The organism is Litoreibacter sp. JB4-2 (genome assembly GCF_055693445.1).
The window spans coordinates 739136-851515 of sequence record NZ_CM146334.1 but is presented as its reverse complement, the minus strand read 5'-3'; the positions used below and the strand labels follow the sequence as shown (position 1 = coordinate 851515).

The following is a 112380-nucleotide window of genomic DNA, read 5'->3' as shown; positions in this document are numbered from 1 at the left end:
CGAACCGCATCTACGCGTCGTTCAAGTTCTTCCTTTACACACTGCTGGGCTCGGTCCTGATGCTGGTCGCCATGATCGGCATGTATGTCGATGCGGGCACCACCGACATCCCGACGCTGCTGACCCATAATTTCGCCTCAGAAAGCTTTAGCCTGCTGGGCATTCAGATCGTGGGCGGCATGCAGACCCTGATGTGGGTCGCCTTCTTTGCTAGCTTTGCGGTGAAGATGCCGATGTGGCCGGTCCATACCTGGCTGCCAGACGCGCACGTGCAGGCGCCGACCGCAGGCTCAGTCGTGCTGGCGGCGATCCTGTTGAAAATGGGCGGCTACGGCTTCTTGCGGTTCTCGCTACCGATGTTCCCTGTTGGGTCCGAGGTGATGGGCACATTCGTGCTGTGGGTTTCGGCGATTGCGATTGTCTACACCTCGCTGGTGGCGCTTGCGCAGTCGGATATGAAAAAGTTGATTGCCTATTCATCCGTCGCGCATATGGGCTACGTCACGATGGGCATCTTTGCGGTGAACCAGCAGGGCATTGATGGCGCGATCTTTCAGATGATCAGCCACGGCTTTATCTCTGGGGCGCTCTTCCTATGCGTCGGGGTGATCTACGACCGGATGCATACGCGCGAGATTGACGCCTATGGTGGACTTGTGAACCGCATGCCGGCCTACGCGCTGATCTTCATGCTGTTCACCATGGCCAATGTTGGCCTACCGGGCACGTCGGGCTTCATCGGCGAGTTTCTCGTGCTGATGGGTATCTTCCAGGTCAACACATGGATCGCGATGTTTGCCACAACCGGCGTGATCTTGTCGGCGGCTTATGCGCTGTGGCTCTACCGCCGCGTGGTGATGGGCGACCTGATCAAGGAAAGCCTGAAGTCGATTAGCGACATGACCACCCGGGAGCGTGCGATCTTCGCGCCGCTGGTCTTCATGACCATCCTGTTGGGCGTCTACCCAAGCCTTGTGACCGACATGATCGGGCCCAGCGTCGGCGCACTGATCACCAATTATGACACGGCGGTGCTGGATAGCGGCATCGCAACGGCTGTGGCCGAGAATTGAGAGACCTGAGCCATGATCCAAGCTGATCTGAATGTCGTCATGCCGGAGCTTGTGCTCGCGGTTTATGCCATGATCGCGCTGCTTGCGGCGGTTTATACCGGCAAAGACAAGGCCGCGCCCTTGGTGCTATGGGTCACGTCCGGGCTGTTTGTGGTGCTTGCCGCGATGATCGGTTTCGGCGGCGTGGGGGAGGCCACGGCCTTTGGCGGCGCTTTCGTTGACGACGCGTTCTCGCGGTTTGCCAAAGTCGTTATCCTGCTGTCGGCTGCCGCGATCTTGTTGCTGAGCCAGGACTACATGACCCGCAACGGGTTGTTCCGGTTCGAGTACCCGATCCTTGTGGCCCTGTCGGTCGTCGGCATGATGATGATGGTCTCCGCTGGCGATTTGATGGCGCTTTACATGGGGCTGGAGTTGCAGTCGTTGTCGCTTTACGTGGTGGCGGCCTTGCGCCGTGACAGCGTGAAATCGACCGAGGCCGGGTTGAAGTATTTCGTCCTTGGCGCGTTGTCATCGGGTATGCTGCTTTACGGGGCGTCTTTGGTCTACGGCTATGCGGGCACGACGCTGTTCTCTGGCATCACGGCTGCGGCGGAAGGTGGGATCGGCCTTGGGCTGCTGTTTGGCTTGGTCTTCGTTGTCGCAGGCATGGCATTCAAAGTGTCCGCGGCGCCGTTTCACATGTGGACGCCGGACGTCTATGAAGGCTCCCCCACACCGATCACGGCGTTCTTTGCCACGGCGCCCAAGGTTGCGGCCATGGGGCTCTTTGCGCGTGTTGTGCATGATGCGTTTGGCGGCGCCGTCAGCGACTGGTCCCAGATCGTGGCCTTCTTGTCGGTGGCTTCTATGTTCTTAGGTTCGATCGCGGCCATCGGGCAACGAGATATCAAACGCTTGATGGCCTATTCATCCATCGCGCATATGGGTTTCGCCCTGATGGGGCTGGCCGCCGGAACAGCGGGCGGTGTGCAGGCGATGCTGGTCTACATCACGATCTACGTGGTCATGAATGTGGGCACGTTCGCGTTCATCCTGTCGATGGAGAAAGACGGCCAGCCGGTCACAGATATTGACGCGCTGCAGAACTATTCCAAACACCACCCGGGCCGCGCGCTTGCGATGCTGGTCTTGATGTTCTCGCTGGCTGGTATTCCGCCGATGGTCGGTTTCTTCGGCAAATACTACGTGCTGCAGGCGGCGGTAGATGGCGATTTGGCGTGGCTGGCGGTTGCCGGTGTGATCGCTTCGGTCATCGGCGCGTTCTACTACCTGCGCATCATCTATTACATGTATTTCGGCGAAGAGCGCGACGCGCTGGACGGCGCCATGCCGCCTGTCGGTTGGGCGCTTCTTATGGGCTCCGCTGCGATCATGATATTGGGCGTCGTGAACCTGTTTGGCATCGAGGCCCCGGCGCTTGCCGCAGCGCAAGCTCTTGTCAACTGATTGGCCGCGAGGCTACGGGCTGATCATTCTGGAGGAGACCGACAGCACCATGTCGGAGGCCTCTAGGCGATCAGCACAAATCGCGGGCCCGACCTGGATCATGGCGAAACGGCAAACCGCAGCTCATGGACGTCGAGGGCGCGCCTGGAGCAATCCGGACGGCAATTTCGCGGGCACCCTTGTATTGCGCCCCACCGAGAGGCCCGATGTTGTCGCGCTGCGCTCCTTCGTGGCGGCCTTGGCGTTATTTGACACATGCGTCGCACTGACCGGGCGGGCCGACGCTTTCGCGCTGAAATGGCCCAATGATGTGTTGATGCACGGTGGCAAACTGGCGGGCATCTTGCTGGAAAGCAGCGGGGCGCAAGGCAGGGTCGACATGCTATCTATCGGAATTGGCGTCAATCTGGTCGCGGCACCCGCCACGCATGAGGTTGAGCCGCGCGCGACCGCTCCGACAGCTTTGGGCCATGACATTGGCGCTGAAGATTTCCTGACGGTGCTCGCGCATCACTATGCGAATTGGGAAACCAAGTTCACCACATATGGCTTTGCCCCGATCCGCGAAGCGTGGCTCGCCCGCGCTGCAAAACTGGGCGAGGTGATTACCGCACGTATGACCAAGCGCGAGGAAACCGGCACATTTGAAGATGTCGACGCACAAGGCAATTTGATCCTGAGAACCGCAAGGGGTCGCGAAGCGATCCCGGCGGCAGAAGTGTATTTTTGACCTTTCCCGCCAGCCCGTGTAGAGCGGCCATCATGACACAAAGAAAGTGCCCAAATGCTGCTGGCGATTGATTGCGGGAACACCAACACCGTGTTCTCGATCTGGGATGGGGAGCGGTTCATCTTCTCCGGACGTACCGCAACGGAATGGCAGCGCACGGCAGATCAGTACTACGTTTGGCTGTCCAGCCTGATGGCGTTTCAGAAGGTTGACGTAGAAATCACGGAAGTCATCGTTTCCTCCACTGTGCCGCGCGTCGTGTTCAACCTGCGCGTGTTTGCGGATCGCTACTATGATTGCCGCCCGCTGGTCGTTGGCAAGGAAGGCTGTGATCTGCCGGTTGATGTCCGCGTCGATGCCGAAACCCAAGTAGGGCCCGACCGGTTGGTCAATACCGTGGCGGGGTTCGATCTGTTTGGCGGCGATTTGATCATCGTTGATTTCGGCACCGCGACGACATTCGATGTTGTGGCCACAGACGGCGCCTATATAGGCGGCGTCATTGCGCCCGGGGTGAACTTGTCGCTGGAGGCGTTGCACAACGCCGCAGCCGCCTTGCCGCATGTCGACATCACCAAGCCGCAAGCTGTGATCGGCACCAATACGGTGGCGTGTATGCAGTCGGGCATTTTTTGGGGCTATGTTGGCCTGATCAAAGAAATTACCGCCCGCATCAAAGCCGAACGTGGCCGCGAGATGCGGGTGATCTCTACTGGCGGGTTGGCGCCTTTGTTCCAGCAGGCCGAAACCCTCTTCGACGACTTTAATGATGAGCTGACCATGCATGGGTTGGTGGTCATCAACAGCTACAACAGAAAGCAAAAATAATGGCAGCAGAGCGGCTGATCTACCTTCCCCTCGGCGGGGCGGGCGAAGTGGGCATGAATATGTATGTCTACGGCTACGGGCGTCCGGGCAAGGAACGCTACATCCTTGTCGATATGGGCGTGACCTTTCCAGATATGGACGGCACGCCGGGGGTGGACCTGATCTTCCCCGATGTGGATTGGATCGCGGAACGGGTTGACCGTTTGGACGCGATTTTCATTACCCACGCGCATGAGGACCATGTTGGCGCATTGGGCCATCTTTACCCACGTCTGAGCGTGCCCGTCTATGCGCGCAAATTCACCGCCCATATTGGCCGGTTGAAGATGGAAGAGCATGGGTATGACGGCACCGAGATCACGACAGTCGCGCCAATGCCGGATATGATCGAGGCGGGGCCGTTCAAAGTGGGTTTCATGCCGATTTCCCATTCGATCCCGGAAAGCTCCGCGCTGATCATCGACACGCCAGAGGGGCGGGTAGTGCATACGGGCGATTTCAAAATTGATGAAACGCCGGGCATGGGTGAGCCGTTTGATATGGATGCATGGGGCAATCTGGGGCCAGTGAAAGCGCTGGTCTGCGATTCCACCAATGTGTTCTCGCATCACGCGGGCAAGTCTGAAGCGACGGTTGGCCCTGAGATTGAACGCGTCGTGCGTGAAGCGTCGGGAATGGTCGTGGCGACGACGTTTGCGTCCAATATTGCGCGGGTCAAAACCTTGGCCGAAGCAGGGGCGGCTGCGGGCCGTTCGGTTGTGCTGCTGGGCCGCGCGATGAAGAAGATGATCGGCGCTGCGGTTGAGACCGGGCTGATAAAGGAATTCCCGGCGACAATATCGCCGGAGGAGGCGCGCGACGTGCCGCGTGACCATTTGATGTTGCTGGCCACCGGATCGCAAGGTGAACGGCGTGCGGCCTCGGCGCAGCTGTCGCGGGGGAAATATCTGGGATTGCAGATGAAGGCGGGCGATACGTTCATCTTCTCGTCCAAGACCATTCCTGGCAATGAGGTCTCGGTCGGGCGGATCACCAATGCATTGTCCGAGATGGATGTGGATGTGATCGACGACAAGATGGCAGATATCCATGTTTCGGGCCACGCGAACCGGCCGGATCTGAAGAAGATGCATGAGCTGACGCAGCCGCAGATACTGGTGCCGATGCATGGCGAGCACCGGATGCTGCGCGAGCATGCCAAACTGGGCGAGGCGGGGGGCGTGGCATCTGTTGTGGCGCCGAACGGGACGATGGTGTCTTTGTCGGGGAACCGGCCGGAGGTGGTTGAGTTCGTTGAGACGGGGCGGCTGTATCTGGATGGCTCGGTTCAGATCGGGGCGCTGGACGGCGTTGTGCGGGACCGGATCAGGATGGCTTTGAACGGGCAGGTCGTGATCGGGATCTTGATTGATGAAGAAGATGAGCCGCTGACGGATGCTTGGGCGGAGCTGCGGGGACTGCCTGAGACGGGCAAAAGCCGGGCGGTGTTGCAGGAGATCTTGGAGGAGGAAGTGGGCCAGTTTCTGGGGCGCGCCGATAGCAAGACAGTGGCCGATGACGGGAAGCTGGAAGAGCAGATCAAACGGATCGTGCGCAACGTGGCCCAAGGTGAGATCGGGAAGAAGCCTGAGGTGGTGGTTTTGATCTCTCGTCTGGCGGCATAATCGAACGCCCCGCATGCGGGGAATTTGGTAAGGTTTTGATACCAATAGGCTTTCCAAAAATTTTAAGGGCCTGTTAACCACCGAAAGTGGTCGAAAAAGCGTGTAATCGGCGTGGGAATGCCTATCTGCAAATTGGCCCATATGGCCAAAAACTTGCAGAAATGGAGGGCGTTCCCATGCCTGAACCGCGACCGCATATTGTCATCATCGGGGCCGGATTCGGCGGGCTGTCAGCGGCCAAAGGGCTGGCCGGGGCCGATGTTGATATCACCTTGATTGACCAACAAAACCACCACCTGTTTCAACCACTGCTCTATCAGGTGGCGACGGCGGCCTTGACCCCGGCGGAGATCGCAGTGCCCATTCGCGCGGTCTTGCGGGGGCAAAAGAATGTCTCCGTCGTGATGGACCGCGTCAGCGACGTGAACACCGAGACCAAAGAGGTGATTTGCGACAGCGGTCATGCGCATCGCTATGACCGGCTGATCATCGCAACCGGGGCGCGGCACAGCTATTTCGGGCAAGAAGGTTGGGAGGCGCATGCGCCGGGATTGAAAACCCTTGGGGATGCCGCACGGTTGCGTGAAAAGCTTTTGGGCGCGTTTGAGCAGGCAGAGCTGATCGCCGCTGACGACCGGGCCGCGGCCCGGTCTTACCTGACCTTTGTTGTGGTTGGCGCGGGGCCGACCGGTGTTGAGATGGCGGGCGCGATCCGCGAATTGGCAAGCTCTGTTCTGCGCGATTTCAAAACCATCGCCGAGGACGATATCCGCGTTGTGTTGCTGGAAGCGGGGCCGCGCATTCTGGCAGGGTTCAATGAAAAACTGTCCGCGCGTGCGTTGCGCGACCTTAAGAGCCTTGGCGTTGAGGTACAGTGCAACAGACGTGTCACAGATATCAGTGCCACACGGGTTGAAACTGATGATGGGGACATAGAGGCGCGGTGCTGCGTGTGGGCGGCGGGGGTTCAAGCCTCCCCCGCGGCGGAGTGGCTTGGGATCAGCCCAACACGGTCAGGACATATCGAGATAGATGAGACGCTGCGCCCGTCCGGGTTTGACGATATCTATGTGGTCGGAGACACAGCGCGGCTGGAATTGGACGGCGCGGCCCTGCCGGGCATCGCGCCTGTGGCCAAGCAAATGGGTCAATATGTGGCGCGCAGGCTGGCGGCTGAACTGGCAGGGCAGGGATTTGAAAGCTATTTTCGCTATAAAGACGCGGGCATGCTGGCCACGATTGGCCGCAACCGGGCTGTGGCAGATATTTTTGGGGTGAAAGTCACCGGGTTTATCGGCTGGGCGCTGTGGGGCGTCGCGCATGTGTATTTTCTGATCGGGTTCAAGAACCGGCTCTTTGTCGTGTTGAACTGGTTGTGGTCTTATGTGACCTGGCAACGCGGCGTTCGGTTGATCATGGATCGCGGGCGCAAATAGACCCGACCCTATTGTGCGGGCTGACGCCCGCGCGTGATGTTTTTAGGTGGTTCTGGATCTTGGACCAGTGTCCCGGGCACATCTGAGCGCGAGACCAGCGACAGCGGTTTTGGGCGCGTCGCGGCACCTGTGCGCCTCCGGCGCTGAGCCTTGCGGGCGGGTGCGCTTGCGCAGGCGCGGGATGCGCGGAATTCTTGCTAAGAATGCAGTCTGGGTGACTGGCGGCGCGCGGCCCTGGCAGGTGGCGCGCCGCTTTGCCAAGGCGAGTGAGTGGGGTCTTGCGCGGATTAATCCGCGCGGCGCTCGTCGAAGCTTTTTTCGATAAACCCCGGAAGGTGATCACCGAGGCCCACCACATCCGGGCCGCGATCATCGCGCCGGTTGTTGTTGCGGCCGCGCCCACCACGTGTGCGTTTGCTATCCGCTTTTGGTCCCGCGTCTTCTTGCGCCGGTTCCGGCTGTGCCGTCTTTTGTAGCTCCGTATCAGGAGCGGCCTGTGTCGCGGCGTCCGCGTTGGATGGGGTCGCCTCCTGCGTATCAGAGGGGGCAGGCGTTTTGGAACTGGCACGTTTGCGTGTACGGCTGCGCGCTGGTTTGGCGGCCTCTTCTTCTTTCGGCTCCACCGGCTTGCGGGTGGCAGGACCTGACGGCGCGAAATCGCTGGTATCGCCGCGCGGGATCGTGCTTTCGATCAGGCTTTCAATGCCCGCCAACAGCTTATCATCTTTGGGGGTCGAGATCATCATCGCGGTGCCGGTGCGGCCAGCACGGCCTGTGCGCCCGATGCGGTGCACATAATCTTCCGCGTGGCTGGGCACATCGAAATTGAACACATGGCTGACATTTGGAATGTCGAGCCCGCGCGCGGCCACATCGGAGGCCACAAGGAAGCGCAGCTTGCCGTCGCGGAAGCCTTCCAGCGTGCGGGTGCGGTAGGATTGATCCAGATCGCCATGGATCGGCTCGGCGTCATGGCCGTATTTCTTCAGGCTTTTGGCGACGATATCGACATCGACCTTGCGGTTGCAAAAGATAATACCGTTGGTGACGTTTTCGCCTTCGAGATCGATCAAATGGCGCAGGAAATCGCGCTTTTTCTTCGGTGTGTCACGGCCTGCACCGGCAATCTCAAAAACGGATTGGGTGATCGTTTCCGAGGTTGTGGCTTGGCGCGCGACCTCGATCCGTTCGGGGTTGGACAGGAAAGTGTTGGTGATCCGCTCGATCTCCGGCGCCATGGTGGCGGAGAAGAACAGGGTTTGGCGCGTGAAGGGCGTCAGGCCGAAAATCCGTTCAATATCAGGGATGAAGCCCATGTCGAGCATGCGGTCGGCCTCATCGACCACCATGACTTTGACATCTGTGAGGATCAGCTTGCCGCGCTCGAAATGATCAAGCAGGCGGCCCGGCGTGGCGATCAGCACGTCGACGCCCTTGTCGATCAGCTGGTCCTGTTCTTTGAAGGAGACCCCGCCGATGAGCAACGCCTTGGTGAGCTTGGTGTATTTGGCATAGAGGTCGAAGTTTTCGGCGACCTGCGCCGCGAGTTCGCGCGTTGGGGCAAGCACCAGCGAGCGCGGCATGCGCGCCCGTGCGCGGCCCCGGTTCAGCATGGTGATCATCGGCAGCGTGAAGCTGGCGGTTTTGCCGGTGCCGGTCTGCGCAATGCCCAGGACATCGCGGCCTTCCAGCGCGGGGGGGATAGCGCCCGCCTGGATCGGAGTGGGGTCGGTATAGCCGACCTCGTCGATGGCTTTGAGCACCTTCGTGTGAAGTTTCAGATCTGAGAATTTTGTCATGTATATCCAAATGGTGCAGTGAGTGCTGCAGTGATTTGGGACGCCAGTTAACCAACGCGCCCCGGCGTCGCGCCTGTGGACGGTTTCCGCAAGCTAGGGTGGATGTAGAGCAAGACCCGGCCTGCGTCAATAAAAGGCGCGCAAAAGCAAAACGCACCGCCGGGGCGATGCGTTTTGTGTGTTTTTCGGGTGACTTAGCGGGTTTGGCGGCGGCGCAGCGCGCCCAGCCCACCCAGACCTGCCAGAAGCAGCCAGCCCGCGGCGGGCAGGGGGACGGCCGATGGCGTGGTCGGGTTGGTCGGTGTGCTGGTCAGCGTGCCGATGCTGGAAAGTGCAATCGGGTCGGTCGAGAAGCTGTTGATGGAGACCGGGACCGTGTCGAAGCCGCCGCCCGTCGTGTAGGCGCGCGCGATCAGCTTGGAGGTGATGTTAATCGTTTCATTGGCTTTGAATGTGCCCAGGTCGAACAGGCCGGAGATTGGCGCCACGGAGAACGTGTAGCCGCGCGTGCCAGTGTTGGCGACCGACATGGGGGTGAAGCCGCTTACGGCGTCGAAGCTGAGGCCGGCGTCGAGGTCGGTGCCGTCGAGGATGGCGTCGGCGCGGGCGTTCAGGATTGTGTTGCCGTTGACCTCGATCACATACTCAAACGAGGCGGCTGTGACGGGTGGCGGGAAGCCCACAAGGATAGGCAGCGCGTTTGGATCGTCGATAGTGCCGAACGGGTTCAGCGCGTTGCTTGGGGCGACACCGGGGGTGATTGGCGTTGCGGGCACTGGGGTGGGTGCTGCGGCTGCTGCGAGAGAACGCGCGACAGGCGCAGGTGCGGGTGCCGGGGACGGGTTGCCGGGCTGGGCGCGCGTTGCGACAAAACCACCGATGTTGAAGTCAGCAGTTTGATCTGCGAGCGTGAAGCTGAGCGTGTAATCACGGTCGGCGCCTGAGAGGTTGGTCTCGGACTGCGCAAAAGTGGCGGTTGATGTGACCTTTTGCTGCGGGCCGAACCCGAAGCCTTCGGTCGATGCGCGCACGGCGGAGGTGCCGTCTGCATTTTGCGTGGCCACAGACGAGCCAAGGGGCGCATTGTTAACCGAGGCTGTGCCGTCGATGGCAGTGTCGGTCAGTGCGGGTGGCGACGCACCGGCTTGCGTATCGACAATAGAAACGCTGCTCACGGTTGCCGCTTGGGCGCCCAGTGTCATCGCCGCCGAAGCGAAGGCGATGGTCAAAAAATTGGTCGTATGTGTCATTAAAGGAAGTGCCTATTCTGGTTAATTCTAACAGGCCCATGAGTGCGCAGCACCCCAATTGAAGTCAATCAGTTAATGGTTAATTTTCAGATATTTGTGGTGGTTTCTTGAGAACCTATCAGGTCCTGAGGAAAAGGATGACGCTACTGCGCCATCATTTCCTTTGTGGCGCTGAGCATCACGTCAGGATAGTCGCGAATAGCGCGGTCAATGTCCCATTGCATGCGGGTCAGGAAGACCACGTCGCCGTCATTGTCGTGGCTGATATGCTGCTGGTTGGCGGCAATGAATTTGTCCACAGCGGCTTTTTCGCCTGTGACCCAGCGGGCCGAGGTGAATTGCGACGCTTCAAACCGGACCGGCAGGCCGTATTCCAGCTCGATCCGTGACGCCAGAACCTCGAATTGCAAGGCGCCCACGACGCCAACAATGAAGCCGGACCCAAAGGCAGGCTTGAAGACTTTGGCAGCACCTTCCTCGGCAAATTGCATCAGCGCTTTTTCTAGATGTTTCGCCTTCATAGGGTCGCCGGCACGGCAGGTCTGAAGAAGCTCTGGCGCGAAAGAAGGGATGCCTGCGACGCGCAGCGCCTCGCCCTCGGTCAAGGTGTCGCCGATACGCAGCTGTCCATGGTTCGGGATGCCCATGATGTCACCGGCCCAGGCCTCTTCCGCCAATTCGCGGTCGGAGGCGAGAAACAGCACGGGGTTGGAGATCGCCATGGGTTTCTTTTCGCGCACATGGGTCAGTTTCATGCCGCGTTTGAAATGGCCCGAGGCGAGACGCACGAAAGCGACCCGGTCGCGGTGCTTGGGGTCCATGTTGGCTTGCACCTTGAAGACGAACCCTGCGACTTTTTTCTCGTCGGGGCTGATCTGGCGCGGCTCAGCCTTTTGGGGCTGTGGCTGGGGGCCGTATTCGGCGATGCCCTGCATCAGTTCCTGCACCCCGAAGGAGTTGATCGCGGAGCCGAACCAGATCGGCGTCATGGTGCCATCGAGCAGGGCTTGATGGTCAAGCTCTGGCAGCAGCTCTTTCGCCATTTCGATGTCTTCGAGGAACTTTTCCAGCAATGCGGCGGGCACATGTTCGGCGAGTTTGGGATCGTCGAGGCCGTTAATCTCGATGCTTTCGGCGACCTTGTTGCGGTCAGCACGGTCCATCAGTTCTAGACGGTCGCGCAGCAAATCATAGCAGCCCATAAAGTCGCGACCGACGCCGATAGGCCAGGATGCGGGGGTGACGTCAATCGCCAGATTTTCCTGGATTTCGTCAATGATTTCGAAGGTATCGCGGCTTTCGCGGTCCATTTTGTTGCAAAAGGTCAAGATCGGCAGATCACGTAAACGACAAACTTCGAACAGTTTCTGCGTCTGGCTTTCCACGCCCTTCGCGCCGTCAATCACCATGACGGCGGCGTCCACAGCCGTCAGCGTGCGATACGTGTCTTCGGAGAAATCGGAGTGGCCGGGCGTGTCCACGAGGTTGAACCGGTACTGGCCAAAATCGAACGACATCGCGGAGGCAGACACGGAGATACCACGGTCTTTTTCCATCTGCATGAAGTCGGAACGCGTGCGCCGGGCTTCACCCTTGGCGCGCACCTGACCGGCCATTTGAATGGCGCCACCATAGAGCAGAAATTTTTCCGTCAACGTTGTCTTGCCCGCATCGGGGTGAGAGATGATGGCAAAGGTCCGACGCCGCGCAATTTCAGGCGGCAGGACGGGCTGGTTTGAGGCGCGATCTAACATGGGGTGCAGATAACCAAATCCGCCCTGTTCTGAAAGAGGGAATGCTCTTTCCTAGTCAGAACTTATTCGGATGCTCAGTAACGTCGAATTGGACGACCGGGGATGTGCAGACCTTCGTTTTGTTGACGATTTTCAGGTTCGCACCCCATGCGCCTGCGAGGCCACCAACGCGGATCGACGTCCCAGAGGGGCAGCGTGTGATTGACGTTTGCCAGACCCGGCCGCGATTTAGGCGTTCAAATTCTATCGATCCGGATCGCTGCTTGGGCACTAACTTTGGCTGCTTGATAGGGATCCTTTTTTTCGTACCCTTATCATCGATATAGATGGCGACAACTTCAATTTGCGCGCTTGAGGAGCCGGCGAAGCATACGACGAGAAAGGATGCGAGAATGGCGCGTGTCAGCGGTAACATTTTTTTTGCTGCCTTCTTTTGAGCCGGAAGCGGCCATTGCAAGCGCAAGCACAATTGCGGCGAGGGTGGAAATTATGAAAATAAAGGCCATAGCCAAGTGATAAGTTTTCAAAAAGAACGCAGTTCCTGCCTTGTTCTGAATGAGCGCGACCGGCTGTTGCGCGCCAACTTGTGAGAACAAGAAGTAGAGGCTGCTGTCTTCGGCGTTCTTTAAGTTTGCTGTGATTTTGAAGTTGGCGCCGGGTGGCAGGTCGAATTCATAGATCAGGTTTTCGTTGACCAGTGATTCAGGATCCTCCCTAAATTCCTTGATCCAGACCGGCGGGATAAGGGTTAACACATGGTCCGTGTAGCAATCCTTCTTAGGTGCCCCGTCCGCATTTTGACAGATGATCCCATAGGAACCCTGGGTAATCGTGTGTATGGCTGAGACGTTTTGAACATTCAGCACAGCTTTGTCTTTGTACTTTGAAAGCGAATAGACAACAGAAGGCGATGCACGAATTTCGGCGATCACGGTCGTGAAATAAAACCCCAACACCGAAGCAAGTAGAACAAGAATGGAACTTAGCGCCGCACGCGTGTTCATATCAATCCGCCACTCAAACAAAACAAAACAAAAAACTCTTGAGAAATTATGTTAGGTCAGACGCTATCGCTTTTCAAAGAAATTTCGGCACTGGCCTCGCAAAGCAGCTTAGCCTAAAACCGGCCCGTTTGCTTCAGCAGGTTGGCGGCCTGTTCGCTGTCGAGGGGCATGCGGCTGAATTTGGGGGGCTCTTGGCCCAGATCGGGGAGGGCGGCTCGGACCTGTTGGGCGATCTCATCGGGGAGGCCTGCCAGAATTTGGTGCGACATGTGCAGACTTTCAGCAGGGATCCCTTCTGCGTAGAGCACCTGATGGTGGTCGAACACCAGCTGCGTGTATTCGATGAAGCCGCCGGAGCGGATGAAGACCGTGTCGCCATTGACCAGCTCTTTGGCCTGAATGAGCACGTCGCGGGCGCCGACCATGACCTCCGCCCGCCAATCGGAAATCAGGACGCGGTGGTGCTGGCTGACGGTGACGTTCTCGGCATTGCCCAAGACACCGGGCGCGATGATGACGGGGGCGAAGCTGCCGACGGCCTGCACGGTGCGGCTGCCGATCCAGCGGATCGGTTGCATCCCGTTATCACGGGTCAGGACGCGTTCGCCGATGCGCAAGGTTTCGACCGGGCGCTGGGTGCCGTCGGACATGGTGATGCGGGTGCCGCGCCCGAAGCTCATGGCGGTCAGATCGGCCAGCGGGATGTCTTTCGGGTCGGGTTCCTGCGAGATCAGGGTGTAGTCGCGACCCGGCTCGAACGGGCCGAGCGGGTGGATGTAGTAGCGGGTGAGCGGCGCGTCGCAGGCGATGACCAGCGCATCAACGCAAGCGCCAATCGCCGTCATGAAGGTCAGCCGGGAGCAGACGCGGGCGGCGACGCCTTCGGTTTCGATCTCGGAGGATTTGGTGACGGCAAAAACGGGGCCCGCGCCGGGCTGCTGCTTGCGCCGCTCGTGCAGCGACAGCGACATCAAGGGGGCCTCGCGCGTCAGGCGGTAGGTGTCATCAAGGCAGAGCAGCGACGCCTCCGCGACCGGATCGCCCTGGTTGACGCCCTCGCAGACCCGCAACTGCGCGCCGTCATAGACCGACAGCACCAGCGTCGCGCGGGCGTCTTTTTGTCCAGAATGTACAGGCAGGTCCATTGGCGGCGGCATCCCAGGGTTCAACTTTTGGCTACGCCCCGGCGCTGATTGGGCTTCCTTTTCATGCCCTTGCGCCGTTGCTTACCCCACCACCAGCTTTGCCAAGCTAGCCGAGGTTGCGGGGTTTTTGCAAATCCGGCGGGCGGGATCGCGGGGAAATTACGTGTGTTTTGCGCAAAACTGGCACCTCAATGCCTCACATTGGGTTAAGGCGCCGCGCATTTCTGCGGCGGCGGGGCTTTCGCCCGCGCCATTGGCAATGCTACGCAAGGCACAACACAGCAGGAGGAGAACGGCGATGGAATTGGGCATCAGTGGCAAGCGCGCCTTGGTTTGCGCATCAAGCAAAGGGTTGGGACTGGGCTGCGCGGAGGCTTTAGCGGAAGCGGGCTGCGACCTGGTCATGAACGCGCGTAGTGCGGATGCGTTGGAGGCCGCCGCCGCCGACATCCGCGCGCGGTTTGGCGTCGAGGTCACCGCCGTGGCGGCTGACATTACCAGCGAAGCAGGGCGCGCCGAGGTGCTGGATGCGGCAGGCCAGATCGACATTCTGGTCACCAACGCAGGTGGCCCGCCGCCGGGCCTATGGTCGGATTGGGACCGCGACGATTTTATTGCGGCGCTGGACGCCAATATGCTGGCCCCGATTGCGCTGATGAAAGCATGCCTGCCCGCGATGATGGAGCGCGGCTGGGGGCGGGTGGTCAATATCACATCCCAATCGGTCAAAGCGCCGATCCCGGCCCTGGGGCTAAGCAACGCGGCGCGCACCGGGTTGACGGGCTATGTCGCCGGAACCGCGCGGCAGGTGGCGCCGTCTGGCGTGACCATCAACAACTTGCTGCCGGGAATACATGCGACGGACCGGGCGGTTTCGCTCGACACAGGTGTGAGCGAGGCGCAGGGGATTTCGATGGACGAGGCGCAAGCGCAGCGGGCCGCAACCATCCCGGCACGGCGCTATGGCACGCGGCAAGAATTTGGCGCGACCTGTGCCTTCCTGTGTTCGCAGCATGCGGGCTACATGGTCGGACAGAATGTGCTGCTGGACGGCGGTGCGACCAACGCCACGATCTAGGGTCCTGACCCTAGGCTCACATCTGCGTCAGAGGCGGGAATGATGCTCGCCTTTGACGCGCGCCGCAGGTAGGTGTCTGGCAACTTAGCTAACACCCGGACCCTTCCCCAACATGACCAGCCTTGCAATCACCGGCCTTCTTGCCGCGATTATTGTTGTCTCCTTCCTTGTGGCGCCGCGTCGCGCGGGCGTGGAAGGGTTTTTCAACGGGCAGATCGACGGGCGGGCGCCGGGGTTGTTGGTGCTGGTGCTGAGCCAGGTCACCACGTGGATTTTTGCGCGCTCCCTGATGAATGCGGCGATCCTTGGCTACTATTACGGCTTTCCCGGCACGCTGGCCTATGCGGCCTATTACCTGTCGTTTTTGACGGGCGGCTATATCGTCGGCCAGCTGCGGCTGCGCGATGCGGGATCCGTGCAAGGATGGCTGCGGGCGCTGTTTGGCAGCACGGGCGCGCAGAGCTACAATCTGGTGATCGCGCTGCGCCTTCTGTCGGAAGTCTTCGCGAATTTGCTGGTCGTGGGGCTGATCTTTGCCGCCGTCATGCCCGGCGTTATGGGCGCAGGCACGGCGGCGATCATCGTCGTGGCGGTGCTGGGTCTGGCCTATTCGGCATGGGGCGGGTTGTCGGCGGCGCTGCGGACGGATGTGGTGCAGATGGTGGCGTTTCTGGCGGTGTTTGGCATTGCTTTCGTGACGCTGGTGGCCTCGCCCGAGTTTTCCTTTGCGGCGATCCTGACTTCTGAGGGGGCCAGCGGCACGCGCCCCGGCTGGGTCTTGCTGGCGGTTGCCTTGTTGCAGGTGTTTTCCTACCCGGCGCATGACCCGGTGATGATGGATCGTGGCTTTGTGGCCGACCAAGCCACCACGCGGCAATCGTTCATTCATGCGTTTTGGGTGTCGACCCTGTGCATCATCGGTTTTGGGTTTTTCGGGATTCATGCAGCCAATCTGGGCGCATCTTATGAGGGCCAATTGCTGGGCACTTGGGCGGAGATGTTCCCGGCCTGGGTGTTTGTGCTGTTGATGGTCTCGCTGCTGGTGTCGGCCTTGTCGACGCTGGATTCGGCGCTGAGTTCCGCTGCGCGGCTGGTGGTTGAGGAGCTGGGCTGGGCCAAGAGAACACTGAACGGCGGACGCATCACGATGGTCGTATTCATGGTGCTGGGCGGTGCGCTGACGCTGTGGGGTAACGCGACCTTGTTTGACGCCGTGGCGGTCAGCGGCACGGCGTCGATGTTTCTGACACCGGTGATGATTGCGGTTTTCGTGTTCAACTGGCGGGTCGCGCTTTGGGCCTATCTGGTGGCCTTTGCGGCGGCGATTGCGGGCGCCTTTGTCTATTTCGCGCGCGGCTGGGACGCGGTGTCCTGGCTTTTGCCCGAGGCCCATAAATACGAGCAGCTTTTGGCGATCTGCATTGCGGTGTTGCTTGTCGGGTTCGCGGCTGTGACCTTGGGGCGCCGCAGGGTTGCCGCCTAAGCGCGCGGCTGCTATCTGGTCGCGATGATTATCTGATTGTTTTCATCAGGTAACAAGAAGAGGCAGCGCGTGACCCCCAGGCTGGAACTGAAAAACATCACCAAAACCTATGGTGGCGCGCGCGTGGTCGATGACGTGTCTCTGGCCATTGCGCCGGGTCAGGTCACCTGCCTGCTGGGGCCGTCGGGATGCGGCAAATCCACGACCTTACGGATGATCGCAGGCGTGGAGCGGCAGACGAGCGGCGAGATTTACTTTGACGGCGAGCTGATTTGCGGCCCCGGCCGCAGCCTGCTGCCCGAAGAGCGCCCGATTGGGCTGATGTTTCAGGATTTCGCGCTGTTTCCGCATCTGAGCGTGGCGCAGAATGTGGGCTTTGGCGTTGAGGCCTCCAAGGCGGATACGCGCAAGCGGGTGGCGCAGCTGCTGGAGCGCGTCGGCATGGAGGCGCATGCGGACGCCTACCCACACCAACTGTCGGGCGGCGAGCAGCAGCGCGTGGCGCTTGCCCGCGCCATTGCCCCGCGCCCCAAGATCATGCTGATGGATGAGCCGTTTTCGGGGCTGGACAACCGGCTGCGCGACGGCATTCGTGACGAGACGCTGACCGTGCTGAAAGAAGAAGGCGCGGCCGTGCTGCTGGTCACGCATGAGCCCGATGAAGCGATGCGGATGAGCGACGAGATTGCCCTGATGCGCGGCGGCGCGATTGTGCAACGCGGCAACCCCTACAACCTGTATAACGCGCCGATCGACAAGCAGGCGGCAGCGTTTTTCAGCGATATCAACGTGATCCACGGGGTGAGCACCGGCGCGCTGACCGAGACGCCGTTTGGGCAGTTTCTGACGCCGGGGTTGAAAGACGGCCAACCGGTGGAGATCATCATCCGCCCGCAGCATTTGCGCATTGATTTCGACCGCAAGGGGCGCGGGCCGAACGCCACACCACAAGAAGGCGTGCCTGCGCGCGGCATCGTGAAGCGGGCCCGGTTTATGGGGCGCGAAAGCCTGGTTGAGTTCGAGATGGAGTTTGACGGCTCCGTCCTGACGGCGACCGTGCCAGCGGTCTTTTTGCCCAAGCCCGGAACGCCGCTTTGGCTGACGATGCGGCGGGACCGGTGCTTTGTGTTTGCGGAGCGGGCCTAACGGGCTGTGTTTCGGCTGTTGCGCCTGATGGGCGGGCAGGCGAGACCAGCCCCGAGGGTCTGGCGCATCGCGGCGGGGTAGCGCCTCCGGCGCTGAGTCTGGCTGGCGGTGGCACTTGCGCAGGATCGGCTGCGCGTCTTTCTTGCTGAGAATGTGTTGGTTTGTTTGGCGCGCGGCGCGCGTCAGGTCGTGACTTGGAGCGTTTCCAGGCCGTGGAAGTGGTAGACATTTGCAAAGCGCGCGGGGGCGTCAAGCTTGAGCGCGGGGCAGCGGGCGAAGAGGATCGGGATTGCGGCGGCGATTTCCATCCGCGCGAGCGGCGCGCCGACGCAGAAATGGATGCCGCCGCCGAAGCTGGTATGGGTTTTGGCGTTGCGGTTCGGGTTGAAATTTGCCGGGTCTGTGAATGCAGCGGGGTCGCGGTTGGCGGCAGCGAGGAGGAGCCCGATCTGGTCGCCTTTTGCGAAGCGGTGCCCATGCAGCGTGACATCATCCATGGCGAAGCGGGTGAACAGGTGCAGCGGCGGGTCGTGGCGCAGGGCCTCTTCCGTGAAATGCGAGCCGTCCTGAGGGCGGATACCGGTTTTGAGGCAGGTCAGGATCGCGTTGCCCAGCGTGTGCACCGTGGCCTCATGGCCCGCGTTAAGGAGCAGGATGCAGGTGGTGATCAGCTCATCGGTTGAGAGTTTCTGGCCGTCTTCCTCAGCGGCGATCAGGCTGGTGATCAGGTCGTCTTTCGGGGTGGCGCGGCGCGCGGTGACGTAGGTTTTCAGGAAGTCGGAAAATTCGGTGGCGGCGCGGCAGGCGGCGTCCTCATCCGCGCGGGTGCGACCGGCCTGATACATGCCGACCATGGCGTTGGACCAGGCCAGCAGTTGCGGGCACATCGCCTCCGGCACGCCGAGAAGGCGGGCGATGATGATCACCGGCAGCTTTTGGGCGTAATGCGTGAGCAGGTCGAACGGGCCTGTTGGGAACGCATCGATCAGGGCGTGGCAGAGCGCGTCAATCTCAGGCTCAAGGGAGCGCAACCGGCGCGTTGTGAAGGCGCGCAGCACCAGCCCGCGCAGGCGGGTGTGGCGGGGTGGTTCCAGCTCCAGCATCGAATGCGCCTCGACCGCATAAAACGGCGCGAGCCGGTCGGGGAAGCTTAGGCCCATCGGGTTTTCACGGCCAAATCGGCGGTCGCGCAGCATGGCGCTGACCACGGCGTGGGACGCTGCGACGGGCATGTCATACTCCGTCCACCAGACAAGCGGGCCATACGGGCGCAGCCGGTCGTAAAACGGGTAGGGGTCCTGGACGAAAGCGTCGTCGGTTGGGGATTGGGTCACGCGGTGCATGGGCATGGTATGTGAAATGGGGATAGCCAAGGCAAGCCCGCTGATTGTAAGCTGAGCATTCATTTTTGAAGGACCATCGATGCGCCCCCGTGTTCTTGCCATCTGCGCCTATTTGGCGGCCCTCGCGGCGGTGTCGCTGGGGGTGTGGTGGATCGCGCTTGGGGCAGCGTTGGGGCAGCTGGGTGAGCAGGGACGCGCGGACTTGTCATTGGCTTCCGACAGGTTGGTGAGCCAGTTGCAAAGCTACCGAGGGTTGGCGGTTCTGTTGTCGGAGCACCCGACGCTAGTGCCACTCGTCACCGGCGGCGCGGTCGATATGGAGGCGGCACAAAGCATCCTGATACGCACAGCGGGTTTGACGCGGTCGCTGGAAATACTGGTCGTGGATGCCGCGGGACAAGTCGTGGCGCAATCGCATACCCGCGCCCGCGCGCCAAGCCTGGCGCAGACGCCCTTTTTTGAACGCACGCGACAGGGCGGGCTGGGCGCGATGCACGCGGAGATTGGCGCGAAAGGGCAGCGGTCTTTCACCTTTGCTGCGCCCGTTTTTGGGGCCGGGCGCAAAGCGGCGGGGGCCGTTGTCGTGTCAGTCAGTTTGGCAAGTCTAGAGACGGATTGGCGGGCCTCGCCGCAAGTGGTGTTTTTCACGGATGCGGCGGGCATTGTCTTTGTCAGTAACCGCAGGCAGCTTTTGTATCAGACGCGTTCCCCGCTGGACGGTTTGCAGGCGGCAAAAAAACAGACCGGCGCCTACCGCATCGACACGCTGCGCAGCTTCGTCCCCATCCGGTCAGAAATTTGGGGCGGGGAGGAGCTTTGGGCGCAAAATGAGGTGTCCTACATGCCCGAGCGCGCGCTGCATATCACGCGGTCACTGCCCTTGTTGAATATGCATGGCGAGATCCTGATCGACAGCGCCGATGCCGAGCAATTGGCGCTTTTGCAGGCCTTTGCCGCAGCCGCGATTGGGCTGATTGTCGGCGCGGTGATATTGTTCTTTGTGCAGCGCAGGCAGGCCGTGCTGGATCTGCTTGGGGTTGAGGCAGAGGCCAATGCGCGGCTGGAGGCGCGTGTCACGGAACGCACCGCCGCCTTGCAGCAGGCGCAACAGGACTTGGTACAGGCCGGCAAACTGTCTGCCTTGGGGCAAATGTCGGCCGGGATCAGCCATGAGCTGAACCAACCGCTGATGGCAATCCGGTCTTTTGCCGAAAACGGGGCGGAACTGCTGAAGCGCGGCAAGGCTGAGCGTGCGGGCGACAACCTGAACCGCATTGGCGATCTGGCGCACCGGATGGGGCGGATCATCAAGAACCTGCGCGCCTTTGCCCGGCAAGAGACGGAGCCTTTCGGCAAGGTTGAAATCGGTGCGGTGCTGGACGCGGTGCTGGAGCTTTTCGCGACGCGCCTGCAAGACGAGGATGTGCGTGTGCATCTTGATAAGCCGGATGGGCCGGTTTTCGTTCATGGCGGCGATGTGCGTTTGCAGCAAGTGGTGATCAACCTTGTCGGCAACGCGTTGGACGCGATGGAAGGCCGCGACGCGCGAGCGCTGTTTGTCACGGTCAGCCCGGGCGATCCGACCTGGCTGACGATCCGCGATAACGGGCCGGGGCTGGCGGACCCGGAGAAGGTTTTTGATCCGTTCTACACCACCAAAGAGGTTGGCAAAGGCGACGGTTTGGGGCTGGGCCTGTCGATTTCCTACGGCATCGTGCAAAGCTTTGGTGGTGCTATCCGGGGGCGCAACCATCCCGAGGGCGGCGCCGAATTCGCCATTGAGTTGCAGCCCGCAACAGAAGAGGAGGAGGCCGCATGAGCGACAAGGTTTTGCTGATTGACGACGAAGCGCCTGTGCGCGCGGCGCTGGGCCAAACACTGGAATTGGCGGATTTGCAGCCAATCCTTGCGGGCTCTTTCATCGTGGCAAAGGATCATATCGACCGCAACTTTGACGGGGTGATCGTGTCTGACATCAGGATGTCCGGGCGCGACGGGTTTCACGTCTTGGGGTATGCGCGCGCCGTCGACCCGGACCTGCCGGTGATTTTGCTCACCGGGGAGGGCGACATACCGATGGCCGTGAAAGGCATGTCGGAAGGGGCATTTGACTTTCTGGAAAAGCCGTGCGCCACAAAACAGCTTCTGGAGGTGGTGACCCGCGCATTGAAAGCCCGGCGCGATGTTCTGGCCGTGCGCAACCATGCGGTGGCCGCTGAGGCGGGCGACGCCGCATCGCGGATGCTGCTGGGCATCTCGGAGCGGTCCGAACAGCTGCGGTTGCGGGTGCGCCGCGTCGCCAAATCGGACGCCTCCGTTCTGATCATGGGGGAGCCGGGGTCGGGCAGCGCGAAAGTGGCCGAGGTCGTCCACCTGCTGTCTGCGCGCGCCCGCGCCGGGTTTGTGAAACGCGCAGGACTGGGGCTGACGCCCGAGCAGCTGCATGAGGCCCTTGTCGGTGCCGGGGCGGGTAGCCTTTACATTGACGAAGTCACCAACCTGCCTCAGGACACGCAATCGGCCCTGCTGAGCCATCTTGATACGGAGGAGGGCGCGCGCATCCTGGCCGCGTCCAACCAGAAATCGCGACTGGCCTCGGAGCGGCTGCTGCCAGAGCTGCGCTTGAAGCTGGCGGCGGCCAGCGTACGCATCCCGGCTTTGCGCGAGCGGGCCGAAGACATTCCGATCCTGTTTCGACACTACCTGTCGATTGCCTGCGAACAGGCCGATCTGGCCATGCCGCAGATTGGATCTGAGCAGATGGCGCGGCTGGTGGCCCATCCCTGGGACGGCAACACCCGCGCGCTGATGAACGCAGCAATGCGCTGCGCCATGGGCCTGCCCGAATTTGATGAGGTGGAGGAGCTGAGCCTGTCGGAACGGATGGCGCAGGTCGAACGCGTGATGATCGTTGAGGCACTGCAGGCCCATGATGGCCACGCCACCGAGACCGCCAAAGCGCTGCAGCTGCCGCGCAAGACCTTTTACGACAAACTGACGCGCCACGGAATCCGCGCCGAAGACTACCGCCGCCGCGCGCCGGAGGCCTAGCATCGCAATCCGTGCAAAGAAATTTGTTCAGTTTCGTGGCAGAGGCTTCATCATGACCAAATTGGGACCAATGACCCTCTGGCGCTTTGTGGCGACGTGGCTAAAATGACAGGTCTGGAGGCGCAGTGGACCCGATAAGTCTGACATTCGAAATGGGCGTGGTGTTGGGGCTATTGGCGCTGACGGTTGGGCTGTTCGTCTCCGAAATAATCCGCATCGATCTGGCCGCGATCTTCGTGATGGTGCTGCTGGGCGCGCTGAGCTACCTGCCGGGCCTGGGCAATTTGGCGGATGTGAACCATCTGTTTGACGGGTTCGCGTCCAACGCCGTGATCTCCATCATTGCGGTGATGATCATTGGGCTTGGGCTGGACAAGACGGGCCTGATGTCGAAGGTGGCGGGGCTGATCTTGAAAAAGGGCGGCACCACCGAAGCGCGGATCATCCCGATCGTGTCGGGTACGGTCGCGGTGATTTCATCCTTCATGCAGAATGTGGGCGCGGCGGCGCTGTTTTTGCCTGTGGTCAGCCGCATTTCGGCCCGCACGGGCCTGCCTTTGTCGCGGCTGCTGATGCCGATGGGGTTCTGCGCGATTTTGGGCGGCACGATGACGATGGTGGGCTCGTCCCCCTTGATTTTGCTAAATGATCTGATTGTGAGCGCCAATGACAGCCTGCCCGACGACCAGAAAATCGAGGAATTTGGGCTGTTCTCCGTCACGCCCGTTGGGATTTGCCTGATCCTGACCGGCATCGCCTATTTTGTCTTGCTGGGGCGTTGGGTGCTGCCCACTACGAACGAGAAGGAGGACGCCACGACTGGCCAATCTATGCAGGCCTATATGCGGCAAACCTATGGGCTGAACGCCGATATGTTCGAGGTCGTGGTGCCGGAAGGCAATATTCTGGTGGGCCAGACGCTGAACGACATTATGGATGCCCATCACCTGTATATTGTGGGCACGGATTACCGGGGCAAGAAAGTCGTGGCGCCGATGGTCGACACGCGGATCGAGACGCCGTGCCGGTTGGCGGTGCTTGGGCTGCGGCGGGTCGTGCAGGAGTTTTCTGACACATATGGGTTGGAGGTCTTGCCGCAGATCGACCGCTTCTCGGAGGATTTTGCGTCGACGAGCGCGGGTGTGGCGGAGATCGTGATCCCGCCCAATTCCAGCCTGATCGGGAAGACGCCGGGGGATGTGCGGATCCGGCAAACCTACGGGTTTTCGCTGCTGGCGATCCATCGCGGCGAAGAGGTTTTGAGCCTTGTTGAAACCGAAGAGCATGAGGCGTGCCGTCTGGGGCGCCAGGTGCTGCATACCGGCGACACGCTGGCGGTGCACACGACATGGGATTCACTTGCGCGGCGCAAATCTGACCGTGATTTTGTCATCGTGACCACGGATTTCCCGCAAGAAGAGCTGCGCCCGCACAAGGTCGCCTGGGCGTTGGGCTTCTTTGCGGTGGCGCTGGTGCTGGTGCTGTTTACCGATATGCGCTTGTCGCTATGCCTGTTGGTGGGCGCGGTGGGCATGATCATCAGCAAGGTTTTGACAGTGGACGAAGCCTACGGCGCCGTCAGTTGGCAGACCGTGTTTTTGTTGGCGAGCCTGATCCCCTTGGGGCAGGCCGTGCAGAACACGGGCACGGCGGGATGGATCGCGGCGCAGATTCTGACGCTGCTCGATGGTTGGCCGATCTGGGCGTTGCAGGCGGGTTTGGCGGTCTTGGCGACCGTGTTCACGCTGGTCATGTCCAACGTCGGCGCCACGGTGTTGCTGGTGCCCTTGGCTGTGTCAATTGCGGTGGCGGCAGGGGCCAGCCCCGCCATGTTTGCCCTGACGGTGGCGATTGCGACCTCGAACAGTTTCCTGATCCCGACCCATCAGGTGAACGCGCTGATCATGGGGCCCGCAGGTTACCGGGTGGCCGATTTTGTCAAAGCGGGCGGGGTCATGACAATTCTGTTTTTGATCGTCTCGCTAGGGGCTTTGAACCTGTTTTATTGAACGTCCTGCGTTCATCATGTTGGGGGTCTTGCGCTGCGCGCGCGAGGTTTTGCGCGGCCTGTCGGCCACGCGATAGTTGGGGGCGCTGCCCCCGTCCTGCGGACTCCCCGGAATATTTTTGAAACAATGAAGCGGATCAGGCGTTTTCAAGCGCCGTGATGATCGGTGAAAAATCTGATGCTTTGAGGGAGGCGCCGCCGACCAATGCGCCGTCCACGTTCGAGACGGCGAAGATGTCTTCGGCGTTGGAGGCTTTGACGGAGCCGCCATAGAGGATGCGGATCGATTTGCCGACGCCCGCGCCAAAGCGCTGTTCCAGCTTGGTCCGGATGAAATCATGCACTTCGCCGATTTGGTTTGTGGTGGGCACTTTGCCGGTGCCGATGGCCCAGACCGGTTCATAGGCGATGACGGTGTTTTCGGCCGTCAGCACATCGGGTAGGGAGGCTGCAAGCTGGCCTGCGATGATTTGCAATGTGTTGGCCGCCTCGCGTTCCTGAAGCGTCTCGCCGATACACACGACCGCCGTCAGGCATGCGGCATGGGCGGCTTTGGTCTTGGCGCGGATATCGGCGTCGGCTTCATTGTGATCAGTGCGCCGCTCAGAATGGCCGGTGAGCACATGGGAGGCGCCTGCATCCTTGATCATCTGGGCAGACAGATCTCCGGTATGAGCGCCGCTTTCCTGCGCGTGGCAGTCTTGCCCGCCGATCTGTAGCGGATGATCTGCAGCACTGACCACGGCGGTGCTGATCAGGGTTGCGGGCGGGCAAATCAGGATTTCGACGCTGGGATCAGGGTGGGTTTTGCGCAACGCGTCCAGCTCAACCAGGCTGCTGGCCAGGCCATTCATTTTCCAATTTCCGGCGGCGAGTTTTTTGCGCATGACGTTCTCCTGTTGGTTGGCGTGCAACCTTGCAAAGGGCCGGGCAGAGGGCAAGCGGGTTTTGGTCTGGCTTTAGGCGGTTTTGGTTCGCGTAAGCTGCGGGCGGCTTCGGGCGGGTCAGAGGAAGCTGAGCGCGCGGCGGGCGAGGGCTTGTGCCTCCGCCGGGTCGTCGAGATAGGCGTCGGGCAGGGTCCAATAGGGCATTGAGACGGGCTTTTTGCCTTCGCGCTGATAGGTCCAGCGTTGGCCGCCAAGCTCTTCTATTTCCTGCACAAAATCGCCTTGTGCCTTGATAAAGAGTTGCCCGTCCGAGTAGAGCAACGCGAAGATCGTGCCGTCATGGTAAAGGCAGAGCCCACCCATCATTTTGCGCGTGGAGATGGCGCCGAGGCCTTCAAACAGCTCTGTGGCGAAGTCGATATCGGCCTCAGACACCGCCATCTGCGGTCAGGGTTTGGCGAAGAGCGTGTCGTCGAACTTGATGCTCTCGCCGCAGCCGCAGGCCTCGGACACGTTGGGGTTATTGAATTTAAAACCGCTCTCTAACAGGCTGGTTTCATAGTCAATTTCTGTGCCGAAGAGAAACATCTGCGCCATAGGGGCGATCACCACGCGGGCGCCGTCTTGTTCGACCGCCTCGTCATGGGGGCCCAGCTCATCGACATAGTCCATGGTGTATTCCATGCCGGCGCAGCCGCCCTTTTTGACGCCTATTTTCAAGGCCTTGTGGCTGCCTTTTGCCAAGAGCTTTGCAATCTGCGCGGCGGCGGCAGGCGTGATATTGACAGCTTGTTGACCTGGGATGAACATCACATGAACCCCAATTCCAGCTTTGCTTCATCAGACATCATTTCCATGCCCCAGGGCGGCTCCCACACCAGTTCGACGTTGACGGATTTGACGCCTGGAAGAGGTTCGATCGCCTCTGCGACCCAGCCGGGCATTTCGCCTGCAACAGGGCATCCGGGGCGGTGAGCGACATCAGCACATTGACGTCGCTATCGGCATTGATGTCGATTGTGTAGATCAGGCCCAGATCAAAGATGTTCACAGGGATTTCAGGGTCATAGACCGAGCGACACGCCTCCACGATGTTTTCGTGCAGCGGGTGGTCCGTCGAAGACGGCTTGATCAAAGGGGTCCCTTCGAGCGGCGTTTGGTCGTTCATGTCAGATATCCAGTGCGGGCCATGGCGGCATTGTTGAGCGTTAATGTAGGGATTGAGGGGCGCGGCGTCCAGAGGCGGGTCGGTCAACTTTTGCGAAAGTGACGCAAATGCCGGACTATGGAGCGGCAGAACTGGCCCTATACAACGGGTCAGCGCGCGCCTAGCGTCGCGCTTATGTCGCAACCCACATCTCTTGATAGCCGCTATTCCTGGGCGCGGCTGGCGATCACGCTGGCGATTGCGCTGGTGGGCAATGCCGGGATGTGGGCGATCATTGTGATCATGCCAGCGATGCAGGCCGAGTTTGGCGTCGACCGGGCGGATGCGTCGCTGCCGTATACGCTGACGATGATCGGGTTTGCGCTGGGAAATCTGGTCTTGGGGCGCGCCGTTGACAGGTTTGGGGTCTGCGCCTGTGTGATTACCGCGACCGTCCTGTTTTCGAGCGCCTTTGGATTGGCGGCACTTGCGCCGTCGATCTGGCTGATCACGGCGCTGCAATTTGCCATCGGGTTTGGGTCATCGGTGTGCTTTGGGCCGCTGATCGCGGATGTGTCGCATTGGTTCTTTCGACGGCGCGGCATTGCGGTCGCGATTGCGGCCTCGGGCAACTACCTGAGCGGGGCGATTTGGCCCATCATTCTGGCGCCTATTCTTGCGGGCGACGGGTGGCGGGCGGCCTATGTGGTTCTGGCGCTTGTGAGCCTTGTGACGATGATCCCGCTGGCCCTGCTGCTGCGCCGGGCGCTGCCAGAGGAGGCGCGTGCGCGGGCGGAGGCGTCAGCCGCGCAGAACCGGCGATCTGTGCCGTTTTCGTCGCGGACACTGGTCTGGCTGCTGGGGATTGCGGGCATTGGCTGCTGCGTCGCGATGTCGATGCCGCAGGTCCATATCGTGGCCTATTGCGTTGATCTGGGCTACGGGCCTGCGGTGGGGGCGGAGATGTTGTCGCTGATGCTGCTGGGCGGGGTGGTGTCGCGGATCATCTCGGGGCTGCTGTCGGACAGGCTGGGCGGGGTTGTGACCTTGCTGATCGGCTCTACGCTGCAGATGATCGCGTTGTTTTTGTATCTGCCGTTTGACGGGATGGCGTCGCTTTACCTGATCTCATTGATTTTCGGCCTCAGCCAGGGCGGGATTGTCCCCGCCTATGCGGTGATCGTGCGCGAATACCTGCCCGCGCGGGAGGCGGGCGCCAAGGTGGGTTTTGTGATCATGACGACGATCTTTGGCATGGCGATTGGCGGCTGGATGTCGGGGTGGATCTACGACCAGACCGGGTCCTACGTTTTGGCGTTTTTGAACGGGATTGGGTGGAACGGGCTGAACGTGGCGCTGATGGTGCTGCTGCTGATGCGGTCGCGCAGGGCGGCGCGGCCAGCCTAGTGCGTGGCTTGCATGTCCCCAGCAATTCGCCCTAATGGGCGGCCATGACCAAAGCATTCTCCTTCGCCGTTCACGCAACTGATGGCCGCGCCCGGACCGGGCAGATTGACACCCCGCGTGGCGAGATCAGAACGCCTGCTTTCATGCCCGTGGGCACTGCTGCCACCGTAAAGGCAATGATGCCTGAGAGCGTGCGCGCGACGGGCGCTGATATCTTGCTGGGCAATACTTATCACCTGATGCTGCGCCCCACGGCGGAGCGCATCGCCAAGCTGGGCGGGTTGCATAAGTTTATGAATTGGGACCTTCCTATTCTGACCGATAGCGGCGGGTTTCAGGTGATGAGCCTGAGCGATCTGCGCAAACTGACCGAGGACGGCGTAACGTTCAAATCCCATATCGACGGGTCGAAACACATGCTGAGCCCGGAGCGGTCTATGGAGATCCAGAAGCTTTTGGGCTCTGACATTGTGATGTGTTTTGACGAATGCCCTGCGCTTCCAGCGACGCGCGACCGGATTGCTGAGTCCATGGAACTGTCGATGCGTTGGGCCGCGCGGTCACGTGACGCGTTTGGCGACCGGCCCGGATATGCGCTGTTTGGTATTCAGCAAGGCGGGCTTGAAGAAGACCTGCGCGCGCAAAGCGCTGAGGCGCTGCGCGAGATTGGATTTGAAGGCTACGCTGTGGGCGGCTTGGCCGTGGGCGAAGGGCAGGAGGCGATGTTTGCCTGTCTGGACTACGCGCCGAACCAACTGCCCGAGGACAAACCGCGCTATCTGATGGGGGTGGGCAAGCCGGATGATCTTGTGGGCGCGGTGCAGCGCGGGATCGACATGTTTGACTGCGTGCTGCCGTCACGGTCTGGCCGGAACGGGCAGGTGTTCACGCGGCGCGGGGTGGTAAACATCAAAAACGCGCGCCATGCGGATGATCCGCGCCCGTTGGACGAGCAGTGTAGCTGCCCGTGTTGCAGCCAATATTCGCGCGCCTACCTGCACCATGTGTACCGCGCGAATGAGATCATCGCCTCGATGCTGCTGACATGGCACAACCTGCATTATTATCAGGAGCTGATGGCGGGGATGCGCGCTGCGATTGCCGCCGGTGATTTGGATGGGTTTGTGAAGAGTTTCCATGACACCCGCGCGATGGGCGATATCGACCCGCTGTAAATCACGCGCCTAGGGTCAGGACCCATTAATCCTGCACCGCTGGCGTCAAAACCGCGATGTTTCAGTGGTTTGAGACATGCCGCAACTAACGGGTTAATTGCAAATGGCTCACGCTGCTGAAACGAAGCGGTTTTGTCGTCCTTTGGATTTGACAGATTTTCCCTGTGAGTTTCGTTACATCAGCTTGAAATTCAACAAGAGTTCCTGCGCAGATGTGCCTCATCACAGGAAAAATCTGTCAAACCAGCGGCGTAGGATTAATGGGTCCTGACCCTAGGTCCAGTGCATTTTCCGGCGCGGCATCGCGGCCGTGATCCAGATGCGCGCGTTTTCCACCGCCTCATCCGTGGGGAAGGCGGATTTGGGCAGGATTTGTAACCCATGCTTGCGGTGAAAGAGAAATATGTAGTCCGGCGTTTCGGCGTAGTTGGCAAAGGCATTGAGGGGGATGTTCAATGTTCCGGTCTGCGATGTCGTGATCAGATTGGATTCGGTGAGCCGGATGTCGACCGGGCCGGCATAGTCTGTGCGGCGCCGGTAACGGCGGCGCCAGAGCCAGCTGCGCACTGCCCCAAATCCCGCCAAAAATGCAGCTGTTGCGACGCAGACCAAACCTAACGGATGGCCGACCCAAAGCAGGCCCAATCCGCATACCAACAGAGCGATTGAAAGTACCCAGAGCCCGCGTGGCCCAAAGCCGCGATAGGACCAAATGACCCGGGCTGCGCGCATGAATGCGGCTTCTGTCATCGTGTGGCTTAGGGAGATGTCTTCCATTGGCGCGACCCTAAGAACCGCTGGTCGCGGAGGCAAGCGGCAGCGCGATATCTGTCTAGATCACGCGCCTATTCAGCCGCATGCGACAGCGGTTTGGTTACGCCAGAGCCGTCGCCGTAGCGTGTGTCCAGAAGCTCGACCAGTTTGTCGCTTTGGTGTCCCAGCGGGTCATCAAACCAGCGTTCAATCAGGTGGTTCAGGGCGAGGCCATTGCGTTCTTCATAGGCGATGAGGGTGCAATTGGCGCGGTCGGTCACTTCGACTTTGAAGGTGAAGATGCCGTCAACCAACGTGCCGTCGGCCTCTTGCCCTTCAAAATAGAACCGGCACGACCGCGGCGGGTCTTTTTCCAGGAATGTCACATCGTACCAAGCCTTGCCGGCGCGGCGCGCCTTGAAGTTGATGCGGATCGTGTCCTCATCATCATCGCTGGCCTCATAGCTTTCGATGGACCGGGTGCAGTTGTCTTTGGGGGCTGCCTCACCGGGAATGCAGTGTTTCCAGACCAGTTTGGCGGGATAGGGGAAATCGCTGGAATGGCGCGACCTGTGCGTGATCCTGCGGCCCAGGGTTTTTGACAAACGGCTGCGTAACAGCATGTATAACAGGGTAAAGACCGCCAGAAACGCTGTAAGCGAGAATGCGACTGCAAAATTTTCGTCTGAGGCATAAACGATTGCGGCGGTGGTCAGAAGCCCGGAGACCCCCGCGATTTCCAACACGCCACGTTTGCCCGGCTTGATGGCATAGAGCGCAAAGGCCAGCCCGAGGAACAACACAATGGCAAGGGCGAAGAAGGCCAGGTTCGCGACCTGTCCGAAGCCAAGCCCGGCACGTGCGAAGACGGACAAGCTGAAACAGGCCATCCCAAATGAGAACAACCCGAAACGTTTGTGGTGACGTGTTAAGACTTTGAGCATCAATTGGCCCTAAAAACTCGTTCAGATGCATTAATGGCCTACATTTGAGGCGCGGTTTGGGCAGTGGTCAGGCAAATAGTGACAATTTTCTACAAATTGTGGCGTCTGCGGCCCTTGTGATTAACGAACCCTTAGGGGCAAAGTAGATGAAAGAAAATTGGTCGGTTGAAAGCCGGTTTGCGCCACCCCATTTGGTGTTAAACGGGCCTAAATCACTGAGTTGAGGCCAAAACCCAAGAGGGGATCGCCCGAGCGTTGCCGCCAAGCGGGACCAGACGCCTTTCGAGGCCGTGGCGATCTTGCCAAGAAGGAAAAGAAATGAGCATGACTGAAGAAAACGGGACCTTTGACAATTCATTCCCGGTATTGCCACTGCGCGATATCGTGGTGTTCCCGCATATGATCGTGCCGCTTTTTGTTGGGCGTGACAAATCCGTGCGCGCCCTTGAGGAAGTGATGAAAGACGACAAGCAGATCCTGCTGTCGGCGCAAATCGATCCGTCCGTTGATGACCCTGACACGAACGGGATTTACGAAGTCGGTGTGCTTGCGAATGTGTTGCAGCTTTTGAAGCTGCCCGACGGCACTGTCAAAGTGCTGGTCGAAGGGCGTTCGCGCGTGCAAATCCTTGATTTCGTTGAAAACCCTGACTTCTTTGAAGCCAATGCGGTTGAGCTGGGCGAGACACAGGGCGACGACACAACGCTCGCCGCTTTGGTCAAATCGGTTGGCGAAGAATTTGAGCGTTACGCCAAGGTCAAAAAGAACATCCCTGAAGACGCTTTGTCTTCTGTCGCGGAAACCGATGAACCGGCGCGTCTGGCCGATTTGGTTGGTGGACATTTGGGTGTTGAGCTGGATCAAAAACAGAACCTGCTGGAAACGCTGAGCGTCACTGAACGGCTTGAGAAAGTCTACGGGCTGATGCAGGGCGAAATGTCGGTGCTGACCGTCGAGAAAAAGATCAAATCGCGCGTCAAAACCCAGATGGAACGCACGCAGCGCGAATATTATTTGAATGAGCAAATGAAGGCCATTCAGAAGGAGCTGGGCGACGGCGAGGATGGCCAGAACGAAGTGGCTGAGCTGGAAGAGCGCGTTTCCAAAACCAAGCTGTCGAAAGAGGCTTTGGAAAAGGTTCAGGGCGAGATCAAAAAGCTCAAAAATATGAGCCCGATGTCGGCTGAAGCCACGGTTGTGCGCAACTATCTTGACTGGATGCTGGGCATTCCGTGGGGCGTGCGAAGCCGTGTCAAAAAGGATTTGGCCAAGGCGCAAGCCGTGCTGGATGATGACCACTATGGCCTTGAAAAGGTTAAGGAACGCATCGTTGAGTACCTTGCGGTGCAGCAACGTTCCAAGAAGCTGAAGGGCCCGATCATGTGCCTTGTCGGCCCTCCGGGCGTGGGCAAGACATCGCTGGGCAAGTCTGTTGCCAAGGCCACGGGGCGCGAGTTTATTCGCATCTCGCTGGGCGGTGTGCGTGATGAAAGCGAAATTCGTGGTCACCGGAGGACCTATATCGGGTCGATGCCCGGTAAGATCATTCAGGCGCTGAAAAAGGCGAAAACGACCAACCCACTGATCTTGCTTGATGAAATCGACAAGATGGGCCAGGATTTCCGGGGTGACCCGGCCTCTGCCATGTTGGAAGTGCTCGATCCTGAGCAGAACGCAACCTTTGCGGATCACTATCTGGAGGTCGAATATGACCTGTCTGATGTGATGTTCCTGACGACGGCGAATAGCTACAACATGCCGGGCCCATTGTTGGACCGGATGGAGATCATTCCGCTGGCCGGCTACACCGAGCAGGAGAAATCCGAGATTGCGCGCCAACATTTGATTGGCAAGCAGGTGAAGAACCATGGCTTGAAAAAGGGTGAGTTTGACCTGACCGATGAGGCGCTGATGGAGATGATCCGCGTCTACACCCGCGAAGCGGGCGTTCGGAACCTTGAGCGCGAGATTGGCAAATTGGCCCGTAAGGCCGTGACCAAGATCGTGCGCAAGGAGGTCGAAACCGTCACCGTGACCCCGGACAATTTGGATGATTTCCTGGGTGTGAAAAAATACCGCTACGGCCTTGCTGAGAAGGAAGATCAGATTGGTGTTGTGACAGGTCTGGCTTATACATCTGTCGGTGGTGAGTTGCTGTCGATTGAAGCTTTGCGCCTGCCGGGCAAAGGGCGGATGAAAACGACAGGTAAGCTTGGCGACGTGATGAAGGAGTCGATTGATGCGGCGTCTTCTTATGTGCGGTCGATCTCGCCCAAAATCGGGGTGAAACCGCCTGCATTCGACAAGCTCGATATCCACGTGCACGTGCCTGATGGTGCGACGCCAAAGGATGGGCCTTCTGCGGGTTTGGCGATGGTGACGTCTATTGTTTCGGTGCTGACGCAAATCCCGGTGCGCAAAGATATTGCGATGACGGGTGAGGTGTCGCTGCGCGGCAACGCGATGCCAATCGGCGGGTTGAAAGAGAAGCTTCTTGCGGCTTTGCGCGGCGGTATCAAAACCGTGCTGATCCCTGAGGAGAATGAAAAAGACCTGGCTGATATTCCCGACAACGTCAAAGACGGGCTGACGATCATTCCTGTGAGCCATGTCTCCGAAGTGTTGGAGCATGCTTTGATTTCGGCGCCTGTGGCTATCGAATGGGATGAGGCTGCGGAAGAAGCCGCCGCCGCGGCAGCTTTGGCGAAAGACGCTGCTGCCGGGGGCGCTGCTGCTACGCACTGACCTTAGACTAAGCAAAATGAAAAAAGGGCGCTCTGGTTGGAGCGCCCTTTTTTAGTTCGGGGAGGTGGCGCTATGCCGCGTCGGCTGTGTCATCATCAGATTTGGGGGCAGGATTGTGATTTCCCCTGCATCGGCAAGCGCGCGGATCGCGGATGTGATTTTACCCATCGCGGCCTCCCCCGCTTTTTTGTCGACGCTTTCAAGTTCAGCCATTTCTTCGCGCAGGGCGTCGGCCATCCGTTGCGAGATATTGTTAAGGATGAATTCTGATGAGGCGGCTTCGGTGTCCTTTGTGAAGGCGAGCGCGACGATCAGGTCTTCCTGCGCGACATCACGGGTCAGCTTGGCGATATCGACCTCACTGATGCGTGTCGCGATATCGGCGAAGGTGAAGATCTTGCTGCGTACTTGCGCACCGAAATCGGCGTCTTTTTCGGCGAGGGATTCCAAAACCTCGTCACGGCGGTCTGGGGAGGCTGCGTTCAGCAGGTTGGCGACGCGCAAAGCAGGCGCATCGCTAAAGGCTGTTGGCTTTTCCTGCGGGATCGCTTTGACCAGCATCTGACCGATCTGCCCCAGCAATTCGGGACTGACGGTCTTGGTGTTTTGCATGGCGAGCGCGAGCTCTGTCGCTTGGTCGGGCGGAACCCGGTCGAGAATCTCGGACGCTTTTTCGGGGTCGAGCTTTGACAGCACGACCGCGGCCACTTTCGCGTCTTCATGCGGGATCAGTTCGATCAGTTGATCGACGCTGAGCGTTGTGATGCGGTTCCAGGGCGAGGGGGCTGCGATCAGCCCCAACTGGCCGCGCAGATCGCTGACAACGTCGGGGTTGAGATGGTTTTCAAGCGTCTCAAGCGCATCGGTGACGGAGCGCGGAAAGCTGAGCCCAACCATCGACATATCCCGTTCGAGATCGGCAACCACGCTTGCGAGTGTCGCGCGGTCGACGCGGCCGAGTTCGACGAAATCCTGCATCAGGCGGGCCTGACCGCGTGGGCTGAGGCTGGACAGTGGAATGCTGCCGCCTTCCGACAAGATCATCTGGATAATGATGGCGGCTTTTTGAGGACCAGCAAGCGCGGGCAGATTGGCCGCGCCCGCGTCCGGTTTGTTTATAACTTTAGATTGCATCGCCGTGTTTCACCCCTTTGCGCAGGGGTATCAATGCCTTGAACGGGTTAAGAGACGGTTATGCAAAGGCGGCATCCGGGAGACCAGATGCCGCCAATTTTAGTCGAATAGGGCTTTAGTAATTCGTGCTGACGCCGGTATCCAAAGCAGATTTCAGCGCAAATTCAGCCCAGCTGTTGCGCCCGCCACGGGTGCGGATTTCGGCCAGCTGCAGTTTGGCGCCGGCGTGATCGCCGGCCTCGACCAGACCTTGACCCATATAGGAGCGCGCCAGAATGTTGTCGGCATTGGCTTCAAGCGCTGCGGTGTAGTAGCGCATCGCACTGTCCATATCGCCGGTCTTGCGGGCGATGAAGCCGCGATAGGTCAGCACACGTGTGTCGTCTTGCGCCATGGCACCCAGCACGTCGAGCGCGCGGTCGTATTGAGCGGCATATGCCAGCTCGCGCACGGCCTCGTAGCGTTGATCATCGCCTAGCAGCGACGAGGATTTATCGAGGCAGGCTTTGGTCTTTTCGTCATAGATCTGACCGGCCGCGCATTCGGTGGAGGTCTTGGTGGTTTTGGGCGGAGTGGAGCTGTCGGAGCCTGCGGCGAAAGCAATGCTTGGTGCCAGCAGTGCGGCGATGGCGAGGGATGTGAGGCGCATTTTAAAATTCCTTTGTGATGTGACTTGTTCGTTTTGACTGCCCCAAACTTAGGGCAAAAATCACAAAGGGCGATGCACATTAAAGTGCACCGCCCTTCGGGAATAATTCTGCTGTCTGGCGCGTATTACCCGGTTGGGTTGGCGATACAGAGGCCTTTGTCAGCGTCCCAGCTGCTGCCTGCCTGGCAGGACGCAGCTTGCTTGTGGTCGCCTCCGCTACAGCCCATGGCAAGCGCCACCGAAGGGGCGAGGGTCAGGGCCAGGGTCGCGGCAAGGATCTTGGTCTTCATTCTAACTCTCCTGATTTGCGTACCCAAAAGCTAGCACGCGAAGCGTGTTTGGCAAAATCACGAAATGCCGCAGGCAGATTGACCTAGCCAAAGACGCGTTTGAAGATCGTATCAACGTGTTTGGTGTGGTAGCCCATGTCGAATTTTTCGTTGATTTCCTCGACCGACAGCGCCTTGAGAACGTCCTCATCAGCGAGCAGCTCCTCGCGGAAATCTGTGCGGTGTTCCCAGACTTTGAGCGCGTTGCGCTGCACCATGGCGTAGGCATCTTCGCGGCTGACGCCAGCTTGGGTGAGGGCCAGCAGCACGCGCTGCGACATCACGAGGCCCGGGAATTTGTTCATGTTGTCGAGCATGTTGTCGGGGAAGATCAGCATTTTGTCGATCACGCTGGTGAGGCGCGCGAGGGCGAAATCGAGCGTGATCGTGGTGTCGGGGCCGATATTGCGTTCGACCGAGCTGTGGGAGATGTCGCGTTCATGCCAGAGGGCCACGTTTTCCATCGCGGGCACCACTGCCATGCGCACGACGCGGGCGAGGCCGGTCAGGTTTTCGGTCAGGATCGGGTTCTTTTTATGCGGCATGGCCGAGGAGCCTTTTTGGCCCATGGAGAAGAATTCAGCCCCTTCCAGCACTTCGGTGCGCTGCATGTGGCGGATCTCGGTCGAGATGTTTTCGATGCTGGACGCGACGACGCCGAGGGCAGCAAAGAAGGCGGCGTGGCGGTCGCGGGGGATGACTTGGGTCGAGATCGGCTCGGGCGACAGGCCGAGTTTTTCGCAGACATGTTCTTCGACGCGCGGGTCTACATTGGCGAAGGTGCCGATGGCGCCGGAAATAGCACCAGTGGAAATTTCATCGCGCGCGGTGCGCAGGCGGGTCAGGTTGCGGTCCATTTCGGCGTAGAAGCGCGCGAAGGTCAGGCCCATCGTGGTGGGTTCGGCATGGATGCCGTGGGAGCGGCCGACGCGCAGCGTGTCTTTATGTTCGATCGCGCGTTTTTTCAGGGCGGTCAGCAGACCTTCGACATCTGCGATCAGGATATCTGCGGCGCGCACGAGCTGGACGTTGAAACAGGTGTCGAGCACGTCTGAACTGGTCATGCCCTGATGGACGAAGCGTGCCTCATCGCTGCCGACATGTTCGGCCAGATGGGTCAGAAAGGCGATGACGTCATGTTTGGTGACGGCCTCGATCTCGTCGATGCGGGCGACGTCAAATTCGACATCTTTGGCCTTCCAGACGGCCTCAGCGTTTTCGCGCGGGATGACGCCCAGATCGGCCATGGCGTCGCAGGCATGCGCCTCGATCTCGTACCAGATGCGGAATTTGGTCTCTGGAGACCAGATTTTAACCATGTCAGGGCGGGAGTATCTGGGGATCATGAACAGCGCTTTCGTGATTTGTATCTGCGATGCGCGCGTCTTAAACCGCGCGGGCAGGGGTCACAAGGGAGAGACCGGCGATGTTCAAAGAGATGGCCTTGGTTTTGGCGCTGACCGGCCCCGTGGCCGCGCAAGACTGGGTAGCGCTGAGCGGGGCTGATCTGGAGGCGGCGCTGGACGACACGACCTTGCAATATGAGGATGCGCGCCAAGTTTTTTACAAATCGGGCCGAACGCTCTATGATCATGGTAGATCGTCCTGGGGATATTGGGCGGTGCGTGGCGATGCGTATTGCAGCCAGTGGCCACCCTCTGATGGGTGGGAGTGCTACCGGGTTGAACGCCACATTAGTGATGTAAGCTTAAGGTTTATTTCTCAAAGTGGCTTCGTCACGGAAGGGTTGATTGTGGAGTAAGTGCCGATGGCACAGGTACCCAAACTGGAAGAGTTCGAAGGCGCGTGGAGCCTGTCACGCGTGATCGAAGACCGCTTGTCGAACGCAAAGGGCGCGTTGACGGGCGAGGCTCAATTCGCCCGGCGCAGCGAAACTAGCCTAGATTATATCGAAAGCGGGTCGCTGAGTTTTGGCGAGCAGCCCCCGATGGTGGCCACGCGCCGCTACATTTGGGAAGCGGCAGATGGCAGAATTGTCGTTAAATTCGAAGACGGGCGCGATTTTCACGAGATTCGCACCGACCGGCTGATGCCCGACGCGGAACATTTCTGCGACCCGGACCTGTATCATGTGAGTTATGATTTTACGCGCTGGTCCGCGCGACGCCAAAGCTGGCGGGCGATGTGGCGCGTGAAAGGCCCGCGCAAGGATTACCGGATGCTGTCTGATTATACCCGGGTCGAGAGCGGATAAGGTGATCCAAAGGCGCGCGTGCCCGCGCATTCTAAATTCTGCCAGCGGCGCGTGATCGCTACGATCAGGGCGCTATTTATCTTCACGGGCCTTGAGATCGGCGAGCGATTTGCCTTGTTCTTCGACAAACAATTCGGCCAGCACTTTGAGCGACCGGATCCGGTCGACGCGAAACATGCGAAAATCGTTGCGCAGCTCGCACCAGCAGGACGCGGTCCAGACGCGGCCCCAATATTCCATCTGCAAGGGCCGGATCACCCGCGTTGACCGCGCACCTTTGTCATTGGCGTAGGTGATCTCCAGCTTCTGACGGGAGCGGATTGCCTTGCGGATTTGCGGCATGAAGCGGAACCCGGCGGCGGCGTCTTGAAACGGGTAGACCGCGAAGCCCCATCCTGAGGGCGGGGTCGAGCGGTCTTCGGGCAGCACGGCGTCGATTTTGGCGGAAAGGGTTTTGGCGGCCTGGCGCAGCTCATCATCGGCGGCTTCACCTACGACGGCCATGCCGAGATGCAGGGCCTCAAGTTCGGTCAGGGTTAGGTTCAACGGGGGCAGGGTGATGGGCGCGGTCATCATGTAGCCCATCCCCCGCTCCCCCGCGACAGGCACACCAGACAAGAGCAGCGTGTCCATATCGCGGTAGATCGTGCGCACCGATACCTCCAATTGCCGTGCCAGATCCTCGGCGCGGTGCAAACGCCCGTCGCGCAGGATCAAGATCAGGTCAAACAGGCGGTCGGTGCGGCGCATGTCAGCTGGGCTGCCAAAGAATGTGTTGGTGGGTCATGCTTAGGGTGGTCTCGTCAATTGCGCCGATCATGGCGGGTGCAAATTCCTGCGCCATGAACCCGTTTGCGGCGGCCTGTGCTTGCGCCATGCTGTCCCAGACGACGTAGTCGGTCCATTTCCCGTCTTCGCCTTTTGACAGGCTGCGCGACACGAAGCCGGGCAGGGCGCTGGAATAGGTGTGGCTTGGGGCGTTCAACGCCAGATAGTCGTTATCGGAGATGCCCGGCTTGAGTTTGAACTGCACGATTTCGGCGATTTTAGCGGCTGCGGAGTTAGTCATGTCGAAGGTCCTATGATTCTGTTTCGATATGGCCTTTGTCGCTCACCACTCCTGACATAAACCTGTCAGGAGCGTTTGTCCAAACGTGAAATTTCTGCGCAGGCCCGCAAAAACCCGCCCCAGAGCCAAAATTCCCCGCAATTGGCGCTTCCCGCAGAGGGGCGGAGGCCCTAAATATCACAACAGACAAATTCAACAGGGCGCGACCTGCGCCCCTGACGGGAGAAACATCATGTTCAACAATATTGGCCCGGTTGGCCTGATCCTCATCGCGGTCGTCGTGCTGGTGCTGTTTGGCCGCGGCAAGGTCTCGTCGCTGATGGGCGAAGTGGGCAAAGGCATCACGGCGTTCAAGAAGGGCGTTGATGACAGCAAGAACGAGATTGACGAGGCCGTGGCCGCCAAGGACGTCACACCGGAAGACGAAAAAGACAAAGCCTGATCCGCAATCTAAGCCGGGAGCGCTGATATGGGCGGAATAGGTGGCATGGAGCTGCTGATCATTGGGCTGGTCGCGTTGATCGTGGTTGGCCCCAAGGACCTGCCTGGCATGTTCCGCACGGTGGGGCAGTTCACCGGCAAGGCGCGGCGTATGGCGCGCGAGTTTTCCAGCGCCATGGAAGCTGCCGCCGATGATGCAGGCGTTGCTGATGTGACCAAGACCCTCAAGGCCGCGACCAACCCCAAGAAAATGGGGTTGGATGCGGTGAAAAAGGCGATTGACCCCAGCGACTACAAAGAAGGCTCCGCGACGCAGGCGCTTGCTAAGGATCGTGCCGAGGCCGCGAAGAAAATTCAGGAGGCAACCGCCAAGCGTGAGGCGGAGCGCCGCGCGAAAGAGGCGGCGGAGGCTGCGGCGCCGAAACCTGAGGCCAAACCGGCAGCCAAGAAAGCGCCCGCCAAGAAGCCCGCTGCAAAGAAAGCGGCGCCCAAGAAACCTGCGGCGAAAGCTGCCGCGGCCAAGAAGCCTGCCAGTAAAGCTGCTGCGAGCAAGGCCACGACAAGCAAGGCTGCGGCGAAAAAGCCAGCGGCGAAGAAACCTGCGTCTAAGAAAGCGGGATCATGAGCGACACCAACGCGACGCCGGACGAGATGCCGGAAGAGATGGAAGACAGCTCAGCCCCGCTGATCGAGCATCTGGCGGAGCTGCGCACGCGGCTGATAAGGTCTGTGCTGGCCTTTATCGTGGCCATGTCGATCTGCTTTGCCTTTGGCGGCATGATCCTGGATTTCCTGCTGATGCCGATTGAGAACACCATGCGCGCCTTGGGTAACCCGAACCCGGTGATGCAATACACCGCGCCGCAGGAATATTTCTTTACCCTGATCCGCATCTCAATGGTCGGCGGGCTTTGCCTGTCCTTCCCGGTGATTGCGTTTCAGCTGTGGCGCTTCGTAGCGCCGGGGCTCTATAAGCAGGAAAAGAACGCGTTTCTGCCGTTCTTGATCGCGTCGCCCGTGATGTTCCTGCTGGGCGCATCCTTCGCGCACTATGTTGTTGTGCCGCTGGCGATGCAGTTTTTCCTGGGCTTTGCGGACCTGCCGTCTTACTTCGCGACGCTGATCGCCTCAGAAGAGGTGGTCGAAGGTGCTGCGGATACCGGGATCGACATTGTCTTCAACGGCAAAGTCAATGAAAGCCTTGATATCACGTTGAAAATGATCGTGGCCTTCGGGCTGTGCTTCCAATTGCCTGTGTTGTTGACGCTGATGGGCAAGGCCGGTTTGGCCTCCTCCGCCGGGCTGAAAAACGTTCGCAAATATGCAATTGTCGGCATCCTGACGGTCGCGGCTTTGGTCACGCCGCCTGATGTGACAACGCAGCTTCTGCTCTTTGTGGTGGTGTACGGGCTTTATGAAGTCTCGATCTTCCTTGTGTCCCGCGTTGAGAAGCAACGCGAAGCGAAGCTCCGCGAAGAGGGGCTTTGGGACGAAGATGAGGATGAGGACGAAACCCATCCAGAGGATCGCGGGCCTTGAACGACGACGCACTATTGCGGATAGCTGAGGCGCTTGAGCGTGTTTCGCCGCCACCAGGCAAAACACCTGATTTCACGCAGGCCGCTGCCTTCCTGTGGCACGTCAGCCCAGACCGGTTGCAACCTGTCGAGGACGTCAAGCGCGTGCCGCTCGAGCTGCTTGTTGGGATTGAACGCGCGCGCGATACACTGCTGGCCAATACGGAGCAATTTGCCAAAGGCTTTGCCGCCAACAATGCGCTTCTTTGGGGCGCACGCGGGATGGGGAAATCATCGCTGGTCAAAGCGATCCACGCCCATGTCAGCGCCAGCCAGCCATTGAAGCTGATCGAGTTGCAACGCGAGGACCTTCCCTCCGTCGGCAGGTTGCTGACCGTGCTGCGCGCGGCGTCCGATACGCGGTTTGTGCTCTTTTGCGACGATCTGAGCTTCAGCCATGATGACGAGCATTACAAATCGCTCAAGGCGGTGCTTGATGGTGGCATTGAGGGTAGGCCAGAGAATGTGATCCTCTATGCCACGTCCAACCGCCGCCACCTGATGCCACGCGATATGATTGAGAATGAACGCGGCAGTGCGATCAATCCGTCCGAGGCTGTTGAGGAGAAGGTTTCCCTGTCAGACCGCTTCGGGCTTTGGCTGGGCTTCCACCCCTGCGATCAGGACGAATTCCTCGCGATGATCCGGGGGTATTGTGACGCTTACGGCGTGGATATCGATGCCGAGACCTTGCGCGCCGAGGCGGTCGAATGGCAGCAAACCCGCGGGGCGCGGTCGGGCCGGGTGGCGTGGCAGTATTTCACGGATTTGGCCGGGCGCCGGGGCGTCGCGCTGTAGCTTATTGCGAGAAAAACCTGTGATGAGGGGTGAGGAACATCACAGGTTTTCTTAATTCGATCGCTTGGAAATGACGTTCGTAAAACTCACTAAACAATACGTAAATATATACCTATTACAGGCTCATAATCGCCATCTCTGATGGCAGCAATGCGGGCGAATTTCATCCCTTTCGTGTTAAAAATACACTGAAAACGCCACAGGTCTTAACCAAAGGTTAACGTGAACGTTAACCAGTGGTTAATGGCCTGAAAGTAACCTCTTACTTGAAGTATTTTTGCGGATTAACGCTTTCGAATCCTTCGCGAATTTCGAAGTGCAGGAAGGCTGGCGAGCCGCTTCCGACTTGCGCAATTTTCTGGCCGCGTTTGACGGTGTCGCCCTTTTTGACGGTGATACCGGAGATATTGGCATAGACCGTCAGGACGTTGTTGGGGTGACGCATCACAAGGATCGGAACCTGTTCCGTGTCGCGCGTGATGGCTGCGACCGTGCCGTCAGCGGCGGCTGCCACTGGTGTGCCGGACGCCGCCGCAATATCGACGCCTTCATTCTTGCCCTTCTTATAGGGGCGAATAATTTCACCCGACACAGGCCGCGCGAAAGCCGACGGCGCCGCTGCTTGCGGTTTCTTCACCTCAGGTGCTTTGGCCGCCGGGACGGGCGCAGGCAATGGTTTGGCGGCCGAAGGCGGTGTTGGGGTTTGTGTTCCCTGACCCGGTGCGGTTGCGGGGGCCGCTGCTGCGACGGGTGTTGGTTGTACGGCACTATCGACGACCGGGATCAGCAAGAACTGATCGACGCGCACGTCCAGATCGGGCCCAAGCCCATTCCAATCAGCCAGCGAGCGGACGGAAACCTTGTAGAGCCGCGCGATGGAATAAGCCGTCTCGCCGCGCTCGACCCGGTGGCGCAACGGCTCCGGGCCATCAATGCGTTTGGATGCCTGCGCAGGCGCAATCCCACCCTGTGCCGCTGGCGCGCGATCAATGGCGCTGGTCGCGATGTCGGAAATGTTGCCCGTGCCGGTTCCGCCAATAACGGCGGGGGCGGGCAAGGAGGCGGGCAGGGCGATCACTTCACCGCCGAGGAATGTGTCGGCGGGGTTCATGCCATTGAGCCCGGCGATTTCGTCCGGACGGCCACCCACGCGGTTGGCCAGCGTCGTGACCGTGTCACCCCGACGCGCCACAGCCACCTGATAGCTGGGGTAGGAAATCACGCCGCGCGCATCCGGCTCGGGCCGGTCCAGCGTCGCCTGACGCGCCGCGTCGGACGTATCCAACCCGCCCGCGTTGTTGCGCAGATCGAAGTCCAGATTTGCGATTGAATTGTTGATGGAGTCGCAGGCCGAAAGCCCGAACCCAACTGCCATGATTGGCAATATCTTGCTGAAACGCCTGCTCCGCATTGCTCTACCCTTATACCTGACCCGTATATTCGGGCCTTATGGTCTTTTACTCTTGCGCCAACCCTTCAAGCAAGGGGACAAATCGTACCGGCATAAGCTCTTGGTAATCAAAGCCTTGCTCAAGCCTCGTCACCTTGATGAGGTGCTGCACCGTGTCGGATTGGCCCACCGGCACCACCATGATACCGCCCAAGCGCAATTGCGCCAAGAGGGGGCCGGGCGCGTCCTCCGCCGCCGCGGTCACGATAATGCGATCAAACGGCGCCTGATCGGGCAGCCCGAAGCTGCCATCTGCGTTGAGCACTGTGATGTTGGTGATGTCCATCTCTTCGAACATGCGCTTGACCGGGCGGGTCAGCGCCGCGTGCCGGTCGACCGTGTAGACGCGCCGCGCCAGATGGCTGAGCACGGCGGCCTGATAGCCCGAGCCGGTGCCGACTTCGAGAACCTTGTCGCGCGAGGTCACGTCCAGCGCCTGCGTCATCAACCCCACCACGGAGGGCTGGCTGATCGTTTGCCCGCAGGCGATTGGCAGCGGCATGTCCTCATAGGCGCGGTCGGCGAAATGCCCGGTCACGAAGGCCCCGCGATCGACTTTTTCCATGGCCGTCAGCACGCGCGTATCCATCACGCCTTTGGAGCGTAGCGCGTAGAGGAACTGCATTTTGCGTTCCGCCTCGGACCCGGACGCATCGTTCATTTTAACGCAGCTTCCAATGCGGGCAGCTGGTCATGCGCGGTCAGATCGCAGCGCATCGGCGTGACGGAGATATAGCCATCAAGGTTGACGGTCGCGTCGGTGTTTTCGCCGGAGCTGACATTTTGCGGGTTGCCCTGGATCCACAGATATTTCCGGCCATTGGGCGGCAGATGCGGCTCAATCCCGAACCCACCCGATGGCCTGCGCCCCTGCGCCACCACCTTGTGCCCTTTGACATCCGCGCCGGGCACAGGCGGGAAGTTAACGTTATAGAAGGTTTGATAGCCCTGCGCATGGCTGTCGCCGCCCCACGCGCCATGTTCGAGAAGCGCGCGCACCACAGCGGCCCCGTGCTGGGCCGCGGCCTCAAACGGGTCAGCAAGCTGAGCATTGGCGGGGCCGAAATATTGCGACATCGCGATGGATCGGATGCCTTGAAGTGCTGCCTCCATACAGGCGCCAATCGTGCCGGAATACACCGTGTTCTCGGCGGAGTTATTGCCTTTGTTTACCCCCGACAGGATCAGATCGGGTGGGGCGTCAGCCATGACGTCATGGACGCCCGCCAGCACGCAATCTGCGGGCGCACCCTCGGCGGCGAAGGCGCGCTCGCCCATTTGCGCAATCATCGTGGGGTGGGCGTAGTTGATGCAATGCGCCACGCCTGACTTCTCGAACGCAGGCGCGACGGTCCAGACCTCACCTTCCGGGCCCGCGACTTCCATGGCGATCTGGTGCAAGACCTTGAGGCCCGGCGCGTTGATGCCATCATCATTGGTGATCAGAATGCGCATGGCATGAGCCCCTTTTTGCGGTTTCTCAAGACCTAGTGCAGCGGCGCGGCAGGGTAAAGTCAGCGCCGCGCGCTGAGGCCCGCAAATCCAAAGGTGAGCAGCGCAGCAACACCTGCGAGCCCGGCAATGACAGACGCGTTTTGCACATTCGCCACGCCAATCGCGGCAAACCCCCATCCAGCCGCCAAGCCGAAGGTCCAGATGCCGCGCGCGTTCCATTGGATGGCAGACACAAAGATCACGGCGGCAAACAGGGCGACTATGGCCCAGCCCCGCTCCGCAAACACGATGCCATAGCCTGCGCCCAGCAACCCAATCGAGACAAAGGATGCAGCGCTCAGCCAGCCCGCATAGAGCCCCAAGGGCAGTTTCAGGGCCCAAGACGGCGTTGCGGTGCTTGATCGCAGTAATGCGGCAATCGCGCCGCCTAGCATGACCCAGATCATCACCGTGGCCCAAACGGGGGATACAAGTGCTACGGGCAGCCAAAAGACGCCCACCGCCAGACTGACAAGCAGGGGTAGGCGGGCGGCATTCCAGCTCGGGTCATCGCGGTAGCGCAGGGCCCCAATCCCGGCGGAGACTATCAGCCACAGATAGATCGCGCCCCAAATGGCAAATGCGTAGCCTGCCGGTTGCACGGGCGGATTGCGTTGCGGGATCGGGTAGCGCTCGGGGTCGAACCCGCCGAATTCCGGGTTGAGAAAGGGCGACACCGCAAAGGCCAGGCTTGCAACCAGAACCAAACCTGCCCTCATACGTGCAACCTCGCTTTGATCTTCATTGTTTCAAAAATATTCCGGTGGGGTCTGGGGAGGCAGAGCCTCCCCAGCATCGCGGCGCGCGCAAGCGCGGCGCAATTCCTCAGACCAAAGTGCCAAACGGGGTCAAGGTCGACTTGCCACCCAGATAGGGATGCAATGCGACTGGCAGCTCAACGGAGCCATCCTGCTGCTGGCCATTTTCCAGCACCGCAATCAGGCAGCGCCCCACAGCCAGCCCGGAGCCATTCAACGTATGGACAAATTCCGGCTTGCCGCCGCCTTCGGGCTTGAACCGCGCATTCATGCGCCGCGCCTGAAAATCGCCGCAGACCGAAACCGAACTGATCTCGCGGTATTTGCCCTGTCCTGGCAGCCAGACCTCGATGTCATGGGTGCGGCGCGCGCCGAAGCCCATGTCGCCGGTGCACAAAACCACGGTGCGGTAGGGCAGCAGCAACGCCTCCAAAATGCCTTCCGCGCATTTGGTCATGCGGTCCAGCTCGTCGCGGCTTTCACCCGGATGCGTCACGGAAACCATCTCGACCTTCTCGAACTGGTGCTGGCGCAACATGCCGGCGGTGTCGCGCCCGGCGCTGCCCGCTTCAGACCGGAAACACTGCGAATGTGCGGTGTAGCGGCGCGGCAGGTAGCTTTGATCCATCGTTACGCCATTGACGATATTGGTCAGCGTCACTTCGGAGGTCGGGATCAACCACATGCCTTCGGTCGTTTGGTAGCTGTCTTCGCCAAATTTCGGCAGCTGGCCTGTGCCATACATCATCGCCTCATTGACCAGAACTGGCGCCCAGGTCTCGGTTAAACCGTTCTGTTCGGTATGCGTGTCGAGCATGAACTGCGCTAAAGCGCGATGCAGGCGCGCGACGGCGCCCGATAGCAGCACGAAGCGTGCACCAGCCAGCTTTGCGGCTGTCTCGAAATCCATACCGTCCTGAACCGATGGTAGAGCGTAATGCTCTTTCGGCTCAAACGGGAAGCTGCGTGGATTGCCCCAGCGATTGATCTCGACATTGTCGTCCTCACTGTCGCCGACGGGCACATCCTCAAAGGGGATGTTGGGAAGGCTCATCAGCAGGTCGGTGAGCTTCGCATCATCGGCCTTGGCGTCTTCGTTCAGCCGCGCGACGGCATCTTTCTTTTCGGCAACCAGAGCGCGCAGACGCTCAAATTCGGCCTCGTCCCCCTTGGCCTTCGCGGCGCCCACCTCTTTGCTGGCGGCGTTTTGGTCGGCTTTGGCGGCCTCGGCCTCTGCAATCTTGGCGCGGCGTGCGGCATCAATGGCCAACACGTCGGCGGATGAGATCTCGGACTTCCGCAGCTTCATCGCGGCATCAAAGACCTCTGGGGTCTCGCGGATCATGCGTATGTCATGCATGGCTCAAGTCCTTTTGATTATATCAGGTTATACGGGCCAAAGACCCATGCGGCGCTGATTAGAAGACCTGCGCGGCAATTGCTAGGGAAAGATGTCTGTGAAAATCTGGGGCAGGGTCTCCATATCGACACGCACGGCTACCCCTTTGATGTCGGCCTGCGATTTTCCGGTATTGGCGACGACGACGCCGACCAAATCCCAATCCTCGCCGGTTTTCTTCAACACAGGTCCACCTGATGTGCCCGATTTGACGCGGCAATCGAGCCCCAAAAAGCGCGCATCCTGCTGGATCACGGCGCAGCCCACATAGTCGACCAACGTGTCATTGCTGCCCTTTTGATAGCCCATCACGCTGACACCGCCGCTGGGGTCTGAGGGCATCGTCAGCGTGGCCGGCGCCAGATCAGAAATAGGGTGTCGCAACACCACCAATGCGATGTCGTAGGCGAACAGGTCGAGCGGTTCTTCCGCACCCGATTGCTTCAGTTCTAAATATTTCGGGTGCACGCGGATGGATTTGGCAAAGGAGGAGGCCGCGTCTTCGCCCTCATGCAGGCCCGCGCGAAACTGCACCCGGTGAAAGGGCGCGATCTTTCCGCTGCTTGGGTTTGTGACGCAATGGGCAGCCGTCAGAACCTTGTCAGGGGCGATCAATGTTCCGGTGCAAATTCCCAAACGGTCATAGCCATGGCTGATTTGGCCGACATAGGGCCAGTCCTGGCGTGCCGATTGCGACAATGCCAGCTCGAACGCTGAGGCGGTCGATAGACCGACGGTGATTGCGCCAAGGCAAGCTGCGAAAAGTAAGCGATACAGGCGGAGTGTCATAAAAGAGCGCAACCATGTGATTGGACCAAAACGATAGCACGCCCCGGGGAGAGGTAAAGCGGCGCGGCAAACGACATCGCATTTTGCGTTCAACTGTTGAAAATTGCGCCGTTGCAGTGGAAAGCCCGTCTTGGATGCTTATCTGGGGAAGAACGCTCCGAAATCGCCCGCGCGGTGCCGCGCTTAGCCGTTGCACCTGACCCGGCTTGGACCTAGGGTGCGGCGCAACTCAAACGGGCCTTTCAAGAGCCCTGCAACCAAAAGGACCACGACATGTTCGTCTCTCCTGCTTATGCACAGGCCGCCGGGGGTGGCGCATCTGGTTTTGCCCAGTTCGTACCGCTCATTCTGATTTTCGCGATCATGTATTTCCTGCTGATCCGCCCGCAGCAAAAGAAGGTCAAGGAACACGCCGCTATGGTGCAGGCCGTGCGCCGTGGCGACCAGATCGTGACCCAAGGCGGGGTGATTGGCAAAGTCTCCAAAGTGGGCGCCGATGATGCGAATGAGGTCGAGGTTGAGATCGCCAAAGACGTCAAAGTCCGCATCGTCAAATCGACCATCGCGCAAGTGATGAGCAAGACGGAACCGGCGAAATAACATGCTCAACCTGTCGCTCTTCTCGCGGATCAGCATCTGGCTGACCGTGGCCGTTGGCATTTTGCTGGCCTCGCCGAACTTTTTCTACACGACGGTGGAAAAGCATAATGACGCCTTGGCCTATCTTGAGACGGGCGTTTCACCAAATGCTGCAACGGCGCAGCTAAGCGCCGCAGAGATCGACGCCGATGCGGCGGGATGGCCCGGTTTCATGCCGTCTTCGCTGGTCAATCTTGGTCTTGATCTGCGCGGCGGTGCGCATTTGCTGGCCGAGGTGAATGTTGAAGACGTCTATAGCGACAGGATGGACGGCTACTGGCTGAGCGTGCGGGAGGCCCTGCGCGGCGAACGCGACACTGTTGGCACCATTCGTCGCCAGAATGCCCCCAATGGCGAGCTGCGCGTGCGCATCTCGAACCCGGACGGCATGGAGCGCGCTATTCAACTGGTGCGCGAGACGGCGACGCCGGTGGTGTCGCTCAGCGGTGTGGGGTCGACCGACATCGTGGTGCGGGGCGAGGGTGACATCATCACCGTGACGCTGTCTGACGCCGAAAAAATCGCTACGAATGACCGCACCATGCAGCAATCGCTGGAAATCATCCGCCGCCGCGTTGATGAGGTCGGCACGCGGGAGCCCACGATTCAGCGACAGGGCGAGCGCCGTATTTTGATCCAAGTACCCGGGGTTGGTTCTGCACAAGAGCTTAAGACAATTATCGGCACCACTGCGAAACTGACATTTCACCCGGTTGTGGGCCCCGCGAGCCCCGGTGACTCGCCCGGTCCGCGCAACGTGATTTATCCGTCGATTGACCCGCAAGATGGTGGCCAGCTTTATGAGCTGGAGCAATCGCCGGTTGTGACGGGCGAAGAGCTGGCAGACAGCCAGCCTGCTTTTGATCAGAACGGTTTGCCCGCGGTGACCTTCCGGTTCAACCCGGCGGGTGCGCGTAAATTCGGCCTCTACACGGCCGAAAATGTGGGCTCACCTTTCGCAATTGTGTTGGATAAACAGGTGATTTCCGCCCCGGTCATTCGTGAGCCGATCACGGGCGGGTCTGGCCAAATCTCCGGTAGTTTTTCGGTTGAGGAGTCGACCAACCTCGCAGTGCTTTTGCGCGCAGGCGCGCTGCCCGCTGAAATGACGTTCCTGGAAGAACGCACCATCGGGCCAGAGCTTGGTCAAGACAGCATCGACGCAGGCAAGATCGCCTGCATCGTGGCCTTTGCCATGGTGCTGGTCTTTATGTTCCTGAGCTACGGCACGTTCGGTATATTTGCCAATATCGCCTTGATCCTGAATGTCGGCATGATCTTTGGGCTGCTCAGTCTGATTGGGGCCACGCTGACCTTGCCAGGCATTGCGGGCATCGTACTGACCATCGGGATGGCCGTTGACGCCAATGTGCTGATCTTCGAGCGGATACGGGAGGAGCTGAAAACCTCCAAAGGACCGGCGCGGGCGATTGAGCTGGGGTATGAGAAGGCGCTTTCGGCTATTCTGGATGCCAACATCACGACCTTCATTACGGCGGTGATCCTGTTCGCCATGGGCTCCGGCCCGGTGCGGGGCTTCGCGATCACGCTGGGGCTGGGCATCCTGACCTCGGTCTTCACCGCGATCTACGTCACGCGGGTCATTGTCATCATGTGGTTCGAGCGCAAGCGCCCGAAAAAGCTGGAGGTTTAAGCGATGCGGTTGAAACTGGTCCCCGAAAATACCTCCTGGGATTTCTTTTCCAAGGCGAAATACACGCTTGGCCTGTCGATGCTTTTGATCGTGATCGGCTTTGCCTCCTTCATGATCCAAGGGCTGAACTACGGTATCGATTTCCGAGGCGGCACGACGATCCGCACAGAAAGCACGACCCCGGTTGATGTGGCCGCCTACCGCGATGCATTGGCGCCCGCAGGGCTTGGCGACATTTCGATCACTGAGGTGTTTGACCCGACTTTCCCTGAGGATAAAAACGTCGCGATGATCCGCATTGAGGCGCAGGAAGGCGACGAAAGCGTCACAGGCGAAACCATCGCAAAGGTGGAAGAGGTGATGCGCGCCTTCGATCCCGGCATGACATTCCCCTTCCCATCTGTTGAATCCGTCGGCCCCAAAGTTTCGGGCGAGCTGATCCAGACGGCGGCGATTGCGGTGATCTTGGCGATTACGGCGGTTCTGTTCTACATCTGGCTGCGCTTTGAATGGCAGTTCGCCTTGGGCGCGGTTGCGGCGCTGGTGCATGATGTGATCCTGACGCTTGGCATATTCTCGGAGCTGCAGATCAAGTTTGATCTGGCCATCATCGCGGCGCTTCTGACGATCGTAGGCTATTCGCTGAATGACACTGTGGTGGTCTTTGACCGCGTGCGGGAGAACCTGCGGAAGTACAAGAAAAAGGACCTCAAGGACGTGCTGAACATCTCGATCAATGAGACGTTGAGCCGGACCTTCATGACCTCGGTCACGACGCTTTTGGCGCTGATATCGCTCTATATTCTGGGCGGGGATGTCATTCGCGGCTTTGTCTTCGCGATGATCTGGGGCGTGATTGTGGGGACGTATTCCTCAATCTTCGTGGCCTCCGCGATCCTGCTCTATCTTGGGGTGAAGCGTGACTGGTCCAAGCCCGACGCGAATGCGGGCAACCAGTTTGGCAATGTCGAGGCGTAACAACAGGGCCACCCGATGAAGATGATCGAAATCGACTATGACGCGGCCAAGCCCATCGACAGTTATGGCGACGGGTTTTTCAGGGTTGATGGCAAAGTGCATGAAGGCGCGATGCTGATCTTTCCCGACGCTGTACTGGGCTGGGGCGGGTATGACGACGCGGCGGCCATATTGGCCTATACCAACAAGATTGACGTGCTGTTCGTGGGCACCGGCGCGGAGATCGCGCATATCCCGGCAGCTCTGCGCAGCGCGTTGGAAGGGGCAGGGATCGGGGTGGAGCAGATGTCCACGCCGTCAGCTTGCCGGACCTATAACGTGCTGCTGAGCGAAGGCCGCCGTATCGGGGCGGCGCTGCTTCCGGTTTAGACCAAGTCTGATAGCAAACGTGCGGCTTCGTCTTTGCAAGGCGTGAGCGCGTCGCGATCTTCGCCGGGGTAGAACCGTGCCCGGGTTGCCGTTGGCATTGGCTTCGGGTCGAGCACATGGACGGAAATGCCGGTGGCCTTTTCCTCATCCTGCCAGCTGCGCGCGAGGCGCATTTGGGCGGCTTTCGTCAGGCCGTATGTGGCGTGATAGCGTTCTGATTTCACATGGTCGTTGAAGAACACGGCCTGACCTTTGCAAGCTTTCAAAAGCGGCTCGGTATTGGCGATTAGCCGCGCAGTGGCGCGCACGTTGTTCGACAAGGATTTATCGAGGTCTTTCTCATCCATATGCCCAACGGGGCACAATGGCGCCGCGTGGATCGCGGCATGCACCAGCATGTCCAGCTTGCCCCAGCGGTCATAGATCGAGCGGCAGATTTGGCGCATAGCGTCTTCATTGGTCAGGTCGACGGGCACCAGTGTCGCCGCGCCGCCCAGTGCCTGAATGCGGTCGTCCAGCTCTTCAAGCGCGCCGGTGGTCCGGGCGAGAGCTATGATGTGGAACCCCTGTCCTGCGAGATATTCGGTGCAGGCCGCGCCAAGCCCGCGCGAGGCGCCGGTGACCATTGCCAATCTTTGTGTCGTATCTGTCATGGCGCGGGTGTGTCACCGGGCGCGGGAAGGTTCAAGGGGGTATCGTGCAGGCGCGTCAATGCGGCCTCGCACAGACCCAGTGACAGCCAGCTACAGCCTTTGCAAATCTGCTGCAGGTCGGCGGGTTTCACGCGGGTTTGCATACGCGCCAAAGCCTGACCCCAGCTTAGCTGATCGCCGGGCTGGATGCCCAAAGCGCCCGCATGCGCCGCGTCAAGCTTGCCGATTTTTGACTGCGACATGCACCGCGTGCCGACCCGTTTGGGGCAGGGCGCGCAAATGTCATCGGTGGCAGCAACGACGTCGATCAGCGTCTCAGTCCCGCCTTCTACGCGCAGCTGCCCGCGCACGATTGCGTCCATGTTGGCGGTGAAGGCGTCGGAATAGCCGCGCCCTTTGAAGCCCAAAGAGCAGAGAAAATGGTGCGGTCGGTAACGGATGGGCGCGCTCATGTCCCGTGTTTTGCACCGTGTTAGCGCTATTTCAAGGCCCGCTTGCTTGACATCAGATGCCGCGCTGCCGAAAAGCAATGAAACAAATCCATATTGAGGGGACAGACATGACCTTTATGCAAGCCGCCACCGGCGCGGACACGCTTTTGAAGAAAACCCTGATGGTTGTGGGCGGCTCGCTGTTCATCGCAATCGCGGCGCAATTTTCGGTTCCGTTCATTCCGGTGCCTTTGACGCTGCAAACGCTGGCCATCTTGATCGTTGGCCTGTCCTTTGGTTCTCGTTTGGGCGCTTTGACCGTTGTCACCTATCTGCTGGAAGGCGCGGCGGGTTTGCCGGTTTTCGCAAATGGCGGCAGCGCACCGGCGCTTGTCGGTCCGACCGCTGGTTTCCTGATTGGCTTTGTCGCGCTCGCCTATATCGCGGGCTGGTTCGCTGAGCGGACACGCAATGTCGCGCTGTTGATTGCCGGTGCTGTTCTGGCGTCGGTCGTTCTGTACATTCCGGGCGTTGCCTGGCCGATGTATCTGGCAGAGGTCGCCGGGATCGAAGGCAAATGGGTCGCGTCCTCGGCCTCGTCGATCTGGACCTACTGGGTCAGCCCCTTCCTGATCGGGGACGCTGTTAAGGCTGTCTTGGCGGTTCTGGCGGTCACAGGCGGCATCAAGCTGCTTGGCCGCGGCTAACACGCCCAACGCCAGTCAAAACGCTTTTTGGCGCCGTCCCTTCGGGGGCGGCGTTTTGCGTTGGATCAAACTGCACGAGCGATCTTAGAGCAGGGCCAAACGGCTACTGCATTGTGCCAAGTATGATGGCACCAAAGAATAAAAGCTCAAAGATAGGAAGCCGCAAACCGAACAACCACATAATAACACACCCCCACAGGTACATCGCGTATTGTGGTTAATTTAGTCTTAATACTCAAGAATGGGCTGAGGAAACAGTGTGTTTCTGTTACTCGGCGGCCTTCAATTCAAAGCCTTTGGTGATCTGGTCAGATGGCGCGACCGGGTATTCGCCGGAAAAACAGGCGTCGCAATATTGCGGGCTGCGCGCGTCGCGGCCCTGTGCCTCGCCGACAGCGCGGTAGAGCCCGTCGAGCGAGATGAAGCGCAGCGAGTCGACGCCCAGATGGTCACGCATTTCATCCTCTGACATGGTGGCGGCCAGCAGCTTTTCGCGCTGCGGCGTGTCGACCCCGTAAAAGCATGGCCATGCCGTTGGGGGCGACGCGATGCGGAAATGCACCTCAGCCGCACCTGCGTCCAAGATCATCTCCTTGATCTTGCGCGATGTTGTGCCGCGCACCACGGAATCGTCGACCAGAATGACCCGCTTGCCCTTGATCAGTGCGCGGTTGACGTTGAGTTTGAGACGCACGCCCATGTTGCGGATCTGCTCTGTCGGCTCAATGAAGGTCCGGCCCATATATTGGTTGCGGATGATGCCCATCGCGTAGGGGATGCCCGATTGCAACGAATAGCCGATGGCCGCCGGTGTGCCGCTGTCGGGCACCGGGCAGACCAAATCGGCGTCGACCGGGTTTTCCTTGGCCAATTCACGACCAATGTTTTCGCGGGTTTCATAAACAGAACGCCCGCCCAGAATTGAATCAGGGCGGGAGAAATAGACATGTTCAAAGATGCAGAACCGCGACTTTGCGGGGCGGAAGGGGAAATGGCTTTCCACGCCCTCGGCGGTGATGACGACCATCTCGCCGGGTTCAATCTCACGCACGAATTCGGCGCCGATGATGTCGAGCGCGCAGGTTTCCGAGCTGAGCGCCCAACCGTCGCCAATTTTGCCCAAAACCAGCGGGCGAACGCCCAGCGGATCGCGCACCCCGATGATCTTGGTTCGGGTCATGGCGACCACAGAAAATGCGCCTTCGACCTTGCGCAGCGCTTCTTCCATCCGGTCGGGGATGTTTTGGCCCATGGAGCGCGCCATCAGGTGGATGATGCATTCGCTGTCTGATGAGCTTTGAAAGATCGAGCCGCGTTCGACCAGCTCGCGGCGCAGCGCGTCGGCATTTGTGATATTGCCGTTATGCGCAATCGCAGCGCCGCCCATGGCGAATTCGCCAAAGAAGGGCTGAACATCGCGGATTGCGGTCTGCCCTTTGGAGCCGGCAGTCGAATAGCGCACATGCCCGATGGCCACGGGGCCGGGCAGCGTTTCCATCACCTTATGGGATGTGAAGTTGTCGCGCACGTAGCCAAAGCGGCGGGCGGACTGGAACCCCGCATCGGGGTCATGGCTGACGATGCCGCCTGCTTCTTGGCCGCGATGTTGCAACGCATGCAGGCCCAAAGCCACGAAATTTGCCGCATCGGCCACGCCGACCACGCCAAAAATACCGCATTCTTCCTTGAGTTTGTCGTCGTCAAACGGGTCTGAATACCAACGAGGTTGGTCAGTAGAAGGGTCCACTTGGCGCATGGATGGCAGCTCCGAATCCGCGTGACAGCTTTGTGACAAGAGATAGGGGAGGGTTTGCGAAAAGTCACCCTATGAGTTGCGCTTTAATTGCGTCTTCTCCCCCATATGTGGCAAGGCTGCGGCCATGTCGCGTGTCATTCTATTCAACAAGCCGTTCAATTGTCTGTCCCAATTCACCGATGAAGGCCATGCGGGGGCCGACCGGCAAACCCTGTCGGATTTTATTGACCTGCCGGGCGTCTACGCGGCGGGGCGGCTGGACCGCGACAGCGAGGGGCTGTTGGTTCTGACCGATGACGGCAAATTGCAGGCCCGCATTGCGCATCCCAAGCACAAACTGGCGAAGACCTATCTGGCGCAGGTAGAGGGTATCCCATCGGCTGACGCGCTCACAGCGCTGCGCAAGGGGGTGGTTCTGAAGGACGGCAAGACGGCGCCTGCGAAGATCGACGCCGTGGCTGAGCCGGACTGGCTTTGGCCGCGGAACCCGCCAGTGCGCTACCGCAAGAGCGTGCCCGACAGCTGGATCAAGATCACGATATCTGAAGGGCGTAACCGGCAGGTGCGGCGCATGACGGCGGCTGTCGGCCATCCGACCCTGCGGTTGATCCGTGTTCAGGTGGGGCAATGGTCGTTGAAAGGGCTGGAGCCGGGCACGTGGAAAGACGCGCCTGGGAACTAGTTGCGGCCAGATCAGCCGTCTGTTGAGGTCGGTGGCGTGGTCGCGTTGGGAAGGCCGCCGTCAGCCGCGCAATGCGCAGTCAGGTCGTTATATGTGCCCACGATCCAAGATGGTGCGTCATTGGGGATGACCCCATCAATAGGACCCGACATTTCACCCACCACGCGCGCGGTGCGGCTGTCATCGACCATCGGGATCGCCTGATCTGCCACAACGCGGTCGTAAATCACGAAGGCCACGATGATCAAAAGCACGCCACGCGCGACGCCAAAGAGGAACCCAAGCCCTTGGTCAAGCCCGCCCAAGACGGAGCGTTGAACGGCGCCTGAAAAGATCGGCGTAAAGATCGACACGACCACCAAGGCAAGCGCGAAGACGATGGCAAACGCCGCAATGGTCGCAGGCTCACACCGTTCCAAGAGCGTGTTCACATAAGGAATTTCCTTGGCCAGCGGCATCGCTTTCGGCGCGAAAGTGAAGGCCACAATGGCGGCAACGACCCAACCCGCGATGGAAAGGCATTCGCGCACAAAACCGCGTGAATAGGCCAGAATCGCGGAAATCACGATAACCGCCGCGGCAATGCCGTCGATGATGGTGAAACCTTCCATGTGCTCTCTCTTTTCCTCAAAGGGCGCTATTCGGCCCCGAAAACCTCATTCACGATGGTGACCAGATCGTCGGTCGCCCGCAATGCCATCCCGTCCACCTGTGGCAGCTTCTTCTGAACCGGCGTGATAGCGGAGGCGAAACCAAGTTTCGACGCCTCTTTCAACCGGTTTTCGGCTTGCGTGACTGCTCTTAACGCACCTGACAGGCTTATTTCACCAAAAACCACCGTATCTGCGGGCAAAGCATGGTCTTCGCGTGCCGACAGTAGCGCGCAAGCCACAGCCAAATCTGCCGCTGGTTCGTTCACACGCATGCCGCCTGCGACATTCAGGTAGACGTCCAGCCCCGCAAACGGGATGCCGCAACGCGCTTCCAGCACGGCTAAAATGGTGGCCAAACGCTGACCATCAAGCCCCACAACGGTGCGGCGTGCCTGGCTGTGCGGGGAGGGGGCAACGAGCGCTTGAATTTCGGTCAGCATAGGCCGCGTGCCCTCTATGCCGGAAAACACCACAGACCCCGGTGCGGGCTTGTCGCGATCCGACAGAAACAGGGCGGAGGGGTTTTTGACCTCAGCCAGCCCACGACCTGTCATTTCGAAAACACCGATTTCGTCTGCAGGACCGAAGCGGTTTTTGACGGCGCGCAGAATGCGGAACTGATGGCCGCGTTCGCCTTCGAAATAAAGCACAGTGTCGACCATGTGTTCGACCACGCGCGGACCCGCGATTGCGCCTTCTTTGGTGACATGGCCCACGATGATGACCGAACAGCCGCGCTTTTTGGCGAATGTCACCAGCTCATGGCAGGCGGCGCGCACTTGGCTGACAGAACCGGGGGCGCTGTCGACTGTGTCGATCCACATGGTCTGGATCGAGTCAATGATCACCAGTTCCGGGCGTTCTTTGTCGAGCGTCGTCAGAACGTCGCGCAGATTGGTTTCAGCGGCCAGCTTGACGGGTGAGCTTTCCAGTCCAAGCCTTTGAGCACGCATGCGAATTTGCTGTGCAGCTTCCTCGCCGGACACATAGACAACGTTCATACCATTGCGCGCAAATCGCGCGGCGGCTTGTAGCAAAAGCGTCGATTTTCCGATGCCCGGATCGCCGCCCAACAGGATCGCGGAGGCGTCGACCAAGCCCCCGCCCAGCACGCGGTCCAGCTCTTTAACGCCTGACATCGTGCGTTCAGGCGGGTTTTCTTTTGTTGAAAGATCAGTCAGCTCAATAGCTGTGCCACGCGCGCTGCCCAGTGACTTTTTCGATGGCCCTGCGGAAAGCGGGGCTTCCTCGACTATGGAATTCCATGCGCCACAGGCTTCGCAGCGACCCGACCATTTGGTGTGGGATGTGCCGCAGGCTGTGCAGGTAAAGCTAGCTTGTTTTGCCATGTCGGGTGTCTTCGCTCAGAAAGCAGGCCGGGACAAGGGGCGATCACGCGAAGAGAATAAGGTTGCCGAAATAGACGCTGGCAGCGCCCAGGATAACCTGTGCCAGGGGCAGCAGTTTGCTCCAGCCTTTGTCGTTGTAGATGGCGATCAGGGCTGTGCCGACGCAGGTGACTCCCGCGCTAACCAAAAGGCCCAGATATTCGTAGGTGATCCCAAAAACGACGACGAGAGTTGAGACCGACAGCAACGCGTAATTGAGCCGCAAATTGCCCTTGGTCTGTACCGTCCTGAAAATGGACCACAGCAGAGCCGCAAAAACGCATGCGGCCAGAACAACGCCGAGTAGAAGTGGGATCATGACATGCGCTCCTCAAGATACGGGGCGTTGCGCCCTCTGATTGTGGCGACCTTAGCGGTCCGTGTTTGCCCTGTCATCCAACGCTAAGATTGTGGTTTTGTTAAGATCGAACACGCCAGCGATGCCAAAACACAGGCCGTGAATAAATAAAGCCCCCAACCGGTTTCCAACCGCCCCACGCCCACGCCTTTCGCGATGACGATATAGAGCGCGATCAGGAAAATATCCGCCATGGCCAGCTTGCCCAGCAGCCCGATTGGCCCAAGCCAGCGTTGCGGGGCTGCATTGAAATGGATCAACGCGAGGCCGATTGTTTTGAGGTAAGGCGCGATCAGCGCGAAAATTGTGACGATCACAGCCAGGAAAATGTCTTTCTCCCACAGCGCAAAGAGGCCTGAAAGAACTGAGATTTCCGACAGGCTGAAAAACGGCAAAAGCCCGGCTTTCAGGAGCGGCGCGAACCATGCGATCGGGAAGGCGATCAGCAAAGAGAGGTTGAGAAGGCGTATTGTCATGCGCTCTAAATAAGAATGGCTCACGCCGAAGCGCAAGCCATTCTCATATTGTTACTTGTGCACCATCTAACACGCTCTTCGCTGCCTTGCGGCAACTTATTGATACCCTTTACCCGATTTGCGCGACGCTTACTTTTGGGGTGAGGTGTCGGCGGACATGCAGCGAAATTTTGGCTGCCCTCTGATCTATCGAAGCCATCGGCTCATCTTTAATAAAGCCAACATAGGCGATATTTTGCCGGTTGCGAATAGTAAAATTGACAAAATTGGGGCAATGTAGGGTGGAAAATGACCCAAATTTCACCGTTTTGGCGTCATTGTTTCCATAACGTATACAATCCAGTGTACATTGAGGTTTTCGGCCCCCAACACACACGTGCCGGTTCGGAGTGATTCTTTTTTGTTAATCTTTTGGTGACTATGTCGCGACTCAGGCGGGTTTGATCCTACCGGACGGCCTCTATCGGGCCGGTGGCGGAACCGGACACAAATTGCTCCAGATAGGGGTCGCCTGCATTATCCATCTCGGAAACAGGTCCAGACCATTGAATGATGCCGTCATGCAGCATGGCGACTTTATCGGCGATTGCGCGCACGCTGGACATATCGTGGGTGATGGTCATGGCTGTTGCGCCCATTTCTACCACGATCTCACGGATCAGGTCATTGATGACGCCGGACATGATCGGATCGAGCCCGGTTGTGGGTTCATCAAAGAAGATGATTTCGGGTTCTGCCGCAATGGCGCGGGCCAGACCCACGCGCTTTTGCATGCCGCCTGACAGCTCCGCCGGGAACCGGTCAGCGACATCTGGTTTCAATCCGACGCGCCGCAGTTTCTCTATCGCGATCTCGCGCGCCTCGTCCTTGGGGCGTTTCAGCGCGCCGCGCATCAGTCGGAAAGATACGTTTTGCCAGACCGGCAGGCTGTCAAACAACGCACCACCCTGAAAGAGCATCCCAAACCGGGCCAGAAACGCATCGCGGTCGCCCTTTGTCGCGTCTTTGCCGTCGACGGTGATAAGCCCGGCATCCGGGCTGACAAGGCCCAGCACCGATTTGATCAGGATGGACTTGCCCGTACCGGAGCCGCCAATGACAACCATGCTTTCCCCTTTGGGGACATGCAGGTTGATGTCACGAAGGACATGGTTCGAACCGAACGACTTTTTGACATGCTCAAGCGTAATCATGCAGCGAAAAACACCCCTGTGAGAACGAAATTCGCGGCCAGGATCAAGATCGCGGCAGCCTGTACGGAGGCCTTTGTCGCGGCCCCCACGCCTTGTGCGCCGCGTCCCGAATTCATTCCGTAATAGCAACCCATCAGCGCGGCGATCATCCCGAAGACCGCACCCTTGGCAAGGCTCGACAGGATGTCGGAGGTTTGTAGGAAATCTGCCGTGTTCTGCAGATACGCGGCCTCATTGAAGCCCAGTGTTTTGGTGGCGACCAGGAAACCGCCGAGGATCCCGATCACATCACCCACGCCCGTGAGCAAAGGGACGACAAGAAACGCCGCCAGCACGCGTGGGACGGTCAGGTATTTCATAGGGTGGGTCGACAGGGTCACCAGCGCGTCGATTTGTTCTGTCACCTTCATGGTCGCGATCTCCGCGGCAATCGAAGACGTCACGCGCGCGGCGATCATAAGGCCCACCAAGACAGGGCCCAGCTCACGGACCATGCCGATGGCCACGATCTGGGGTACAACCGCTTCGGCGTTGAAGCGCGCCCCACCGGCGTAGATTTGCAGTGCAAGCGCGCCGCCTGTGAAAATCGTGGTAAGGCCCACGACCGGCAAAGAGAAATAGCCAATCTGCAGCAATTGCTGCCCAAATTCTTTGACGTAGAACGGCGGTCGGACCAGGTGGCTGGCGGTTTGACCGGCGAAGATCGCAATGCGACCGATGGAGGCCAGAAAGGCCAGTGTCGCGGCCCCAATCGCGGCAAGCCAGCTCATTTGACGGCCCGGACGTAGCGACCGCCGAGCGAGGTCAGGATTTCATACCCGATAGTGCCTGCGACATCGGCCAATTGGTCAACGGTCTGGTGTGGCCCGAGGATTTGTAGACTTTCCGGGACCTCGTCCAGATCCGTCACATCCACGGTAAGCAAATCCATCGAGACGCGCCCGGCGAGCGGGCAGGGCGTATCACCGGCAAAAAGCGTGGCTTTGCCCGACATGGCGCGGATCAGGCCGTCTGCATATCCGGCTGAAAGTGTCGCGATGGTTGTTTCCCGCTCCGCCACGAAGGCGCAGCCATAGCCCGCGCTTTCGCCGGGTTGCAGAACACGGGTTTGGACAACCGGCAGGTCGAGCGTGACAACGGGTTGCGCATCCGAAAAAGGCAGCCCGCCGTAAAGCCCAATGCCGGGCCGGGTCAGGTCGAAATGATAGCGTGGGCCCAAGAGCGTGCCGCCCGTTGCCGCCAGTGAACGGGGCGCTTTGACGCCTTTGGTCATCGATATGAAATTTGCGAGCTGTGCTTCATTTGCCGGATGGTCGGGCGCGTCGGCGCACGCGAGATGCGACATGACCAGCGTGGCACCATCTGCCATATCGGGGGACCAATCATAGGTCTCGATCCCTAATCGGTTCATCCCAGTGTCCAGTTGCAAGCCATAGGGCGTGCCCGGCAGCGCCGCTTCATGCCGCGCGATCTGTTCGGGCGAATTGAGCATTGGTGTCAGGTTCGCGTCGCGCAGGATTGCCGCGTCGCCTTCAAGATGACCCGAAAAGACACTGATTTGCGGACCCGGCCCAAGCGCTTCCCGGACTGCCATGCCTTCTTCAGCGACGGCTACGAAAAACTGCTTTGCGCCTGCTTTTGCCAGAGTCGTGGCCACCAGATCTGCGCCCAGACCGTAGCCATCCGCCTTAACGACAGCGGCCGTCTCTGACCCGCTTAGGGCATCGAGCGCGCGCCAGTTATCGGCGAGCGCGCTAAGGTCAATCGTGAGCGTTCCAGTTCCCATTCGCTTTGGGTGAAACATGGCGGCTGGGAGGTCAAGCGCTTTCGCGCATGACCGATTACTCGGCGGCGCGCAGCGGTTTTTGCGGCGCGTCCGGCCCGTCATCCTTGGGCGCAAGCCCATCGAGCGCTTCACTGACCTTAGCGAGTTTCTGTTTCGCCGACGCAAGCGCGCCTTCGACCTTGGTCAAGCTTTCATCAGGATCAACGGTGGTTGGGACGTCCTCTTCTTCGCTCCAAAGCAGGATCGGGTCGCGAACCTTTGCGGCCTGACGGCGCAACAACAGGTCGTGACGGGACCGCGACTTGCGCGATGCGAGCGCGGCCAGCCCTTTGACCGACGCATAGGCGCCAAGCGATACCCAGACGCGCAGGGCCAAAAGGGCGGGTGTGAAGATCAGCGTCAACACGGTCGCGATGCCTAGGCCGAACACCACCGCAGTCGCCAGCTGCTTCCACCACAAAGCGGTCGGGCTGTCGACGGAGTAGCCGCCACCAAAGAAGTCGAGCGACAGGCCGAACATCATCGGCGCAAGGCCCGCCATAGTTGTGATCGTGGTCAGCAGAACGGGGCGGATGCGATCTTCGGCGGTGCGAATGATCGCCTCCAACCGCGGCATGTAGCGCGAATATTCCTGATAGGTGTCGATCAATACGATGTTGTTGTTCACTACGATCCCGGCAAGCGCCACGATGCCGGTCCCGGTCATGATGATGGAGAATTTTTGGTCCATCACCAGCATGCCGATCAAAACGCCAGCCGTCGACAGGACGACCGCCAAAAGCACCAGGCCGGAATTGTAGAAACTGTTAAACTGCGCCAGCAGGATAACAAACATCAGCCCCAAGGCAGCCGCAAAGGCGGAGGACAGGAAGGCTTGGCTTTCTGCCTGTTCTTCGGTGTCGCCCGCCCATTCATAGCTAAGAGATTGGGGCAGGGGGTTTTCGGTTTCGATCCATTCGGTGAGGGTCGCAATGCGTTCATTCGCATCGATGATCACGACGTTATAGTCGCCATCAGCAAACCCACCGGCGATATCGTCAGCAGTTACGCCGTCTGCGAGCGTCTCGATCAGTTCGAACCGGTCGCCTTCGGCACTCTCAAGCGCGCCATTTGCGTTTGCTTTTAGCACTGCAATCGGCGTCTCGTTTTCGACCAGTTTGATCAGGCCCGGCGCGACATCCGCCTTCACGTCAAAGAAACGGGATTGCCCGATCCGGTCGATCTGACCCAGCTTTTGTACTGGCGTGCGGGTGATGAAGTTGGACAGTGGGATGAGGCCCTGTTCGGTGCGAACTTTTAGGTTGTCCAAAGTGGACAGCACGCGGGATTCCTCAGGCAGGCGAACACGGATTTCGATTTCCTCATCCGAGCTGTCGACGCGCATCGTATCGAGCAGCAGTCCGCGTGTGACCAGCTGCACCATGGCACCGACAGTCGCAACATTTGCGCCGTAGCGACCTGCGGCCTCCACATCGACATCAATTTGCCAGTCAATGCCGGGCAGGGGGCGTGTATCTTCGATCTGGATCAGCCCCGGGACAGTGTCGAAATGCGCGCGGGCGATCCGTGCGGCTTCGCGCAGGTCATCCCAATTGTCACTTTTCAGGCGCAAGTTCACCGGTTTGCCGGAGGCGGGACCGCGATCTTGGCTGAGGATTTCGGTCTTGATGCCCGGGATCGCGTCCAGCTTGGCTTGCAGGTTATCAACCACTTGCGTGCCGGTGTAAGCCGGTGCCACCACGTTGCGGTAAATGGTGAACAGACCAAATACATTGAACCAAGGCTCGCTGACGGTCGGGCGGTCATCCCAGTCTGACAACTCAATCTGGACCTGGCCGATTGTGTCCAACGGGCCCGACGCGCCGCCGGTATTGGTGTTCAAACCGCCGCCGCCCGCAAATGCGAAGACGGAGACAATGCTATCGGTCGACAAGGCCGCCTGTTCAACCTGCGCGACCATAGCGTCCTTTTCAGACAGCGACAGGTTTCCGCGGGCCTGAACATATATGATCGCCTGTTCGGTCTCGGACTCGACGAAGAACTCGACGCCATTATTGTTGGCCCCGAAGTAAGAAAATGTGGTGATCACGAAGAAAACGACGCCCGCGATCACAGCCAATGGCATAATTGGGTTGCCCGCGATCAGCGCAGTGAACCTTCCAAAGAGCGTCCGGCGGTAGCCCGCGCGGATGCGCTGTTCTTTGCGTTGCCGTGCCACTGATCCCATCATGACCGAGGCAAACATCGCCGCGAAGACGAAAAAAAGCGCCGTGATTATCATGCGCGGGACGGTTCCCATGTCGCCCAGTGGCAGCAGGTAGTTCGGGTTCAGCACTTGCATGGCGGCGACAAACAACAAAAAGATCGAGCCCAGTGCGATTGGTGCCCGTATCAGCCAAGGCACGCTGCGCGCGCCGTCCGACATAGTGCCAATCAAGCGGCTGATGCGGCCTGAAACGCCGCCCATGACAGGCAGGTAGATCAGCGCCACGATCAGGGACGCGGACAGAACGAAGATCAGGGTGACCGGCAACATGCCCATGAATTCGCCGGGCACGCCCGGCCAGAATAGCATCGGCAGGAAAGCACAAAGCGTGGTCGCTGTGGAGGAGATAACCGGCCAAAACATGCGCTTGGCGGAATCGGTGAACGCCTCCATCGGGCCTGCGCCCTCAGCGATGCGTTTTTCAGCGTATTCAACCACAACAATCGCGCCATCGACCAGCATACCCACAGCGAGGATCAAGCCGAACATCACGATGTTTGAGACGGCAATGCCCATGAGCCCCAGCAAGATGAAGCACAACAGGAAGGACGTTGGGATCGCAAAGCCAACCAGCAGCGCCGAGCGCGGCCCGAGGGAGGCAAGCACGACGATCATGACCAGCGCAATCGCTGTCAGGACGGACCCTTCCAGCTGCTGTACCATGCCTTTGACCTGTTTGGATTGGTCGAGCGTGACGTCAACGCGGATCGCTTCTTGCAGCTCTTGCGGCCATTTCGCCTGCTCGGCGGCAACGGTTTCACGCACAAGGGCGGAGGTGTCGATAATGTTGAACCCTTTGCGTTTGACCACTTGCAGCGCGACGGTGTCATTGCCGTTGTAGCGCGCGGTGCCTTCACGGTCCTCAAAGGTCAGCCTTATCTGAGCCAGCTCCCCCAGCGTCACAATCCGGTCGCCATTGACCTTGACGGGCAGGTCGTAAATGTCGCGCGGTTCATCAAAGCTGGAGGGGATTTTGACTGAAAATGCGCCTTGGTCCGTGTCCACTTCGCCCGCCGCAATCAGCAGGTTGTTGTTGGAGACCACGTTGATCAGATCATTTGCAGTAACGTTATAGGCCTCAAGCGCCAGCGGGTCGATGATCACCTCCAGCATTTCGTCGCGGTTGCCAGCGATGCCAGCCTCCAAGATCGGGGGAAGGCCTTCAATGACGTCTTGCAAGTCCTTGGTGACATGCAACAACGTGCGTTCCGGCAGGTCGCCAGACAGCGAGACAATCAAGATCGGGAATTCGGAGAAGTTAACTTCTTCAATCGTGTACTGCTCTGCGCCGGCGGGGAAATCCGCCTCCGCCTGGCTCATCTTGTCACGGACATCGGCAAGGATCTGGGTCTTGTCCCAGCCAAATTCGAACTCCATCACGATATTGGCGTAGTTTTCGGCAGCGGTGCCTTGCAGCGTTTTTAGGCCGTCCAAGTCCTGCAGCTTCGATTCCATCGGCTTGACCAATAGCTTCTCGCTATCCTCGGCGGAGATGCCGGGGAAGGGTAGCGAAACCACAAGGATCGGGATCTCAATGTCCGGCTCACCCTCTTTGGGCAGGCCCGTATATGCGAAAGCGCCAATCACCACCGACATGGTGATGAAAGCGATAATCATCCGGGCACGGTTACCTGCCCAATCGACGAGGCCGGTCATCCTGCTGCCTCCCTATAGGTGACTTTGATCGCAACGCCGTCGATCACATATTCTTGGCCCACAACGATCACATCTGCCTGTTCGGGCAACCCGTCGAGCCAGACGCCCTGCGCCGTATCCCGCAGGATGGTCACAGGTGCGAACAGGGCTTTGCCATCCTTCGCCAACCGTACCCCTAGTGTGCCTTCATTATTGAGCGTCATTGCCGACGCAGGCAACAAATGCGCCATCGTGCCCTCGGACGCGATGAAGATTTCCGCGGTTTGGCCGTCACGGATCGCCAGATCAGGGTTTGGCACCGACATCTCAACACGGAATGTCCGGGTTTCCATATCTGAGGAGCGTGAAACGAAGGTAACATTGCCGGTCACTTCGCGTCCTGAAATCAGGCGTGCGCCTGCAAGCGCCCCGGTTTTGATCTTGGACACTTCGTTCTCAGGCACAAAGCCAACCAGCTTGATCGGGTCGAGCTGAATAATAGTGGCGCATGCGGAACCCGGCTGTAGCAAGGCGCCCAACTCGGCCGTGTCTGTCTCTAACAGGCCGGAAAACGGTGCGAGTACGTTCAGGCGTTCGATTTCTTTCTTGGCCGTCGCAACAGAGGCTTGCGCGGATTTTACGCCCGCCTCGGCAGCTTGAACCCCGGCTTTCGCAGATTCAACGGCAGCCTCAGCTGAGGAGACAGCAGCGCGGGTTCCCGCAACGCGGGTGGTCGAGGCAAACCCATCTTTCGACAGTTGCTGCGCTGCGTTGTCGTTAATCTTTGCTTCCTCAAGGCGGGAGATTGCTTCGGCCAAACGTCCCTCCGCCTCGGGGATACGTGCCGCGGCTTCGGGGACACGGGCCTCTGCCTCTGCGAGCGCGGTTTCGCGTGTGCCAGGATCGATTTCACACATCAATTGGCCCTGTTCGACCGACGCGCCTTTGCGCAAAGGTTCGGAAACCACCAAGCCAGAGGTTTCCGCGCGCACATCAATCTGGCGTGCGGCCTCTGTACGGCCACGCAGCAGAACGGCGCTGTCGATTTCAGACGCTTGCGACTTCATCGCCACTACGGAGACGACTCGTTCCGTCGTCTCAGGCGCGACGGTCTCTACGACCTCGGTCGGTTGCGTGTCCACTGCTTCGGGCGCATCTTCGCCAGCGGCGAATGACATGACTCTGTCACGCTCAAAAACCATAAAATAAAGGGCTGCGGCCACGATGATGGCAATTACTATCGGTACTATTCGCATCTCTGTCTTTTCCTGCGGCTTTGGCCCACAATTTGTCCAAGTCCTGCGGGGTTAACGCCCCGTCAATATGTGTCATGCTTACGTTACGCTAAACTGACCGGTTTAGATTACTTATTTCAGATCAGAACTGCAAGACGGCTTACGTGCGACCGGTGTGCGTCACCACACTGGCGCTGTGCGAACCCCCTTGTTCCCGATTGAGCCTTCGGGGTAAGAGGCATGACAACGCGCGCGAGGCCAAGAGGGCAATATGAGCAACACAGACAGCTTTATCGAAGAAGTGAATGAAGAGGTCCGCCGCGACCAGCTCTTTGTGATGCTCAAAAAATGGGGCTGGGTCGCCGTTCTGGTGGTTTTGGTCGCCGTGGGCGGCGCTAGCTTTAACGAATGGCGCAAGGCGCAGGATCGTGCAACGGCGCAAGCTTTTGGTGACAGCCTGTTGGCAGCGATTGACGGCGAAGACATGGCCGCCGCTGCACGTGCCGCATCCGAGATTGAAACAAGCAACGCGGGCCAGGCCGCTGTCGCGGGTCATCTCACCGCTGCCGCAGCTTTGGCCGCAGACGACCCAGACACAGCGCTCGCCGCACTAGATAAAGTGCAGGCGAATGCAGAGATCGCGCCGATCTACCGCCAGCTGGCGGAATTCAAGGCAGCGCTTGCAATGCCGCCCGACACAGACCCATCGCAACGCATCGGCGCGTTTGAGCAGATCACCGGTCCGTTTCGCGCCTTGGCGCAAGAACAAAAGGCGCTGGTTCTGATTGAAACTGGCGATCGTGAGCGCGCACTCAGCACATTGCGCGATCTGACGGAATTGGCCGAAGCGAGCCCGGGCATCCAGCGTCGCGCGGCGGAATTGATTGTGGCCTTGGGCGCAGATATCGTCGATACTGAGCAACAATAGCGGCGCGTCTCGGGCATGAAGGCCATGCGCCCGCAAGAGCCGGCGTACGGCCAGAGACGAGGGGCCCAACCGGGTCCGAGGGAGAAGGGGCAGAGCGCTTGAATATTTTTATCAAACCGGTTCTGGGCGCTGCGCTGATTGCGCTTGCGGCATGCGGCGAACGCGAACTTATCCTTGATGGCGAACGGTTCGATGTACGTGGCAACGCGGCGCAAGGATCTGGCGAGGCTGCGGCGACCGTGACGCGCGATTTTGCCGCGCCCGCACCCACCAATTATAGCACATGGACACATCGCGGCGGCGACGCGTCCCGCAATGTGCAACACCCGGCTTTGGGTTCTTCGCTGCAACAGCAGTTTCTGGTCGATATTGGTGCGGGCAATGGGCGCAAGCAGCGCTTGACCGCTGACCCGGTCGTTGCAGACGGACGTGTTTTCACGTTGGATTCCGCATCGCGGGTCGCGGCCACCAGCACGTCGGGCAATGCACTCTGGGCGCGTGAGCTGGTCCCAGCATCCGACAAAGAACGCGATGCGTCCGGCGGCGGGTTGGCTTTGTCGGATGGCGTGGTCTACGCCACAACCGGTTTTGGTGAGCTGTTCGCGCTTCAGGCCGAAACGGGGGCGACGATCTGGCGCCAAAAGCTCGAAGCGCCAGTGACTAGCGCACCAACCTATTCTGACGGCTTGGTCTATGTCGTGACCCGCGACAGTCGGGCTTGGGCGATTGATGCCACAAACGGCCGTATCCGTTGGCAATTGGCCGGCGCGCCAAGCGAAGCCACATTGATTGGCGGCTCCGGGCCGTTGATTGCGGGGAGGGTGGCCATTGTGCCGTTCGGCTCAGGTGAGCTGGTGGCGTCATTGAAACGTTCAGGCCTGCGGGTTTGGGGCTCCGCCGTGGCGGGGCAACGTCGCGGAAAGGCCTATGCCAATATTTCTGACATCACCGGTGATCCGGTCTTTTATGACGGTACAGTCTACGCGGCCAATGCGGGCGGACGCGTTGTGGCGATCTCGCCCGCGTCAGGCGACCGGATTTGGAGCGCAAATGAAGGCGCCTATTCGCCGCCTTTGCCTGTCGGGAATTCGCTCTTCATGATTTCTGATCAGGGTGAGTTGCTGCGTCTGGACCGTGAAACCGGCACACGCATTTGGGGCCAGCGTTTGCCCTATTTCGAGAACCGCAAGGTGAAACGTCGCCAAACAGTCTACGCGCATTTTGGCCCGGTGCTTGCAGGTGGGCGCTTGATTGTGGCGTCCAATGACGGGCTGATCCGCAGCTATGATCCCGCGACGGGCGCGTTGACAGGCACAACGCCAATCCGGGGCGGGGCTGCGTCAAACCCGGCCATTGTCGACGGCACTATGTATATCGTCACCGAAAAGGGCCAACTCGCAGCTTTCCGTTGATCGGATTTGTCTGTAAGAGCCGGGCCTTATCCTTTTAAGTGAGTCCCATGTCCTTTACGCTCGCCATTGTCGGCCGCCCCAATGTGGGCAAATCCACGCTGTTCAACCGTTTGGTCGGCAAGCGCTTGGCGTTGGTCGATGACCAACCCGGCGTAACCCGCGACCTGCGCGAAGGTGCTGCGCGGCTGGGTGATTTGAAATTCACCATCATCGACACGGCCGGGCTGGAAATGGCCACCGACGAGTCGCTGCAAGGCCGGATGCGGATGCTGACCGAACGCGCTGTCGGCATGGCCGATGCCTGCCTGTTTCTGGTCGATGCCCGCGACGGGGTGCTACCCGCCGACGAAATTTTCGCCGATATCCTGCGCAAGAAAAACGCCCATGTGATCCTTGGGGCCAATAAGGCAGAGGGCAAAGCCGGTGAGGCGGGGATGATGGAGGCCTATTCCCTGGGCCTTGGCACGCCAATAGGGCTGTCAGCGGAGCACGGCGAAGGCATGGCCGATCTTGCTGCGGTCTTGCGCCCACTGATCGATGCGGCAGCGGAAACGGCCGTTGCTGATGAGCCGGAGGTCGAGGTTTCGGTTGAAGAAGGCAGCGACGAGGAACATGAATATGTCGCGCCAAGCGCTTCAAAACCTTTGCAAATCGCCGTTGTTGGTCGCCCAAACGCAGGTAAGTCGACATTGATCAACCAGATCATTGGGGAGGACCGTCTGCTGACGGGCCCCGAGGCCGGGATCACCCGTGACGCGATTTCTGTGATGACAGAATGGGGTGGGGTACCGACCCGTATTTTTGACACCGCAGGCATGCGCAAAAAGGCCAAGGTGCAGGATAAACTGGAAAAGCTGTCCGTCTCTGACGGGTTGCGCGCCGTAAAATTTGCCGAGGTCGTAGTCGTCCTGCTGGACGTGGATATCCCGTTTGAGCAGCAGGATTTGCGCATCGCTGACTTGGCAGAGCGCGAAGGGCGTGCCGTTGTGGTTGCCGTCAACAAATGGGATCTTGAAGGAGCAAAGCAGGAAAAGCTACGCGACCTGAAAGAGCAGTTCACCCGGCTACTGCCGCAGTTGAAAGGCGCGCCGCTGATTACGGTGTCTGCGCTGACAGGCAGGGGTTGGAGCGTTTGCGCGAGGCGATTTTGGAAGCGCATGAGGTTTGGAACCGTCGCGTAACCACATCGCAGTTGAACCGCTGGCTCGTGGGCATGCTTGAACAGCACCCGCCGCCCGCGCCGCAGGGCAAACGCATCAAGCTGCGCTACATGACCCAAGCCAAATCGCGCCCGCCGGGGTTTGTGGTCATGTGTTCGCATCCTGAATTGCTGCCAGCCAGCTATACGCGTTACCTGGTCAACGGGCTGCGCGAAGATTTTGATATGCCCGGCACACCGATCCGCATGTTCATGCGATCACAGGCGGAGGCGAACCCGTATAAGGGCCGTAAGAAAGCCGGGCCGTCGAAGCTGCGCAAGCATATCGGGAGCAACCCAAACCGCGGGGAGTAAAGGGTCATGAGCTGGATCAAGACCATTCCATACGAGGACGCCGATGCCCGGCTAAAGCTGCTTTATGATCGGGTCAAAGGGCCCGACAACAATGTCGACAATATCATGATGGCCCATGGCCTGCGCCCACATTCGATGGAAGGGCATATGGTGCTGTACAAAAACGTGCTGCACCACGCCTCTAACACCGTGCCGAAATGGTATCTGGAGGTTTTGGGCGTCTGGGTCAGTTTGCTGAATACGTGCAGTTATTGTGTCGAGCATCATTTTGCAGGGCTACGGCGTTTGCTGAATGATAACGAACATGCCAATGAAATTCGGGCGGCCTTGGCGGCCGGTGAGGTGTCTGCGACGCCGCTAGAGCCGCGCCATCATGCTGGGCTGGTCTATGCTGAGAAACTAACCCGCGCGCCGGGTGAGATGGTGGAATCAGATGTCGCGGCTTTGCGTGAGGCAGGATGGCAGGACGGTGAAATCTTGGAAATCAACCAAGTCACAGCCTATTTCAGCTATGCCAACCGAACCGTGTTGGGTCTTGGCTGTTCAACCGATGGCGACGTCCTTGGCCTGTCACCCGGCAATTCGGATGATCCCGATGATTGGGGCCATGTCTAATCCAACTGTGCGCTTGCGCGCGCATTAAGTTCTGCGCTCTTGGGGCGTTTCACGCCCCGCCGCGCGGGCATCCCCCAGAGGATATTTGTGACCAAATGGAAAGGCTTTAGAAGCCTGCGGCCTCTTCACCGTCATTTTGCCATGGCTTGGCGAGGTTGCCGAAGCGGGTGTAGCGGCCTTCAAAGCTAAGCTCGACCGTGCCGATGGGGCCGTGGCGTTGCTTGCCGATGACGACCTCGGCTTTGCCGTGAAGTCGTTCCATCTCTTCTTGCCAGACAGCCATTTTTTCGAGGTCGTGGTCGCCGGGTTTTTCGCGTTCTTTATAGTATTCCTCGCGGTAGACGAACATGACCACGTCGGCGTCCTGCTCGATCGAGCCGGATTCGCGTAGGTCGGACAGCTGCGGGCGTTTGTCTTCACGGTTTTCGACCTGCCGCGATAGCTGCGACAGGGCGATGACGGGGATGTCCAGCTCCTTGGCGATTGCTTTCAGGCCTTGGGTGATTTCCGAGACTTCGTTCACCCGGCTGTCTTTCGCTGTCGCCGGGCGAACCAACTGCAAATAGTCGACGATCAAAACGTCCAAACCATGTGTCCGTTTCAACCGCCGGGCCCGCGCGGCCAGCTGGGAGATCGGAAGCGCGGGTGTGTCGTCAATAAAGAGCGGGCAGGATTCGAGTGCCTTGGCCGCCTCAACAAAGCGGCGGAATTCGACCTCGGTCATATCGCCTTTGCGGATTTGCTCGGAGGGGACCTCTGCGGCCTCCGACAGAACCCGGGCGGCGAGCTGTTCGGCGCTCATCTCAAGCGAGAAAAAGCCAACTGCGCCGCCTTCGATTGCGCCTTCGACACCGTCGGGCGTCATGCCTTTTTTGTAGGCTTTGGCGATGTTGAAAGCGATGTTGGTGGCAAGGGAGGTTTTGCCCATGGACGGGCGACCGGCCAGGATCAAAAGATCCGAGCGGTGCAGACCGCCAAGTTTTTTGTCCATATCGTTGAGGCCGGTTGAGATGCCAGCCATGCCGCCTTCGCGCATATAGGCGGCATTTGCGACCTGCACGGCATCGGTGACAGCTTTAAGGAAGCTTTGGAAACCGGATTCAGATTTACCCTCTTCGCCCAGCTTGTAGAGACGTTGTTCGGCATCAACGATCTGGCTTTTCGGGTCGCTTTCCGTGTCAACCAAATGCGCACGGGCCGAAATTTCTTCGCCCAGGCCGATCAGTTCGCGCCGGATGGCAAGATCATAGACCATTTGCGCATAGTCGCGCGCGGCAAAGGACGAGATCGAGGCGCCTTGCAGGCGGACCAGATAGGCCGGGCCGCCGAGTTCTTTGAGGCCTTCATCTTCCTCGAAATAAGGCTTGAGGGTCACGGGCGAGACGAGCAGGTTTTTGTGGATCCGCGCAGCGGCAGTCTCGAAAATGCGACGATGGACAGGGTCAAAGAAATGTTCTGGGCTGACGATGGACGACACACGGTCCATGATGTCGTTATTGGTCAGTATCGCGCCCAGCAATTGCTGCTCCGCCTCGATATTATGCGGAAGCGCGGTCATGGTCTCGGCGCTTTCGGCCTGACCTTGCATGTTACTCATGTCGTTCATCTGACTGCCCTTCGCCCCTGTTCTTGCCCCGTTCACCGGGTTTGACCTATTCGGGGAGCCCAATCAATCTGGATATCCTGTGGACGGATTGGGGGTTATCAACCGCTCTATCTTGCGGTGAAAGGGGGCATCACGTCAAGATTTTGTGGGGTTTCGGGTTTCCTGAAGGCAGGGCGCCGACTTACCCCGCGCGGTTCATGTCGGTTTCGTGACGTTTGACGCGTAACCTGTCCGAATCGTTAAGACGGGTTGGCGGTTTGCCACGCCTTTTGCCAGTCGCGCGGCGCGTTCAGGAATTTTTCAACCTCGGTCAAAGTCTCCTCGTCGAAGGTCTCTTGCTCTTTCGCGACCGCCAGAACGTCCCACCATGTGCACAGGTGATGCAAGGTGACGCCGTGATCGCCGAGCCGGGAAATCGTTTCCGGGAAAATGTCATAGTAGAAAATCACAGCCGTATGCGCGCAGGTGGCGCCCGTGTCGCGGATCGCATCGACAAAAGACAGTTTGGAGCCGCCATCTGTGGTCATATCTTCGACGAGCAGCGCGTTTTGGCCTTCGGACATTTCGCCTTCGATCCGCGCATTGCGGCCGTAGCCTTTGGGCTTTTTGCGCACATAGGTCATAGGCAAAGCCATGCGTTCCGCCACCAATGCGGCGAAGGGAATGCCGGCGGTTTCGCCGCCTGCGATATTGTCAAACGCCTCAAACCCCGCGTTGCGCATGACGGTGATGGTCAGGAAATCCATCAGGGTCGAGCGGATGCGCGGATGAGAGATCAGCTTGCGGCAGTCAATATAGCTGGGGGAGGGCAGGCCAGAGGCCAGAATGAACGGTTCGCGAGTGTTGAAGTTGACGGCCTTGATCTCGAGCAGCATCGCGGCGGAGAGACGGGCGATTTCTTCCTTGCTGGGGTAGCTTGAGGGGATCATCTGGTCATCCTTCTTGTTGTCGCCGGAGCCTTCGGCGAGAAAATTTTTAAAACAATGAAGCCTAGCTCACGCGCCAATGCAGCGGCATTTGCGGATCAAACACGGTGACAGGCCCCGCGCCTGTGTCGATTTTGTCGGGATAGGCGACAGGGTCACCTTTGGTGAGTGTCAGTGTGCCCTCATTCGCGGGCAGCCCATAGAAGGCAGGGCCGTGGAGCGATGCGAAACCTTCAAGCTTGTCGAGCGCGTCGTCTTGTTCAAAAACCCCGCCAAGATCGACATCGTATTGGTTGCCGTAAAACACCCGGCGCAGCCGCAAGCATGTTCTTTCAGCGCGTCGATATGGGGCGCGCTGTCAGTGCCCAGAAAGAAGGTCGGATCGCCGGAGGTCGCAGCGCGGCGCAATGCGAGACGGTGTTCTTCGCGTTTGGCGACTGGCAGGCAGTAGTAGTGCGGCTTGATGCCGCCCACCAGAATGTCGTTGCGGTTGATAACCAGGTGATGCGTCGTGATCGTGGCGCCGGTATTGGCGTGGGCTGCGGCGTAATCGACGCCGTCTTTCGTGGTGATATGTTCCATCACGATTTTCAGCTCGGGCAGGTTTGTGCGGATCGGGTCGAGGACGCGGTCGATGAACACGGCTTCGCGGTCAAAAATATCGACGTCATGATCCGTGACTTCGCCATGGACGCAAAGCGGCAGGCCGATTTGGGCCATGGTTTCCAGCTGGCGGCGCACGTTCTCAAAATTCTTGACGCCAGAGGCGGAGTTCGTCGTGGCACCCGCCGGGTAGAGCTTTACCGCCGTGATCAAACCGATCTCATGGGCGGCGCGCAGGTCTTTGATATCGGTCTCTTCGGTCAGGTAGAGCGTCATCAACGGCTTGAAATCGGAATTGTCAGGCTTGGCCGCCATAATCCTGTCACGATATTCGGCAGCGTCGCGGGCGGTGACGACCGGGGGCACAAGGTTCGGCATGATGATTGCGCGGGCAAAGTGGCGGGTTGTTTCGGGCAAAATACCTTTCAGCATCTCCCCGTCGCGCAGGTGTAAATGCCAATCATCGGGGCGCCGGATGGTGATGGTTGTCATGACGTAAGCTCCCCCGATGGCGCGTTTTAGGTGGCATATCCAAAAACTTCGCGCGGGACCAGTGGGGGAATGAGCGGTCGGGCGCTTGGTCCACAGATTTTTGCTGAGACACAGGCGTCGCTGCGTTAAACTACGCCGAAACAGAGCGGTGATCTTATGAAGAAAATGTTGGTGATGATTGTTCCGGTTCTTGCAGCCGCATGCACACCGCCCGCCGTGGCGGTTCAAACTGTGCGTGAGGTTGGGCCGGAAGCAGTGGCAAATTGCACGGAACTTGGTCGCGTGGCCGGTGTGCCGGGCGTCTACGGACCTTTTGCAAAACTTGGGCTCAACGATGCGCGCAAGGCCGCGAAGCAGGCGGCGCTAGGGCAAGGTGCGACCGATATCGTGTTTGACTCCGTTGTGCCGGGTGAGGCGCAATACAGGGTCTCAGGGACAGCGTATAAGTGTTAATTCAGGCAGGTGTTGCTTGAGGTTTTACCACATTTTTGCGGGCGAACTCGGCTATTGCCTGAGTTTACTTCAAAATTCGAACATTACTCTGCGGCTTGCAAACGCCTGCGTTTCTTGAACGCGTTGCCGAACCTTTCAAGCCTTTTTTCTTGCCCACGCGCTTTCAGATAGCCCTCCATGGCTTGCCGGTAGAGGTAGACATCCTTGCGTCCGCGCAGCATTTTGTAAAATTCCTGCGGCGCTAATGTGCCAGCAATACCGCCTTCCATGATCGGTTTGAGCCCGTCCATGCGGTTCAGTACCAAGGCCGATTTATGGCCGATCCCGAACCCTTTGAGGTGAACGAGATTCTTCCCTTCTAGGCGCGCAATTTGTTGGCGGTCACCCTCGTGAAACGGGTCGTAAATCAAGTAGACCTTGTTTGCTGTGATGGTCTCCAACGCGGCGTCGGAATAGGGTAGGGACCAATCTGCGGCCCGGCCTTTGCCAAAGCGCATCTCCCAAGGCACTTCCTGCGCATCGAGGGTTGTTTGCGGGCTGAATGCGACCACCGTGCTGCCGGGGGCGAGCGATGAAAAGGTCAAAGCGCCGAACGCGCCCATCGAGGTGCCGACGAAGGAAACGCGCGCGAAGCCTTTGAAAAACCCTTCATCCCGGAGTTGTTCCAAGTAGTCGATCAGTGCCAAGTCGCGAAACCAAGTTGGTGTTTGGGCATAGACACCCAAATGCGAAAACCCGCGATCTTCGCAGAATTTCTGCGCCCAGGGTTCGCGTGCATAGGCTTCATTCCCGGCCTGGGATAGGTTGTCAAAACTAACAACGAGCTGCCCGCGCCCGCGGTCCACGAAAGAGCAGCTATAGTCGCCAAATTTGCGGAACCAGCCGTCGCGTGCGCCGGCCGGGTAAATCTCGCGATACCACGAGGGCGGCGAAAATTCCTCATCCAGCTCATTTGCGGGTTCAGGGTCTGTCTTAGGGGTTGTTGCAAGTTCCGCTTCTTGTTTGCGGCGGCGTTGCAAGTTGCCGATGGCTTTGAGAATGGCTTCCGTCGCTGCCGCGCGATCCTTGAGCTGTTCGCGCTCTTCGTCTTTGCGCACTTCATCCGAGGTATCGAGATCGCCATAGGAAAAGAAATCTGCTTGCTCGGGCATGTAGCGCCGCACCAATTTGCGGTTTTCTGGGGCCATCGATTCCATCAGCTGCCGTCGTTCCGCTTGGCTGAAAACGTCGCGCGATTTGATCGTCCCGGGATGGTCAATCGCAATCAGCTCCCGGATCACTTCGCGGACGTTGAAGTCAGTGACATCCCCCATCGTGGCCAGCGTTTCGGACATTTCGGCGGAAAAGGTCTTGTTGGCAAAGCCCTTGTTGAGGGTCATGCCAGCCTTGATTTCTATGTCCAACTGCTCCGCAAAATCACGCACGATGTCGCCGCCGGTTAACCGATCGCTGCTAAAGGGACGCAGGACGATGTTTTCGGGCCCAAAGGCGCGGCCATAAGCGTTAATCACATCAAAATAGCGCACCAGCCGGTGCGCATCTGCGAGGAACGCCTGCCGGTCCGGCTCTATTCGGCTGTTTTTTAGGAACTGTTTGTAGAGCGCCTCAAGATAGCTGTCCTGCCGCCGAATGTAGCAGATGACCTTGGTGCGGCCGCCTTTCAGACTGTCTGGAACAACTTGGGTGAATTTTCGGGTCGTAAACGGGTTAAACAACAGCTCCGACGACATGACATGGCTCGCCTCAGGCATGCTGTCGGCTTCCGCCTCGATCTGTGCAAACAGCTTCGTCGTCTCGCCCATCCGTGCGGCGGAGGCGAGTTGGTTATGCGCAATATGGCTGCGCCCCGTCTCCATGAAGTTGACGCCGTCCTCGCGCAGGCGGTCCTGATTGTCGTTCAAAAACCCCTGAAGCGAGGTTGTCCCCGTCTTAGGGGAGCCGATATGCAACCAAATCTGCCCCATGATACCTGCCTGTTTTGTTATTGTTTTTCATTCTTGCCCCCAGTGGTGCCGGTGCGTTGACCGGGTGGGGTGATGCCGCGTTTCAGCAGCAATTTGTTGGCCGCGTTCAGCTTGCGACGAAACATCGGTGCGGCCCCTTGGGACAGCACATTTTCAGCCAGAAGCGCGATCAGCAATGGATGTTTGCGCTCGTCGATCCGCTGCAGCAATTCGCGCAGGTACCGCCGAAACGTCCGTCGCGCGCGGAGCATCTTATAAAACTGTTGCCGCGTCATGGTGCCGTCGACGCAGGCGCTGACGACCGGTTTGAGCAGCCCCATATTGATCAGCCCAGAGGCGATCCGGTGCCCTTGGAACCGACATTTCAGTTTGGTGACGTTCTTGCCTTGAAACAGCGCCGCATGCATCGCGTCGAGCTGTTCCAGTGGGTCATAGAACAAAAACACCTCTCTGGCTTTGCCGCTTTCTTTCGGCGCGTAGCCATAGGAGGAGTTGAAATTGCGCGACCACGCTTTTTGATAGCGCGTCTCCCAGGAACATAGGTCTCGGTCCAGCGTCGCTTGTGGGCTGATCGCGACCACTGTGGCGCCGGGGCAGGCGGCGGAGAATGCGCAAGCCGCATAGGCGCCCATTGAGGCGCCGTAAAACACCACCCGGTCGAACTGGTCGAAAAACTTGTCTTTTTTCAATCGGTTGAAAAAGCCGTAGACGTCCTTGTCGCGGTACCAGGTCCAGTCATGCGCCATCAGCCCAAGGATCGACCACCCCTGCTTTTGGACAAAATCAAAGCCCCATGGCAGCCGCTCGCCATGTTCAAACACATGGTCGAGATTTTCAAACGTGACGATCAGGGTTTTGCCCGACTTTACGAAAAGCGCGGTGTGATCTGCGCCCAGCTCTTCGTAGAATCCGTGTTTGTCGCCCAGCGCGCGCAGCTCTCCGTTCCAGGCGTCGCGGTCTTCTTCTTGCAACGCTTTGTTCAGATCGATGACTGCGCTCATGCGGTTGCCGCCTCCCGCGTCTTGCCGAACAATTCCTGCCCGGGGGAGATCGCCTGCATCAAAACGCGCCCCATCTCGGTGCTTGCGACATGCGCAATCTCGGCGCGGTGCCAGGCGACGCTTTGGCGATGCAATTTACGCAGAACCGGATCCGTCATGAGCGCGTCATAGGCGTCTTTGGCAGCAGGCAGAAGCGGTTGGATCGAAAGGTCTTCAACCTCGTTCCGGTTCATTTGCTGCCAGTATTTTTCGCCGAGCATGTCGGGCGTATAGGCCCGCCCACGCGCGGCCTTTACCAAATAGTTTTCCCGCGTGCGAACCGCGTAATGGTTGATCTGCGCCAGCTTGTAGCCCGCCGTATCGCGGTCCATGCGCCAATTGGCATGGTGGTAGCGCGTGGGCATCAGATCGCCATTGCCATTGGCCCAGTTGAGCCCGTCCCAGTCGGCGCCAATCACGCGGCGTGGCCTGTGGCAGCCAATGATTTCAACCGCGTTCGTGCGATGAATGCTTTTCATCCCCCAGGCCTGAACTGGTTTTGGGCAATGTTCGGGTGCTGCGCGACGCATTTTGTCGGTGACAAACCCGTCCTGAAAAACGGTCTGATCGCTGCTGCCGAAGACCCGCCAAGTAAGTGAAATGCACTTCGCCTCGGGCGCCGCCGCCGTCAGCGCGCGGATTGAGCGGTCGCCGACATGCACGTTGATAAATTCATCCGCATCGATCACCGACACCCAGTCTGAGCGGCGATAGATCCGCTCACGCGGGGCCTTGCGAAAGGCGCGCACTTGATGGGCCGGACGTTGATGTGGTTTGCGCGTGTTATCGCGATGCGTCACGACCCCCATTCGGGCCAGCCGGTCAAGTATGTCCGGCGTCCCGTCCTCGCAATCATTGGTATAGATCAGGAAATGGTCGATCCCGATGGCCAGATGATAAGCGACCCATTCAAGGATAAATGGCCCCTCGTTTTTCATGCAGGTCAAGACAAGATGCCGTTCGCTCATGCTCACCTCTTATGGACCACAAGCACTTGATCGCGCTTGTCATTATGCCATTGGGCTTGATGCAGGAAGCATCCCGAAAAATCCGAACGCATCGCGTTGAGTGCGTCTTGAATACCCGTGTCAGGATGTTTGAATGCGCCTTCTCGTAGATAGGCTTGAAACAGCCGCGCGGTCTTTGGATAGCCTGATGTCTCGCGCGCCTTGGGTTGAAAGCGCAGGTCCTCAATCACGTAGATGCCGCCAGATTTCAGGGTTGGGAACAGCTCGACAAAGGCGTGTTGTTGGTGATGCGACAGGTGGCTTGCATCATCGAGCACCAGATCAACCTTGCTGAGGTTCTTTGCCAAGCGCCCAATCGGACCGCGTGTGTTGAAGTTGCATTTATGGGTTGAGACGCGCGGGTCGCGCAGTTTGGCAAAGCCGTTCTCGTCAATCGCCGTGATCTGCGCCTTGGTCAGGTAACGCAGCCACATCGGCAATGTTGGGCTTTCACCCGTTTCGGCGTCATCTGGGTTGCCCATGCCGAGCAAAATCATGTTGAGCTTGCGCAGGCGAATGGGGTTCAGCAGCAAATGGTAAAGCTCGCTAAACCGGTGCTTCTGCGTGCCCTGATCCAACTGAAGCTCATCCGCGATATCGGTCAGATTGACACCGCCACGTCCGTGCCGGTCCGCATTCGTCACAACCGGAATGGCTGTGCCGGGCACCATCTGAACCTCTTTCGGCTTATGCGGGTTGGCCTTTGGCATCGGCGCGTCGGAGGGCACAATACCGTGTTTGGTCAACAGTTTGCCGATCAGAGAATTCTTATGCGGCTCGCCACCCTCGCGTTCAATGATCCGCATCCGCATCCGCCGTCCCCAAAAATGGATCGACAGCGTGTTGTCTGTGATGTGCTGGCTCAAATCCGCATTCGGTTTGAGCATCATCCGCCGCTTCTTGAAGCTGATAGGGAACAGCGCGTTAATTGGCATCGCGTATTTATGCTCGCCGGTTTTGTGCAGGAAATGCGTCAGCGCTTGCGGCCCCCAAACGCCCCAGCTTTGCTCCCCCACATGGACCGGGTCGCCCTCGGCTTTTTTGCGCGCCATCTCCGCGCGCAGCTCCGGCTTGAACCAGTCGGGGATCGCGTATTCGTCCGACGTAAAATCAATCAATTGTTCTAGCGTGTCACTGTCGGCAGGCAGACCGACCACGCCGTTATTGATGTGATGTGGGCTTTCCCAGCCGTGAAAATGCCCGTTCGATGTCGTGAAACGTTTGACGCAATAGGCGTCGGTATCAGCCCAGATTTGATCATCCGTCTTGGCCAGCATGTTGTAGCGCCACTTATCCGCCTGCGGCGCAGGGGAACCGGTGCGCTTATGCGCGATCACATGATCCATCGGAATGATGTCGTTGGCGTCGCAGATCTCAATCCCGTCGGGGATGTTGGCGACCTCGCCATAGGTGTACATTTTGACGTGGTGTCCGGCGTCACGAAACGACACGGCACAAAGCTGTTCCATGTAGGTCAATGCGCCGCCGATCCATAGCTGCGCGATTGCGTAATCTTTGGTCACGATCTGCCCCGCAATTAACGGGTTAGTCCCGTCTTGTTGCTTATCATTGTTTCGATTTTCGCAAAGGTAAGGTTAAAACGCAAGGAAAAGCTGATTCGGCGCGACGGTCGCGAGCGGCTACAAAAAGGGGCTAAAACCTTGAAAAAGAGCAGCCAATGAAAATCACCATCGTCACGACGATGCGCAATGAAGGCGCGCATCTGCTGGAATGGATCGCACATCACCGCGCGGCAGGCGTCAGCGATTTTGTGGTCTATGTGAATGCGTGTGAAGATGGCTGTGAGGCGTTGTTCGCGCTCTTGCCCGGCGTGCATGTGATTGAACAAAAAACAACGGACAAAAGCCCGCAATGGCAGGCCCTGCGCGCCGCATGGGATCATCCAGCTGTTATTGGCGCGGATTGGGTGGCATGCCTCGACTGTGATGAATTTATAAATCTAGGCAATGACTTGCAGAACGTTCCTCAATTGATTGAACGGCTTGGTGGCGACGTTATTTTGTTGCCTTGGCGGCTTTTCGGCGCCTCGGGTCATGCCGAGCTCAGCTCAGAACCCACGACCGCGCGGTTCACCAAAGCCGCGCGCCCGGACATGCTCTACCCGGCCATCGGCAGCTATTTCAAAACCCTGTTCCGGCGCGAAGGGCCGTTTCGTCAATTGGGTGTACATCGTCCCAAGCAGAAGAACGCGGATCGGCATGGTGTGCCGGTCATCTCTGATGGCTCTGGGCGGCCTGTGCCAGATGCGCTTGCCAGCAATGACGGGCAAATTATGCAATGGGGCGCGCCCATCGCGCGCGATCTGGTGCAGCTGAACCATTATTCGCTTCGCTCAGCTGCTGATTTTATGGTGAAACGCTTGCGCGGGCTGCCCAATCATGTCGAAAAGCCCATCGACCTGACCTACTGGGTTGAACGCAATTTCAACTCTGTTGAGGACCTTACGATTCAAACGATGCGCGCCGCGACTGCAGATCAAGAGGCCGAATTCCTCGCAATCCCAGGTGTCGAGGCCGCGCAAAAGGCGTGCAGGGATTGGCATCGCGCCCAGTTTGAGCAAGCAATCGCGACGGAAGAAGGCCTCAAGTTCTACGGACGGCTCTTGCTTGCGGATGGCAGTGCGGATCTGCCGCCTGCGCAATCCATGGACCTGATCAAAGCGTATGGGCGGTTGCATGGCAGCAGATGATATCTACCATGCGCGAGCGCTAAATACGCATGCAGAGCAAGGCGTTACCAGCCTGTCTTTCATTGGCTGGCAGGACCCCGTGGGCGGTATGGGACTACGTGTGTTTTTCCAAAACGGGACAGAGATTGACCAGTTCGACACGAAGCCGCGCCCCGGCTGCGCGACATTTTCATCCGCCCGGGCCATCAATGGCGGCTTGATGTTTGTCGGCACCAGCGACGCGCAGTCAGACACCATTCGGATCGCGTTGAAAGAGGGTGAGCTGACATTGCCCGTCACCCCGCCGGAAACGGATCTGTTTGCGGGGCTCAACACGTGTTTAGCCGAACGAAATGGTGAGACACTAGACACCCTTGAGGCGTGGATCACATATCACCAGGCGCATTTCGGGCTAGAGGCGCTGCTGCTTTTGGATCGCTCAAAAAAAGCAAAAACAATGACTTAAGAAAAGAAATTCAAGCGCTTACCGCGCGCTGCGGCCTAAAGCGGCTCGTGCATGTCACTTGCGATGTGCCCATGGGCGCACCTGACTTGCCACCCGCACAACATGCGTTCAATGCCGCGGACGCGCCGGGCAAGGATCGGATGACGCTGCCCGCGCCAGACCCGTGGACCGCACCGCTGGGTGAACTCCAGGTCTATGAAATCGCAAAATGGCGCTTTCTGGCCCGCGCACGCGCTGTGATGAACCTTGATCTCTCAGATCTGTTGCAGCCCGGTAGCAACCCGTTTGAGACGGTCCATGACAGCGATGCTGGCGTGGTCCAACTGGTGGGGCAGCGCATCTACCCTTGGCGGGTACGCGGTCGCGCCGCGCCGACCTTTGGTGACCACATTTGCCGCCAGTTTGACACCTCCCGCGCCAATCGGCGTTGGTGCATTGCGCCCGCGAAGCTCAATTCTGATCAGATTTGGCGCCTTGTGCGGATCATGGACGCCAAGCCCGGCCCAAACGATACTGCCGGGTTCTGGCGCGCCATGGCGATCCGCCACCCGGACAACACAACCGCAGAAATCGTGCCCAAGACATCGCTGATCGAAGACCCAGACCTGCTCAAGCTGTCGCATGACATCTTCGCGCATAAGCCTGTCAGGGCACCAGAAAGCGACATTGCCGCAGCGCCAAAAAACGGGGCGCAGGCACGGCGCACCTTGATTGTCACCTGCATGAAAAACGAGGGCCCGTTCATCCTCGAATGGCTCGCTTATCACCGCACTATCGGTGTCGATGATTTCTTGATCTACACCAATGACTGTGACGACGGCACGGATGAGCTGTTGAACGCGCTCATGGCGAAAGGCCTCGTCCAACGGCGCGACAACAAGTTCCACGGCACTGGCATCAAACCACAGCACTGGGCGCTAGCGGCCTCTGACAAAGAACAAATTCTTCGGGACGCTGACTGGGTCATCTCAATGGATGTTGATGAGTTCATCAACATTCATGTGGGCGAGGGGCGGCTAGGCGACCTTTACGACGCCGTGGGCGAGGCGAATATGATCTCCCTCACGTGGCGGCTCTTTGGCAATGCGGATCGGCATGATTATGAAGACCGCTTCCTCATCGACCAGTTCGACCGCTGCGCGCCCGAGCTGTGCCGCAAGCCGCATCAAGCCTGGGGGTTCAAAACCCTGTTTCGCAATCTTGGGATCTACAAAAAGATGGGCGTCCATCGCCCCAAAGGGCTCAAGCCCGACCTGTGGGACCAGATCAATTGGGTCAATGGGTCAGGTAACCCCATGCCGACCAAGCTGATGCGCAACGGCTGGCGCTCCAGCCTGGACAGCTACGGCTACGATCTGGTGACGCTGAACCACTATGCGGTGCGCAGCGCGGAAAGCTTCTTGGTCAAACGCGACCGGGGTCGGGTCAACCATGTCGACCGCGATCAGGGGCTCAGCTACTGGTTTCGGATGAACAACAATTGGGAAGTCGACCGCTCCATCCAGAGTAAGCGCGCGCTGCTTCAGGCGGAATATGACGCGCTGATGGCCGATCCTGAGATTGCGGCACTCCATCACAGCGCCGTTGCCAATCACCGCGCCAAGATCGCCGCATTGAAGGCCACCCAAAACTACGCGCAATTCTACGGCGAGCTGACCAGCGAACGGATGCAACGTTTGGCGCGGATGCACACGCATTTCGGTGCCAATGTCTTTCTTGAAGGTCCCGCATCTGTGCCAGATGACATTGCGTTCAAATCCAACATCGCGCCTGATTTTTTCTTTACGGTCGAGCGCAAGACGCTTGATTGAGTGGAAATCTATCTCGCATTTTAACGGTCTCGAGCCACGATTTTGACTACATGACAACAGCTTAGACCGAATCAGGCACTATTTCGTTTAACTTTAAGTAAAGCCGCAGGCATCAGAACATAAACGCTTAACACGCTTCTTTTACCCCGATGAGGCGAGGTTTGAGTGGGTGAAATAGGTGTTTGAGTTACGCGATCTGACTGCAGAGCCGCCGGTCGACGGCGCTCTGACGATCACAGAAGAAAATTTTGGCGCGCGCTACGCGGGGTGGCGCAATATCAACCGGTTTGAAAATCAAACCGAAGACGGCGATTTTGGCCTGCTGATCTGGCCCGATGGCACCACATCAGAAAAGAACACGGACCTCTACGGCTTCCAGCATGAAGGCTTGTTTGATCCGGCAGCACTGGGCAATCGCCCTGATCTTGACGGCATTCTCGAGGTCGCAGTCGCCAATGACTACACCGTTTCGATCATCCTGCCGACCATGCGCTATCAAAACGATCCGAACGCGTTGAAGTTCGACGCTGAGGCGTTTTTTGACGACCTCTACTCCGGTACATTTGGTCCGCTCCCCGACAAGATGATTTTCGAAATTGGCAACGAGTACAACTTTGTCTTCGACGGCGATCCGGTCGCACAGGCGCAAAGCTACGGCGCGGTTGTCAACGCCTATGCAGAGGTGATTGAGACGATTGAAACCCGCTATGACGTCGACCCTGACCAAACGCGCTACAGTGTCCAGCTTGGCCGTGGCGACGGCGCCAATGACGCGCTTCTGGATACGCTCAGCGACGAAGCGATCTTGATGGCCGACATGGTCACGCATCACCGCTTTCTGTTCGGACCACGCTGGTCCGACGCGCAAGTGGGCGAGACCGGCGCGGCAATGGAAGACTGGTCCGATGCGGCCGACGCTTTGGGCGGTGACAGCCCAAACCTGTATCTGTCGGCCTACAACACCGTAAGCTACACACGCAAAGAGGCCGCGAACGAGTATGAAGACGCCAACCCCGGCGCCTCCATCGACCACAATGACCGCAGCAATCTGGCATTTGAACAATTCTATCAGGACGCGTTGAACATCCGTGCCCATGGCATGGATCACGGCGAAAACCTTCTGCAGACGTTCAGCGCCTATCAACCCTTGGGCGTTGAGGCCGCGGGCACCTATGGCTGGGATTCCGTCCACGCCGCGCGGCACAGCTGGACCGGATCAGACGGTGAGCCTTATGTCTTCGTCAGCGGTGCCACCCAAGACATGATGGGCGAAAGCCTGATCGGGACCAAGGCGCTCGATTGGTATCAGGACAATGATCACTACGCGACCGATCAGGTGTCGATCTATGGCTTTGACAGCCCGGACAAACTGGTGGTTTTTCTGGCTGCCCCTGAATTCGACGGCGAAAGCTACGCCACGACCCTGACAATGGACGGGCTGGGCCCTGTGACGCGGGTCTGGGGCGAAAGCCTGACGGCCGAGGTGCCGGAAAACTGGAACACACTGTTTGGCGTGCCGGAAACACCGGGCGTTGATCAATCGCCGGAGGCGGAAACATACGCCGTCGGCATCCGCGAAAGCTTCACCCCGCAGCACCGCGACAATGAACTTGCCATCACCTTCAATGAGCCCGGTGAGATCATTCGCCTGACCTTCGCGCGCAGCTTTGAGGGCGAGGCGGAGATCGCGGGTTGGCATGGCGGCACCCCCACGATTTTGGCCGCTGACCCTTATCTGGACCCGTCAGATGAGGCGCTGCTGCCGATGATCGACATGCCATTTGAACACAGCTCGATCCTAGCCGCAGAGGCCGAGGACGACGCCGATGACAGTGACGGGTTCTCAATCGAGATCCCTTTTGTTCAGCCTGCTTTTGCCGCTTCTGGGCCTTGGCGTTTAGAAAAACGCCTGCAGCCCCGTGATGGCGCGGCCCAGGATCAAGGCATGCACGTCATGCGTCCCTTCATAGGTGTTGACGGTTTCAAGGTTCATCATGTGGCGGATCACCTGAAATTCTTCCGAAATCCCGTTGCCGCCATGCATGTCGCGGGCGTGGCGCGCGATGTCCAATGCTTTGCCGCAATTGTTGCGCTTCATCAGTGAAATCATTTCTGGGGCCGCATTGCCTTCGTCCATCAACCGGCCCACGCGCAGCGACCCTTGCAGGCCCAGCGTGATCTCCGTCTGCATATCGGCGAGCTTTTTCTGGAACAGCTGCGTCTGCGCAATGGGCTTGTTGAACTGCTTGCGATCCAACCCATATTGCCGCGCGGCGTGCCAACAGTATTCGGCGGCACCCATAACGCCCCAGCTGATCCCGTAGCGGGCACGGTTCAGGCAGCCAAACGGGCCTTTCAGGCCCTCGACATTTGGCAGCAACGCCTCTGGGCCAACCTCGACGCCGTCCATCACGATCTCGCCGGTGGTGGAGGCGCGCAAAGACAGTTTGCCACCAATCTTGGGTGCGCTCAGGCCTGCCATGCCTTTTTCCAAAACGAACCCGCGGATTTTGCCGCCATGCGCCTCGGATTTGGCCCAGACGACGAACACATCCGCGAACGGCGCGTTCGAAATCCACATTTTGGATCCCGAAATCACATAGCCGTCGCCCTTGGCCTTGGCGACGGTCTTCATGCCCGCCGGGTCAGACCCCGCATCGGGTTCCGTCAAACCAAAACAGCCAATCAAGCTGCCCGCGGCCAAACCGGGCAGGTATTTCTGACGCTGTTCTTCCGATCCGTAGGCATAGATCGGGTACATCACCAGAGACGATTGCACCGACATCATCGACCGGTAACCCGAATCCACGCGCTCAATCTCGCGCGCGACAAGCCCGTAGGTCACGTAGGACGCGCCCAAGCCGCCATAGGCTTCCGGCACGGTCAGGCCCAGCAGGCCCGCTTCACCCATCTTGGCAAAGATAGACGGATCGGACGTCTCTTCGCGGTAAGCGTCAATAACCTTGGGGGCGAGCTCAGCCTCCGCAAAGGCCCGGGCGCTGTCACGCAGCATGCGCTCTTCTTCCGACAGCTGGTCTTCGAGGCGGAAAGCGTCGTCCCAGTCGAACCGCGCCATATCCGGCGCGTCTTTGGATGTGATCGGTGTCGATATGTTCATGGCGCTGCTCCCAATTCTACTGCCTTTGGTCTACGCCTCTTGCGCGCACATGGCAATTGAGGCGTGCTGACACGCTATGCGCTTTTCATGCGCATCAGGCTTGCTTAGGGTCGAAGGCGTAACATCAACAGGGATCAATTGTGGCGCAGGACTTTGACGATATTCCCGAAATCGCGCTTCGCTGGCACAAGGCCGGGCAGGGCGCGGCACTTGCGACCGTAGTGCAAACCTGGGGGTCGGCCCCGCGTCGGGTTGGAAGCCAATTGGCCATCAACAGCGCCGCTGACATCATGGGCTCCGTTTCAGGCGGATGTGTCGAAGGCGCGGTCATTGTCGAAGCTATTGAGGCCATCGAGGACGGCCAGCCGCGCATGTTGGAATTCGGCGTCAGTGATGATGAGGCCTTTGCCGTTGGGCTCGCCTGCGGGGGTGAGATCAAAGTCATGGTCGAACCGGTTGGCACCGCCTTGCCTGAGGCGATGTTGCAAGACTTGGTCGATGCCCGCGCCAACAAATCAGCAGTTGCCTATTGCGTCGACACATCAAGCTGGGCCCGCCGATTGGAAGCGCCAAACGACGCCCTTGCAGACCGCTTTGCTGCCGACAAATCCGGGTTTAACGGCGAAGAATTTATCGCAATCCATAACCCGCCCCTACGCATGGCCGTCGTCGGCGCGGTTCACATCGCGCAGCTTTTGGTTGTCATGGCGCGGCTGGCGGGGTTTGCCCCGGTGGTGATTGACCCGCGGGCGGCTTTCGCGTCCGAGGCACGGTTTCCCGGTGAAACCTTGTCGCAGGATTGGCCGGATGAGGCGCTTGCGACATTCGCACCCGACGCGCGCAGCGCAATTGTGACGCTGACCCACGACCCCAAAATTGATGATCCGGCGATCATGGCGGCTTTGGGCTCTGATTGCTTTTATCTGGGCTGTCTCGGTTCTACGCGCACCCACGCCAAGCGTGTCGCACGGCTGACGGAGGCAGGGTTTAACGAAGCCGAGATCGCGCGCATCCACGCCCCCGTCGGCCTCGATCTTGGCGCGCAAACGCCGGGTGAGATTGCGGTATCGATCATGGCGGAAATCCTGCTGCGGCTGCGCGGCCCGAAAGGGCGGAAGACGTGAAATTCGGCTCCGTTCCGGTCGGCGACGCAGAAGGCGCGACGCTCGCGCATTCGGTGAAGATCGCCACGGGCCGATTGCGCAAAGGGGCGGTTCTGACCGGCGCAGACATTGCAGCCTTGGACGAGGCTGGGATTGAAACGGTCGTCGTAGCACGCCTGGAGTCCTCCGATATCGACGAAAACGCAGCCGCAACCCGACTGGCCGCAGCGTTGACCAAAGGTGCGAGTGGTGTAAGCGTAACAACGGCTTTCACAGGGCGCGTGAACGTGGTGGCATCGGGTCCCGGCGTGGCCCAAATCGACGCGCGCGTGATCGACGCAGTAAACGCATGCGATCCGATGATCACCTGCGCCACTGTGTTGCCGCTCAGCCGGATGGAGACGGGCGGCCTGTTGGCCACGATCAAGATCATTTCCTATGCGGTCAGTGAGGCAGCTTTGAAAAGCGCCGAGGCATGCGCGGGAAAGGCGCAGCCTGCGCTGGGTCTGCACCCGGTCACATTGAAAACGGCCCGTTTGATCGTGACCGAAACGGACGCTGGGCCATCCAATGAAAAAGGCATCGCGGCGACGCGCGCTCGGTTGCAGGCCCTGGGCATGGAGCTGTCCCACGTCAGCGCTGTACCCCATCGTGAGGACGCAATCGCCGAAGCCATCCATACTAGCACCGAAGACCTCGTCATGATCCTCACGGCGTCCGCCACGTCAGACCCGCATGACACTGCCCCCGAGGCTTTGCGACTTGCGGGTGGGCAGGTCACACGCTTTGGGATGCCGGTTGATCCGGGCAATCTGCTCTTCGTGGGCCAGTATCAAAATCGCCCCGTCATCGGTCTGCCCGGATGCGCGCGTTCCCCCGCCTTAAACGGCGCTGATTTCGTGTTGGAACGGATCGCCTGCGGCTTGCAGGTCACGGGCGATGATATCGCTGCAATGGGCGTCGGCGGGCTTTTGAAAGAAATCCCGCAACGACCCCAGCCGCGCAGGGGGCCGGTCACACCATCGGACAAATAAAAAGCCCCGCTCACAATGGCGGGGCTTTGAAAATTCGGTGGTCTGCAGATCAGGTTTTGACGGGCCCGATCAACATAATCATCTGGCGACCTTCCATCTTGGGCATGTTCTCGACCTTGCCCTTACCGTCGACATCCTCGGCCACACGTTCCAACAGCTCACGGCCCAGGTTCAAATGCGCCATCTCGCGGCCACGGAACCGCAAAGTGACCTTCACCTTGTCGCCATTTTCAAGAAACTTGTACACGTTGCGCATCTTGACCTCATAGTCATGCGTGTCCGTGTTGGGGCGGAATTTGACTTCCTTGATCTCGATGATCTTTTGCTTCTTGCGGGCTTCCGCTTCTTTCTTCTGGGTCTCGTATTTATACTTGCCGAAATCCATGATTTTGCAAACCGGTGGGTTCGCGTTCGGGGAAATTTCAACAAGGTCGAGCCCGGCATCGTCAGCCATTTGCATGGCGCGCGACGGGGTCACAACGCCTACATTTTCGCCTTCGGCGCCGATCAAACGAATTTCGGCAGAATTGATCCGGTCATTTACGCGGGGGCCGGTGTCGCGCTGCGGAGGCGCGTTATGGGGTCTACGGGCTATGGTGCCAGTTCCTTATGTTGTTTCGACAATGCGTCAGGCCCGCAAACTAAGGGGCGGGGGCTAGCGGTTCAAGCGCCATTTGAGCGGAATGACGCGAATCCGCAAGCTTTCCCCCTAAAGCCTCATTGTTGATCGCTCTCGCATTGCCTAAATCGAGGCCATCGGGGCCATCGTTCCCCATGAAACAAGGAATTTTGATATGCGTACGCACCTACTCTCTGCTTTTGCCTTGGCTGCCGTTCTGGGGGCCACAGCTGTTGCTCCGGCCTCCGCCATGGGGTGGTTCTCGGGTGATGACGATGCCGCTGAAGCTGCTGCCGCCGCTGAAGAAGCTGCCGCGAAAGCCGCCGAAGAGGCGAAGATGAAGGCCGAAGAAGAAGCCGCTGCCGCCACAAAGGCCGCCGAAGAAGAAGCCGCGAAACTGGCGGAGGAAGCGAAAGCCGCTGAAGAAGAAGCTGCCGCCGCAGCCGAAGAAGAGGCCGCCAAGCTGGCTGAAGAAGCGAAAGCCGCTGAAGAAGAAGCCGCCGCAGCCGCGGAAGCCGCAAAAATGGAAGCCGAAGAAGCTGCCAAGGCTGCTGAGGAAGAAGCTGCGAAACTGGCAGAAGAGGCTGCAGCCGCAACCGAAGAGGCCGCAGAGGCTGCCGTAGAAGGTGCCGAGACCGCTGTTGAAGGTGCGGCTGAGGCCGTAACCGAAGGCGCCACTGACGTTGTAGAAGGTGCAACTGAAGCGGTAACAGATGGCGTGGAAGCTGCCACCGAAGGTGCAGCAGATGTTGTCGACGGTGTAACCGATGCCGTAACCGATGGTGCTGAGGCCGCGACAGAAGGCGCTGACGATGCCACAACTGGTGTTACAGACGTTCTGACCGTGGATGGGTTTAACCTCGACGCAGTCTCGAACCTGATCGACGAGAACGTCTCGAACCCGCTTCTAAGCTCAACTCTGAAAAAGGGCGTTGAAGCTGCGCGTGACAACCCCGAACAGCTCAAATCGGCCCTCGACGCCGTGAAAGCTGCGATTGGTCAGTAAAGACGCTTACTAAAAACCCAAACCGCGCGCCCTTCGCTGGGCGCGCGGTTTTTTCTTGTCGGCTGCCTGCTTTTCAAAAGCGCTTCATGATCAAATCCCGGCCCCTGTCACAAGGGCCGGGATTTGAGTATTTTTGACAGAACGAAGCGGGAAGGGCTTAGCCCACGAAGGCTTTTTCGACCACGTAATGTTTCGGGTCGCTATTGGCGCCTTCTTCCAGCCCGAAATCTTCAAGTATCGCCTTGATATCGGTGTTGAGCCCAATCGATCCGCACACCATGGCGCGGTCGGTCTCGGGCGCGATGCCGTCAATTCCGAGGTCCTTGAACAGCGTCCCATCTTGCAAAAGCGTGGTGACGCGGCCCATTTTCGGGCTCTCTTCGCGGGTGGTCGTTGGGTAGTAGACCAGTTTTTTCAGGTTCTCTTCGCCCAAAAGCTCGCCCATCATTTCATCCGTGCGGATGTGCTCGATCAACTGCTTGCCATACTCCAGCTCGGCCACGTCACGGCAGGTATGGGTCATAATGATCTGGTCGTAATCCTCAAATGTTTGCGGGTCGCGCAGCAGGGACGCAAAAGGTGCGAATCCGGTGCCGGTGGCGAAGAACCAAAGCCGTTTGCCCGGTAGCAGAGCGTCATGGACCAATGTGCCCACCGGCTTGGGGCGCAGAATGATCTCATCACCTGGTTGGATGTGCTGCAATTTGGAGGTCAGCGGCCCGTCTTGCACCTTGATCGAGTAGAATTCCAGTTCTTCATCCCAGCTGGGCGAGGCAATGGAATAGGCCCGCAGAAGCGGCTTTTGCTTGCCGGTCTCGGGATGCGGGTCACCCATCAGGCCGATCATCACGAACTCGCCTGAACGGAACCGCAGGCTCGCAGGGCGCGTGACGCGGAACGAAAACAACCGGTCCGTCCAATGCGTGACTGAGGTCACGGTCTGGGCGTCGGGCAGGGTGGGGACGGCTTTGATGGGGTCTGTCAATGTCATGTCATTCATATCTCTACCACGCGGCCTATGCCACGCACCTCGTTTGTATGCGAACGGTTTATATTTGGAAAGTGTGGTGTTTGGGGAGTGTGGAATTTGCGATATGCGGCTCAGCCGCGCAGCCGGTTTTGGTAGTCATGCGCGCGCCAATCGGCACGGGCCAGCCATTGCGCCTCAGACTGGCGCGCGGCCAGATCATCGGGGATCTCCACCTCGTCAAAGCCCGCGCGCCGCGCCATGGCATATTGATCCGCAATCACATGCCCTTTGGCGCGCAACCGACCCTCATACCCCATCAGCCGCAAACGCCGCGCAATCGTGAACCCGCGCCCATCAGCCGAGGAGGGGAAGTCGATGCGGATCATGTCCAATTCGCCCAACCGGTTTGCCAGCCCTGCCGGATCCGCATCTGACGGAATGTCGATGCAACACGGCGTGTCATTCGCGGGCAAATCCGCCAGTGGTGTGTAGCCGCGCGTCCAGTCATCGGCCACAAAGCCAGTGTCATGTACCAAAACGCTCATGCCGCGTTCTCCTGTCTTATGGGCTTGCCGCCTTCAAAGTGAATGCCGCATTCCGTCTTTTCCTGACCCCGCCACCGGCCAGCGCGCGGGTCTTCGCCTTCGCCGACTTTGGTGGTGCAGGGCGCACAACCGATGGATTTGAAGCCGCGCGCGACCAATGGGTGGCGCGGCAAATCATACGCATCCATGTAGTCGGCGATCATCTCGGGTGTCCAATCGGCCAGCGGGTTGATCTTGATCCGGGCGCCGTCGTCTTTTTCATACAAAGGCAAGGCCGCGCGCTGCCCGCCCTGCACGCGTTTGCGTCCGGTGATCCAACCGCCAAAGCCTTGCAGGGCCGCTTCCAAAGGCTCGGTCTTGCGCAAGGCGCAGCAGGCATCGGTGTCAAACGTATGCAAAATGCCGTCCACGTCGCGCTCCAGCAGCGTTTCGCGGGCGGGCGTCACAACACGCAGGTCCGTCAGTCCCAGAAAATCTGCGACCTCCCGCTGGTAGGTCAGCGTTTCGGGAAACAGCATTTCCGTGTCCAGAAAAATCACCGGGGTCGCCGGATCGATCTGCGCCACCATATGCAACAGCACAACGCTTTCCGCGCCAAAACTGGAGACCAGGGCGACCTCGCCGATTTGCACGTCGTCAAGCGCGTGCTTCAAAACGGTCTGCGCATCGCTTTTGCGGTGCAACAGATTGCGGCGTTCGGCCAGTTCCTTAAGCGGCATTGGCTGCGACCTCCGGGTAAAGGGCGGCTTTGAAAGGCGCCATCCCAAGCCGCCTATAGGCGGTTATGAACGTCTCGTCCGCGTCCAGGCGCAGCTCCAGATAGGCCGCGATCAGGCGTTCAATCGCGGGCACGATTTCGTCATAGGCAAAGCCCGGGCCGGCGCGTTGACCAACTTCAGCGGTTTCTGTGTGATCGCCACCCAGCGTGATCTGGTAGTTCTCGACGCCCGCACGGTCGAGGCCCAGAATGCCAATGTGACCCACGTGGTGATGCCCGCAGGCGTTGATGCAGCCTGAAATTTTGATCTTCAGCTCGCCAATGTCATGCTCCAGCTTCAGCTCGTCAAATCGGGTGGCAATTTGCTGCGCCACCGGGATCGAACGGGCGGTGGCGAGCGCGCAGTAGTCCATGCCGGGGCAGGCGATGATGTCGGAGATCAGGCCGATATTGGCCGTGGCCAGCTCTACCTCGCGCAGGCGGGCATGGATCGCGGGCAGGTGGGATTTATGCACATGCGGAAGGATCACGTTCTGCTCATGGCTGATGCGCAGCTCATCATGCGCAAACTCGCGCGCAATTTCAGCCATAACCCGCATCTGCTCCGAGGTCGCGTCGCCGGGTGTCTGACCCTGCTTTTTGATGCTGATCGACACAATGGCATAGTCGTCATTGCGGTGCTTGGTGATGTTGGTGTCGACCCAGGACCGGAACACCGGATCCTCATGATACGCCGCTTTGAACGGTGCAATCGAGCCGGTCTCAAACGCGGGCGCTGCGAACTGCGCCTCAATGCCTTTCAGCATCTCCTGATCGACGCCGCTGAATTGCGGCTTCAGCAATGCGAAACGCTCCTCAACCAGATCGCGGATCGTGTCGATCCCGTTCTCATGCACGGTGATCTTGATGCGGGCTTTGTATTTGTTGTCGCGGCGGCCCAGCAGGTTGTAGACGCTGACGATGGCTTCCGCATAAGGCAGCAGGTCGGCCTTGGGCAGGAACTCCCGCAGCACTTTGCCGATCATGGGCGTGCGGCCCAGACCGCCGCCCACGATGACCTCATAGCCCGGCTCACCGGCTGCGTTGCGCACCATGCGCAGGCCAATGTCATGGGCTTTGGTCACGGCGCGGTCATTGGGCGAACCGGTTACGGCAATCTTGAACTTGCGCGGCAGGAATTGGAATTCCGGGTGATCCGTAGACCACTGACGCAGCAATTCAGCTGTGGGGCGCGGGTCTTCAATCTCGTCCGCTGCGGCACCGGCGAAATGGTCCGACGTCACATTGCGGATCGTGTTACCGCTGGTCTGGATGGCATGCATGCCAACTTCGCCCAAAGCGTCGAGCATATCGGGCACGTCGCGCAGCTGGGGCCAGTTATACTGGATGTTCTGGCGCGTGGTGAAATGGCCGTAGCCCTTGTCCCATTTGTCAGCGATCATCGCCAGCTGGTCCATCTGCGTAGAATTCAGCGTGCCATAGGGGATGGCCACGCGAAGCATATAGGCGTGCAGCTGCAGATAGAGCCCGTTCATCAGGCGCAGCGGTTTGAATTCATCCTCAGTGAGGGAGCCGTCAATCCGGCGCTCAACCTGCGCGCGGAATTGCGCGTTGCGTTCCGCCAAGAAGTCGCGGTCGAATGAGTTATACTGATACATTACGCCAGCTCCTGCTTGCCATGTTTGTAGTTCGAAGGCCCTTTGGTGCGAAATTCCTCGCGGAAATGCGCGGGTGCTATGCCGTCCTCGGTGAGGATCACGTCAGCCAGATAGGCGCCGACGATTTGGTCGGGTTGGCTTTGAGCATGCAACAGACGCAAATCGCCATGCGCCTCGTCCTCGATCACCTCCGCGTCTTCCAACGCGCGCGACCAGTCGTCGCCTTCGGTCAAATAGATCACGTCGCCTTCCAGCAATGCGTTCGCGGTGACAACTTTTGGGGTAAAGGGCTTGCTCATATCGCAGCCTCCTGTTGTTCAAATTCTTCTGCCGCCAACAGGGCAGCGCGCGGCGCGAGGCCAAGAAATACTAGGGCAGGGCCGTCGAATTTTGCCTCGGTCAGGCTCGGCTCCAGCTCGCTCAGCTTGGTTGCCAAAATGCGTTGGGACGCACGCGATGCGTTCTCGATCACAGTCACTGGCGTTGCTGGGTCCGCGCCATGCATCAGCAACCGGCCTTGGAAAAACCGTGCGGCTTTCTTGCCCATGTATATCGCCGCAACCTCGCCCTCAGCCGCCAAAGCGCGCCAGTCATGTGCGGCATAGCCCTTGGTGTCGTGGCCCGTGATAAAGCGCACGCCAGAGTTGCGACCGCGTTTCGTCAGGCTTTGGCCCAAAGCAGCCACGCCAGCGGACGCGGCCGTGATGCCCGGCACGATGGTCCAGTTCACGCCCGATGCCTCGCAGGCCTCAATTTCCTCATCCAGCCGTCCAAAGACGGTCGGATCGCCGGACTTCAAGCGCACCACATGCGCACCGCCACGGGCGTGGCTGACGATCATTTCATTGATAGCGTCTTGCGTAACCGATGGGCCAAAGCCTTCCTTGCCAGCGGACAGCATCACAGCCTCACGGCGTGCAAGTTCCAGAATTTCAGGCGCGACCAGCCGGTCATAGATAACAACATCCGCGTTATCGAGCGCCTTGCGCGCTTTCAGCGTCAGCAGCTCAGGGTCACCGGGCCCAGCGCCGACCAAATCAACCCAACCCTCGCGCTTCGGCGCGTTCAGGTGGGTGTCCAAAAGATCTTCAAGGCGTTCCTGCGCCACATCGGCGTCAGCGATATCCGTGCTATAGTAATCCGACCAAAACGCGCGCCGCTTTGCGCCAAAAGGCAGGGCCTCAACCTTGGACCGGAACGCTTTGCCGATCCGCGCCATCAGGCCGAGGTTGGGCGACAGCTGTTCTTCCAGCGATTTCTTGATCGAACGCGCCAGCACCGGCGCGGCGCCTTCCGTGCCAATCGCCACCGTCACCGGGTCACGGTCCACAATCGCGGGTGTGATGAATTGGCTGTCAGCCAGATTGTCGACAATGTTGACCAACGCGCCATCACGATGCGCCAAACCCGCGACGCGCGCGTCCTCGGCGTCATCTTCATTGGCCGCATAAAACAGTGAGGCGCACAGCGCGTCGCCGGGCTCCATCGCGCGCGGGATCAGGGTCAGGCGTCCCTGCGCCGCCCAGTCATGGATGTCCGGCGCCGCGTCTTCTGCGACAACCGAAAGCTTGGCCTCCGTCTTCAAAAGCAGGCGCAGTTTGGCCAATGCGGCTTCACCGCCGCCCGAGACGACGACGCGGCGGCCTTCAAGGGCCATAAAGATCGGGAAGTGCTTCATGTTGAGCGCTCCAATTGCTGCGTTGCTCATAAAATAGAAAAAAATCCTAAAAATGCCTACCCATCCGCGAAGATAAGGAATATTGTTCTGACGTGGCGGCGAATAGGAACGCCTGTTCCGTAAATGAAGGATCTTGGGAATGGCAGACCAATTGGACGCGATGGACAGGAATATCCTCGCAGAGCTGCAACGCGACGCCTCACAATCTCTTGATGAAATTGCCCGCAAAACAGGGTCTTCCAAGACGCCGGTGTGGAACAGAATAAAGAAAATGCGCGCCCGCGGCGTGATCAAACAGGACACGGTGGTGCTAGACGCCGAAAAGCTGGGGCTTGAGGCGTGTTTCTTCGTGCTCGTCCGCACGTCGGAGCATGAGGCCGACTGGCAAAACCGCTTCCTAAAAGCCCTCAACGCGCGCCCGGAGGTGCTGGAAGCGCACCGGCTGGCAGGCGATATCGACTATATCCTCAAAGTGCGGGTCACAAACGCGCGCGCCTATGACGAATTCTATCAGGCGTTGATCTCTGAGGTGCGTATCTTCAACGTGACCGCGCTTTTGTCGATGGAAGAGATCAAATCGACCACCGCATTGCCGCTCTAGGCGCAAGTGTCAGGCGTGCGGCGCGCCAGTTCGGCTGTGGCCAGACGGGTTAGCAGCTCCGGGCTGATGCGTCCGTAAATCGCGGTCCGCCCGATCAGCAAAAACGGCGTGCCGATCACTGCAAACCGATCCGCGATGCTTTGGGATGTCGCAAGCGCGCGCGCCACCCCGGGCCCCTCCATATCGGCGCGAAGCTTGCCAAGGTCGAGGTCAAGTTCGCTTGCAATTTTCTCGACATAGGCCTGATTGATGCGCACGACGCCGGTGTTGAGCAGCCGGTGCATGTCGTCATAGGCCCCTTGCTTTCGCGCGGCCAGGGCTGCTTTCGCGCCAATCACAGAACCCGGGCCCAGGAGCGGCAACTCGTGATAGCTCAGCCGTATATCCGTCGCGCGTTCTTCGGCGACAAGCTTCAGGTCGCGCCCCAGAACCCTGCAATAGGGGCAGTTATAATCGGTAAAATAGCTCAGCGTCAGTCGACCGTCGCTTTGCGCAAAGAGCGCCCGGCACAAATCTGCGTTACCCAGCGGGGCAGGGCGCGTCGCCTGCGGCTCCAACCCGATCAACGGGTTGCCAAGCCCGCCGCTAAACTGCGCCTCGCCTGCCATCTTCCGAAAGCCATCCGGCATGCTGTCGCGTGTCATTTCGGGCAGCGGGCCGTAACTGGCCCACAGGCTTGGGACCACGCTGCGCGCGCCCCAATAAGCCAATCCCAACCCGGCAAACGCCAGAAAGGCGCGCCGTCCGGCCACTTACTTCGACAACGCGTCGAGCACGCGCACCCAGGACCGGATGCCCTTGTGGAAGCTCGAAAGGTCGTATTTTTCATTGGGCGAATGGATCTGGTCATCATCCTTGCCAAACCCAATCAACAGCGCGTCCATGCCAAGAATTTCTTTGAAATGCCCGGCAATCGGGATCGATCCGCCGCAGCCAACAAATGCCGCCTCATTGGGCCATTCATCTGACAAAGCTGTGCGCGCCTTTTCAAAGGCCGGGTGGTCCGTTGCCATCTCGGATGCCGCTGATGCGCCGTGATCCTTGAATGAGACCGAACAATCCTCAGGCAGCTGGTCCTGCACAAACGCGCGGAAGCTCTCACGCAGTTTCAAGGGGTCTTGGCCCGGCACCAGCCGGAAGCTGATCTTGGCAGAGGCTTGCGCCGGAAGCACCGTCTTGAACCCGTCGCCCTGATAGCCGCCGGAAATCCCGTTCACCTCGCAGGTGGGGCGCGACCAGATCATTTCCAACCCGGTGCGCCCGTCTTCGCCAGCAGGCAAGCCAAGCCCAACCTCGCCTAGGAATTTCGCGTTCTCGAAGCCCAGATCGTTCCACTGCTTGGCAATATCTGTCGGCAATTCTTCAACACCGTCATAAAAGCCCGGCACCATGATGCGGCCCGTGTGGTCATGCAGCGATGCGATGATCTTCGACAAAACCCGGATCGGGTTGCGCGCAATCCCGCCATACATGCCCGAATGCAGGTCCTTGTTTGGCCCCGTGAGCGTGATCTCCTCACCCAAGAGCCCGCGCAAACGCGTGACAATAGCGGGCGTGTCATCGCCAAAGAGCCCGGTGTCGCAGATCAGCGCCACGTCGGCGGTCAGCTCCTCGCGGTTGGCTTCCATGAAAGACACCAGTGAGGGAGAGCCGCTCTCTTCCTCGCCCTCAAAGAAGATCGACACTTTTTGGGGCAGGCTGCCATGCACCGCTTTCCACGCGCGGCAGGCTTCAACGAAAGTCATTAGCTGGCCTTTGTCGTCAGACGCGCCGCGCCCGCGGATCACCTTGCCTTTGGCCGTATCTTCAACAGCAGGCTCAAAGGGCGGGTTGGTCCAAAGCGACAGCGGATCGACCGGCTGCACGTCATAGTGGCCGTAAAACATAACATGTGTGCCGTCGCCCGGCCCATGTGCCACAACCATCGGGTGGCCCGGCGTCGCGCGTTTGGACGCGTCAAACCCCAAACCGGTCAGGTCTTTGACCAGCCAGTCCGCTGCCGTGTCACAAGCCTCGGCAAAGGCCGGATCGGTCGAAATTGATTGAATGCGCAGAAGTTCCAACAAACGTTTTGTTGCGTTTTCCAGGTCAGAATCAACCTGCGCCAATACTTGGTCCAATGACATAATCCGCCCCCGCGATTGTCTATGTTTAACCCACACTTACCAAGCTTAAGGCAGCTGTAAAGGCAAACCCGACATGGCCTGAAACAATGCTCTGTGATCACTTGGGACTACCGGGTGGAACGGCGACAATGGCCCGAAAAACAGCATGTTTTCTGCGCGTTTGGTCCCGCAGTGGCGGCGTTCCGGTTAGCCATTTGTAGCCGATTGGCGTCAAAATGTGCTACACTACGCGAGATAATTCATTCACATCCGCGTTGGGGTGGCAAATTGTAGCTGTGTCTTCGCCGCGCAGCTGGTTTATAAACACGTAAATTTTTTCGGGGACTGACCTATGAGCTATGATGCCGCGTTGGATGCTGCACTGAACCGCCTGCATGAAGAAGGCCGTTATCGCACCTTCATCGATGTGGAACGTGCGCGTGGGAATTTCCCGGACGCGGTTTGGACGCAGGCTGATGGGGCTCAAAAAGACGTCACGATCTGGTGCGGCAACGATTATCTGGGTATGGGGCAGCACCCCACCGTTCTGACCGCCATGCACGAAGCGCTAGACGCCACGGGTGCCGGATCAGGTGGTACCCGCAACATCTCCGGCACGACTGTCTACCACAAACGCCTGGAGGCAGAACTCGCCGACCTTCACCAGAAAGAAGCGGCGCTGCTGTTCACCTCCGCCTATATCGCCAATGACGCGACACTTTCGACATTGCCGAAGCTGTTCCCGGGGCTGGTGATCTTGTCCGATGCGCTCAATCACGCCTCGATGATTGAAGGTATCAAACGCAACGGCGGCGCCAAACTGGTCTTTAAGCACAATGACCTGGACGATCTGCGCCAAAAACTGGCCGCGTTGCCCGCCAATGCCCCCAAGCTGATCGCCTTTGAAAGCCTGTATTCCATGGATGGCGATTTCGGCCCGATTGAAGCGATTTGCGACCTGGCCGATGAATTCGGCGCGCTCACTTATATAGATGAGGTCCATGCGGTCGGAATGTACGGCCCGCGCGGCGGCGGAATCGCAGAGCGCGATAAATTGCTCGACCGGCTCGACATCATCAACGGCACATTGGCGAAAGCCTACGGCGTAATGGGCGGCTATATCGCGGCATCGGCCAAAATGTGCGACGCGATCCGTTCCTACGCGCCGGGTTTCATCTTCACCACGTCGCTGCCGCCCGCGGTGGCCGCTGGCGCCGCCGCCAGCATCCGCCACCTGAAAGAAGACACGCCGCTGCGCGTACAACACCAGCAATGCGCGGCGACGTTGAAATTGCGCCTCAAAGGCTTGGGGCTGCCCTTGATTGATCATGGCAGCCATATCGTGCCGGTCCATGTCGGCGACCCGGTCAAATGCAAAATGATCTCCGACATGCTGCTCGAAGACCACGGCATCTATGTGCAGCCGATCAATTTCCCAACCGTCCCACGCGGCACAGAACGGTTGCGCTTCACCCCGTCGCCCGTTCACACACCTGCTAAAGTTGATGCGCTTGTTTCCGCATTGGACACATTATGGTCCCATTGTGCTCTAAATCGCGACAAGGTGGCAGGCTAACGTCTTCCTGCGTGCATCGGATACAGTCTTTGTGTTAACAAGAAACAATGAGCCTGGCTGGGGACGAATCGCAGGCTTAAGGGACTGATAAAACTGCAATTTGACTGGCGGGCGGGCGCTGATGATGGGGCGAAAGTCACAATCTGAATCGGATGAGGAGCACGTAAAGCGTGGCTTCGACGATTACGATGTGAAGCTTGGCGATCTGATGCGCGGCGAGCGCGCCACCATGGGCAAATCGCTCCTGGATGTGCAGCGCGAACTTAAAATCAAAGCAAATTACATTGCGGCCGTCGAAAACGCAGACCCGTCTGTTTTTGAAACGCCTGGCTTCATCGCAGGGTATGTGCGCTCCTATGCTCGCTTTCTAGGGCTCGATCCCGAATGGGCCTATAATCGGTTCTGCGAGGAATCTGGTTTCAGCGGCGTTGAAGGGCTGTCCGGCGCCACGGCCACAACCAACAAAGCCAAACCTGCCCAGGCCAAATCCCGCGCCACGCGCGAAGACCCGATCATCAAGCCGGTTGCACCCTATGCTCCTGTCGGCGAGGGCGTGTTTTCGCGCATTGAACCCGGTGCCGTAGGCTCAACAATTGTGATGCTCGGCCTGATATCCGCGCTGGGCTTTGGCGGTTGGACCGTCTTGCAAGAAATTCAGCGCGTCGATTTCGCGCCGGTCGAACAATCCGCAGGCGCTGTCACCGAAGTGGCGGGCTTGCAAACAGCCCCCAGTTTGGGCGGCGAACAGCTTGACACACCCGGCTTCGCGACGCCGACCCCCGATGCGTTGGACAGGCTATACCGCCCCCAAGTGCTTGAAGCGCCGGTCTTGACCGCACGCGACGGGCCAATCGCAGCACTCGACCCGCGCACAAACGGCGCCCTTGTCGACGCAGTTGCCGCCTTTGAAGCGGAGGTCGAGATTGCCGAAGCCGCATTTGAACCGCCGCCGCTGCCGCCGCAGGTTCTGGAAGACAACAGCCCTGATGTCGTCCTTTTCGCGGTGCGCCCTGCCTGGGTCCGGGTCGCATCCTCCGACGGCACCGTCCTGTTTGAGAAAATCCTCGATGCGGGCGAGCAATATGTGCTGCCGCAATCTGATGAGCCGCCATTGCTGCGCGCAGGCAATTCCGGCTCGGTCTTTTTCAATGTCAAAGGCAAGACCTACGGTCCAGCCGGCGCTGGCGGGTCTGTCGCAAAGAATGTGGCACTTGGTATTGATGCGATCACCGAAACCTACGCCGAGGCGGATGTCACCGAACGCGTGCTCGCCGAAACGTTGAAAGCCATGGCCGACACCCCGGTTGAGATCGACCCAGACGCGCCAATCACGCAATAATTCAACCGCTTTCGATTGCGCCAAGGCGTCAGCTGTCTATATTCTGTGACAGATACCTGTCCTGAGGCGGAACACCTATGTCCCTGCATTCAATTCGACCCTGGCGCCAGATCGACCGGCGCACATCCCGCAAAATCATGGTCGGCAACGTGCCCGTGGGCGGGGACGCCCCGATCACCGTGCAGACCATGACCAACACGATCACTTCGGATGTCAAAGCTACAATCGAACAGGTGCAGGCCTGCGCCGAGGCGGGTGCCGATATCATCCGCATCTCGGTCCCTGATGAAGCGTCCTCGAAAGCCCTGAAAGAGATCGTCCCCGAAAGCCCGGTCCCGATCGTCGCCGACATTCATTTCCACTACAAACGCGGCATCGAGGCCGCGGAAGCCGGTGCCGCCTGCCTGCGGATCAACCCCGGCAATATCGGCGATGAGGCCCGCGTCAAAGAGGTGATCAAAGCCGCCCGCGACCATAGCTGTTCGATCCGCATCGGGGTCAATGCGGGCTCGCTCGAAAAGCATCTGCTTGAAAAATACGGCGAACCTTGCCCGGATGCGATGATTGAAAGCGGGCTCGACCATATCCGGATCCTCGAAGACAACGACTTCCACGAATATAAAATCAGCTGCAAAGCCTCCGACGTGTTCATGGCCGCCGCCGCCTATCAGGGGCTGGCCGAACAAACCGACGCGCCCATTCACCTTGGCATCACCGAAGCCGGTGGGCTGGTTTCCGGCACGATCAAATCCGCCATAGGCCTTGGCAACCTGCTTTGGATGGGCATTGGCGATACGATCCGCGTCTCGCTATCCGCCGATCCGGTCGAAGAGGTCAAAGTCGGCTACGAAATCCTCAAATCGCTCGGCCTGCGGCATCGCGGCGTGAATATCATTTCCTGCCCGTCCTGCGCGCGGCAAGGCTTTGACGTAATCGCCACCGTGGCGGAGCTGGAAAAGCGGCTCGAACATATCAAAACGCCCATGTCACTCAGCATCATTGGCTGCGTGGTCAATGGCCCCGGCGAGGCGCTGATGACCGATGTCGGTTTCACCGGCGGGGGTGCTGGGTCGGGCATGATCTACATGGCGGGCAAGCAAGACCACAAACAAAGCAATGAAGGTATGGTCGATCATATCGTGGGCCTTGTCGAACAACGCGCCGCCGAACTGGACGCGGAAGATGCCGTCGCGGCGGAATAGCAGCCGTGTTTGTGCTCAAAATCATTCTGACAGTGCTGCTTCTGGCTGTCATCGCCTTGGCAGCCTATGTGCGGTTGAACCCGCTCGATGGGGCGGTGCTGCATGTCGATCCCGACACTGTTGAGCGGCCGTCAAACCCCGGCCATGTCATGCTGCGCGACGGCGGGGATATCGCGCCCATCACCTATAACATGTCGCAGGCTGATCTGGCGGCGCGACTGGAGGCCGTGATCCTCGCAACGCCCGGCACCACGCGGCTCGAAGGACGTCTCGACGACGGCTGGGCCACATATGTAACGCGTACGAAAATATGGGGGTTCCCCGATATTGCTTCTGTCAAAGTCAAACCGGTCGATGGTGGCGCGACGTTCAGCATATTCTCCCGGCAGCGCTACGGATATGCCGATTTCGGGGTCAACAAGGCCCGGGTCGAGGCCTGGCTAGACGCGCTTTAGGACATCGAACAACCGCCGGGCTGTTCGCGCCACATCGGCACATTCAACGACATCTCGCAGCGCGCAATAAACACGCGCCCGCCAACGGTCATGCAGCGTGTTTCGCCCAGCTCGACGCGGCTACCGCTTGCGTCGGTGCAATAGCACTCCACCGTTTTACGCGCTTGTGCCACGGATTGCGTGGTCAATGCGGCGCAGACCAGCGCCCCTATGAGCGTTAATTTCCGCATTCGCAAAGATTAGCATAGTTGACGCCCCCCTGCCAATCGGGCAGCACGGGGCGCATGGTAGCACTCGATAAACTGGCGCAGATTACGCAGCGATTTGAATTCCTTGAGGCCAAGCTTGCCTCAGGCGAAACCGACGACATCGCGGCAATCAGCCGCGAATACGCGGAACTTAAGCCCGTGGCCGAAGAGGTCGCAGCCTTCCGCGCGATCCTCGACGGGATCGAAAACGCCGAAGCCATGCTCGCCGACCCGGAAATGAAAGAGCTTGCAGAAGAAGAGCTGGCGGAGCTGCGCGCGCAATTGCCTGAGGCAGAGGCGTCTATCCGCATCTCATTGTTGCCCAAAGACGCCGCCGACGCCAAACCCGCCATGATCGAAATCCGCCCCGGCACCGGCGGCGATGAAGCCGCGCTGTTTGCGGGCGACCTGCTTAACATGTATCGCCGCTACGCCGAGGATAAAGGCTGGAGCTTTGACATCATCGAGATGGCGGAAAGTGAGCTTGGCGGCATCAAGGAAGTCACGGCCCATGTCAAAGGGCAGGGGGTGTTTGCGCGCCTCAAATATGAAAGCGGTGTGCACCGTGTTCAACGCGTCCCCGTCACCGAAAGTGGCGGACGAATCCACACCTCTGCCGCCACCGTTGCCGTGCTGCCGGAGGCCGAAGACGTCGATATCGACATCCCCGCCACGGATATCCGCATCGACACCATGCGCGCTTCGGGCGCCGGGGGGCAGCACGTCAACACAACGGACTCGGCAGTCCGGATCACCCATATCCCAACGGGTATCATCGTCGTCAGTTCTGAGAAATCGCAGCACCGTAACCGCGAGATTGCGATGCAGGTACTCCGCGCGCGACTTTATGATTTGGAACGCCAAAAGATCGACGACGCGCGATCTGCCGATCGCAAGGCACAAGTCGGCTCCGGCGACCGCTCCGAACGCATCCGCACCTATAATTTCCCGCAAGGCCGCATGTCCGATCACCGGATCAATCTGACGCTCTACAAGCTCGATCAGGTCATGCAGGGCGACCTTGATGAGATCATCGACGCGCTCACCGCCGACGCGCAGGCGCAGCTGCTGGCGGATGAGGGGCTGTGAGCCAGGACGTCCGCGCAGCTTTGCGCGATGCGGTTCGCCGCTTAGAACTGGCGGGCGTGCCCACGCCACAAATCGACGCCTCCGCTTTGCTTGACGCAGCCGCTAAAGGCAAATCGCATGCCCTTGATGACATGCCCGATGATGTTGCCGCAGATTTCGCGCGCATGGTGCAACGCCGTGCCCAGCGCGAACCTGTCTCGCACATCACAGGCCGCCGCGCGTTCTACGAGCATGAATTCATCGTCACCTCAGACGTGCTCGACCCGCGCCCCGATACTGAAACCCTTGTCGACACCGCGCGCTACACCGGGTTCAACACGGTTCTCGATCTTGGCACAGGTTCGGGCTGCATCCTGTTGTCACTCATCGCGGCGTGCCCCGGCACAACAGGGGTCGGTGTCGATCTGTCACCCAAGGCCCTCGACGTGGCGCGGCGCAATGCAGATGCAATCGGCCTGTCCGACCGCGTGCAGTTTCAGCAAAGCGATTGGTTCGAAGCGGTCACCGGAACATTTGATCTGATCGTGTCCAACCCGCCCTATATTACGGAAGCGGCATTTGCAGATCTCCAACCCGAAGTGCGAGACTATGAGCCCAAAATCGCCCTCACACACGGCGATGACGGGCTGGGCGCCTACCGCATCATCGCGGCGCAGGCGGCCTCTTACCTGAATGCAGGCGGGCAGCTCATGGTTGAGATTGGATTTGATCAGGGCGAGACGGTGCCGACCATCCTGCGCGACGCTGGTTGGCACAATATCCAGCTCATTCGTGACCTCAACGACACCCCGCGCGTTGTTTCAGCGAAAATAGGCTGAAAATTAACGTGGTCTTGTCGAGATCGGCTTGCAAACTGGGCCTGCGCGTTGTTTGTTAAGGGTGTAAGACGACGGTGCCTTGGCGCCCCTTACACCTAAGCCAAAAATAAGGTCTCGATCTTGCGTCGCTGGGACGCCGCGTTTGGAAGCGGAAAAGATCGAAAAGCCGACCTGACTAGATAAGGCTGGAATACTTTCAAAATGAGATCACAGAAATCCCGTTCGCGCGGTAAGAACCGCAACAACAACAATCGTCCCTCGGGCAATATCGTAAACCGCGTTTTTGACAGCTCGGGGCCCGAAGGCAAGGTGCGCGGTACGCCGCAGCAAATTATTGAGAAATATCAGCAGCTTCACCGCGATGCCCAGCTGGCAGGTGACCGTGTTTCGGCTGAAAACTTTCAGCAACACGCAGAGCATTACGCCCGCATGCTGGCGGAGGCTTTGAAAGAACAAGAAGCCAAACGCGAAGCGCATGAGGCCCAACAAGCCCAAAACCGCGAACGCCAACAACGCGAACGCGAAGAACGTCTCGAAAAGCAGCAATCCATGCAAAGCGGCGACGTAGCGGCGCCCGAACAGCCGCAGCAAGACAAGCCACGCCGCTCCCGCAAACCGCGTGAGCAAGAAGGCAATCGTGAAGGGCTTGAGCGTGTATTGGGCGCCGGTGATCAGCCTGACGTGATTGATCTGGGCAGCGCGGATGAGGCCGAAAGTGGGTTGGTGGAAACAGTTGAAGCCGCCCCAAAACCGGCGCGCAAACCGCGCAAACCCAAGAAAGCGGCGACGGACGATGCGCCCGCAGGCGATCAACCCGCCGCCGAATAAGACCAAAAATTCAGCTGCGCGCGACCTCACGGGCGAGCGCGCAAAACGCTTCCAACGACACCTGTTCCGCACGTTCAGTTGGGGCTATTCCAGCCGCCAAAAGCCGGTCCTCAATGTCGGGGGCCACGCCTTTCAATGCGGCGCGCAGCATCTTGCGGCGTTGGTTGAACGCGGCGGCCACAACGCGATTTAACACGCCCGCCTCCGCATCAAAGCGGGGCGCGGCAAGCGCTTCCAGATGCACCACTGCGGACCGTACCTTTGGCGCAGGGACAAAAGCCTCCGGCGCCAGCTCCATCACAATTTTCGGCGTGCTGCGCCACTGCGCCAGCAGAGCCAGCCGCCCATACGCTTTGCCGCCCGGTTGCGCCACGACCCGTTCTGCCACTTCACGCTGAAACATCAGTGTCAGGCTCTGCCAGAACGGCGGCCAGCTGGGCGGCGTCAACCATCGCACCAAAAGTTCCGTCCCAACATTATAGGGTAGGTTCGCCGCAACCCGTATGGGAGCCGTCAGATGCACCAACGGGTCCACCTCCAACGCGTCGCCCTGGATGACGTCTAGCTGGCCGGGGTAGGCGGCGGCGATCTGTTCAAGCGCGGGCAGGCAGCGCGGGTCTTTCTCAATCGCCAGCACGCGCCGCGCGCCTTCGGCCAAAAGCCCGCGCGTCAGCCCGCCGGGGCCGGGTCCCACTTCCAACACGTCGCAGCCGCTCAAATCGCCCGCCTGGCGCGCGATCTTTGCTGTGAGGTTCAGGTCCAGCAAAAAGTTCTGCCCGAGCGACTTCTTGGCCGACAGCTGATGCGCGCGGATCACGTCCGACAAGGGGGGCAACCCGTCTATCTGCGCCATGCTGTCTCCATTTGGTTAAAAATACTCAAACGGCGCTGCGGGCGGATGCCATGTCCCACGCCAGTTTTAGCGCCGCGATGGTTGAGGTCGGATCCGCGATCCCATGCCCCGCAATGTTAAACGCGGTGCCATGATCGGGCGAGGTGCGCACAAAATCCAAGCCCAGTGTCACGTTCACGCCGCCCGCAAAATCAATGGTCTTGATCGGGATCAGGGCTTGGTCATGATACATCGCGACAGCCACGTCATATCCCGCGCGCGCAGCGGAATGAAACATCGTGTCGGCAGGCCATGGCCCGGTCACATCCATTCCGCTCTCGCGAAGACCGGTCAGGCAGCTTGCGATCCAGTCCAGCTCCTCTTGCCCCATCGTACCACCCTCACCGGCATGTGGATTGAGCCCACAAACAGATAGGCGCGGGTGATCAATGCCGAAATCGCGACGCAACGCGGCCTCCGTGATCTGCAGTGTCTCTGTCAAAAGTGTGGGCGTCAGCGCCTTTGGCACGTCACTCAGCGCGATGTGAATGGTGACAGGCACAACACGCAGCTCGGCGCAGGCAAGCATCATGACAACCTGGGCCTTACCATCCAATGCGGCCAGATATTCCGTATGACCCGGATAGGCAAAATCCGCGCCGTCTTTCAGCGCCTTCTTGTGAATGGGCAAAGTGCAAAGCGCGCTCGACTTGCCCGCCTTTACCAGCTCAACACCCTTTGCGATGACGTCAATGACGCCTTGCGCGTTGCGCGTGTCAGGCTGGCCGGGCAGGGCGTCGCCCGCAAAAGCATGCGGTAAAACCGGAAGCGGGCCGGCAGGGTCAATCTGATCTGGAGTGTCGATCAGTTGCGTCTCGCCGCTCACATGGCGCGGGTCGCCAAGCAGGAAAAACGGAACCGTTTGCCCCAGCGTATCCCAGGCCTTTTGCGCGATCTCCAAACCCACCCCGGCGGGTTCGCCGCAGGTCAGGCAAATTGGGGTCATGGGCTTTCGGTGATGATCGCGTCGGCGCGCAGCTCTTCCAAAAAGCTGTCGGCATAAGAGGCCAGACGCTGATTGAACAATTGCTGACGAATTTGGTCGCGCTCATCGACAACCGGCAGGGGCTCGCCATCTTCATCCAACTGCGGCTCGGGGGCGGGTCCTGCGTCAACCGTGCGCCCGCACAACATCAAGAACATCAAAAATGCGCCGTCTTGGCGCGTTAGGCTGCTTGAGACCTCGTTGGAATCCAGCTTGGCCAGTTCTAGCGCGATATCCGCCGGTACATCAGCCGCCGCCAAGGTGACGCGCTCAAAATACTCTGGCGGCAAGGATTGCGCCGGTTTGTACAGGTCGTCGCAGGTGTCATAGCGGTCCGCATAGCCCTGCGCGGTTGCGCGCGCGGCGTCACTGCTCCCGCCTGGGATCAAAATGCTGGCATATTCAAGGGCCAACGTATCGGGCGTCTCGGCATCGGTTTCCTCCAAAGCGCGCAGCTGAAAAATGCCAATGCCGGGCCCAAGGGGGATCGGGTCGGTCACTTGACCTGGCTCCAGCACCAAAACGGCGGCACGCAAAACAGGGGGCACCTGACCAATTGGAAGCCACTCCAGACGCCCGCCACGATTGCGCGTAGCAGCGGCTGAATGCCGACGCGCGGCTGCCGAAAAGGCGCCTTCAGTGCTTAGCGTATCCGAAAGGCGCTGGATCAAGGCGCGGTTCGCCTCCGCGTCCGGGCCTTGCGCGGGCACGATGATCTCGGACAAAAGCAGCCGCACACCGCCACTGCCTTGCGATCTTTGCGATTGCGCGCGGTCAATCTCGGCGTCGCTCACCTGCGCGCGTGGGCCAAACCGGCCACGCACATAGTTGCGCCAGGCCACGCCCGATGACACAAAGTCGCGAAATGTTTCTGCCGACACGCCCGCCTGCGCGATTGCAGCAATAAACTGCTCAGCGCTCAGGTTGGCGCGCTGGGCGAATTCTTCCATTCCGGCCTGCACCTCTTCGTCGGTCACGGTGATACCAGCGCGGCGCGCTTCTGCAAGGCGCAGCTTGTCTTCGATCAGTGCTGTGCGGGCCTCCTCAGCCGGGTCGCCGGGGACGCGAAGCAGGGTCAAAAACCGGGTGCGCTGGTCCAGCTCATATCGGGTGATCACAGCGTCATTCACGGTGATGACCGATTCAAACAATCCCTGCGCCAGCACTGATGTCGACAACACCAGCCAGGCGGCTGCGCCAATAAATGCCTTTTGGAACCCGCGTGTCATGCCCATGTCTTTGCCTGTTTCTAACCGCTTCTACCCGCTGCAGGACCGCGCAAACCCTGCGCCGCCAATGCCTTTTGCCCCGAACCCTGCCAACTGCACCGAGAGGCTTAGATCCGTGGTTGGCGTTACATTAGTCGAAGACGTGAAGCGGCGCGAGAGGGAAAGGTCAAACCGCGCGCATTCGTTTTGGTAGCTCGCCCCGATACCCGCGCGGCTGGTGCGGTCTTCGACAAAATCGTAGCGCAGGTCCGACGACAAGGTCCAATGACGGCTGATCCGGTAGTCGCCGTCGATTGAAAATTCTGACGTGTCAAGCGGCCGCCCCTCCGCTGCGTCGGCCTCAAGCCATACGAAGGTCGACCCAAGGTTGAACATATCCGCGGTCCAGGTCATTCGCATCTCATTGCGCGAAAAGCTGAAGTCGTCTTCAAACAGCGCCCGGTTGGTGATCGAAAACTGATCCCCAATCTCGACTTTCGCAGCTGCGAGCCAGTCGGAATCTTTGCCCTGCAGCCCTGACGACGCCGAGAACTGTCCCAGATCGGTCTCCCGAATGACGCGGCCAACGGTCAACCCAAGCGACCATCCGTCCGCATCCTGTCGGGTGTAGGTCAGCCCCAGATTGGCGCGCACGCCGCGCTCCTGCGCATCAACACCCGGGAAGCGCGAATAGGAAAACAGGTTCGCCTCGTCAAATTCGACCAGCAGGCTGTCTTCATTGGAGACATGCCGCGTGCTTTCCTTTGACCAGACCAATTGCACCACAGGTTCTAGCAAATGTGTGGCACCCGCGCTTTGGCGCAGCATCGGCCATCTCAGTTCAGCCGACACATAGGGGGTCACCTCTGTGGTGTCGCCAAATTGCGGGCGGTCATCTTGCCCGACGTTGTACCAATCCGCGCGCAACTGCGCGCCCGTCGCAAAGACCATGCCGTTGCGCCAAATCCAATCCCGCCGCCAATCGGCCACGGCGGACAGACGCCCGACATCGCGCCCGACGCCCGCAAGCGCCAGGTCGGAACGGCGATACAGGCCTGATGCTTCCAGCTGTAGCTTGGCGATCCCGCCCGTCAGGGACGGCGCGAAACGACGCGAATAGATGGCATCCCCCACCAGCGTCGGCAGCAGCCTGTTGTCGTCGCCTTCGCGCAGCGATTTGTAGTGGATCAGCTCAAAGCCAACATATTCATCTGCCCGCGTCCGGCTGACAGAAATCGCACTGTCGAGCCGGTCCTTGTCCGAATAGTCATACAGCAGCAAATACCCGGGGTCCGAAACCAGCTCGACGTCAAAGGTCAGTTGGTAATCGCGCGGAAGCGCAAAGCTGCCATCGGCAAAAAGATAGGCGCGCGTGTTACCGGACCGGTTCAAATTGTCATCCGTCAGCGCGCCGTTCAATTCAATCTCGCCGTAGCGGAATTTCTGGCGGTACCGCCCTTCCAACGTGCGTGAGCCCCGCGTCGTAAGCCAAGGCGTCAGCGTCAGGTCAGCATGATCGCCAAGGGTAAAGAAATACGGTGTTTTGATCCCCAGCCCAATGTCGCCGTTTGAACGAAACTCCGGCAGCAAGAAGCCCGACGCGCGTTCAACCGTCGGGTCAGGAAGGCGCAAATAGGGCCAATAAAACACCGGAACATCCAGAACCCGGAAGCTGGCATTGTCGAAATAAAGCTGCCGTTCCTTGTTGTCATGCGTGATCCGTTCCGCGCGGATTTCCCATAGGGGGGTCGGGTTGTCGGCACAAATCTGGCAGCTCGACGCGACAGTCTTGTAAAACTGGGTATAGCGCCCTTCGCTGCGTTTGATCTCATTGGCGGCCAGCTGCAATTGCTGCGAAAACACCGCGCGCGCCTGACTAAGTACACCTGTTTGCAGATCCCCCGAAAGCTCCGCGAAATCGGCAATGATCGTCACTTCGGTGCCATCAATCAGGTAAAGCGGCCCGCCAATGCGCAACCTGTCCGCCGCGCCGTCATAGGTGATTGAGCTGGCGCGCAAGCGGACGCCATTTTGCAAAATCTCGACATTGCCGCTGGCCTCAAGCTTTTGGCCGCTGGGGTCGAACGTCACCTGATCCGCAACAAGTGAGGCGACACCCTGTACAGCCTCCTGCGCGACAGCGGCCAAAGGCGCCAAACACAGCGCAAGGCTCAAAAGAACCGCGCGCATTAGCCGTCCTCCGTATGGAATAGCAGGCCCAGCGATAGGAAAATCCCTGCAAGTGGTGGCATCCATGCGGCCACAATGATCGGAATTTGACCGTTTTCACCCAGCACCTGGGCAAAATTTCGTAGAAAATACACTGAGAATCCCATCAAAATTGCAAACAGCACCATCAATCCGGTCCGTCCAAACCGCGTATGCCGCATCGTGAACCCGGCCCCGATCAGAACCATCGCGGCCAGAAGGATCGGGTTGGCCAGTTCCATATGCAGCCAAACGCGGTGTTGCAGTGCCGAGAACCCGGCGCGGTCCAGCTGGCGAATGAAACGCGGCAATTCCCAAATCGGAATAGCAGAGGGGGAGCCGAAACTGTCTTGAATTTGGTCGCGCGTCAGGTCCGACGGCAGCGACAATGAGGCATAGGTTTCGGCTGCACCTTCCGCATTTGACCCCTCAATGAACACCCAGCGTTTCGCGTTCGTCAGCGCCCATTGCCCGGGCTCTAGCACCGCGCGGTCGGCCTGAATTCGGTAGGTGACTTCGCCGGAATGGTCGAAGCCGTAAAAATTAACATTGCTGATTTCGGTACCATCAAGATTGGACCGCGCGGCCTTGA

General features: G+C 59.3%; 104 protein-coding genes and 2 pseudogenes (2 of these 106 only partly in view). 47 read left to right on the top strand and 59 right to left on the bottom strand.

Annotated elements, in window-relative coordinates; genetic code table 11:
* The 6 genes from ACZ1G7_RS04215 to ACZ1G7_RS04190 form a co-directional block, all read left to right on the top strand.
* A protein-coding gene (locus tag ACZ1G7_RS04215; RefSeq protein ID WP_472663663.1) for an NADH-quinone oxidoreductase subunit M crosses the window boundary here: on the top strand, positions 1 to 1073 show its 3' portion. 472 nt of this gene lie to the left of the window's left edge; 1073 of the gene's 1545 nt are visible here — the last part of the coding sequence; its start codon lies off the left edge, out of view; the stop codon is at positions 1071 to 1073.
* Positions 1074 to 1085: 12 nt separating this feature from the next.
* The gene (gene nuoN / locus ACZ1G7_RS04210; protein ID WP_472662570.1) at positions 1086 to 2522 is read left to right on the top strand and encodes an NADH-quinone oxidoreductase subunit NuoN; all 1437 of its coding nucleotides are present in this window, start codon (positions 1086 to 1088) and stop codon (positions 2520 to 2522) included.
* A 49-nt stretch (positions 2523 to 2571) separates the two neighbouring features.
* Positions 2572 to 3252, top strand: a complete 681-nt coding sequence (locus ACZ1G7_RS04205; RefSeq protein ID WP_472663662.1) for a biotin--[acetyl-CoA-carboxylase] ligase — start codon at positions 2572 to 2574, stop codon at positions 3250 to 3252.
* Between the two features lie 54 nt (positions 3253 to 3306).
* Positions 3307 to 4080: a type III pantothenate kinase gene (locus ACZ1G7_RS04200; RefSeq protein WP_472662568.1), complete on the top strand. Its 774-nt coding sequence runs from the start codon at positions 3307 to 3309 to the stop codon at positions 4078 to 4080.
* On the top strand, positions 4080 to 5744 hold the full coding sequence (locus tag ACZ1G7_RS04195; RefSeq protein WP_472662566.1) for a ribonuclease J: 1665 nt from the start codon (positions 4080 to 4082) through the stop codon (positions 5742 to 5744). Before ACZ1G7_RS04200 ends, ACZ1G7_RS04195 begins: the two co-directional genes overlap by 1 nt.
* A 176-nt stretch (positions 5745 to 5920) precedes the next feature.
* A complete protein-coding gene (locus ACZ1G7_RS04190) occupies positions 5921 to 7180 on the top strand; it encodes an NAD(P)/FAD-dependent oxidoreductase (protein ID WP_472662563.1) in 1260 nt (419 codons plus the stop codon).
* A 287-nt stretch (positions 7181 to 7467) separates the two neighbouring features.
* Here the strand turns inward: ACZ1G7_RS04190 and ACZ1G7_RS04185 are convergent, their stop codons facing one another.
* From ACZ1G7_RS04185 to ACZ1G7_RS04165, 5 genes are all read right to left on the bottom strand, one after another.
* Entirely contained in the window at positions 7468 to 8979 is a 1512-nt protein-coding gene (locus ACZ1G7_RS04185) for a DEAD/DEAH box helicase (protein WP_472662561.1), read from the bottom strand.
* Between the two features lie 194 nt (positions 8980 to 9173).
* A complete protein-coding gene (locus ACZ1G7_RS04180) occupies positions 9174 to 10229 on the bottom strand; it encodes a VPLPA-CTERM sorting domain-containing protein (RefSeq protein ID WP_472662558.1) in 1056 nt (351 codons plus the stop codon).
* Positions 10230 to 10372: 143 nt separating this feature from the next.
* Positions 10373 to 11983, bottom strand: coding sequence for a peptide chain release factor 3 (locus ACZ1G7_RS04175; RefSeq protein WP_472662557.1), 1611 nt, complete (start codon positions 11981 to 11983; stop codon positions 10373 to 10375).
* A 338-nt stretch (positions 11984 to 12321) separates the two neighbouring features.
* On the bottom strand, positions 12322 to 12987 hold the full coding sequence (locus ACZ1G7_RS04170; RefSeq protein ID WP_472662555.1) for a hypothetical protein: 666 nt from the start codon (positions 12985 to 12987) through the stop codon (positions 12322 to 12324).
* A 113-nt stretch (positions 12988 to 13100) separates the two neighbouring features.
* Positions 13101 to 14132 carry a Hint domain-containing protein gene (locus ACZ1G7_RS04165; RefSeq protein ID WP_472662553.1) on the bottom strand — a complete coding sequence of 344 codons (1032 nt, stop codon included), beginning with the start codon at positions 14130 to 14132 and terminating at the stop codon, positions 13101 to 13103.
* A 298-nt stretch (positions 14133 to 14430) separates the two neighbouring features.
* Here ACZ1G7_RS04165 and ACZ1G7_RS04160 point away from each other — a divergent pair, with 298 nt between their 5' ends.
* The 3 genes from ACZ1G7_RS04160 (at position 14431) to ACZ1G7_RS04150 (ending at position 17839) form a co-directional block, all read left to right on the top strand.
* The gene (locus ACZ1G7_RS04160; protein WP_472662551.1) at positions 14431 to 15210 is read left to right on the top strand and encodes an SDR family oxidoreductase; all 780 of its coding nucleotides are present in this window, start codon (positions 14431 to 14433) and stop codon (positions 15208 to 15210) included.
* A gap of 112 nt (positions 15211 to 15322) precedes the next feature.
* A complete protein-coding gene (locus ACZ1G7_RS04155) occupies positions 15323 to 16693 on the top strand; it encodes an SLC5/6 family protein (RefSeq protein WP_472662548.1) in 1371 nt (456 codons plus the stop codon).
* 69 nt (positions 16694 to 16762) lie between these two features.
* A complete protein-coding gene (locus ACZ1G7_RS04150; protein WP_472662546.1) occupies positions 16763 to 17839 on the top strand; it encodes an ABC transporter ATP-binding protein in 1077 nt (358 codons plus the stop codon).
* A 182-nt stretch (positions 17840 to 18021) separates the two neighbouring features.
* Here the strand turns inward: ACZ1G7_RS04150 and ACZ1G7_RS04145 are convergent, their stop codons facing one another.
* Entirely contained in the window at positions 18022 to 19182 is a 1161-nt protein-coding gene (locus tag ACZ1G7_RS04145) for a cytochrome P450 (protein ID WP_472663661.1), read from the bottom strand.
* Between the two features lie 79 nt (positions 19183 to 19261).
* On the opposite strand from ACZ1G7_RS04145, the gene ACZ1G7_RS04140 reads away from it, so the two are divergent.
* The 3 genes from ACZ1G7_RS04140 to ACZ1G7_RS04130 all read left to right on the top strand — a co-directional run bounded on the left by ACZ1G7_RS04140 (position 19262) and on the right by ACZ1G7_RS04130 (position 24242).
* Complete coding sequence (locus ACZ1G7_RS04140) at positions 19262 to 21001, top strand: sensor histidine kinase (protein ID WP_472662544.1); 1740 nt, start codon at positions 19262 to 19264, stop codon at positions 20999 to 21001.
* A complete protein-coding gene (locus ACZ1G7_RS04135; protein ID WP_472662543.1) occupies positions 20998 to 22233 on the top strand; it encodes a sigma-54-dependent transcriptional regulator in 1236 nt (411 codons plus the stop codon). Before ACZ1G7_RS04140 ends, ACZ1G7_RS04135 begins: the two co-directional genes overlap by 4 nt.
* Before the next feature lie 125 nt (positions 22234 to 22358).
* Positions 22359 to 24242, top strand: coding sequence for an SLC13 family permease (locus ACZ1G7_RS04130; RefSeq protein WP_472662541.1), 1884 nt, complete (start codon positions 22359 to 22361; stop codon positions 24240 to 24242).
* Positions 24243 to 24378: 136 nt separating this feature from the next.
* Here ACZ1G7_RS04130 and tpiA read toward each other — a convergent pair whose 3' ends face one another.
* From tpiA to ACZ1G7_RS04110, 4 genes and pseudogenes are all read right to left on the bottom strand, one after another.
* Positions 24379 to 25128 carry a triose-phosphate isomerase gene (tpiA, locus tag ACZ1G7_RS04125; protein WP_472662540.1) on the bottom strand — a complete coding sequence of 250 codons (750 nt, stop codon included), beginning with the start codon at positions 25126 to 25128 and terminating at the stop codon, positions 24379 to 24381.
* 117 nt (positions 25129 to 25245) lie between these two features.
* On the bottom strand, positions 25246 to 25569 hold the full coding sequence (locus ACZ1G7_RS04120; RefSeq protein ID WP_472662538.1) for a TfoX/Sxy family protein: 324 nt from the start codon (positions 25567 to 25569) through the stop codon (positions 25246 to 25248).
* A gap of 6 nt (positions 25570 to 25575) precedes the next feature.
* Positions 25576 to 25938, bottom strand: a complete 363-nt coding sequence (locus ACZ1G7_RS04115; RefSeq protein WP_472662536.1) for a HesB/IscA family protein — start codon at positions 25936 to 25938, stop codon at positions 25576 to 25578.
* Positions 25938 to 26296, bottom strand: a pseudogene (locus tag ACZ1G7_RS04110) (SUF system Fe-S cluster assembly protein). Before ACZ1G7_RS04110 ends, ACZ1G7_RS04115 begins: the two are co-directional and overlap by 1 nt.
* 174 nt (positions 26297 to 26470) lie before the next feature.
* On the opposite strand from ACZ1G7_RS04110, the gene ACZ1G7_RS04105 reads away from it, so the two are divergent.
* Together ACZ1G7_RS04105 and tgt are read left to right on the top strand one after the other, a co-directional pair.
* Entirely contained in the window at positions 26471 to 27682 is a 1212-nt protein-coding gene (locus ACZ1G7_RS04105) for an MFS transporter (protein ID WP_472662534.1), read from the top strand.
* Between the two features lie 44 nt (positions 27683 to 27726).
* Positions 27727 to 28857, top strand: a complete 1131-nt coding sequence (gene tgt / locus ACZ1G7_RS04100; protein WP_472662532.1) for a tRNA guanosine(34) transglycosylase Tgt — start codon at positions 27727 to 27729, stop codon at positions 28855 to 28857.
* Between the two features lie 273 nt (positions 28858 to 29130).
* Here tgt and ACZ1G7_RS04095 read toward each other — a convergent pair whose 3' ends face one another.
* Both ACZ1G7_RS04095 and ACZ1G7_RS04090 read right to left on the bottom strand, forming a co-directional pair.
* Positions 29131 to 29634, bottom strand: coding sequence for a YcxB family protein (locus ACZ1G7_RS04095; RefSeq protein WP_472662530.1), 504 nt, complete (start codon positions 29632 to 29634; stop codon positions 29131 to 29133).
* A gap of 68 nt (positions 29635 to 29702) precedes the next feature.
* On the bottom strand, positions 29703 to 30554 hold the full coding sequence (locus ACZ1G7_RS04090; RefSeq protein ID WP_472662528.1) for a hypothetical protein: 852 nt from the start codon (positions 30552 to 30554) through the stop codon (positions 29703 to 29705).
* Positions 30555 to 30878: 324 nt separating this feature from the next.
* Here ACZ1G7_RS04090 and lon point away from each other — a divergent pair, with 324 nt between their 5' ends.
* The gene (gene lon, locus ACZ1G7_RS04085) at positions 30879 to 33299 is read left to right on the top strand and encodes an endopeptidase La (protein WP_472663660.1); all 2421 of its coding nucleotides are present in this window, start codon (positions 30879 to 30881) and stop codon (positions 33297 to 33299) included.
* Positions 33300 to 33350: 51 nt separating this feature from the next.
* Here lon and ACZ1G7_RS04080 read toward each other — a convergent pair whose 3' ends face one another.
* From ACZ1G7_RS04080 to purB, 4 genes are all read right to left on the bottom strand, one after another.
* Positions 33351 to 34433, bottom strand: a complete 1083-nt coding sequence (locus ACZ1G7_RS04080; RefSeq protein WP_472662526.1) for a FliG C-terminal domain-containing protein — start codon at positions 34431 to 34433, stop codon at positions 33351 to 33353.
* Positions 34434 to 34548: 115 nt separating this feature from the next.
* The gene (locus tag ACZ1G7_RS04075; RefSeq protein WP_472662524.1) at positions 34549 to 35082 is read right to left on the bottom strand and encodes a tetratricopeptide repeat protein; all 534 of its coding nucleotides are present in this window, start codon (positions 35080 to 35082) and stop codon (positions 34549 to 34551) included.
* 125 nt (positions 35083 to 35207) lie between these two features.
* On the bottom strand, positions 35208 to 35372 hold the full coding sequence (locus tag ACZ1G7_RS04070; protein ID WP_472662522.1) for a hypothetical protein: 165 nt from the start codon (positions 35370 to 35372) through the stop codon (positions 35208 to 35210).
* Positions 35373 to 35455: 83 nt separating this feature from the next.
* Positions 35456 to 36757 carry an adenylosuccinate lyase gene (purB, locus tag ACZ1G7_RS04065; protein ID WP_472662520.1) on the bottom strand — a complete coding sequence of 434 codons (1302 nt, stop codon included), beginning with the start codon at positions 36755 to 36757 and terminating at the stop codon, positions 35456 to 35458.
* Positions 36758 to 36837: 80 nt separating this feature from the next.
* Between purB and ACZ1G7_RS04060 the strand changes: the two genes are divergently transcribed.
* Together ACZ1G7_RS04060 and ACZ1G7_RS04055 are read left to right on the top strand one after the other, a co-directional pair.
* On the top strand, positions 36838 to 37173 hold the full coding sequence (locus tag ACZ1G7_RS04060) for a hypothetical protein (RefSeq protein WP_472662518.1): 336 nt from the start codon (positions 36838 to 36840) through the stop codon (positions 37171 to 37173).
* 6 nt (positions 37174 to 37179) lie between these two features.
* On the top strand, positions 37180 to 37626 hold the full coding sequence (locus tag ACZ1G7_RS04055) for a DUF6314 family protein (RefSeq protein ID WP_472662516.1): 447 nt from the start codon (positions 37180 to 37182) through the stop codon (positions 37624 to 37626).
* A 72-nt stretch (positions 37627 to 37698) separates the two neighbouring features.
* On the opposite strand, the gene ACZ1G7_RS04050 is transcribed toward ACZ1G7_RS04055, so the two are convergent.
* A complete protein-coding gene (locus ACZ1G7_RS04050) occupies positions 37699 to 38376 on the bottom strand; it encodes a helix-turn-helix transcriptional regulator (protein ID WP_472662514.1) in 678 nt (225 codons plus the stop codon).
* Position 38377: 1 nt separating this feature from the next.
* Positions 38378 to 38695: a hypothetical protein gene (locus ACZ1G7_RS04045; RefSeq protein ID WP_472662512.1), complete on the bottom strand. Its 318-nt coding sequence runs from the start codon at positions 38693 to 38695 to the stop codon at positions 38378 to 38380.
* Positions 38696 to 38927: 232 nt separating this feature from the next.
* Between ACZ1G7_RS04045 and ACZ1G7_RS04040 the strand changes: the two genes are divergently transcribed.
* From ACZ1G7_RS04040 to ACZ1G7_RS04025, 4 genes are read left to right on the top strand one after another with little or no spacing between them, the layout of a single operon-like run.
* Positions 38928 to 39137 carry a twin-arginine translocase TatA/TatE family subunit gene (locus ACZ1G7_RS04040; RefSeq protein ID WP_472662510.1) on the top strand — a complete coding sequence of 70 codons (210 nt, stop codon included), beginning with the start codon at positions 38928 to 38930 and terminating at the stop codon, positions 39135 to 39137.
* A 27-nt stretch (positions 39138 to 39164) separates the two neighbouring features.
* Entirely contained in the window at positions 39165 to 39761 is a 597-nt protein-coding gene (gene tatB, locus ACZ1G7_RS04035; RefSeq protein WP_472662508.1) for a Sec-independent protein translocase protein TatB, read from the top strand.
* Positions 39758 to 40675: a twin-arginine translocase subunit TatC gene (gene tatC / locus ACZ1G7_RS04030; RefSeq protein ID WP_472662506.1), complete on the top strand. Its 918-nt coding sequence runs from the start codon at positions 39758 to 39760 to the stop codon at positions 40673 to 40675. Before tatB ends, tatC begins: the two co-directional genes overlap by 4 nt.
* A complete protein-coding gene (locus ACZ1G7_RS04025; RefSeq protein ID WP_472662504.1) occupies positions 40672 to 41511 on the top strand; it encodes an ATP-binding protein in 840 nt (279 codons plus the stop codon). Before tatC ends, ACZ1G7_RS04025 begins: the two co-directional genes overlap by 4 nt.
* A gap of 262 nt (positions 41512 to 41773) precedes the next feature.
* Here the strand turns inward: ACZ1G7_RS04025 and ACZ1G7_RS04020 are convergent, their stop codons facing one another.
* From ACZ1G7_RS04020 to ACZ1G7_RS03995, 6 genes are all read right to left on the bottom strand, one after another.
* A complete protein-coding gene (locus ACZ1G7_RS04020; protein WP_472662502.1) occupies positions 41774 to 42886 on the bottom strand; it encodes a peptidoglycan DD-metalloendopeptidase family protein in 1113 nt (370 codons plus the stop codon).
* 82 nt (positions 42887 to 42968) lie between these two features.
* Positions 42969 to 43622 carry a protein-L-isoaspartate(D-aspartate) O-methyltransferase gene (locus tag ACZ1G7_RS04015; RefSeq protein ID WP_472662500.1) on the bottom strand — a complete coding sequence of 218 codons (654 nt, stop codon included), beginning with the start codon at positions 43620 to 43622 and terminating at the stop codon, positions 42969 to 42971.
* Positions 43619 to 44416, bottom strand: a complete 798-nt coding sequence (gene surE / locus ACZ1G7_RS04010; protein ID WP_472662499.1) for a 5'/3'-nucleotidase SurE — start codon at positions 44414 to 44416, stop codon at positions 43619 to 43621. Before surE ends, ACZ1G7_RS04015 begins: the two co-directional genes overlap by 4 nt.
* Positions 44417 to 44475: 59 nt before the next feature.
* Positions 44476 to 45174, bottom strand: coding sequence for a hypothetical protein (locus tag ACZ1G7_RS04005; protein ID WP_472662497.1), 699 nt, complete (start codon positions 45172 to 45174; stop codon positions 44476 to 44478).
* 106 nt (positions 45175 to 45280) lie between these two features.
* Positions 45281 to 46573, bottom strand: coding sequence for a serine--tRNA ligase (gene serS, locus ACZ1G7_RS04000; protein ID WP_472662495.1), 1293 nt, complete (start codon positions 46571 to 46573; stop codon positions 45281 to 45283).
* Positions 46574 to 46654: 81 nt separating this feature from the next.
* Positions 46655 to 47401 (bottom strand): trypsin-like serine peptidase, encoded by a 747-nt coding sequence (locus ACZ1G7_RS03995; RefSeq protein ID WP_472662494.1) that lies wholly within the window; start codon positions 47399 to 47401, stop codon positions 46655 to 46657.
* A gap of 273 nt (positions 47402 to 47674) precedes the next feature.
* Between ACZ1G7_RS03995 and yajC the strand changes: the two genes are divergently transcribed.
* From yajC to ACZ1G7_RS03975, 4 genes are read left to right on the top strand one after another with little or no spacing between them, the layout of a single operon-like run.
* Complete coding sequence (gene yajC / locus ACZ1G7_RS03990) at positions 47675 to 48001, top strand: preprotein translocase subunit YajC (protein ID WP_472662493.1); 327 nt, start codon at positions 47675 to 47677, stop codon at positions 47999 to 48001.
* Position 48002: 1 nt separating this feature from the next.
* Positions 48003 to 49694: a protein translocase subunit SecD gene (gene secD, locus ACZ1G7_RS03985; protein ID WP_472662491.1), complete on the top strand. Its 1692-nt coding sequence runs from the start codon at positions 48003 to 48005 to the stop codon at positions 49692 to 49694.
* A gap of 3 nt (positions 49695 to 49697) precedes the next feature.
* On the top strand, positions 49698 to 50672 hold the full coding sequence (gene secF / locus ACZ1G7_RS03980; RefSeq protein WP_472662489.1) for a protein translocase subunit SecF: 975 nt from the start codon (positions 49698 to 49700) through the stop codon (positions 50670 to 50672).
* A 15-nt stretch (positions 50673 to 50687) separates the two neighbouring features.
* A complete protein-coding gene (locus ACZ1G7_RS03975; RefSeq protein WP_472662487.1) occupies positions 50688 to 51041 on the top strand; it encodes an Mth938-like domain-containing protein in 354 nt (117 codons plus the stop codon).
* On the opposite strand, the gene ACZ1G7_RS03970 is transcribed toward ACZ1G7_RS03975, so the two are convergent.
* Together ACZ1G7_RS03970 and ACZ1G7_RS03965 are read right to left on the bottom strand one after the other, a co-directional pair.
* Positions 51038 to 51694, bottom strand: a complete 657-nt coding sequence (locus ACZ1G7_RS03970; protein ID WP_472662485.1) for an SDR family NAD(P)-dependent oxidoreductase — start codon at positions 51692 to 51694, stop codon at positions 51038 to 51040. The genes ACZ1G7_RS03975 and ACZ1G7_RS03970 overlap by 4 nt on opposite strands.
* Positions 51691 to 52146, bottom strand: coding sequence for a DUF1284 domain-containing protein (locus ACZ1G7_RS03965; protein ID WP_472662483.1), 456 nt, complete (start codon positions 52144 to 52146; stop codon positions 51691 to 51693). The genes ACZ1G7_RS03970 and ACZ1G7_RS03965 overlap by 4 nt, the downstream gene beginning before the upstream one ends.
* 107 nt (positions 52147 to 52253) lie before the next feature.
* On the opposite strand from ACZ1G7_RS03965, the gene ACZ1G7_RS03960 reads away from it, so the two are divergent.
* Positions 52254 to 52832 (top strand): biotin transporter BioY, encoded by a 579-nt coding sequence (locus ACZ1G7_RS03960; RefSeq protein WP_472662482.1) that lies wholly within the window; start codon positions 52254 to 52256, stop codon positions 52830 to 52832.
* Between the two features lie 268 nt (positions 52833 to 53100).
* On the opposite strand, the gene purF is transcribed toward ACZ1G7_RS03960, so the two are convergent.
* Positions 53101 to 54588: an amidophosphoribosyltransferase gene (gene purF / locus ACZ1G7_RS03955; protein WP_472662480.1), complete on the bottom strand. Its 1488-nt coding sequence runs from the start codon at positions 54586 to 54588 to the stop codon at positions 53101 to 53103.
* Between the two features lie 124 nt (positions 54589 to 54712).
* Here purF and ACZ1G7_RS03950 point away from each other — a divergent pair, with 124 nt between their 5' ends.
* Positions 54713 to 55270 (top strand): rRNA large subunit pseudouridine synthase E, encoded by a 558-nt coding sequence (locus ACZ1G7_RS03950; RefSeq protein ID WP_472662478.1) that lies wholly within the window; start codon positions 54713 to 54715, stop codon positions 55268 to 55270.
* An 11-nt stretch (positions 55271 to 55281) separates the two neighbouring features.
* On the opposite strand, the gene ACZ1G7_RS03945 is transcribed toward ACZ1G7_RS03950, so the two are convergent.
* From ACZ1G7_RS03945 to ACZ1G7_RS03905, 9 genes are all read right to left on the bottom strand, one after another.
* The gene (locus ACZ1G7_RS03945) at positions 55282 to 55881 is read right to left on the bottom strand and encodes a CvpA family protein (protein ID WP_472662476.1); all 600 of its coding nucleotides are present in this window, start codon (positions 55879 to 55881) and stop codon (positions 55282 to 55284) included.
* A gap of 26 nt (positions 55882 to 55907) precedes the next feature.
* On the bottom strand, positions 55908 to 57272 hold the full coding sequence (gene radA, locus ACZ1G7_RS03940) for a DNA repair protein RadA (protein ID WP_472662475.1): 1365 nt from the start codon (positions 57270 to 57272) through the stop codon (positions 55908 to 55910).
* Positions 57273 to 57315: 43 nt separating this feature from the next.
* Positions 57316 to 57630, bottom strand: a complete 315-nt coding sequence (locus ACZ1G7_RS03935; protein WP_472662474.1) for a hypothetical protein — start codon at positions 57628 to 57630, stop codon at positions 57316 to 57318.
* Positions 57631 to 57713: 83 nt separating this feature from the next.
* Entirely contained in the window at positions 57714 to 58145 is a 432-nt protein-coding gene (locus ACZ1G7_RS03930; protein ID WP_472662473.1) for a paraquat-inducible protein A, read from the bottom strand.
* Between the two features lie 446 nt (positions 58146 to 58591).
* On the bottom strand, positions 58592 to 59338 hold the full coding sequence (locus tag ACZ1G7_RS03925; protein ID WP_472662472.1) for an ABC transporter ATP-binding protein: 747 nt from the start codon (positions 59336 to 59338) through the stop codon (positions 58592 to 58594).
* A complete protein-coding gene (locus tag ACZ1G7_RS03920; protein WP_472662470.1) occupies positions 59335 to 60108 on the bottom strand; it encodes an MlaE family ABC transporter permease in 774 nt (257 codons plus the stop codon). Before ACZ1G7_RS03920 ends, ACZ1G7_RS03925 begins: the two co-directional genes overlap by 4 nt.
* On the bottom strand, positions 60105 to 61124 hold the full coding sequence (alr, locus tag ACZ1G7_RS03915) for an alanine racemase (RefSeq protein WP_472662468.1): 1020 nt from the start codon (positions 61122 to 61124) through the stop codon (positions 60105 to 60107). The genes ACZ1G7_RS03920 and alr overlap by 4 nt, the downstream gene beginning before the upstream one ends.
* A gap of 55 nt (positions 61125 to 61179) precedes the next feature.
* Positions 61180 to 65046, bottom strand: coding sequence for an efflux RND transporter permease subunit (locus ACZ1G7_RS03910; RefSeq protein WP_472662466.1), 3867 nt, complete (start codon positions 65044 to 65046; stop codon positions 61180 to 61182).
* Complete coding sequence (locus ACZ1G7_RS03905; protein ID WP_472662464.1) at positions 65043 to 66203, bottom strand: efflux RND transporter periplasmic adaptor subunit; 1161 nt, start codon at positions 66201 to 66203, stop codon at positions 65043 to 65045. The genes ACZ1G7_RS03910 and ACZ1G7_RS03905 overlap by 4 nt, the downstream gene beginning before the upstream one ends.
* 328 nt (positions 66204 to 66531) lie before the next feature.
* Between ACZ1G7_RS03905 and ACZ1G7_RS03900 the strand changes: the two genes are divergently transcribed.
* From ACZ1G7_RS03900 to ACZ1G7_RS03880, 5 genes are all read left to right on the top strand, one after another.
* Positions 66532 to 67188 (top strand): tetratricopeptide repeat protein, encoded by a 657-nt coding sequence (locus ACZ1G7_RS03900; RefSeq protein ID WP_472662463.1) that lies wholly within the window; start codon positions 66532 to 66534, stop codon positions 67186 to 67188.
* Positions 67189 to 67286: 98 nt separating this feature from the next.
* A complete protein-coding gene (locus ACZ1G7_RS03895) occupies positions 67287 to 68600 on the top strand; it encodes an outer membrane protein assembly factor BamB family protein (protein WP_472662462.1) in 1314 nt (437 codons plus the stop codon).
* A gap of 47 nt (positions 68601 to 68647) precedes the next feature.
* The gene (gene der / locus ACZ1G7_RS03890; protein ID WP_472662460.1) at positions 68648 to 69781 is read left to right on the top strand and encodes a ribosome biogenesis GTPase Der; all 1134 of its coding nucleotides are present in this window, start codon (positions 68648 to 68650) and stop codon (positions 69779 to 69781) included.
* Positions 69733 to 70113: a hypothetical protein gene (locus ACZ1G7_RS03885; RefSeq protein ID WP_472662458.1), complete on the top strand. Its 381-nt coding sequence runs from the start codon at positions 69733 to 69735 to the stop codon at positions 70111 to 70113. The genes der and ACZ1G7_RS03885 overlap by 49 nt, the downstream gene beginning before the upstream one ends.
* A 6-nt stretch (positions 70114 to 70119) precedes the next feature.
* Positions 70120 to 70728 (top strand): carboxymuconolactone decarboxylase family protein, encoded by a 609-nt coding sequence (locus ACZ1G7_RS03880; protein WP_472662456.1) that lies wholly within the window; start codon positions 70120 to 70122, stop codon positions 70726 to 70728.
* Positions 70729 to 70834: 106 nt separating this feature from the next.
* Here ACZ1G7_RS03880 and ACZ1G7_RS03875 read toward each other — a convergent pair whose 3' ends face one another.
* The 3 genes and pseudogenes from ACZ1G7_RS03875 to pyrC form a co-directional block, all read right to left on the bottom strand.
* Positions 70835 to 72325 (bottom strand): replicative DNA helicase, encoded by a 1491-nt coding sequence (locus ACZ1G7_RS03875; RefSeq protein ID WP_472663659.1) that lies wholly within the window; start codon positions 72323 to 72325, stop codon positions 70835 to 70837.
* A 248-nt stretch (positions 72326 to 72573) separates the two neighbouring features.
* Positions 72574 to 73263 carry an orotate phosphoribosyltransferase gene (locus tag ACZ1G7_RS03870; protein ID WP_472662454.1) on the bottom strand — a complete coding sequence of 230 codons (690 nt, stop codon included), beginning with the start codon at positions 73261 to 73263 and terminating at the stop codon, positions 72574 to 72576.
* A gap of 61 nt (positions 73264 to 73324) precedes the next feature.
* Positions 73325 to 74355 (bottom strand): annotated as a pseudogene (pyrC, locus tag ACZ1G7_RS03865) (dihydroorotase).
* A 156-nt stretch (positions 74356 to 74511) separates the two neighbouring features.
* Here pyrC and ACZ1G7_RS03860 point away from each other — a divergent pair.
* On the top strand, positions 74512 to 74808 hold the full coding sequence (locus ACZ1G7_RS03860; protein WP_472662453.1) for a hypothetical protein: 297 nt from the start codon (positions 74512 to 74514) through the stop codon (positions 74806 to 74808).
* A gap of 83 nt (positions 74809 to 74891) precedes the next feature.
* Here the strand turns inward: ACZ1G7_RS03860 and ACZ1G7_RS03855 are convergent, their stop codons facing one another.
* From ACZ1G7_RS03855 to ACZ1G7_RS03840, 4 genes are read right to left on the bottom strand one after another with little or no spacing between them, the layout of a single operon-like run.
* Positions 74892 to 76772, bottom strand: coding sequence for a hypothetical protein (locus ACZ1G7_RS03855; protein WP_472662452.1), 1881 nt, complete (start codon positions 76770 to 76772; stop codon positions 74892 to 74894).
* 17 nt (positions 76773 to 76789) lie between these two features.
* Positions 76790 to 77773 (bottom strand): phosphoadenosine phosphosulfate reductase, encoded by a 984-nt coding sequence (locus ACZ1G7_RS03850; protein WP_472662450.1) that lies wholly within the window; start codon positions 77771 to 77773, stop codon positions 76790 to 76792.
* Positions 77770 to 78780: a glycosyltransferase family 2 protein gene (locus ACZ1G7_RS03845; protein WP_472662448.1), complete on the bottom strand. Its 1011-nt coding sequence runs from the start codon at positions 78778 to 78780 to the stop codon at positions 77770 to 77772. The genes ACZ1G7_RS03850 and ACZ1G7_RS03845 overlap by 4 nt, the downstream gene beginning before the upstream one ends.
* A gap of 2 nt (positions 78781 to 78782) precedes the next feature.
* Complete coding sequence (locus ACZ1G7_RS03840; protein ID WP_472662447.1) at positions 78783 to 80342, bottom strand: hypothetical protein; 1560 nt, start codon at positions 80340 to 80342, stop codon at positions 78783 to 78785.
* A gap of 155 nt (positions 80343 to 80497) precedes the next feature.
* On the opposite strand from ACZ1G7_RS03840, the gene ACZ1G7_RS03835 reads away from it, so the two are divergent.
* The 3 genes from ACZ1G7_RS03835 to ACZ1G7_RS03825 all read left to right on the top strand — a co-directional run bounded on the left by ACZ1G7_RS03835 (position 80498) and on the right by ACZ1G7_RS03825 (position 83785).
* Positions 80498 to 81529, top strand: a complete 1032-nt coding sequence (locus ACZ1G7_RS03835; protein WP_472662445.1) for a glycosyltransferase family 2 protein — start codon at positions 80498 to 80500, stop codon at positions 81527 to 81529.
* Entirely contained in the window at positions 81516 to 81974 is a 459-nt protein-coding gene (locus ACZ1G7_RS03830) for a hypothetical protein (RefSeq protein ID WP_472662443.1), read from the top strand. The genes ACZ1G7_RS03835 and ACZ1G7_RS03830 overlap by 14 nt, the downstream gene beginning before the upstream one ends.
* 71 nt (positions 81975 to 82045) lie before the next feature.
* Positions 82046 to 83785: a glycosyltransferase family 2 protein gene (locus ACZ1G7_RS03825; protein ID WP_472662441.1), complete on the top strand. Its 1740-nt coding sequence runs from the start codon at positions 82046 to 82048 to the stop codon at positions 83783 to 83785.
* Between the two features lie 1897 nt (positions 83786 to 85682).
* On the opposite strand, the gene ACZ1G7_RS03820 is transcribed toward ACZ1G7_RS03825, so the two are convergent.
* Positions 85683 to 86903, bottom strand: a complete 1221-nt coding sequence (locus tag ACZ1G7_RS03820) for an acyl-CoA dehydrogenase (protein WP_472662439.1) — start codon at positions 86901 to 86903, stop codon at positions 85683 to 85685.
* A 140-nt stretch (positions 86904 to 87043) separates the two neighbouring features.
* Between ACZ1G7_RS03820 and ACZ1G7_RS03815 the strand changes: the two genes are divergently transcribed.
* Together ACZ1G7_RS03815 and ACZ1G7_RS03810 are read left to right on the top strand one after the other, a co-directional pair.
* On the top strand, positions 87044 to 88027 hold the full coding sequence (locus ACZ1G7_RS03815) for an XdhC family protein (protein WP_472662437.1): 984 nt from the start codon (positions 87044 to 87046) through the stop codon (positions 88025 to 88027).
* Positions 88024 to 89040 (top strand): molybdopterin-binding protein, encoded by a 1017-nt coding sequence (locus tag ACZ1G7_RS03810; protein ID WP_472662435.1) that lies wholly within the window; start codon positions 88024 to 88026, stop codon positions 89038 to 89040. The genes ACZ1G7_RS03815 and ACZ1G7_RS03810 overlap by 4 nt, the downstream gene beginning before the upstream one ends.
* 49 nt (positions 89041 to 89089) lie before the next feature.
* On the opposite strand, the gene infC is transcribed toward ACZ1G7_RS03810, so the two are convergent.
* Positions 89090 to 89551, bottom strand: a complete 462-nt coding sequence (infC, locus tag ACZ1G7_RS03805) for a translation initiation factor IF-3 (protein ID WP_472662434.1) — start codon at positions 89549 to 89551, stop codon at positions 89090 to 89092.
* 283 nt (positions 89552 to 89834) lie between these two features.
* Between infC and ACZ1G7_RS03800 the strand changes: the two genes are divergently transcribed.
* Positions 89835 to 90665, top strand: coding sequence for a hypothetical protein (locus tag ACZ1G7_RS03800; protein WP_472662432.1), 831 nt, complete (start codon positions 89835 to 89837; stop codon positions 90663 to 90665).
* Positions 90666 to 90822: 157 nt separating this feature from the next.
* Here the strand turns inward: ACZ1G7_RS03800 and ACZ1G7_RS03795 are convergent, their stop codons facing one another.
* The 6 genes from ACZ1G7_RS03795 to cysG form a co-directional block, all read right to left on the bottom strand.
* The gene (locus tag ACZ1G7_RS03795; protein ID WP_472662430.1) at positions 90823 to 91656 is read right to left on the bottom strand and encodes a ferredoxin--NADP reductase; all 834 of its coding nucleotides are present in this window, start codon (positions 91654 to 91656) and stop codon (positions 90823 to 90825) included.
* A 110-nt stretch (positions 91657 to 91766) separates the two neighbouring features.
* Positions 91767 to 92180, bottom strand: a complete 414-nt coding sequence (locus tag ACZ1G7_RS03790) for a DUF934 domain-containing protein (RefSeq protein WP_472662428.1) — start codon at positions 92178 to 92180, stop codon at positions 91767 to 91769.
* On the bottom strand, positions 92177 to 92899 hold the full coding sequence (locus ACZ1G7_RS03785; RefSeq protein ID WP_472662426.1) for a phosphoadenylyl-sulfate reductase: 723 nt from the start codon (positions 92897 to 92899) through the stop codon (positions 92177 to 92179). The genes ACZ1G7_RS03790 and ACZ1G7_RS03785 overlap by 4 nt, the downstream gene beginning before the upstream one ends.
* Positions 92889 to 94556, bottom strand: a complete 1668-nt coding sequence (locus ACZ1G7_RS03780) for a nitrite/sulfite reductase (protein ID WP_472662425.1) — start codon at positions 94554 to 94556, stop codon at positions 92889 to 92891. Before ACZ1G7_RS03780 ends, ACZ1G7_RS03785 begins: the two co-directional genes overlap by 11 nt.
* Positions 94556 to 94855 carry a DUF2849 domain-containing protein gene (locus ACZ1G7_RS03775; protein WP_472662424.1) on the bottom strand — a complete coding sequence of 100 codons (300 nt, stop codon included), beginning with the start codon at positions 94853 to 94855 and terminating at the stop codon, positions 94556 to 94558. The genes ACZ1G7_RS03780 and ACZ1G7_RS03775 overlap by 1 nt, the downstream gene beginning before the upstream one ends.
* On the bottom strand, positions 94852 to 96234 hold the full coding sequence (gene cysG, locus ACZ1G7_RS03770) for a siroheme synthase CysG (RefSeq protein WP_472663658.1): 1383 nt from the start codon (positions 96232 to 96234) through the stop codon (positions 94852 to 94854). The genes ACZ1G7_RS03775 and cysG overlap by 4 nt, the downstream gene beginning before the upstream one ends.
* A gap of 139 nt (positions 96235 to 96373) precedes the next feature.
* Between cysG and ACZ1G7_RS03765 the strand changes: the two genes are divergently transcribed.
* Positions 96374 to 96835 carry an Lrp/AsnC family transcriptional regulator gene (locus ACZ1G7_RS03765; protein ID WP_472662422.1) on the top strand — a complete coding sequence of 154 codons (462 nt, stop codon included), beginning with the start codon at positions 96374 to 96376 and terminating at the stop codon, positions 96833 to 96835.
* Here the strand turns inward: ACZ1G7_RS03765 and ACZ1G7_RS03760 are convergent.
* Together ACZ1G7_RS03760 and ACZ1G7_RS03755 are read right to left on the bottom strand one after the other, a co-directional pair.
* The gene (locus tag ACZ1G7_RS03760) at positions 96832 to 97587 is read right to left on the bottom strand and encodes a DsbA family protein (RefSeq protein WP_472662420.1); all 756 of its coding nucleotides are present in this window, start codon (positions 97585 to 97587) and stop codon (positions 96832 to 96834) included. The two genes, ACZ1G7_RS03765 and ACZ1G7_RS03760, sit on opposite strands and share 4 nt — an antisense overlap.
* Positions 97588 to 98961, bottom strand: a complete 1374-nt coding sequence (locus ACZ1G7_RS03755) for a M20/M25/M40 family metallo-hydrolase (RefSeq protein ID WP_472662418.1) — start codon at positions 98959 to 98961, stop codon at positions 97588 to 97590.
* 331 nt (positions 98962 to 99292) lie between these two features.
* Here ACZ1G7_RS03755 and hemA point away from each other — a divergent pair, with 331 nt between their 5' ends.
* The 4 genes from hemA to ACZ1G7_RS03735 all read left to right on the top strand — a co-directional run bounded on the left by hemA (position 99293) and on the right by ACZ1G7_RS03735 (position 103512).
* Positions 99293 to 100516, top strand: a complete 1224-nt coding sequence (hemA, locus tag ACZ1G7_RS03750; RefSeq protein WP_472662416.1) for a 5-aminolevulinate synthase — start codon at positions 99293 to 99295, stop codon at positions 100514 to 100516.
* Between the two features lie 121 nt (positions 100517 to 100637).
* Entirely contained in the window at positions 100638 to 101855 is a 1218-nt protein-coding gene (locus ACZ1G7_RS03745; RefSeq protein ID WP_472662414.1) for a helix-turn-helix domain-containing protein, read from the top strand.
* Positions 101856 to 101932: 77 nt separating this feature from the next.
* Positions 101933 to 103057, top strand: coding sequence for a flavodoxin-dependent (E)-4-hydroxy-3-methylbut-2-enyl-diphosphate synthase (ispG, locus tag ACZ1G7_RS03740; protein WP_472662412.1), 1125 nt, complete (start codon positions 101933 to 101935; stop codon positions 103055 to 103057).
* A gap of 5 nt (positions 103058 to 103062) precedes the next feature.
* On the top strand, positions 103063 to 103512 hold the full coding sequence (locus ACZ1G7_RS03735) for a DUF1499 domain-containing protein (RefSeq protein ID WP_472662411.1): 450 nt from the start codon (positions 103063 to 103065) through the stop codon (positions 103510 to 103512).
* Here ACZ1G7_RS03735 and ACZ1G7_RS03730 read toward each other — a convergent pair.
* Positions 103509 to 103742: a hypothetical protein gene (locus tag ACZ1G7_RS03730; protein ID WP_472662409.1), complete on the bottom strand. Its 234-nt coding sequence runs from the start codon at positions 103740 to 103742 to the stop codon at positions 103509 to 103511. The genes ACZ1G7_RS03735 and ACZ1G7_RS03730 overlap by 4 nt on opposite strands.
* A 54-nt stretch (positions 103743 to 103796) precedes the next feature.
* Here ACZ1G7_RS03730 and prfA point away from each other — a divergent pair, with 54 nt between their 5' ends.
* From prfA to ACZ1G7_RS03715, 3 genes are all read left to right on the top strand, one after another.
* Positions 103797 to 104849 (top strand): peptide chain release factor 1, encoded by a 1053-nt coding sequence (prfA, locus tag ACZ1G7_RS03725; RefSeq protein ID WP_472662407.1) that lies wholly within the window; start codon positions 103797 to 103799, stop codon positions 104847 to 104849.
* Positions 104846 to 105667 (top strand): peptide chain release factor N(5)-glutamine methyltransferase, encoded by an 822-nt coding sequence (prmC, locus tag ACZ1G7_RS03720; protein ID WP_472662405.1) that lies wholly within the window; start codon positions 104846 to 104848, stop codon positions 105665 to 105667. Before prfA ends, prmC begins: the two co-directional genes overlap by 4 nt.
* A gap of 201 nt (positions 105668 to 105868) precedes the next feature.
* Positions 105869 to 106495, top strand: a complete 627-nt coding sequence (locus tag ACZ1G7_RS03715) for a DUF4167 domain-containing protein (RefSeq protein ID WP_472662404.1) — start codon at positions 105869 to 105871, stop codon at positions 106493 to 106495.
* Positions 106496 to 106505: 10 nt separating this feature from the next.
* On the opposite strand, the gene rsmA is transcribed toward ACZ1G7_RS03715, so the two are convergent.
* The 5 genes in view from rsmA to lptG are tightly spaced (at most 30 nt apart) and all read right to left on the bottom strand, a layout consistent with a single transcriptional unit that may run on beyond the window.
* Positions 106506 to 107348: a 16S rRNA (adenine(1518)-N(6)/adenine(1519)-N(6))-dimethyltransferase RsmA gene (rsmA, locus tag ACZ1G7_RS03710; protein WP_472662402.1), complete on the bottom strand. Its 843-nt coding sequence runs from the start codon at positions 107346 to 107348 to the stop codon at positions 106506 to 106508.
* 25 nt (positions 107349 to 107373) lie between these two features.
* A complete protein-coding gene (pdxA, locus tag ACZ1G7_RS03705; RefSeq protein WP_472662400.1) occupies positions 107374 to 108333 on the bottom strand; it encodes a 4-hydroxythreonine-4-phosphate dehydrogenase PdxA in 960 nt (319 codons plus the stop codon).
* A complete protein-coding gene (locus ACZ1G7_RS03700; RefSeq protein WP_472662399.1) occupies positions 108330 to 109601 on the bottom strand; it encodes a peptidylprolyl isomerase in 1272 nt (423 codons plus the stop codon). Before ACZ1G7_RS03700 ends, pdxA begins: the two co-directional genes overlap by 4 nt.
* 30 nt (positions 109602 to 109631) lie before the next feature.
* Positions 109632 to 111770, bottom strand: a complete 2139-nt coding sequence (locus ACZ1G7_RS03695) for an LPS-assembly protein LptD (RefSeq protein WP_472662397.1) — start codon at positions 111768 to 111770, stop codon at positions 109632 to 109634.
* Positions 111770 to 112380 carry the 3' portion of an LPS export ABC transporter permease LptG gene (gene lptG / locus ACZ1G7_RS03690; protein ID WP_472662395.1) on the bottom strand. 484 nt of this gene lie beyond the right edge of the window, so the window shows 611 of its 1095 coding nt (coding positions 485-1095); its start codon lies off the right edge, out of view — the gene reads right to left on this strand; its stop codon occupies positions 111770 to 111772. The genes ACZ1G7_RS03695 and lptG overlap by 1 nt, the downstream gene beginning before the upstream one ends.

Excerpts from the sequence above, each read along its gene's own strand:
- nuoN (WP_472662570.1), top strand. The coding sequence starts at position 1,086 with ATGATCCAAGCTGATCTGAATGTCGTCATGCCGGAGCTTGTGCTCGCG.
- ACZ1G7_RS04205 (WP_472663662.1), top strand. The coding sequence starts at position 2,572 with ATGTCGGAGGCCTCTAGGCGATCAGCACAAATCGCGGGCCCGACCTGG.
- ACZ1G7_RS04200 (WP_472662568.1), top strand. The coding sequence starts at position 3,307 with ATGCTGCTGGCGATTGATTGCGGGAACACCAACACCGTGTTCTCGATC.
- ACZ1G7_RS04195 (WP_472662566.1), top strand. The coding sequence starts at position 4,080 with ATGGCAGCAGAGCGGCTGATCTACCTTCCCCTCGGCGGGGCGGGCGAA.
- ACZ1G7_RS04190 (WP_472662563.1), top strand. The coding sequence starts at position 5,921 with ATGCCTGAACCGCGACCGCATATTGTCATCATCGGGGCCGGATTCGGC.
- ACZ1G7_RS04185 (WP_472662561.1), bottom strand. The coding sequence starts at position 8,979 with ATGACAAAATTCTCAGATCTGAAACTTCACACGAAGGTGCTCAAAGCC.
- ACZ1G7_RS04180 (WP_472662558.1), bottom strand. The coding sequence starts at position 10,229 with ATGACACATACGACCAATTTTTTGACCATCGCCTTCGCTTCGGCGGCG.
- ACZ1G7_RS04175 (WP_472662557.1), bottom strand. The coding sequence starts at position 11,983 with ATGTTAGATCGCGCCTCAAACCAGCCCGTCCTGCCGCCTGAAATTGCG.
- ACZ1G7_RS04170 (WP_472662555.1), bottom strand. The coding sequence starts at position 12,987 with ATGAACACGCGTGCGGCGCTAAGTTCCATTCTTGTTCTACTTGCTTCG.
- ACZ1G7_RS04165 (WP_472662553.1), bottom strand. The coding sequence starts at position 14,132 with ATGGACCTGCCTGTACATTCTGGACAAAAAGACGCCCGCGCGACGCTG.
- ACZ1G7_RS04160 (WP_472662551.1), top strand. The coding sequence starts at position 14,431 with ATGGAATTGGGCATCAGTGGCAAGCGCGCCTTGGTTTGCGCATCAAGC.
- ACZ1G7_RS04155 (WP_472662548.1), top strand. The coding sequence starts at position 15,323 with ATGACCAGCCTTGCAATCACCGGCCTTCTTGCCGCGATTATTGTTGTC.
- ACZ1G7_RS04145 (WP_472663661.1), bottom strand. The coding sequence starts at position 19,182 with ATGCACCGCGTGACCCAATCCCCAACCGACGACGCTTTCGTCCAGGAC.
- ACZ1G7_RS04140 (WP_472662544.1), top strand. The coding sequence starts at position 19,262 with ATGCGCCCCCGTGTTCTTGCCATCTGCGCCTATTTGGCGGCCCTCGCG.
- ACZ1G7_RS04135 (WP_472662543.1), top strand. The coding sequence starts at position 20,998 with ATGAGCGACAAGGTTTTGCTGATTGACGACGAAGCGCCTGTGCGCGCG.
- tpiA (WP_472662540.1), bottom strand. The coding sequence starts at position 25,128 with ATGCGCAAAAAACTCGCCGCCGGAAATTGGAAAATGAATGGCCTGGCC.
- ACZ1G7_RS04120 (WP_472662538.1), bottom strand. The coding sequence starts at position 25,569 with ATGGCGGTGTCTGAGGCCGATATCGACTTCGCCACAGAGCTGTTTGAA.
- ACZ1G7_RS04115 (WP_472662536.1), bottom strand. The coding sequence starts at position 25,938 with ATGTTCATCCCAGGTCAACAAGCTGTCAATATCACGCCTGCCGCCGCC.
- ACZ1G7_RS04105 (WP_472662534.1), top strand. The coding sequence starts at position 26,471 with ATGTCGCAACCCACATCTCTTGATAGCCGCTATTCCTGGGCGCGGCTG.
- tgt (WP_472662532.1), top strand. The coding sequence starts at position 27,727 with ATGACCAAAGCATTCTCCTTCGCCGTTCACGCAACTGATGGCCGCGCC.
- ACZ1G7_RS04095 (WP_472662530.1), bottom strand. The coding sequence starts at position 29,634 with ATGGAAGACATCTCCCTAAGCCACACGATGACAGAAGCCGCATTCATG.
- ACZ1G7_RS04090 (WP_472662528.1), bottom strand. The coding sequence starts at position 30,554 with ATGCTCAAAGTCTTAACACGTCACCACAAACGTTTCGGGTTGTTCTCA.
- lon (WP_472663660.1), top strand. The coding sequence starts at position 30,879 with ATGACTGAAGAAAACGGGACCTTTGACAATTCATTCCCGGTATTGCCA.
- ACZ1G7_RS04080 (WP_472662526.1), bottom strand. The coding sequence starts at position 34,433 with ATGCAATCTAAAGTTATAAACAAACCGGACGCGGGCGCGGCCAATCTG.
- ACZ1G7_RS04075 (WP_472662524.1), bottom strand. The coding sequence starts at position 35,082 with ATGCGCCTCACATCCCTCGCCATCGCCGCACTGCTGGCACCAAGCATT.
- ACZ1G7_RS04070 (WP_472662522.1), bottom strand. The coding sequence starts at position 35,372 with ATGAAGACCAAGATCCTTGCCGCGACCCTGGCCCTGACCCTCGCCCCT.
- purB (WP_472662520.1), bottom strand. The coding sequence starts at position 36,757 with ATGATCCCCAGATACTCCCGCCCTGACATGGTTAAAATCTGGTCTCCA.
- ACZ1G7_RS04060 (WP_472662518.1), top strand. The coding sequence starts at position 36,838 with ATGTTCAAAGAGATGGCCTTGGTTTTGGCGCTGACCGGCCCCGTGGCC.
- ACZ1G7_RS04055 (WP_472662516.1), top strand. The coding sequence starts at position 37,180 with ATGGCACAGGTACCCAAACTGGAAGAGTTCGAAGGCGCGTGGAGCCTG.
- ACZ1G7_RS04050 (WP_472662514.1), bottom strand. The coding sequence starts at position 38,376 with ATGCGCCGCACCGACCGCCTGTTTGACCTGATCTTGATCCTGCGCGAC.
- ACZ1G7_RS04045 (WP_472662512.1), bottom strand. The coding sequence starts at position 38,695 with ATGACTAACTCCGCAGCCGCTAAAATCGCCGAAATCGTGCAGTTCAAA.
- ACZ1G7_RS04040 (WP_472662510.1), top strand. The coding sequence starts at position 38,928 with ATGTTCAACAATATTGGCCCGGTTGGCCTGATCCTCATCGCGGTCGTC.
- tatB (WP_472662508.1), top strand. The coding sequence starts at position 39,165 with ATGGGCGGAATAGGTGGCATGGAGCTGCTGATCATTGGGCTGGTCGCG.
- tatC (WP_472662506.1), top strand. The coding sequence starts at position 39,758 with ATGAGCGACACCAACGCGACGCCGGACGAGATGCCGGAAGAGATGGAA.
- ACZ1G7_RS04020 (WP_472662502.1), bottom strand. The coding sequence starts at position 42,886 with ATGGCAGTTGGGTTCGGGCTTTCGGCCTGCGACTCCATCAACAATTCA.
- ACZ1G7_RS04015 (WP_472662500.1), bottom strand. The coding sequence starts at position 43,622 with ATGAACGATGCGTCCGGGTCCGAGGCGGAACGCAAAATGCAGTTCCTC.
- surE (WP_472662499.1), bottom strand. The coding sequence starts at position 44,416 with ATGCGCATTCTGATCACCAATGATGATGGCATCAACGCGCCGGGCCTC.
- ACZ1G7_RS04005 (WP_472662497.1), bottom strand. The coding sequence starts at position 45,174 with ATGAGGGCAGGTTTGGTTCTGGTTGCAAGCCTGGCCTTTGCGGTGTCG.
- serS (WP_472662495.1), bottom strand. The coding sequence starts at position 46,573 with ATGCATGACATACGCATGATCCGCGAGACCCCAGAGGTCTTTGATGCC.
- ACZ1G7_RS03995 (WP_472662494.1), bottom strand. The coding sequence starts at position 47,401 with ATGACACTCCGCCTGTATCGCTTACTTTTCGCAGCTTGCCTTGGCGCA.
- yajC (WP_472662493.1), top strand. The coding sequence starts at position 47,675 with ATGTTCGTCTCTCCTGCTTATGCACAGGCCGCCGGGGGTGGCGCATCT.
- secD (WP_472662491.1), top strand. The coding sequence starts at position 48,003 with ATGCTCAACCTGTCGCTCTTCTCGCGGATCAGCATCTGGCTGACCGTG.
- secF (WP_472662489.1), top strand. The coding sequence starts at position 49,698 with ATGCGGTTGAAACTGGTCCCCGAAAATACCTCCTGGGATTTCTTTTCC.
- ACZ1G7_RS03975 (WP_472662487.1), top strand. The coding sequence starts at position 50,688 with ATGAAGATGATCGAAATCGACTATGACGCGGCCAAGCCCATCGACAGT.
- ACZ1G7_RS03970 (WP_472662485.1), bottom strand. The coding sequence starts at position 51,694 with ATGACAGATACGACACAAAGATTGGCAATGGTCACCGGCGCCTCGCGC.
- ACZ1G7_RS03965 (WP_472662483.1), bottom strand. The coding sequence starts at position 52,146 with ATGAGCGCGCCCATCCGTTACCGACCGCACCATTTTCTCTGCTCTTTG.
- ACZ1G7_RS03960 (WP_472662482.1), top strand. The coding sequence starts at position 52,254 with ATGACCTTTATGCAAGCCGCCACCGGCGCGGACACGCTTTTGAAGAAA.
- purF (WP_472662480.1), bottom strand. The coding sequence starts at position 54,588 with ATGCGCCAAGTGGACCCTTCTACTGACCAACCTCGTTGGTATTCAGAC.
- ACZ1G7_RS03950 (WP_472662478.1), top strand. The coding sequence starts at position 54,713 with ATGTCGCGTGTCATTCTATTCAACAAGCCGTTCAATTGTCTGTCCCAA.
- ACZ1G7_RS03945 (WP_472662476.1), bottom strand. The coding sequence starts at position 55,881 with ATGGAAGGTTTCACCATCATCGACGGCATTGCCGCGGCGGTTATCGTG.
- radA (WP_472662475.1), bottom strand. The coding sequence starts at position 57,272 with ATGGCAAAACAAGCTAGCTTTACCTGCACAGCCTGCGGCACATCCCAC.
- ACZ1G7_RS03935 (WP_472662474.1), bottom strand. The coding sequence starts at position 57,630 with ATGATCCCACTTCTACTCGGCGTTGTTCTGGCCGCATGCGTTTTTGCG.
- ACZ1G7_RS03930 (WP_472662473.1), bottom strand. The coding sequence starts at position 58,145 with ATGACAATACGCCTTCTCAACCTCTCTTTGCTGATCGCCTTCCCGATC.
- ACZ1G7_RS03925 (WP_472662472.1), bottom strand. The coding sequence starts at position 59,338 with ATGATTACGCTTGAGCATGTCAAAAAGTCGTTCGGTTCGAACCATGTC.
- ACZ1G7_RS03920 (WP_472662470.1), bottom strand. The coding sequence starts at position 60,108 with ATGAGCTGGCTTGCCGCGATTGGGGCCGCGACACTGGCCTTTCTGGCC.
- alr (WP_472662468.1), bottom strand. The coding sequence starts at position 61,124 with ATGGGAACTGGAACGCTCACGATTGACCTTAGCGCGCTCGCCGATAAC.
- ACZ1G7_RS03910 (WP_472662466.1), bottom strand. The coding sequence starts at position 65,046 with ATGACCGGCCTCGTCGATTGGGCAGGTAACCGTGCCCGGATGATTATC.
- ACZ1G7_RS03905 (WP_472662464.1), bottom strand. The coding sequence starts at position 66,203 with ATGTCATTCGCCGCTGGCGAAGATGCGCCCGAAGCAGTGGACACGCAA.
- ACZ1G7_RS03900 (WP_472662463.1), top strand. The coding sequence starts at position 66,532 with ATGAGCAACACAGACAGCTTTATCGAAGAAGTGAATGAAGAGGTCCGC.
- der (WP_472662460.1), top strand. The coding sequence starts at position 68,648 with ATGTCCTTTACGCTCGCCATTGTCGGCCGCCCCAATGTGGGCAAATCC.
- ACZ1G7_RS03880 (WP_472662456.1), top strand. The coding sequence starts at position 70,120 with ATGAGCTGGATCAAGACCATTCCATACGAGGACGCCGATGCCCGGCTA.
- ACZ1G7_RS03875 (WP_472663659.1), bottom strand. The coding sequence starts at position 72,325 with ATGAGTAACATGCAAGGTCAGGCCGAAAGCGCCGAGACCATGACCGCG.
- ACZ1G7_RS03870 (WP_472662454.1), bottom strand. The coding sequence starts at position 73,263 with ATGATCCCCTCAAGCTACCCCAGCAAGGAAGAAATCGCCCGTCTCTCC.
- ACZ1G7_RS03860 (WP_472662453.1), top strand. The coding sequence starts at position 74,512 with ATGAAGAAAATGTTGGTGATGATTGTTCCGGTTCTTGCAGCCGCATGC.
- ACZ1G7_RS03855 (WP_472662452.1), bottom strand. The coding sequence starts at position 76,772 with ATGGGGCAGATTTGGTTGCATATCGGCTCCCCTAAGACGGGGACAACC.
- ACZ1G7_RS03850 (WP_472662450.1), bottom strand. The coding sequence starts at position 77,773 with ATGAGCGCAGTCATCGATCTGAACAAAGCGTTGCAAGAAGAAGACCGC.
- ACZ1G7_RS03845 (WP_472662448.1), bottom strand. The coding sequence starts at position 78,780 with ATGAGCGAACGGCATCTTGTCTTGACCTGCATGAAAAACGAGGGGCCA.
- ACZ1G7_RS03835 (WP_472662445.1), top strand. The coding sequence starts at position 80,498 with ATGAAAATCACCATCGTCACGACGATGCGCAATGAAGGCGCGCATCTG.
- ACZ1G7_RS03830 (WP_472662443.1), top strand. The coding sequence starts at position 81,516 with ATGGCAGCAGATGATATCTACCATGCGCGAGCGCTAAATACGCATGCA.
- ACZ1G7_RS03825 (WP_472662441.1), top strand. The coding sequence starts at position 82,046 with ATGGGCGCACCTGACTTGCCACCCGCACAACATGCGTTCAATGCCGCG.
- ACZ1G7_RS03820 (WP_472662439.1), bottom strand. The coding sequence starts at position 86,903 with ATGAACATATCGACACCGATCACATCCAAAGACGCGCCGGATATGGCG.
- ACZ1G7_RS03800 (WP_472662432.1), top strand. The coding sequence starts at position 89,835 with ATGCGTACGCACCTACTCTCTGCTTTTGCCTTGGCTGCCGTTCTGGGG.
- ACZ1G7_RS03795 (WP_472662430.1), bottom strand. The coding sequence starts at position 91,656 with ATGACATTGACAGACCCCATCAAAGCCGTCCCCACCCTGCCCGACGCC.
- ACZ1G7_RS03790 (WP_472662428.1), bottom strand. The coding sequence starts at position 92,180 with ATGAGCGTTTTGGTACATGACACTGGCTTTGTGGCCGATGACTGGACG.
- ACZ1G7_RS03785 (WP_472662426.1), bottom strand. The coding sequence starts at position 92,899 with ATGCCGCTTAAGGAACTGGCCGAACGCCGCAATCTGTTGCACCGCAAA.
- ACZ1G7_RS03780 (WP_472662425.1), bottom strand. The coding sequence starts at position 94,556 with ATGTATCAGTATAACTCATTCGACCGCGACTTCTTGGCGGAACGCAAC.
- ACZ1G7_RS03775 (WP_472662424.1), bottom strand. The coding sequence starts at position 94,855 with ATGAGCAAGCCCTTTACCCCAAAAGTTGTCACCGCGAACGCATTGCTG.
- cysG (WP_472663658.1), bottom strand. The coding sequence starts at position 96,234 with ATGAAGCACTTCCCGATCTTTATGGCCCTTGAAGGCCGCCGCGTCGTC.
- ACZ1G7_RS03765 (WP_472662422.1), top strand. The coding sequence starts at position 96,374 with ATGGCAGACCAATTGGACGCGATGGACAGGAATATCCTCGCAGAGCTG.
- ACZ1G7_RS03755 (WP_472662418.1), bottom strand. The coding sequence starts at position 98,961 with ATGTCATTGGACCAAGTATTGGCGCAGGTTGATTCTGACCTGGAAAAC.
- hemA (WP_472662416.1), top strand. The coding sequence starts at position 99,293 with ATGAGCTATGATGCCGCGTTGGATGCTGCACTGAACCGCCTGCATGAA.
- ACZ1G7_RS03745 (WP_472662414.1), top strand. The coding sequence starts at position 100,638 with ATGATGGGGCGAAAGTCACAATCTGAATCGGATGAGGAGCACGTAAAG.
- ispG (WP_472662412.1), top strand. The coding sequence starts at position 101,933 with ATGTCCCTGCATTCAATTCGACCCTGGCGCCAGATCGACCGGCGCACA.
- ACZ1G7_RS03730 (WP_472662409.1), bottom strand. The coding sequence starts at position 103,742 with ATGCGGAAATTAACGCTCATAGGGGCGCTGGTCTGCGCCGCATTGACC.
- prfA (WP_472662407.1), top strand. The coding sequence starts at position 103,797 with ATGGTAGCACTCGATAAACTGGCGCAGATTACGCAGCGATTTGAATTC.
- ACZ1G7_RS03715 (WP_472662404.1), top strand. The coding sequence starts at position 105,869 with ATGAGATCACAGAAATCCCGTTCGCGCGGTAAGAACCGCAACAACAAC.
- rsmA (WP_472662402.1), bottom strand. The coding sequence starts at position 107,348 with ATGGCGCAGATAGACGGGTTGCCCCCCTTGTCGGACGTGATCCGCGCG.
- pdxA (WP_472662400.1), bottom strand. The coding sequence starts at position 108,333 with ATGACCCCAATTTGCCTGACCTGCGGCGAACCCGCCGGGGTGGGTTTG.
- ACZ1G7_RS03700 (WP_472662399.1), bottom strand. The coding sequence starts at position 109,601 with ATGACACGCGGGTTCCAAAAGGCATTTATTGGCGCAGCCGCCTGGCTG.
- ACZ1G7_RS03695 (WP_472662397.1), bottom strand. The coding sequence starts at position 111,770 with ATGCGCGCGGTTCTTTTGAGCCTTGCGCTGTGTTTGGCGCCTTTGGCC.